The organism is Geodermatophilus sp. URMC 65, assembly GCF_053502545.1.
Map to the genome: position 1 here is coordinate 1,873,600 of NZ_CP199954.1, position 111,633 is coordinate 1,985,232.

Genomic DNA, 111,633 nt, shown 5'->3' on the forward strand with positions numbered 1-111,633 from the left:
CCGAGGAGGTGCAGGACGTCTGCCGGCGCTGCCGGGCAGCACTCGGCGGACGGCGGGACGAGCGCGGCTGGACGCGGACGAACCCACGGCCCTGAGCGTCAGCGGCGCCGTGAGAACACGTACCGGAACGGTCCGGGCAGGCGTACCGACCAGCGGCGTCCGCGGGGGCTGTAGCCCACCGGGCCGACGTGCAGGCTGGGTGAGATCCCGCGGCGGCTGAGGTCCAGGCGGAGCGGTCCGAGGCGCTTGGTCAGGCGGAAGTGCAGGGGCATGCAGGCGCCCTACCCAGCCGCGGCGTGTCCCCCACGAGGGCGACACGTTCCCGGCGGGGCGGCACTCCCTGGGGTTCCGAGGCGTTACCGTCTCTGGACGCATGTCGAGTCCCGGCAACGGCGCCGGGGGCCAGCGGAGGGGGAGGCCCAGCATGGAGACGAGCGTGGTCGACGTCCCAGATCGGGGACGGTTCGAGGTCCGGCTCGGTGACCGTGTCGTCGGTCTGGCCAGCTATCACGTCGAGAACGGCACGATGACGCTGCCGCACACCGAGGTCGACCCCTCCGTCGGCGGCCGCGGCCTCGGCTCGGCGCTCGTCGCCGGCGTGCTCGCCGCCGCCCGCGAACGCGGGCTGACCGTGCTGCCCTACTGCTCGTTCGTGCGCCACTACATCCAGCAGCACCCCGAGGAGCTCGACCTGGTCGCCGAGGACGACCGGCCGCACTTCGGCCTGGAGACCGCCGACCGCTGACCTGCGGGTCCGCCCGGAGCTGCCTACGCTCGCCGGGGTGTCCACCGCGCTGCTCTGGTTCCGCCGCGACCTGCGGCTGGCCGACCACCCGGCCCTGCTCGACGCCCGCGAGGCGGCCGGGGCCGACGGCGCCGTGCTGCCGCTGTTCGTCTTCGACCCGCGGCTGTGGGGACCCTCCGGGCTGCAGCGGCGGCAGTTCCTCCTGGACTGCCTCGCCGACCTGGGCGAGCAGGTGGACGGCGCGCTGGTGCTGCGCTCCGGCGACCCGGCGCGGGTCGTGCCCGACCTGGCCCGCGAGGTGGGTGCGGTCAGCGTGCACGTCTCGGCCGACACCGGCGTCTACGGCCGGCAGCGCGACGCGGCGGTCGAGCGGGCCCTCGGCGACGTCCCGCTCGTGCGCACTGGCTCGCCGTACGCGGTGACGCCGGGCCGGGTCACCAAGTCCGACGGGACGCCGTTCCGCGTCTTCTCGCCCTTCTCCCGTGCCTGGCGCGAGCACGGCTGGCGGGCCCCGGCGCCGCGACCGGACACGGTGACGTGGACCAGCGGCATCCGCTCCGAGGACCCGCCCGAGGTGCCGGACCTGGACGGCGTCCGGCTGCCCCCGGCCGGTGAGGCCGCCGCCTCCGACGCCTGGCGGACCTTCCGCGCCGAGCGGCTGGAGGGTTACAGGACCACCCGCAACACCCCGGGCACCGACGGCACCAGCCGGCTGTCGGCCTACCTGAAGTACGGCTGCGTGCACCCGCGCACGCTGCTGGCCGACCTGGAGGACCTCGACACCGACTCCGCCGACAGCTTCCGCAACGAGCTGTGCTGGCGGGACTTCTACGCCGACGTCCTGTGGCACCGCCCGGAGTCCGCTCGCGAGCCGCTCGACGAGCGGATGCGCGCGATGACCTACGACACCGGCCCGGACGCCGACGCGCGGTTCGAGGCGTGGGCGCAGGGCCGCACCGGCTACCCGATCGTCGACGCCGGGATGCGCCAGCTCCTCGGCGAGGCCTACGTGCACAACCGCGTCCGGATGATCGTCGCGTCGTTCCTGGTCAAGGACCTGCACGTCGACTGGCGGCGCGGTGCCCGGCACTTCATGCAGCACCTCGTCGACGGCGACCTGGCCAGCAACAACCACGGCTGGCAGTGGGTCGCCGGGACCGGCACCGACGCCTCGCCGTACTACCGGGTCTTCAACCCCACCCGGCAGGGCAAGGAGTTCGACCCGGACGGCGACTACGTGCGCCGCTGGGTGCCCGAGCTGCGCGAGGTCCCGGCGCGGTACGTGCACGAGCCCTGGTCGGCGCCGGACGGCGTCCCCGACGGCTACCCGCTGCCGCTCGTCGACCACGCCGAGGAGCGCCGGGTGGCGCTGGAGCGCTACGAGCGGGTGCGCGAGCGCTGATCAGCCGCGGGAGCGGATCCAGTCCGGCAGCAGGCCGGAGTCGAACAGCCGCTCGCGCAGCGGTGCCACCAGCTCGACCAGCCGCTGCGTGCCGTCGGCCCCCAGGTGCGCCCAGCCGGCCACCGCCAGCCGGTCGGTGGTCGCCTCGACGTCCGCGCGCAGGGAACGGCCCGCGTCGGTGAGGCCGCCGTCGTCGACCAGCCCGCGGTCGCGGCAGCGCCGCTCCCCCGCCGTCCACTCCGCGTCGCTCCAGCCCCGGGTGGTGCGCACGAAGTCGGTGCTGTCCGAGGCCAGACCGCCGGTGACCAGGGCCTCCACCGGGTCCAGCCCGGCGGCCATCAGCGCGGTGACGTGGCCGTCACCGCGGTGCTCGCGCACCAGCAGGCCGGCGTGCCACAGCTGCAGCAGCGGGTCCGCGGGCCAGTCGGCGCCGCTCCAGGCCGCGTAGACGGGCCGCCCGGCCGCACGCAGCCCCGCACACGCCTCGCGGGCCAGCTCCAGCGCCTCCGCGACGTCGGGCTCGCCGAGCACCCGGTGCAGCGCCGCGCCGACGGCGTCCCTGCGGGCGGTGGCCCACTCCTCCGGCGTCCCGGCCGCCCAGACGGCCGGCACCGCCCGGGCGACGAGGTCGGGCGAGAAGACGTAGAAGGTGGCGACCACGAGCGCCGGGTCGGCCGCGCCGAACGCCGACGACCGGGCGGCGAAGTAGCCGGCCCGGGTCGCCGGCACCCCGAAGCGGTCGTAGGCCTGCTGCACCTCGGGGGCGAAGAAGGCGACGACGTGGAGGGTCTCCAGCGACCCCCAGGCGCTGCGGGCCAGCTGCGGTGTCACCTGGGTCACCGCCCCATCGTGGCGGAGCTGCTGGTCAGGGGTGAAGCTGGGGTCATGACCTGCCGAGCCGCCCGTGCCTGAGGGACACACGCTGCACCGGCTGGCCCGGGACCAGACGCTGGCCTTCGCCGGCCGTCCGGTGCACGTGACCAGCCCTCAGGGCCGCTTCGCCGCCGGCGCGGCGCTGCTCGACGGCCGGGTGCTCGACGAGGTGACCTCCCACGGCAAGCACCTGTTCGCCTGCTTCGGCGCCGACACCCTGCACGTGCACCTGGGCCTGTACGGCACCTACACCTCCGGCGAGGGCACCCCGCCGCCCCCGCGCGGTGCCCTGCGGATGCGCTGGGAGGGCGAGGGTCCCGACGGCCTGGGCGTGTGGACCGACCTGCGCGGCGCCACCGCCTGCGAGGTGCTCACCGCGCCGCAGGTCGACCGCATCCTCGACCGCCTCGGCCCCGACCCGCTGCGGCCGCGCAGCGACGGCACCGTGGCCCACCGGCGGATCGCCGGCAGCCGCACCGCGATCGGCGCGCTGCTCATGGACCAGTCGGTGCTCGCCGGGGTCGGCAACGTCTACCGCGCCGAGATCCTCTTCCGGCACGGCGTCTCGCCCTTCCGCCCGGGCCAGGACGTCGACGCCGACACCTGGACGGCGATGTGGGCCGACCTGGTCGTGCTCATGCGTTCCGGCGTCCGGATGGGCCGGATCGTCACCACCCGGCCGGAGCACCGCGACCGCCGCGGCGGAGCGGTCCGACGGGAGGACGCGCACTACGTGTACCGGCGCACCGGGTTGCCCTGCCGGGTCTGCGGAACGCCAGTGCAAACCCAGGTGATGGTCGGCCGCAACCTCTACTGGTGCCCGGTCTGCCAGGCCGTCTGACCCGGTGACCGGAGGCTCCTCCCGACCTATCGTGGAGCATGGTCGGCGCGGGGCGTGCTCTCGGGGTGGCCGCGCTCGCCGCGGCGTGCCTGGCCCTCGGCGTGCCGGCCGCGGCGGCCGACCGGGGGGAGGACGCCGAGGTCGGCTACGACGTCTCCTTCCCGCAGTGCGGCGACCGGCTGCCCGACGACCCGGCGTTCGCCGTCGTCGGCGTGAACGGCGGGCTGGCGACCCGGCCCAATCCCTGCCTGGCCGAGCAGCTGGCGTGGGCGGCGGAGGAGACCACCGGCGCGGTGGCGGCTCAGCCGCGGCTGCAGCTCTACGTCAACACGGCCAACCCCGGCCAGGTCCGCGACCAGGTGACCACCTGGCCCTCACGCGGCCGCACCCCCTACGGCCGCTGCGAGGGGACCAACAGCCGGGCCTGCTCGTGGCGGTACGGGTGGGAGCGGGCCGCGGCCACGGTGGCGGAGTTCTTCGTCCCCGCGGCCGAGGCCGCCGGCGTCGACCCCGACCCGGGCGAGCACACCTGGTGGCTCGACGTCGAGACGACGAACACCTGGCAGACCGGCTCGGCACCTGCCCGCGCCCGCAACCGCGCGGCGCTCGAGGGGATGGTCGCCCGGCTCGCGGCCACCGGCGCGGAGGTCGGCCTGTACTCCACCGGCCGCCAGTGGCGGCGGATCGCCGGCGCGGTGCCCGAGGACAGCGCGCTGCACGACCTCGACAGCTGGCTGGCCGGCGCGAGGTCCCTCGCCGGTGCCCGCGTCGCGTGCCTGCGCGACCCGCTGGTCGACGGCGGGCACGTCGTCCTCACCCAGTACGTCACCGACGGGCTGGACCACGACCACAGCTGCCCTACAGAACGCCCTTGGCGTCGTCTCCTGTCGGGATGGGATTGAGCACCTGCAGCTCCGGGGCGCCGGCCAGCTTGCCCTCCAGCTGCCGCGACAGCTCGGTGAACGGCTCGCCCCTGCCGTGCGCGGCCAGCGCCTCGGGGCTCGCCCACTGCTCGATCATGACGAGGGAGCCGTCGCGCGCCTCGTGCAGCGCGTAGCGCTCGCACCCCCCCTCCGCGTGCACCTGCGGGACGGCGGCCAGCACGGCCTCCCGGACCGCCTCGGCGTGCTCGGGCTGCGGGGTGATGGTGGCGACGACGACGACGGACACGGGCGGCCTCCTGGACTCGGGGTTCTCGGAGCCTGGTGCTTGCCCACCCCGGCGGGACAGGATGCGTGATGTGTCGGCCGACGAAGACCCCGGTCCCCCGTCCCCTCCCCCGCGGCTGCGGGTGGCCGTCGTCGGCGCCGGTCCGGCGGGCATCTACGCCGCCGAGGCGCTCACCCGGCAGCAGGAGGTCCCGGTCGCCGTCGACCTGATCGACCGGCTGCCCACCCCGTTCGGCCTGGTGCGCCACGGCATCGCCCCCGACCACCCGAAGATGCGGGCGATCCGCGACACGCTGCACCGGGCCCTGGACCACCCGGCGGTGCGCTTCGTCGGCAACGTGGAGATCGGCCGCGACCTCTCCTGCTCCGAGCTGCACGCCGCGGTGGACGCCGTCGTCTACACCTACGGCGCCGCGCTGGACCGGCAGCTGGCCATCCCCGGCGAGGAGCTGCCCGGCAGCCTGGCCGCCACGGCGCTGGTCGCCTGGTACACCGGCCACCCCGACGCCGACCGGACGACGGTCGAGGCGGCACTGGCGGGCGCCCGATCGGTCGTCGTCGTGGGGGTCGGCAACGTCGCGCTCGACGTGGCCCGCGTGCTGGCCCGCACCCCGGCCGAGCTCGAGCCCACGGACATGCCGCAGCACGTGCTCGACGCCCTCGCCGCCGCCCCGGTCGAGCGGGTCACCGTGCTGGGCCGGCGCGGCCCGGCACAGGCCACCTTCACCACCCAGGAGCTGCGCGAGCTCGGCGAGCTGGCCGAGGCCGACGTGCTGGTCGACCCGGCCGATCTGGAGCTCGACCCGGCCGCCGAGGAGCGCGTGGCGGCCGACCGGGTGGCGTCGCGGAACCTGGCGGTGCTGCACGAGTGGGCGCAGCACACGGCGCAGCCGGGCCGGACGACGGTGACCCTGCGCTTCTTCTCCCGCCCGGTGCGCCTGCTCGGCGAGGACCGGGTGATCGGCGTCGAGGTCGAGCGCACCGTCGTCGACGCCGACGGCCGCGCCTCGGGCACCGGCGAGACGACCGTGCTGCCGGCCGACCTGGTGGTCCGCTCGGTCGGCTACCGCGGCGGGGAGCTGCCCGAGCTGCCCCTCGACGCGCGCCGCGGCACCGTCCCCAACGACCAGGGCCGGGTGCTGCGCGGTGGGGAGCCCTCCCCCGGCGAGTACGTCGCCGGCTGGATCAAGCGCGGGCCGACCGGGGTCGTGGGCACCAACAAGCACGACGCCCGCGAGACGGTGGCCGCGCTGCTGGCCGACGTCGCGGCCGGCGTCGTCCGCCCCAGCAGCAGCAGCGGGGACGACGACCTGGTGGCGACCCTGCGCGCCAACGGCGCCGACGCGGTGCTGCTCGAGGACTGGCGGGCCATCGACGCCGCCGAGGTCGCGCTCGGTGCCACCCGCGGCCGGGCCCGGACGACGCTGCACGAGTGGGAGTCGCTGCTGGCCGCCGTGAAGGAGGCGGCCGCCCGCACCCGCTGAGAGAGGACCCCCCTGCCCCCCACTGCTCGCACGCTCGCAGCGAGCCCCTGCAAGGGGGCCGTGGACGTCTGCTCGGACTCCTATGCCTCGGTGCAGGTCAGCTCGCGCAGCAGCTCCCGCGCCCGCTCCTCGGTGCCCGCGGCGACGAACCGGATGAGCGTCTCGGTGTCCGGCCGCAGCCGCAGTGGCACGCCGTCCGGGCCCAGGGCCACCCCGCCGGCGGCGGCGAGCAGCGCCAGCCCGCCGGCGACGTCGTGCACGTGGGTGCCGCTGCGGTCGAGGTTCTGCCACGCCCCGGCCGCGCCGTCGGCGACCAGGCAGACGTCGACCGCGGTGCAGCCGGTCACCCGCACCCGGCGGGCGCTGGCCGGCACGACGACGGCCGACCCCGACGGCGCGGTGGGCGCGACGACCGTCCCGGCGTCCCGCGGCCGGACCGGCACCCCGTCGCGCCGCGCACCCTCCCCGACCGCACCGGACCAGCGGCGGCCCGACGACAGGTCGGCGACCAGGCCCGCGACCGGGCGGCCGTCCTGCACCAGTGCGGCAGAGAAGGCCCACGGCGCCAGCCCGGCACGGAAGTTGCCCGTGCCGTCGAGGGGGTCGAGCACCACCCACGGCTCGTCGCCGGGGACCGGGCGGTCGGAGCGCTCCTCGCTGAGCACGGTCACCCCGAGCGGGCGCAGCGCGTGCGCGGCGGCCAGGTGCGCGGCCTCGTCGGCGCCCAGCGACGGGCTCCCGTCGGACTTGACGGTGTCCTGACCGGCGTCGCGGGCCAGCGCCACGGCGACCCCGACCCGGGTGGCGGCGAGCGCGGCGGCGTGCAGGAAGCGGGCGGTCAGCGGGGCGTCGTCCGGCGGGGTGGGGACGGCGACGACGTCGTCGGTGGCCGCGTCGCGCACCCGCTCGCAACCCCAGGCCGACGCGACGGCGAGGACGGCGGGCCGGGTGACCCGGGCGCCGCGCCGGCGGACCAGCACCGCCTCGGCGTGCCCGTCGTCGGCCCACGCGCGGCGCAGCAGGGCGACGCCGTCCCGGTGGTCGACGAGCAGGCGGAGGTCGGGGTCGGTGAGCGTGGTCGCCAGGGCGGCCGGCGCGACGCCGAGGGCCCGGGCCGCGGCCTGCACCTCGGCGGACCCGGTGGCCACCCGCAGGTCCAGCGGCTCGGCGTCGGCCAGCTCCTCCAGCTGCGGCTCAGCCACTGTTGCGCAGGGCCGTGGCGATGCCGTTGATGGTCAGCTGGATGTTGCGGCGGACCAGCTCGTCGTCGTCCCCACCCTGCCCCGCGTACCCGCGACGCCGGCGCAGCATCTCCACCTGCAGGTGGTGCAGCGGCTCCAGGTAGGGGAAGCGGTTGCGGATGGACCGCGCCAGCGAGGGGTTGTCGGCCAGCAGCCGGTCGTCGCCGGTGACCGCCAGCAGCATCCGGCAGCTGCGCTCGTGCTCGGCGGTGAGCTGGTCGAACACCCGGTGCCGCAGCTGCTCGTCGGGCACCAGCTCGGCGTAGCGGGCGGCCAGGTCGAGGTCGGTCTTGGCCAGCACCATGCCCATGTTGGACAGCATCGTGCGCAACCACGGCCAGCGCTCGTGCAGCTGCTGCAGCCGGGCGAGCCGGGCCGGGTCGCCGTCGACCCAGCTCTCCAGGGCCGACCCGGTGCCGTACCAGCCGGGCAGCATGATCCGCGCCTGCGACCAGCTGAACACCCACGGGATGGCGCGCAGGTCGGCGATCGAGTCGCCGGCCTTGCGCGACGGCGGCCGGCTGCCGATGTTCAGCTCGGCCAGCTCGCCGATCGGCGTGGCGGCCCGGAACCACTCGACGAAGCCCGGCGTCTCGTGCACCAGCGCGCGGTAGGCCTGCTGGGCGCGGGCGGCGAGGTCGTCGAGCAGCGCGTAGGCGGGCTCGGCGTCGTCCCCCAGGCCCTCGGTGTCGAGCAGGCTGGCCTCCAGCGTGGCCGCGACCATCGCCTCGAGGTTGCGCCGGGCACGGTCGGGCTCGGCGTACTTGGCGGCGATGACCTCGCCCTGCTCGGTGATCCGCAGCGCGCCGGCCACCGCGCCGGGCGGCTGGGCCCGGATCGCGTCATAACTGGGGCCGCCGCCGCGGCCGACCGTGCCGCCGCGGCCGTGGAACAGCCGCAGCCGCACGCCCTCGCGCCGGGCCACCTCCACCAGCGCCAGCTCGGCCCGGTACAGCGCCCAGTTGGCCGCGAGGTAGCCGCCGTCCTTGTTGCTGTCGGAGTACCCGAGCATCACCTCCTGCACGTCCCCGCGGTCGCGCAGCAGGGCCCGGTACAGCGGCTGGCCGAGGACGGCGGTCACGGTCTCCGCGGCGTGCTGCAGGTCGCCGATCGTCTCGAACAGCGGCGAGATGCCGACCGGGCAGCGCGGGCCTGGGTGGGCGGAGGACGAGTCGCCGGGGTCGAGCAGGCCGACCTCCTTGAGCAGGACGGCGACCTCGAGGACGTCGCTGACCGACTCGCACATGCTGATCACGTAGTTCGGGACCGCCTGCGGGCCGAGCGTGCGGACCTGGTCGGCCGCGGCCCGCAGGACGTCCAGCTCGCCGCGGGCCAGGTCGGAGAGCGCGGCGTCCGGGCGCACCAGGGGACGGCGCATCCGCAGCTCGCCGACCAGCAGCTCGACCCGCTGCTCCTCGTCGAGGGCGGCGTAGTCGGGGCACACCCCGGCCCAGGCCAGCAGCTCGGCCAGCACGTCGGCGTGGACGGCGGAGTTCTGCCGCATGTCCAGGCCGGCGAGGTGGAAGCCGAAGACCTCGACGCTCTCCCGCAGCCGGGCCAGCCGGTCGTCGGCCAGCGCACCGGCGCCGTGCGTGCGCAGCGAGGCGTCGATCGTGGCGAGGTCGGCCAGCAGCTCCTCGGGCGCCGCGTAGGGCTCGAGCACGGCGTGCGGCGGCGGGCCGGGCACCGACCCGAGCACCCGCTGCGCGGTCGCGGCCAGCCGGGCGTGCACGCCGTACAGGGCGCGGCGGTAGGGCTCGTCGGCGCGGAACGGCGAGTCGTCGCCGGAGGCGTCGGCCAGCCGCGCCAGCTCCGGGGTCGGCGTGATCAGTCGGTCGGACATCGACAGCTCGTCGTGCAGCGCCAGCAGCTCGGCGAGGTGGTGGCCCAGCGCCGTCTCGGCCTGCCGGGTGCCGGCCCGGCGGACGGCGTCGGCGGTGACGAACGGGTTGCCGTCGCGGTCGCCGCCGATCCACGAGCCGGGCAGCAGCACCGGACGGTCCAGCCCGGCCGACGGCCAGCGCTCGCGCAGCGCCCGGCGCAACTCGGCGTTGATCGCCGGCACGACCTCGAACAGCGACAGCTCGTAGTAGCGCAGCGCCTCGTCGATCTCGTCGGCCAGCCGCAGCCGCGAGAGCCGCAGCAGCGCCGTCTGCCAGAGCGTGAGCACCGCGCGCTGCAGCTCCGCCGACCACGCCGGGTCGTCGGCCTCGCCCGGCGCGGACCGGTCGCGCCGGCGGATCAGCTCGGTGATCTGCCGCTGCACCCGCGAGACGGTGCGACGGCGCACCTCCGTGGGGTGCGCGGTGACCACCGGGCTGACCAGGGCCCCGGCGAGCTCACGGGCGACGACGTCGGCATCGAGGTGCGCGGCGTCGAGCAGCTCGAAGGTGGCCGCCAGGCTGCCCTTCTGCGGTGGCGAGCCCTCGATGCGGTGGAACCGGCGGCGGCGCTCGTGGTGCAGGTCCTCGGCGAGGTTGGCCAGCAGCGAGAAGTGGCTGAACGCGCGGATGACGTGGTTGGCCGAGCGGACGTCGAGGGCGCCGAGCCGGGCGGCGACGTCGGCGCGGTCGACCTCCGAGCGGCGCAGCCGGAAGGTCTCCACGCGGGTGGACTCGACGAGGGCGAGGACGTCGTCCCCCGACTGCTCGCGGACGACCTCGCCGAGGACCCGGCCGAGCAGCCGGATGTCCTCGCGCAGCGGGGCGTCGGCGGCGTCGGTGCCGTCCTCCTCGAGCCCTCCGTGGTGGCGCAGGTCGGCGACGTCGACGGTGGCTTCGGACACCTGGCGAGTATCGACCGCCCGTGTGACGTGTGGGTGTCGCGGCGGGGCGCCGCAGCGTCCGTGGGCGGCCCCCATGCCCCACTCCCCCTGATGATCATGGGGTCGTTGCAGGAGGACGCGCCGGGCGACGGCGTGTCCGGCGGCGAGCGGCCCATGATCACCGCGGGACGGCGGCGCTCGGCGCGCACCGGGCCCGCCGCGCCGGGACGATGCAGGGGTGCAGCGACTCACCGCCTCGCCCGTCCCCGGCCTGTCCCCCGCCCAGCACGGCGAGGGCCCGACCTGGGACGCCGGCCGCGGCGAGCTGCTGTGGGTGGACATCCAGGGCGGGCTGGTGCGCCGGGCCGCGGTCGACGCCGAGGGCACGCTCACCGAGACCGGGGTGCACCGCGGCGGGGACACCGTCGGCGCCGTCGTCCCGGCGGACGGCGGCGGGTGGCTGCTCGCCGCGGACGGCGGCTTCACCCACCTCGCGGCCGACGGCACCGCCCGGGTGCTGCTCGCCCTGGCCGGCGAGGGCGGCACCGAGGCGGACGGCGGCACGCGCATGAACGACGCGGCCTGCGACCCGGCCGGCCGCTTCCTCGCCGGGACCATGGCCTTCGACCAGCGGCCCGGTGCGGGGACGCTGTACCGGCTGGACCTCGACGGCACGGTCACGACCGTGCTGGACGAGCTGACGGTGTCGAACGGCATCGACTGGTCACCGGACGGCCGCACCGTCTACCTCGCCGACTCCGGCCCGGGCCTGGTGCACGCCTTCGGGTACGACGTCGACACGGGCGCGTTCACCGACGGCCGGGTGCTCCTGGAGTTCGACCCCGACGACGGCGTCGCCGACGGGCTCACCGTCGACGACGAGGGCTGCCTCTGGACCGCGCTGTGGGGTGGCGGGCAGGTGCGCCGCTGGTCACCGGAGGGCGAGCTGCTCGCCGTCGTCGAGGTGCCCGGGGTGGCCCAGACGTCGAGCTGCGCGTTCGCCGGACCCGCGCGCGACCTGCTGGTGGTGAGCACCTCGGCCGAGGGGCTGGACGACGAGGCGCGGGCCGCCCAGCCCGACGCCGGCCGGCTGTTCACCGCGCGCCCGGGGGTGACCGGTCCGCCGGCGGGGGTCTACCGCGGCCCGCTGGAGGGGCTGCGCCAGCAGGGGTGAGACCGCCGTCCGCTGGGACGGGAGGGGCTGCTGGGGTGCGGCCGCGCGGCGCTCCTGGCCGGGGGCGCCGGTCGACCCAGCATCGGTCGCCGTGTCGAGGACCCGGGCGGACGCCCTGCGCACCGCGGCTCGCGGCACCGGGCAGCTGCTGTTGACGGTCGGCTACGTGCTGCTGCTGTTCGTCGTCCACGAGCTGTGGGTGACCGACCTGCAGAGCAACGCCCGGCAGGACGAGCTGATCGCGGAGCTGCGCGAGGAGTGGTCGGCTCCGACGGCCGCCGTCCCGGCCGAGCTGCAGGGCGGCGAGGCGTTCGCGATGCTGCACATCCCGCGGCTGGGCGCCGACTACGCCCGGGCGGTCGTCGAGGGCACCGGCACCGAGGAGCTCGAGCAGGGGCCGGGCCACCATCCCGGCACCGCGATGCCGGGGGAGCTGGGCAACTTCGCCGTCGCCGGGCACCGGGTGGGCCGCGGGTCGCCGTTCCTGGAGATCGACGCGCTGCGCGAGGGCGACCCGGTCGTCGTCGAGACCGCCGACAGCTGGTTCGTCTACCGGGTCCTCGGCCCGGCCGAGCAGGTGCCCGGCCAGCAGGTCGTCTCCCCCTCGGACGTGTCGGTCATCGCGCCGACCCCCGACGGCCCGCCGACGGGCGCCTACCTGACCCTGACCACCTGCCACCCGGAGTACTCCGCGCGCCAGCGCCTGGTCGTGCACGCCGTGCTCGACGGGCCCGCGCTGAGCCGTGCCGAGGCACCCGACGGCCCCCGGCCCTGCGAGGAGTGTGAGGAGCGACCGTGTACTCCTGGATCTGGCGGCACCCGCCCGGCGGGACGGCGGTGCGGGCACTGCTGGCCCTCGTGCTCGTGGCGGCGTTCAGCGCGTTGCTGCTGTTCGTCGTCTTCCCGTACGTGGAGCCGTACGTCCCGGTCGCCGACGTCACCGTCGGCGGCTGAGCTAGCCGCCGAGCTCGCGCAGCGCCTGCGCGGCGAGGTCGTCGCCGTCCGCGGCGCCGAGCCGGAAGTGCTCCACCGCGCCGTCGAGGTCGCCGCGGTCGGCGAGCAGCACGGCCAGGTTGTGGTGGCAGTAGCCGTCACCGGCGGCGATGCCCGCGCGGTAGGCCTCCTCGGCCGCCTCCACGTCGGCCAGGTCCTCGACGTAGAAGTTGCCCAGCGGCAGCCACGCCTGGACCTCGCCGAGCTTGGCACCGCGCTCGAGGGTGAAGCGGGCCTCCACCACCCGGCCGGTGACGCGCAGCAGTGCGGCCAGCGCCACCCGCGCGCCGGGGAAGCGGTCGGCCCCGCTGCGCAGGTCGACCTCCAGCGCGACATCGTGCGAGGCGGCCCACCGCCAGCAGGCGACCACCGCCGCGGCGACGTCGTCCCCCGTGGCGGCGAGCTCGGCCGCCACGGCGATGGCCTGCTCGTGCTCGCCCTGCTCGTGCAGCAGGAACGCCAGCTGCAGGCCGCCCTGGGTGTCCCCGGCGGCGCCGGCGCCCCGGTAGGCGCGCATCGCGCCGGCCAGGTCGCCGAGCTGCTCGAGCACCAGCCCGAGGTTCACCCAGGCATCGCGCTCGCCGCCGGCCAGCGCCTTCTCGTAGGCGTCGACGGCCTCCTCGACCCGGCCGCGCGCGGCCAGCGAGTTGCCCAGGTTGAACCAGCCGAGCGCGTCCCCCAGCTCGGCGGCCCGGCGGAAGCAGCGCTCGGCGTCCTGGGAACGCCCGGCGTCGGCCAGGTCGCAGCCCAGCTCGATGACGGCGTCGGCGTCCCGGCAGGCGCGCAGCCCCCGGAGGCGCCCGTCGAGGTCCTCCCGCATGCGGCGATCATGGCGAGGCCCGGGCGCCCCGTCCTCCCCCGCCCGGGCGCTCTCACCCGTCGGAGGCGGTGCAGGTCACCCGGGGGTAGTCAGCCGTCCGCCGGGCCCGCCTGTCCCGGCGGCCCTAGGCACGCTCGGCCCGGAGCGCCTCGCGCACCTTCGTCCGGCCGCTGGTGCGCAGCAGGGCGCCGGCGTAGACCCGCCCGCCGAGGCGGACGGCCAGGCCCACGGCGCCCAGCATGAGGACGACGGCCAGCGCCACCTCCCAGCCCGCCGCCTCCCCGGCCGCCTGGCGCACCGGCATGACCAGCGGGGAGAGGCCGGGTACGAAGGAGGTGACCGTGGCCAGCGTGCCGCCGGGGTCGCCGGCCGCCTGGACCGCCACGAAGAACCCGGCGACCAGCAGCATCGACGCCGGGGTGAGCACGCTGCCGAGGTCCTCCTGCCGGCTGACCAGCGACGCCGCCACGGCGAAGACGCAGGCGTAGAACGCGTAGCCGAGCACGAACCAGGCGACGACGGTGGCCACGGTCCCGATCAGCTGCCCCGGGACGTCGACCAGGTCGAACGCCAGCGCGCCGGCCACCCCCACCGCGCCGATGACGACGATCTGCCCCAGCCCGAGCAGGCCGAGCCCGAGGATCTTGCCGGCCAGCAGCTGCCACGGCCGCATGGTCGCGAGCAGCAGCTCCACCACCCGGCTGGCCTTCTCCTCCACCACACCCTGGGCGACGAACTGCGCGAACAGGATCAGCAGGCCGTAGAGGACGACGACGCCCATGATCGCCACGACCACCCGCTGGCCGTCGTCCTCCCCCTCGTCGCCGACCGGGGTCACCGCCACCTCCGGCAGGGACTGCAGGTCGACGCCGGCCTCGAGCAGCCGGTCGGAGACGGCCAGCCCGCTGACCGCGCCGCCGACGACCGCCTCCAGCGCGGGGTCCCGGTCGACGAGCAGCAGCTCGGGGGCCGGCCCGGTGCCGTCGACCAGGGCCGCGTCGACCTCCTCGGTCTCGACGGCGTCGCGCGCCGCGGCCTCGTCGGGGACGTCGACGACCTCGACGTCCACGCCGACCGCCTCGCCCTGCGCCTCGACCGCGGGCCCGATCCGGCCGTCGTCCGCGGCGACGGCGACGCGGCTGGTGTCCTCCCCGCTGCTGATCACCACCTGGAAGGCCATCGTGCCCAGCAGCAGCAGGAGGATGACCACCGAGCTGATGACGAAGTTCTTGTCGCGGATGCGGCTGGAGACCTCCCGCGCCGCGACCAGCCGGACCAGCGCGGCGCTGCCGGGTGTGCGGGGTGCGGACGACGTCACGCGGCGACCTCCCCGGCCGGCTCGGCGACCGCCTCGCGGAACAGCTCGACCAGGCTCGGCTCGCGCCAGGCGAAGTGCGCGACCCGGCCGGTGCGCAGCGCCGCGGCGAGCACCGCCTGGTCGTCGGTGCCGGGCGCGAGCGCCAGCAGGGTGTCGCCGGCCAACTCGGACTCCACCCGCACGCCGGGCAGCGCGGCCGCCCACCCCGGCGGCGCGTCCGGGACGACGACCCTCAGCAGCCGGCCGGACTCGCGGCGGCGCAGCTCGGGAACCGGCCCGGCGGCCACCATCGAGCCGCGGGCGAGGATGCCCACGGCGTCGCAGAGCCGCTCGACCAGGTCGAGCTGGTGGCTGGAGAAGACGACCGGGACGCCGCCGCGCACCTGCTCGAGCAGCGCCTCGGCCAGCGCGTCGACGCCCACCGGGTCCAGGCCGGAGAACGGCTCGTCGAGGATGAGCACCTCGGGCCGGCTGACCAGGGCCGCGGCCAGCTGCACCCGCTGCTGGTTGCCCAGCGACAGCTCCTCCACCCGCGAGCGGCGGCGCTCGGCGAGGCCCAGCCGGTCGCCCAGTGCTCCGCGGCGCGGGCGGCGGCCGCGCCGTCCAGCCCGTGCAGCCGGGCGAAGTAGGCCAGTTGCTCGCCGACCCGCATCTTCGGGTAGAGGCCGCGCTCCTCCGGCATGTAGCCGATCCGCCGGCGCAGGGCCTGGTCCAGCGGCCGGCCCTGCCAGCGCACCTCGCCGGCGTCGGCGCGGACCAGCCCCATCGCGATCCGCATCGTCGTCGTCTTGCCGGCGCCGTTGGAGCCGCAGAAGCCGAACATCGAGCCCGGGGCGACCGCGAAGGAGACCCCGTCGAGCACCCGGTTGGCCCCGTAGCTCTTGTGCAGACCGTCGAACTCCAGCACGCGCTCCCCCTGTCACCCTCCGTTGCCGAACCAACGTATCGGTCGGCTGCTCTCGCGCCGGGACGGCTGGTGGGGTGTCATCGGCCCATGAGCCAGGAGAACGTGCCGGCGCAGCCGCCGACCGGGGTCGGGCTGGAGGGGCTGCGCACGGCGGCCGCCGGGTGCAAGGCGTGCGAGCTGTGGGAGGGCACGACCCAGACCGTGTTCGGCGAGGGGCCGGAGACCGCCCGCATCGTCTTCGTGGGCGAGCAGCCCGGGGACCAGGAGGACCGCAAGGGCGAGCCGTTCGTCGGTCCGGCCGGCCGGCTGCTCGACCGGGCGCTGGGGGATGCCGGCATCGACCGCCGCGACGCCTACATCACCAACGCGGTCAAGCACTTCCGGTTCACGCAGAAGGGCAAGCGGCGGATCCACCAGACCCCCGGACCCGAGCACCTGCGGGCCTGCCGGCCGTGGCTGGAGGCGGAGTTCGCCGTCCTGCAGCCGGAGGTGGTCGTCTGCCTGGGTGCCACGGCGGCCAAGGCGCTGATCTCGCCGTCCTTCCGGATCACCAAGGACCGCGGCCAGCTGCTCCCGTGGACCCCGCCGGGCGTGGCCCGCGCGGAGGCCGGCGACGACCGCCCCGCGGACGACGACGAGGACGCGCCGCACCAGACCTGGATGCTGGCCACCACGCACCCCTCGGCGATCCTGCGCACGCCGGACGAGGCCCGCGAGGCCGCCTACGACGCCCTCGTCGCCGACCTGCGGGTGGTCGCGCACGCCCTCGCCTGAGGGCGCCCCCAGCGGGACGCGCGCCGCGCGAGGCGGTTCCTCGACGCGCATCCCCCGGGGGCACGCCGTCGGCCGAGTGAGCAGTTGCGGTCGGCGACGCGCGACGCCACGCCGGGCGCGGCAGCCGCACCTGCTCACTCGGTCCCTGCGCACGCCCTGCGGGCGCCCGTCAGCCGTGGGCGGAGGGCTGCGCCGAGCGGGAGGCGCGGAAGACCCAGAACGAGGGCACGACCAGCGCCACGACCGCCATCGCGACGACGACCACCACGCCGCCGGAGACCATCGCCGCGGTGACCCCCGCGGCGCTCGCGATCGCGCCGGCCCGCAGGTCCCCCAGCCGCGGCCCGCCGGCGACGACGACGAGGAACACGCCCTGCATGCGCCCGCGCATCCCCTCCGGCGCGGCCAGCTGCAGCATCGACGAGCGCAGCACCGCGCTGACCATGTCGCCGGCGCCCGCCACCGCGAGGCAGAGCACGGCCAGCCACAGCGTCGAGGCGAACCCGAAGCCGATGATCGCGATCCCCCACACGACGATCGCGACGAGGACGACCGCGCCCTGCCGGTCCACCCGCGACACCCACCCCGACGTCAGCCCCATGAGCAGCGCTCCGATGGAGATGCCGGCGAACAGCCAGCCCAGGCTGTTCGGCGAGTCGGCGTAGCGGCCCTCCGACAGCTCCGGGAAGACCGCCTGCGGCCAGGCGAAGAGCATCGCGACGACGTCGACGACGAAGGTCATCAGCAGCACCGGCTGGGTGCGCAGGAAGGCGAAGCCCTCGGCCACGCCCCGCACGGCGGCGCCCAGCCGCAGCGGCCCGGCGTCCCGCCCCGGGGGCAGCGGCGGCAGGCCGCGCAGCAGCAGGACGGCGACCAGGAAGCCGAGCGCGTCGACGGCGTAGGCGACCGGCAGGCTGCCGACGGCGATGAGCAGCCCGGCCAGCAGCGGGCCGGCGATGACCCCGACCTGGCGCACCGTCATCGCCAGCGCGTTCGCCGCCGGCACGCCCTCGGCGCCGACGAGCGCGGGGATGACGGCGCTGCGGGTGGGCTGGTTGACCGCGGTGAACCCGGAGACGCAGGCGGTGAGCACCCACAGCAGCGCCAGGTTCCCGCCGCCGGGCAGCAGCGCCTGCCCCGCCAGCAGCGCGCTGGTGACCGCCGAGCCGACGCCGGTGACCAGCATCAGCCGCCGGCGGTCCATCGAGTCGGCGATCGCGCCGCCGAGCAGGCCGAAGACGATCAACGGCACCAGCGCCACCACCGAGGTGACGCCGACCAGCAGGGAGGAGCCGGTGAGCGCGTAGACCTGGTACGGGACGGCGACCAGCGTCATCTGCTGGCCGAGCATCGTGGCCGCCACGCCCCAGAACAGCCGCCGGTAGTGCGGGTCCCGCAGCGGGGTGGTGTCGATCGCCCAGGCACGGCGCTGCCGGGGCGGCACCGGCACCGGCTCCTCGACCGGACCGCCGCCCTCGACGGGGTCGACCGGGTACGGCGCCTGGTCCGGCGGGTCCTCCGGACCGCTCACGGTGCCAGCCGCTGGACGACCCAGCCGCCGCCCTCCTCGTCGTCGCGGACGAAGCGCAGCCGGTCGTGCAGCCGGTCGGCCCCGCCCTGCCAGAACTCGACGGAGTCGGGCACCACCCGGTAGCCGCCCCAGACCTCGGGCCGCGGCAGCTTCTCGCCCCCGGTCTCGGCGTCCAGCCGGCGCAGCCGCTCGACCAGCTCCTCGCGGGAGTCGACCCTCGTCGACTGGATCGACGCGGCAGCGGCCAGCTGCGCGCCGCGGGGGCGGGGGTCCCACAGGTCGTCGCTGGCCGTCTCGCCCACCCGCTCGACCCGGCCGGTCACCCGCACCTGCCGCTGCAGCGCGTGCCAGGGGAAGACCAGGGCCGCGCGGGGGTTCACGGCCAGCTGGGCGCCCTTGGCCGAGGCGTAGCTGGTGACGAAGACGAAGCCGGCCTCGTCGTAGCCCTTCAGCAGCACGATGCGCGCGTCGGGGGCACCGTCGGCGTCGGCCGTGGCGACCACCACGGCGTTGGGCTCGGGCAGCTCCGCGGCGACGGCGTCGGTGAACCAGCGGTCGAACTGCTCGACCCAGGTGGGGGCGAGGTCGTCCTCGCGGAGGCCCCGGGTCTCGTAGTCCCTGCGCATGCGGGAGAGGTCGGGCACGACCTCCATCGTCGCAGCCGGGCACGGGCGCCGTGCTGTCACCCGCCTGTCCCGCGAGATCTGCACAGTGGTGGTGATCGGGCGCCCGACGACCGCCACTGTGCAGATCTCGCGGGAGGGCAGCACGGGACGCCCGCCCCGGGTGTCCCGGGGGCGTCGGCACGGCCTAGGGTCGCAACCGCAGTCGTGCGCCGCCCCGTGCGGGCACGAGTCCCGCGCGCAGAGGAGCATGCGAGATGGCCGACGACTTCGTACCCGGCCTGGAGGGCGTGATCGCCTTCGAGACGGAGATCGCCGAACCGGACAAGGACGGCGGCTCCCTCCGGTACCGGGGCGTCGACATCGAGGACCTGGTCGGCAAGGTCACCTTCGGCAACGTCTGGGCGCTGCTGGTCGACGGCAAGTTCGGCCCGGGCCTGCCGCCGGCCGAGCCCTTCCCCATCCCCGTGCACACCGGCGACGTCCGCGTCGACGTCCAGGCGGCGCTGGCCATGCTGACCCCGATCTGGGGCTACAAGCCGCTGCTGGACATCTCCGCCGAGGAGGCCCGCGAGGAGCTCGCCCGGGCCGCGGTCATGGCGCTGTCCTACGTGGCCCAGTCCGCCCGCGGCATCGGCATCCCGGCGGTGCCCCAGTCGCGCATCGACGAGGCCTCCACCATCGTCGAGCGGTTCATGGTGCGCTGGCGCGGCGAGCCCGACCCCCGCCACGTCGCCGCCGTCGACGCGTACTGGACGTCGGCCGCCGAGCACGGCATGAACGCCTCCACCTTCACCGCCCGCGTCATCGCCTCCACCGGCGCGGACGTCGCCGCCTCGCTGTCCGGCGCCATCGGCGCGATGTCCGGCCCGCTGCACGGCGGCGCCCCCTCCCGGGTGCTGCACATGCTGGACGGCGTCGAGCAGACCGGGGACGCCGAGAAGTACGTCAAGGACCTCCTCGACCGGCACGAGCGGCTCATGGGCTTCGGCCACCGGGTCTACCGCGCCGAGGACCCGCGCGCCCGCACGCTGCGCAAGGCCGCCAAGGAGCTCGGCGCCCCGCGCTTCGAGGCTGCGCTGGCCCTCGAGCAGGCCGCCCTCAAGGAACTGCGCGAGCGGCGTCCCGACCGGCCGATCGAGACCAACGTGGAGTTCTGGGCGGCGATCGTGCTGGACTTCGCCGAGGTGCCCAGCCACATGTTCACCTCGATGTTCACCTGCGCCCGCACCGCCGGCTGGTGCGCGCACATCCTCGAGCAGAAGAACACCGGCCGCCTCGTGCGCCCGTCGGCCCGCTACGTCGGCCCGGCCCCGCGCCAGCCCGAGGAGGTCGAGGGCTTCGACACCATCAAGGTCAAGTCCATCGACCAGCCGGTGTGAGGAAGGACCTCCCTGCCCCGGCCCGACCTCCACTCTGAGAGGCAGTCCTCCCGGATGAGCATCACCATCCCCGCCGACCTCCTGCCCTCCGACGGCCGCTTCGGCTGCGGTCCGTCGAAGGTGCGTCCCGAGGCCCTCGAGGCGCTGGCCGGCAGCGGCGCCACCCTCCTGGGGACCTCCCACCGGCAGGCGCCGGTCAAGGGCCTGGTCCGCCAGGTGCGCGAGGGGCTGACCGAGCTGTTCGACCTGCCCGACGGCTACGAGGTCGTCCTCGGCAACGGCGGGACGACGGCGTTCTGGGACGCCGCGATCATCGGGCTGATCCGCGAGCGCAGCGCCCACGGCACCTACGGCGAGTTCTCCGGCAAGTTCGCCTCCGGCGTGGCCGAGGCACCCTTCCTCGCCGACCCGGTCATCGCCAAGGCCGAGCCCGGCTCGCTGGCCCTGCCCACCGCCACCGACGGCGTCGACGTCTACGCGTGGGCGCACAACGAGACCTCGACCGGCGTCATGGCCCCGGTGCAGCGGCCGCACGGCACCGAGGACGCGCTCGTGCTCATCGACGCCACCAGCGGCGCCGGCGGGCTGCCGGTCGACGTCACGCAGACCGACGTCTACTACTTCGCCCCGCAGAAGAACTTCGGTGGGGACGGCGGGCTGTGGGTGGCACTCATGTCGCGCGACGCCCTCGACCGCATCGCCGAGATCAAGGCGTCGGGCCGCTGGGTCCCCGGCTTCCTGGACCTGTCCATCGCCGTCGACAACTCGGCCAAGGACCAGACCTACAACACCCCGGCCGTCGCCACGCTGTTCCTGCTGGCCGACCAGATCCGCTGGCTGCTGTCCCTGGGCGGCCTCTCCGGCGCCGTCTCGCGCACCCGGGACTCCTCGAGCCGGCTCTACGGCTGGGCCGAGCAGTCGCCGTTCGCGACGCCGTTCGTGGCCGACCGCGACCAGCGCTCCTGGGTCGTCGGCACCGTCGACTTCGACGAGTCGGTGGACGCCGCCGAGGTGGCGAGGGTGCTGCGCGCCAACGGCGTCGTGGACGTCGAGCCCTACCGCAAGCTGGGCCGCAACCAGCTGCGGGTGGGCATGTTCCCCTCCGTCGAGCCGGACGACGTCAGCGCGCTGACCGCCTGCATCGACTTCGTCGTCGGGAAGCTGTGAGCGGGGACCCCCTGCCCCCGCCTCCCGCGGGCTCTCGGCGGGACCCCGCAGGGGGCCGCTGTCCTCCGGGCGTGCCGACGGCGACACCGGGGTACCGCCCCGGCACCCATGTCGGAGCCGGGCGCGCGCCACGCCGGGCGAGCCTGCCGACACGCTCCCGCGTGCGCGGATAGCCTCGCAAGCGGACTCCCCCATCCCGGGGCCGGTCCGCCCGCCGTCCCGCCCCCGAGCACCCACCCAGGAGGCCGCCCATGCGTCAGCTGCGGCTGGTGGCGCTCTCCGACGACGGCAGGAGCCTCGTGCTCGCCCTCGACGGCGCCGAACCCGGCGAGGAGGGCGAGCGGTTCGAGCTGCCGATCGACGAGCGGGTCCGCGCCGCCGCCCGCGGGGACGCCCGCCGGCTCGGCCAGATCGACGTGGAGATCGGCGCGACGCTGCCGCCGCGGGTCATCCAGGCCCGCATCCGCGCGGGGGAGACCCCCGAGCAGGTGGCGCAGGCCTCCGGCATCCGGGTCGAGCGGATCATGCGCTTCGCCCACCCGGTGCTGCAGGAGCGCGAGCGGGTGGCCGAGCAGGCCCGCGAGGCCCGGGTGCGGCTGTCCGAGGGCACGCCGTCGGTCCCGCTGCAGCAGTACATGTCCGAGCGGCTGCGACTGCTCGGCGCCGACCTCGACGCCGTCCGCTGGGACGCCCACCGCGCCGGCGACGGCGTCTGGCAGGTCACCGCCGCCTGGCAGGCCGGCGCCAAGTCCGGCGTCACCCGGTGGGCCTACGACATCCCGGCCCGCACCGTCACCCCGGTCGACGCCGCCACCACCGACTTCGCCGAGGGCACCCGTCTGGTGCGCGTCGTCCCGCACGTGCCGACCGAGCGGCCCGCGCCGATGCGCAGCCGGCCGGTCGTCGTCGTCCCCGACGACGACGACGGCGTCGCCGCCCCCGCCTCCTCGCGGCTCGCCCGGGACGAGGACGACGACCCGGCCGCGGACGACGAGGTGCGGCCGGTGCTGCCGGCCGACGGCGCCCCCGCCGGAACCCCCCCCACCGACCCCCCCGCCGACGCGGACGACATCAGCGAGCACGACACCGTCGTCCTGGGCCGCCCCGTAGGGGACGACGACGACGAGGACCCGCGGGCCCGCATCCCGGCGTGGGAGGACATCGTCTTCGGGGTCCGTCGGCACCGCTGACCTGCGGTTACCTGCGCGGGTGGGCTCGGCGACGAGTGACGCCGGCCACTCCGGGGGAGGTGTCCGCGCGGAACTGCCGGGTACCACGAAGGACATGTCAGCCTCGGTGTCCATGCCCCTCGGCGGCGTGCAGGTCGGTTCCTTCGACACGTACGAGCAGGCCCAGGCCGCCGTCGACTACCTCTCCGACCAGAAGTTCCCCGTCGAGAACGTCACGATCATCGGCTCGGACCTGCGCCAGGTCGAGCGGGTCACCGGTCGGCTCACCTGGGGCCGGGTGCTCGCCGCCGGCGCGGCCGGCGGGGCCTGGTGGGGCCTGTTCGTCGGCCTGCTCCTCGGCATCTTCGCCGTGGACGGCTCCGCCTGGATCGGCTCGCTCCTGACCGGCCTGCTCATCGGTCTGCTCTTCGGCATGCTGTTCGCCGCGATCGGCTACTCCGCCAGCCGGGGACAGCGCGACTTCACCAGCACCAGCGCCGTGGTCGCCGGCCGCTACGACGTCATGTGCAACCCCGCCCGCGCCGAGGAGGCCCGGGCGCACCTGGCCCGCTTCTCGCTGCGCGGCTGAAGGAGGACCCCCTGCCCCACCGTAGAAGGACCCCTTCCTGCCCACCCTTCGCGAGCTCAGGGTGGTGCCCGGGACGGGGCCGCGGCGGGCCCCTGCAGGGGGGCCGTTCCAGTACGTCACCAAGTGTCGACTCAGCGCAGCGTCGCGAAGGCCACCGCGGCCGCTGCTGCGACGCCCAGTGAGTCGACGCCGGCCCGCATGGGGATGCGCGCCCGCACGCGAGCGGCCCGCTGCGCCTCGGGGGTCAGCCCCGGCCCCTCCGCCCCGAGCAGCACCGCCGTGCGCGGGTGCGCCCGCGGGTCCAGCTCGGCCAGGTCGACCGCGTCGTCGGCCGGGGTGAGCGCCACGGTCAGGTAGCCCGCCCGGTGCAGCCGGTCCAGCCCGCCGGGCCAGTCGGGCAGGACGGCGAACGGCAGCGCCAGCACGTGGCCCATCGAGACCCGCACCGACCGGCGGTACAGCGGGTCGGCGCAGCGCGGGTCCAGCAGCAGGCCGTCGACGCCGAGGGCCACCGCGGAGCGGGCGATCGAGCCCAGGTTCTCGGCGTCGTTGAGCGCCTCCAGCACGGCCAGCCGACGGGGCGCGGCCGGGTCCGGCCCGGCCAGCAGCGCGTCGAGGTCGGCCGGGGGACGGCGGTCGGCCGAGGCCAGAACACCGCGGGTCAGCCGGAAGCCGATGACCTCCGAGAGCACCCACTTGTCTGCCTCGTAGGCCGCGACCCCCTCGGGCAGGTCCAGCGCCGCCACCCTCCCGGGCACGCCCAGCACCGCGCGCACCCGGTAGGGCGAGGCCAGCAGCCGCTGCACCGCCGGGACGCCCTCCACGATGACCGGGCCGGTGCCGCGCTCGGTGCCCGGCCGGCGGTCCCCGGCCTTGAGGTCGCGGAAGTCGGCCACCCGCGGGTCGTCCGGGTCGGTGATCGTCGTGGGGGTGGGCGGCACGGCGCCGATCCTCCCAAGCCGCGCTCGGTGGGCGGTCGCGCCGTCCGGCCCGCAGGATCGTCGGCGTGCGCCCCTCCCCCGTGACCGTCGTCGGCGCCGGCATCGCCGGGATCGCCTGCGCCCGCGCCCTGGCCGCGGCCGGGGTGCCCGTCCGCGTGCTCGACCGCGGTCGCCGGCCGGGCGGGCGGATGGCCTCGCGGACGCTGTCGCAGCGGACCGTCGACCTCGGCGCCTCGTACCTGACCGCGCACGAGGGCTCGCCGTTCGCCGCGGTGGTCGACGACTGGGTCGCGCGCGGCCTGGCCCGCCCGTGGACCGACACCTTCGCCGTCGCCGGGCCCGACGGGCTGCGGTCCACCACCACCGGCCCGGTCCGGTACGCCGCGCCCGACGGGCTGCGCTCGCTCGTCGTCGACCTGGCCAGGGGGCTGGACGTCGAGAGCGGGCGCACGGTCGCCGCCGTCGGCCCCGGCCCGCGGGTGGACGGCGAGGACGTGCCGGCCGTCGTCCTGGCCATGCCGGACCCGCAGGCCCGCCGCCTGCTGGACGCGGACACGGCCGGGCGGCTGCTCGACGACCGGCCGTGGGAGCCGTCGCTGGCCGTCGTCCTCGGGTGGTCCGGGCGGCACTGGCCGGCCGACCTGCACGGTGCGTTCGTCCACGACGACCCGGCGGTCACCTGGGTGGCCGACGACGGCGACCGGCGCGGGGACGGCGCCCCGGTGCTGGTGGCCCACACCACCGCCGAGCTGGCGGCCGCGCACCTCGAGGACCCGGACGCCGCCGCCGGCCCGGTCGCCGCTGCGGTCGGCCGGGCGCTGGGGATCGACGTCCCGCCGGCCTGGACGGCGGTGCACCGCTGGACGTACGCGCGCCCGACCGAGCCGCGCTCGGAGCCCTTCGGGTTGGCCGACGGCATCGGCTTCTGCGGCGACGGGTGGTCGGCGCCGTCCCGGGTGGAGAGCGCCTGGACCTCGGGCACGGCGCTCGGCCGAGCCCTGCCCGCGGGGGCCTGAGCAGGCCCAGTGCGCCACCGGCGCCAGCCGACACGGCCGGACGCCACCGGGACACGAGCCGTCCTCCGCGCGGAATTGCCCGCATCGCCAGGCACCCATAGCCTCCCAGCAGGGTCAGTGGCGCGCCCTCCGCGATGGCGACAGGAACGGCGATGACGACCCCACGACAGGACACGCCCGCCCTCGACCGTCGGTCGCTGCGCAAGCTCATGGCCGCGGGGCTCATCGGGAGCTCGATCGAGTGGTACGACTTCTTCATCTACGCCACTGCGGCGGCGTTGGTGTTCGGTGAGCTGTTCTTCCCCAACGCCTCTCCGCTCGTCGGCACGTTGCTGGCCTTCAGCACCTTCTGGGCCGGCTTCATCGCCCGTCCCATCGGCGGCCTGGTCTTCGGTCACTTCGGGGACAAGGTCGGCCGCAAGCCGGCCCTCGTCACGTGCCTGGTCCTGATGGGGTCGGCGACATTCCTCATCGGCCTGCTGCCGACGGCCGACTCGATCGGCGTGCTCGCGCCGATCGTGCTCGTCGTGCTGCGCTTCCTGCAGGGCATCGCGGTCGGCGGACAGTGGGGCGGGGTCATCCTCCTGCTCACCGAGAACGCCGGGCGGGATCGCCAGGGGCGCGCGGGCACCTTCGGGCAGATGGGCGTCCCCATCGGCGTCATCCTGGGCAACGTCGTCTTCCTGGTGGTGAGCGCCACCGTGAGCCCCGAGGCCTTCGTCTCCTGGGGTTGGCGCATCCCGTTCCTCGCCAGCGCCGTGCTCCTGCCCGTGGTCATGTTCATCCAGCTGCGGGTCGAGGACACCCCGGTCTTCCGTCAGCTCCAGGAGCGCCACGAGCACGCTCCCGAGGCCCGGGTGGCCCAGGCACCGATCACCGAGGTCGTACGCAAGCACCGCCGGCCGGTGCTGCTCGGCGCGGGGCTGCTGTTCGGCACCAACGCGATCTTCTACGTCAGCATCGCCGGAGTCCTGGACTACGCCACCCGCGACCTCGGCGTCGACCGCGACGAGCTGCTCGCCGTCACGCTCGCCGCCTCGGCGATCTCCGTGTTCGTCATCTACTTCAGCGGAGTGGTGTCGGACCGGGTGGGACGCCGGCCCCCCATCCTGCTGGGCGCGGCGATCATCGCCCTGTGGGCGTTCCCGTTCTTCTGGCTCATCGACACCGCGTCCCTGCCACTGATCTTCCTGGCGCTCGTCGGCGGGCTGATCGGGTCCTCTCTCACCTACGGTCCCCTGGCCGCCTTCCTGGCCGAGCTGTTCGAGCCGCGGATCCGCTACTCGGGGGCCTCCTTGGCCTACCAGCTGGCTGCCATCCTGGTGAGCGGGGGCACGCCGTTCCTCATGACCGCGCTGCTGGCGGCCACGGGCACATCGGCCTCGGTGTCGGCCTACATCTTCCTCATGGGCGCGATCACGTTCGTCTCGGCGCTCGTCCTGCGCGAGACCCGCACCAGGGACGAGATCCGCGGCGGGCCGGGCCGCGGCGCCAGGAGGACGGAGCCGACGACCGGGATGGCCCCGGGCGACCGGCGGCCCAGCGGCTGACGGTCGCCGCCTGGCCGACCGTGATGGGGTGAACGGGTCTAGCGCGCCACCCGGGCCAGCTGGCGGGCCTGGGCGACCGGCCGGCCGGTGGCGTCCCAGATGCGGCACTCCTCGTCCGACCAGCCGCCGGTCACCTCGGTGGAGCGCGACTCGACCAGGCACCAGCCCGGGGTTGGCAGCGCGCGGATCAGCACCTGCAGCTGCACGGTGGGCGCCCAGCCCGTCCGGCCGACGGCGAAGGCGGTGGGCGGCAGGGCGTCGGCGAACAGCAGCAGCGCCAGCGGGTCGGGGTGGCGGCCGTCGGTCAGCCGGATCCAGGACCGCAGCACCCGCTGGTCGGAGAACCGGCCGACCGTCCAGCCCGCCGTCGCGGGGTCCAGCCGGGTGTCGATCTGGCGGACCAGGCCGACGGCCGGCCCGGCGCCGGTGGTCCGGGTGACGACGCAGTCCTCGGGGGCGGGCACCTGTGGCACGGGGTTCACGGTGTACTCGGCGGGCTCGGTGCCGAGCGTCGACGTCGTCACCTGGGCGGCGATCGACGGGCCGGCCTCGCCGGCGAGCAGCACCGTGGAGTGCGCCAGGGTGCGCCCGGCCGGGCCGGGCGTGACGGCGAGGTGGGCCGGCCCGGCGGCGGTGGCCCGCAGGTAGCTGGCCGACAGCGCGACCGGGTGCGGGTGCGGGCTGTCCAGGACCGCGGCGCGGGCCGCGACCGCCAGCAGGTAGCCACCGTTGAGCACGCCGCCGCCGACGTCCCATCCGGGGTCGAGGTCGGCGACCAGCCCTCCGCCCTCGGCGCGGCGCACCGCCGTGGCGGCGTCGAAGGCGGACGGGGTCCCATCGGTCTGCGGCACGCCCGGGAGCCTGCCAGGGTGGGAGTCCATGGAGTACACGCACCTGGGGCGCAGCGGCCTGTCGGTCTCCCGCCTCTGCCTGGGCACGATGAACTTCGGCTGGAAGACCGACGAGGCCGACGCCCACGCGATCATGGACCGGGCGCTGGTCGAGGGCGTCAACTTCTTCGACACCGCGAACGTCTACGGCTTCGACGCCGGCAAGGGCCGCACCGAGGAGGTGCTCGGCACCTGGTTCGCCCAGGGCGGCGAGCGCCGGGAGAAGACGGTGCTGGCCACCAAGGTGTACGGCGGCATGAGCGACTGGCCCAACGACACGTTCCTGTCGGCGCGCAACCTGGTGCGCTCCTGCGAGGCCTCGCTGCGCCGGATGCAGACCGAGTGGATCGACCTCTACCAGTTCGACCACGTCGACCCGGCCACGCCGTGGGAGGAGATCTGGCAGGCCTGCGAGACGCTGGTCGCGCAGGGCAAGGTGCTCTACGTCGGGTCGTCCAACCACGCCGCCTGGCAGATCGCCGCGGCGAACGAGGCGGCCGCGCGCCGGCACTTCACCGGCCTGGTCAGCGAGCAGTCGCACTACAACCTGCTCACCCGGCACGTGGAGCTCGAGGTGCTGCCGGCCGCGCAGCACTACGGCGTCGGTGTCATCCCGTGGAGCCCGCTGGCGCAGGGGCTGCTCGCCGGTGTGCTCGGCGACCAGGAGGGCGACCGCCGCCGCCTCGAACACAACCGGGAGCGCATCGAGCGGCACCGGCCGGCACTGCAGGCCTACGAGGACGCCTGCCGCGAGTGGGGCTCCGCGCCGGCGGACGTCGGGCTGGCCTGGCTCCTGCACCAGCCGGGGGTGACCGCCCCGATCGTCGGGCCGCGGACGATGGAGCAGTTCGAGGGGTCGCTGCGGGCCCTCGACGTGCGGCTCGACGGGGCCCAGCTGGCCCGGCTGGACGAGATCTTCCCCGGTTACCGAGCGGCACCGATGGAGTACGCCTGGTGATGTCCCTACGGCCGTAGCACCGCACCGTCACCGCGTCCTCACGAAGCGCGACGCGCCGTCCTCCGCACCCCCAGGACTGGGGGACGGCGTCCCCCTCTGCCGCGTGTGCCCGGCACCTCCCCCTGCCCCGGAGCCTCGGAGGCATCCAGAGCGGGCCGTGGGGGCGGGCTCTGCGACGCCGGGGGGCGGGTGCACGTGCACGGGTACGGGGACGAGACGGCCGGGGTGTGCCCGTTCAGCGGGGCGGGCGCCGGGACGACGCGCAGCGGGGTCTCACGACGCACCGTGCTCGCCGGGCTGGCGGGCCTGGCTGCGCTGCCGGTCATGGCCGGGACGGCGCACGCCGCGCCGGGCCGGACGCCGACCCCGCCGCCGCCACGGCCGCCGGCCCGCCGCCCGCGGGCCACGCGCGGCGCGCACGCCGTCGGCAACCCGCGCGGCAGCGACATCGCGGTGCGCGCCGGGCGGGACAAGGAGGCCCGCTTCGGCGTGATGTTCAAGAGTCTGCCGGCCTTCTCCCCGCCGGACGCACTGCTGACCGCGCTGGCGGTCTCGATGAACGACGGCAAGGCACCGCTGTCCGACGTCAAGGACTCCGACGTCGCCTTCGACAACCCGGGCATGCCGGCCGGCTACATCTACCTCGGCCAGTTCATCGACCACGACATGACGCTGGACAAGACCCCGCTCACCCAGCAGCAGCAGGACCCGCGGGGGATGACCAACTACGACACGCCCCGCTTCGACCTGGCCAGCGTCTACGGCAGGGGCCCGGCCGGCAGTCCCGAGCTCTACGACCCGGCACGGCCGGGCTACCTGCTGTGCAACGACCACGACGGGGTGCGCGACCTGCCCCGCGACGACGTCGGCGCGGCCTACCTCGGCGACCCGCGCAACGACGAGAACCTGATCGTCGCCCAGCTGCACGCGGTCTTCCTGCGCCTGCACAACAAGCTGCGCGACCAGGGCAGGAGCTTCGAGCAGGCCCAGCAGCAGGTGCGCTGGCACTACCAGTGGCTGATCGTGAACGACTACCTGCCGCGCATCGTCGGACGGGACGTCGTCGACCGGCTGGTGCGCCGCCGCCGCAACGGCCGGATCGAGTTCCTGGGCCGGTTCTACAAGCCGCGCGACCCGCGCCGGCCCTACATGCCGGTCGAGTACTCTGGCGCGGCCTACCGCTTCGGGCACAGCATGATCCGCGCCGAGTACGAGGTGCACGACCAGCACACCGTGCCGGTCTTCGCCAACGAGGGCTACCAGGACCTGCGGGGCAACCGGCCGGTGCCCGAGGACCTCTGGATCGACTGGAACTACTTCTTCGAGATCCCCGGCATGAGCACGCCCGACGACCGCAACATGGCCCGGCTGATCGACACCCAGCTGTCGCTGCCGCTGTCGAAGCTGCCACCGACCGTCGTGGCGCCCACCGCCGGGGCGATCACCTCGCTGGCCGAGCGCAACCTGCTCCGCGGCAAGCGGCTGGGCCTGCCGGCCGGTCAAGACGTCGCCGTCGCGATGGGCCTGAAGCCGCTGACCAACCAGCAGCTGGGGCTGACCGACCCCGGCTGGAAGGGCAAGGCGCCGCTCTGGTTCTACGTGCTCAAGGAGGCCGAGCTGCTCGGCGGGCACCGGCTGGGCCCGGTCGGCGGCACGATCGTCGCCGAGGTGGTCCTCGGCCTGATGGCCTGCGACACCGCCTCGTACTTCACCGCCAACCCCGGCTTCGACCCCGGCGCCGGGTACTCCATGGGGCACTTCCTGCTCTGGGCCGACGCCATCGACCCGCGGGCCTTCGAGGCGCCGGAGGAGGAAGAACCCGCGGACGGCGAGGTCGACGAGCTGCCCGAGGACGAGGCCCCGCACGAGGAGGAACCCGAGGTCGAGGAGCCGGAGGACGCCGAGGAGCCCGAGCCGCTCGAGCCCGGGGAGGCCCCCGATCCCGCGGCCACCTCCCCGGTGCCCGGCCCGGTCGCCTGAAGGACGACCACCCTTCCCCCCATGCCTGGCGAGCTCGGCGCGGGACCCTGGAGGGTGACCTCCCTCAGCGGAGGAGCGGCCAGGCGGCGACCCGGTCGTAGCGCGGCGCGGGTCCGAGGTGGCTCTCCAGCAGCTCCACCTCGGTCGCCGGCCAGCAGGGTCCGCGGTGGCCGGCCAGCCGCTCGGGCAGGTCGCCGTCCCCCGGCCGGCCGGGCCGCCAGCGACCGAGGGTGAGGTGGGCGCGGAAGGGCCGGTCCTCGACGGGCAGGCCGAGCCCGCGGGCGACGGCGGCCAGCCGGGCGGCGAGGGCGCCCAGCGCGGCGTCGTCCCCCGTGACGCCGGCCCAGAACACCTGCGGACGACGCCGCGTGCCGAACCGCCCGGCGCCGGCGAGCCGCAGGGTCATCGGCGGGGCGGTCGCCACGGGGGGGCCGGCGGCGGCGACCAGCTCCTCGACCTGCTCGGCCGGAACGGCGCCGAGGAAGAGCAGCGTCAGGTGCCAGCGCTCGGGCGGCGTCCAGCGGGGTGCGCCGGGCGCCTCGCGCAGCGGCGCCAGCGCACGGTCCAGGTCGGTCATCGCGCCGGCCGGCGGGGTCACCGCGAAGAACAGCCGCCGCGGGCGGGGCACGGTCAGTCGGGCACCGCCAGGCCGGCGTCCGCCAGCGCCGTCTGCAGGCGCAACCGCTCGACGTCGCGCGGCCGTCCCGACGGGACGGCGTCCAGGGCGTGCGGCACCTCCAGCAGCCGGGCCGCCTCGACGAGGACGTCGTCGTAGGCAGCCTGCAGCCCGCGGCGGCGGGCCATCGGCGCCCCGGCCGGCACGCGGGCGAGCTGGGCGCCGAGCCGGCGCAGGTCGGCGGCCACCAGCTCGAGCGGGCGGCCCGCCGGCGCGACCGGCTCACGTCTGAGGCGCAGCGGCGCCGGCAGGCGCGCCGACCCGAAGACCAGCCGGGCCACCCAGCCGGCCAGGGCGACCGAGCCCACCACGCCGGCGACGATGGCGCCCAGGTGCAGCAACGAGGTCCCCATGCCGCCTCCACGGACGACTCGAGAGTGGTGGCCGTCACGGTACGACGGTCCGGCGACGTCAGCTCGCCTGCGTGCCCGGCGCCTCCGCCGATGCCGTCTCCGCAGCGGCCCGGACCGTCGCCGGCGGGACCGCCCGCGGGGAGACGTGGAGCTGCAGCCGCGGTGGGACGACGCGTGCCTCCAGCCGGACCCGTCTGCCACGGGCCAGCCACGCAGCGGCGACCCCGCCCGCGGCGACCGCGACCGCACCACCGAGGACGAACCCCCAGGGCGCCCCCCACCGCTCGGCCACCCAGCCGATCAGCGGCGAGCCGATCGGCGTCCCGCCCATGAAGCAGGTGAAGTACAGCGCCATCACCCGGCCGCGCAGCTGCGGGTCGACGCCCAGCTGCACGAAGCTGTTGTTGGCCACGCTGAACACCAGGCCCGCCGCGCCGGTCGGCACGAGCAGGGCGGCGAACGACCAGTACGTCGGCATGAGGCCGCAGACGATCGACGCCACCCCGAACGCCGTGGCCGCGAGCACGAGGAACCGCTGCTTCGGCCGGGTGGTGCGCCGGGTCGACAGCAGCGCTCCGGACAGCGACCCGGCCGCGAAGCAGGTCGTGAGCAGCCCGAACGCCTCGGCACCGACGCCGAAGACCTCGCGGGCCATCAGCGCGATGGTGATCTGGGAGTTGAAGGTGAAGGTGCCCAGCACGAGCGCCAGCCCCATCGCCAGCCTCAGGTCCGGGCGCGACCACGCGTAGGCCAGCCCCTCGCGCAGCTGGCCCCGGGCTCGCGCGACCGGTGGGCTGGAGTACAGCTCGCCCGGCCGCATGGACAGGAGCGCGCCGATGGTGAACGCGAAGCTGGCCGCGTTGGTGAAGAAGGCCGGCGCGGTGTCCCCCGAGGCCGCGCCGATGAGCAGCCCGGCGACCGCGGGGCCGACAAGCCGGGCGCCGTTGAAGATCGTCGAGTTGAGGCTGACCGCGTTGGGCAGCAGCTCCGGGCCGACCAGCTCCGCGACAAAGGCCTGCCGCACCGGTGCATCGACGGCGGAGACCGAGCCGAGGGCGCCGGCGAGGACGAAGACGTGCCACAGCGCGATGCCGTCGGTGGCCACCAGCAGCCCGAGCAGGAGGGCGAGCAGACCCATCAGCGTCTGGGTGGCCACGAGCATGCGGCGCTTGGGGTAGCGGTCGGCGAGCACCCCGCCGTACAGACCCAGCAGCAGCGTGGGGCCGAACTGCAGCGCGGTGATCAGCCCGAGGGCCACACCGTTGTCATCCGAGAGCTGCAGGACCAGCCAGTCCTGGCCGATGCGCTGCATCCAGGTGCCGGTGAGGCTGACCATGTTGGACGCGGCATACAGCCGGTAGTTGCGTACGCGCAGCGACCGGAACGCTCCTGTGTCCCCAGCTCCCCTGCTCACTCACTCGCCAGCTCGTCCATGATGACCGCGGCCTCGCGCAGCACCGTCCGCTCCTGGGCGCCGAGCTGTTCGAGCGTGTCGGTCAGCCAGGCCTCCCGGGCGCGGGCCTCGGCGGTGAGCAGTTCCTCCGCGGCCGGGGTCAGGTCGATGACCACCTGCCGCCCGTCGGTCGGGTTCGGGCTGCGGGTGACCAGGCCCATCCCCTCCAGCGCGACGACGACCCGGGTCATCGACGGCGGCTGGACCCGCTCGTGGCCGGCCAGCTCACCCGGGCTCATCGCGCCGTGCCGCCTCAGCGTGGACAGCGCCGCGAGGTGGGTGAGCGTGACCGAGTGGTCGGCCCGCTGGTTGCGCAGCCGGCGGGGGAGCCGCATGACCGCCAGCCGCAGGTCGTGAGCCAGCGCCGCGGTCTCCAGCGTCGTCGGGCTCACGGTTGCCCAGCCTAACCGCGGACCTCAGCCGGGCTCAGAACAGCTGCTGGAGCGGCTCCAGGGCGAAGTAGACGAGGAAGAGCGCGCCGATCAGCCACATGAGCAGGTGGATCTCGCGCCTGCGTCCGGCCGCGACGTGCAGCAGCACGTAGCTGACGACGCCGGCGCCGATGCCGTTGGTGATCGAGTACGTGAACGGCATGAGCGCGATGGTGAGGAAGGCCGGGATTACCACCGTCATGTCCCCCCACTCCAGGTGGCGGATCTGGTTGACCATCAGCGCGCCCACGATCACCAGCACCGGCGCCGCGGCCTCCGACGGCACGATCTCCACCAGCGGGCTGAAGAACATCGCCAGCAGGAAGAGGACGCCGGTGGCCACGCTGGCCAGGCCGGTCCGCGCGCCGTCGGCGACCCCGGCGGCGCTCTCGACGTAGGTCGTGTTCGACGAGACGCTCGCCGCACCGCCGGCCGCGGCGGCCACCGAGTCGACCAGCAGCACCGGCTGCGACCTGGGCAGGTTGCGCTCCTCGTCGAGCAGGTCGCCCTCGGCGCCGACCGCGGTGACCGAGCCGACGGTGTCGAAGAAGTCGGCGATCATGATCGAGAAGACGATGAGCAGCGCCGCGATCACGCCGATCCGCTCGAAGCCGCCGAACAGCGAGAACTGCCCCACCAGGGACAGGTCCGGGGCGCTGACCACCTCGTCCGGCAGGGTCGGGACCTGCAGCGCCCAGCCGCGCGGGTTGACCTCGCTGCCGTCGGCGCCGACGCGCGGGCCGATGCCCGCCACGGCCTCCACGACGATCGCGAACACGGTCGAGACGACGATGCCGATGAGCAGCGCGCCCCTGACCCGGCGGACGACGAGCACGCTGGTGAGCAGCAGCCCGACGACGAAGACGAGCAGCGGCCAGCCGGCCAGCTGGCCGTTGACCCCGAAGCTGATCAGGGGGCTCCCGGGCCGGATGACGCCGGCGTCGGCCAACCCGATGATCGTGAGGAAGAAGCCGATGCCGACCGCGATCGCCGTCTTCAGCTGCGCCGGGATCGCCTCGAAGACCGCGCGACGGAAGCCGGTGAGCACCAGCACGGTGATGAGCAGGCCCTCGAGGACGACCAGGCCCATGATCTCGGGCCAGGACAGCTGGGTGGCTGCGAAGACCGCGACGATGGCGTTGATGCCCAGGCCGGTCGCCACGGCGAAGGGGTACCGCCCGACGACCCCCATGAGGATCGTCATGACCCCGGCGACCAGCGCGGTGACCGCGGCGACCGAGGCGAAGGGCAGCGTAGCCCCGGTGATGTCCGCGCCCGACAGGATGATCGGGTTGAGCACCACGATGTAGGCCATCGTGAAGAAGGTCGTGAGACCGCCGCGCACCTCGCGGGTGACCGTCGAGCGGCGGGCGCTGATGCCGAAGTAGCGGTCCAGGCCGTTGCTCGGCCGGACGCGCGGGCCCTCGCTGCGGCGCGGGCGCTGTGCCCCGGCGGCGATGTCGGCGGGCGTGCCGCCGTCCGTGGTGCTGCCCGAGGACGGGCGGGACTTCTCTGCCATGGCGACTCTCCGGGCGCGCGGCCGGGCGAGCGGGCGGCGGGGGAAGCGCGCCGGCTGACCGGTGGGGACTGCGATGAGCGGCGACAGCGTGCCACACCGGTGTTCCGACCAGGTGACACGCGCCGGGGCCTGCGGGTTCTAGGGTCGACCCGTGCCCCGACCGGCCAAGCAGGCGCCTCCTCCACTGCATGTCGACACCGTGCGGGTGGTGCTGGCCGGGACGGCGCTGTGGGTCGTGGCCCTCGTCGTGCTGCTGCTGCTCGGCGACCGGGTGGACCGGGTGTGGACCTGGACCTGCGTCGCCGGCATCGCGCTGGCGTTCGTCGGGCTGGGCGTCATGCGCCTCCAGGGCCAGATCGGCCGCCGCGACTGAGACCTGGCTGGTCCCGATCGCCGTCCCCCGGCCCGCTGGACCGCTCCTCCCCCGACCTCACCCCCCGCCCACACCTGCGGGCAGGGGCTGACCTTCGCTCCCGAACCTCTTCCCTTGCTTACCCCTGTGAGCAGGGGCTGAGGTTCCCGGAGACGACTTCCCCCCGCCCGGACTGACACGTGGCGGAGGACAGCGGCTCGGACGGCGCCTGGCCGCGGTGCGGTCCGGACGACCGCCATGTCAGAGCACGTCGAACGAGCCGGTGTCGTAGCGCGCCGAGCGCACGACCTCCGCGGCGTCGTCGGCGACCAGCGTCGCCTGGCTGTGCGCGCCGCAGCCGTAGTCGATGGCGACCACGCGGCCGTCGGCCGGCGCGTAGACGTTGCCGCAGGCGCCGAAGCGCTGCCGCAGCGAGCCCGCCAGCGGAAGGAAGAACCCGCAGGTGCCGCACGGACCGGGCGCCTGGCGGGCCATCGCCGAGCGGGGACCGAACTCCCCGGCGTCCCAGCGGGCCGCGGCCTCCTCGCGCCCCTCCCTGGACATGACCCGCTCGCGGCCGAGGCCGATCGCGGAGGCCACCACGGACCCCTCGGGGTCGTCGGCCGAGTCGTCGTCGGTCGTGTAGCCGGGGACCAGCCGGGGGTCGTCCTCGGTGGAGGGCAGCACGTCGCCGACCGAGAGGTCACCGGGGCGCAGCCGCTCGTGCCACGGCACCCAGGCGGGGGCGAGCAGGGCCTGCTCGCCGGGCAGCAGCACGACCTCGTCGACGGTGACGTGCTCCTCGCCGGGCACCGCGGCGAGGGTCACCGCCCAGTACCAGCCGACGTAGCCGGGCAGCCGGCTGGCGAAGGAGTGGGTGATCACCTCGCCGAGCTCCGCGCCGCCCTGCTCCGCGGACGGCGTCTCGCGGGTGGCGCCGAGGTGCTCGCCGACCAGCTCGGGGGACCCGGCGGTGTCGACCGCCGCAGCCCACGCCTGATCGACCGCGGTGCTGAGCGCGTCACTCCCCGCGGCGGCGGGGTCGGGGAACTCGGGCACGGCGCCATTCTCCCTGACGCCCCGGGCAGCTCGGGTGCGCGGGGGCGCTGTCCGTGTCCTCCCAGGTCGGTGCGGCACCATGGGCTGCGTGTCGTCGTCCCGCCCACCCGGCGCCCGCCGCGCCCTGCGTCGGCGCCCGTCGCCGCCGGCGGCCCCGGGTGCGCAGACGGCACCGCTCGAGGTGTCGCGTCCGGCCACCCGGCCGCTCCCGACCGCGGGCCAGGTGCCCGAGCCGTGGGCCGGCGAGGGCGCCGACGCTCCCCCGCCGACGGCCGCGCTGCCCCCGGCCGCCCCGCCGCTCCCCCCGGTGCCGCGGAAGCTGACCGTCACCAGGGTCGCGGCGTCGCGCACCCGCGAGCTGACCGGGGCCGCTGTCCGCCGGGTGCAGACCGCCAGCCGGGCCGACGGCGCCGCGGAGAGCGGGCTGGCGCAGCTGCTGTGGGTCAACGCCCTGCACATGGCCGGCGACGCGATGATCGCCGTCTCGCTGGCCGGCACCCTCTTCTTCGCCGCCACGACCGACGCACAGCGCAGCAACGTGGCGCTCTACCTGCTGGTGACGATGGCGCCGTTCGCGGTCGTCGCCCCGGTGATCGGGCCGCTGCTCGACCGGCTGCAGCGCGGCCGCCGCTGGGCGCTGGCCGTCAGTCAGCTGGGCCGGGCCGCGCTGGCGCTGGTCATGGCCGCCCACTTCGACGACCTCTGGCTCTACCCCGCCGCGCTCGGTGTGCTGGTGCTGTCCAAGTCGCACAACGTGCTGCGGGCGGCGGTGGTCCCGCGGGTGCTGCCCGGCGCGATGTCGCTGACCTCGGCCAACGCCCGGACGTCGGTGTTCGGCCTGGTCACCGCCGGCGTCTTCGGCGGCATGGGCGCCGGCCTGGCCTGGGGGCTGGGTTTCGAATGGCTGCTCTGGGCCACCGCCGTGGTGTTCGCGGGCGGTGCGGTGCTCGCGTTGCGGCTGCCCCGGCACGTCGACGTCCCCACCGGTGAGCTGCCCGCCGACGTGTTCTCGACCGCGCCCCAGCCGGTGGCCACGGGGCGGCGCCGGTCGATCAGCCCGCGGGTGGTGGTCGCGCTACGGGCGAACGCGGCGCTGCGCGGACTGGGCGGCTTCCTGACGATCTTCTCCGCCTTCCTCGTGCAGGCCACGGTCGAGGGCGGCTGGCAGGGCACGCTGGCGCTCGGCGCGGTCGCCGGGGCGGCCGGCGTGGGCAGCGTGCTGGGCACCGCCGTCGGCTCCCGGCTGCACCGGGTCGACCCGGACCGGGTGGTGCTGTGGTCGGCGGGCACCGCGGCGGCGATCACCGTCGTCGCGGCGGTCTTCTACAGCCTCGCGACGGCCGCCGTCGTCGCCGGCGTGGCCGCCGTCGCCAACGCGCTGGGCAAGGTCGCTCTCGACGCGATCATCCAGCGCGAGGTGCCCGAGAGCCTGCGGGCCTCGGCGTTCGCCCGCTCGGAGACGATGCTCCAGCTGTCCTGGGTCGTCGGCGGCGCGCTGGGCATCGCCCTCCCGCCGACCGGCTGGCTGGGCTTCACCGTCGCCGCGGGCCTGCTCGTGCTCGCCGTCGGGCTGGTGCTCTGGGGTCCGCGCCGCCGCACCCCGCCCCCGACCGCGCCGGTGCCCGCCGCGGACGCCCTCACCGACCCGCTGGGGCGGCTGTCGTGAGGCGGGTGGCGCTCCCGGCCGTCGTCCTGCTGCTGGCCGGCTGCGGCTCCCAGCCGTCGGGCCCGCAGGACGTCGTCGTCGAGGCCGGACCGCAGCGCGTCGAGGCCGCCCCCACGCAGTACTGCGTCGACGGCGAGGGGCAGCGCTACGCCAGCTCCCCGCCGATCATCGAGGTCTCCCCCGACACCACCGTCCGGCTCACCGTCCCCGAGCCGGTGGCCGAGCGCGGCTGGAGCGTGCAGGTGTTCGACGAGCAGCTCGAGGGACTGCTCGGCGAGGTGCCGGTCGGCACCGGCGAGGCCGTGTTCGAGGTCAACACCAACGACGTCGTCCCGCCGGCCTTCTACCTCGTCGTCGTCGAGGACGCCGGCGGGGACTGCGAGGGCTTCAGCGGGGCCTGGCCGATCGGTTTCCTGCGCGCCGGCGGGGCCCAGGGCGGGCCGGCGACGGAGCCGACGACGCCCGCACCCCAGGGCTGAGGAAGGACCTCCCTGCCCCCCGCCACTCGCGAGCTCGCGGCGGGACCCTGCAGGCAGGCCGCGGTGGCCCCGTCCAGAGGCTCGCCGCTGGCCCCGTCCCGGGCCCACTCCGAGCTGGCGAGGGGTGGGGAGGACGGGGTCCTTCCCGGGTGAGGAGGACGGGGTCCTCTTCAGTGCTCCAGGTCGGTGGCGACCGCGCGCAGCACGGAGGCGACCTTGCGGGCCTCCGGCCGGTCGGGGTGCCGGCCGCGGCGCAGCCCGTTGGAGACGTCGTCGAGCAGCTTGATGAGGTCCTCGATGATCGGGACGAGCTCGTCGGGCTTCTTGCGGGACCGCTCCGCGTGCGCCGCGGTCACCGAGGGCAGCGGGTCGAGCACCCGGACCTGCAGGGCCTGGTCGCCACGGCGGCCGGCGACGATGCCGAACTCCACCCGCTGACCGGGCTTGAGCTCGCTGGTGCCGGACGGGAGGGCGTCCTTGTGCACGAAGACGTCCGGGCCGTCCTCACGCGAGAGGAAGCCGAACCCCTTCTCCGGGTTGAACCACTTGACTCTGCCGGTGGGCACGTTGATCCCTCAGTCGTCGATCGCGGGCGGCCCCGGCACCGGGCCGGGAGGACGGGCGGCACGGACGGCCGCTGATCCCAGGTTAGCCGCCGAGCGGCGTCGTCCCACCGGTATTGCGCCGCCCGCCTCCCCGGCCCGACCTAGCCTGGCCCGGTGCCGCCTGCCGACCACCCCGACTACCGGTTCACGCTGGCCAACGAGCGCACGCTGCTGGCCTGGCTGCGCACCGGGCTGGCGCTGGTCGCCGGCGGCGTCGCGGTCGCGGAGTTCGCACCCGACCTCGGCGTCCCGTGGGGCAGCGCCGCGGTGGCGGTCGCGCTGGTGCTGACCGGGCTGGGCGCGGCGGTGGGCGGGTACGTGCGCTGGCGGCGCAACGAGCGGGCGATCGCCGCCGACCGGCCGCTGCCGCCGGGGCGCGTGCTGCCGGCCCTGGTCACCGCGGTGGCCGCCGTCCTCGTCGTCGTGGCCGTCCTGGTCGGGGTCGAGGTGCTGCGCCCGTGAGCGGACAGGGGCGTGAGCATCGCAGCGAGGAACGAGCGAGGAGCGGAGCGCCCGCGGGAGCGAACCGATGACGCCGAGCGGACAGGGGCGTGAGCATCGCAGCGAGGAACGAGCGAGGAGCGGAGCGCCCCGCGGGAGCGAACCGACGACATGAGCGGACAGGAGACCCAGCCGGAACGCACCGTCCTCTCCTGGCAGCGCACCGGCCTCGGCGTGCTCGCCCTCGCCGGCCTGCTGGTCCGCGCGGCGGTGACCGACGGTGCACCTGTGCGGCTGGCCGTGGCCAGCGGGGTGGCGCTGCTGGGCCTCGGCGTGCTGGGCGGCCTGGCACCGGTGCGGGCCCGGGCGGTGGAGCGGGCGCTCGACCGCGGGACCGGGGTGGCCGTGCCGCGGCTGGCGCTGGTGGTCACCGCCGTCGTCGTCGCCGTGGCCGGCGCCGCCCTCGTCGCGGTGCTCAGCCCCCGCTGACCGGCTGCTCGACGATCCCGAGCCGGTCCAGCAGCACGAGGAAGACCGCGGCGAAGTCGTTGTCGGCCACCTCGCGCCGCACCCGCTCCCAGTCGACCTGCTCGCGCAGCGCCCGGACCACCGGCAGCAGCCGCCCGTAGTCGCAGTAGTGCTCCTCGAGCGCCATGAGCTTGGTGACGACGATGTCGGTGGCCTCGAGCACCGGCATGTGCACCGAGAGCACCGGCATGTCCTCGGCCCGGTCGATGAGGTCCTGCTCCACCGGGATGCCGCAGGTGCGCCACAGGACGTCGATGAACGAGTTGCCCTGGACGACCTTGGTCAGCCAGTCCTCGGCCGGGTCGACGACCTGCAGCCCCGCCTCGGCCAGCACCTTGGCCGCCCGCTCGGCCTCGGCCGCCGGCACCAGGAAGTCCGCGTCGTGGTCGGGCTCGGGCGCCCCGCGGACCCAGGCGGCGTAGCCGCCGCACAGCGCGAAGGGCACGTCGCCCTGTTTGAGCGCGACGGCGACGCGCTTGAGGAGGTCACGGATCTCTTCGCGGTCCGAGGGCTGCACGCACAGCCTGCTACCCGGGGCGCGCCCTCCGGAACACGGCGGTGTGGACGGCGGCGCGCGGGGCACAGGAGCCCTCGTGCGGATCGCGACCTTCAACATCCTCCACGGGCGGTCGCCGGTCGACGACCGGGTCGACGTCGAGCGCCTGGCCGCCGCCGTGAAGACCCTGGACGCCGACGTCCTGGGGCTGCAGGAGGTGGACCGGGACCAGCCGCGGTCGATGAACGCCGACCTCACCGCCGTCGCCGCCGAGGCGATGGGGGCGGTGGACTCCCAGTTCGTCGCGGCCCTCTCGGGCACCCCGGGCGGCACCTGGATGGCGGCCACTGGCGACGAGCAGCCGGGGTCGGCCAGCTACGGCATCGCGCTGCTGTCGCGCTACCCGGTCGTCTCGTGGCGGGTGGTGCGGCTACCGGCGCTGCGCAGCCGGGTGCCGGTCTGGTTCCGCGGCGCCCCGCGCCCGAAGCTGGTCGGCGACGAGCCACGGGTCGCCGTCGCCGCCGTCCTGGAGGGGCCCTCGGGGCAGTTCACCGCCTGCAACACGCACCTGTCGTTCGTGCCGGGGTGGGGCGCGCTGCAGCTGTCGAAGCTGGTCCGCTCGCTGACCGGCACCCGTGAGCCGCTGGTCCTCATGGGCGACCTCAACATGCAGGCCGGCCAGGCGGTGCGGGTCAGCGGGCTGCACCCTCTCGCGCCGGCCACGACGCCGACCTTCCCGCTGGACGAGCCGATCCGGCAGCTGGACCACGTGCTGGCCCGGGGGCCCATCGCCGCGAGCGGCCCGGCCGAGGCGCTGCGGCTGTCCCTGTCGGACCACCGGGCCCTCGTGGTGCCCTGCGCCCCCGCCTGAGCGGCCCCGTCCAGGGCACCACGGGCCCTGCAGGGGCCCGCCGCCGGCCCCGTCCAGAGGCTCGTCCCGAGCTCGCGAGGGATGAGGAGGACGGGGTCCTTCTGCCTTCAGGCGTTGCGGACGGCGTCGGCCGCCTCGAGACCGAGCTCCCGGACCGACACCTCGCGCATCTCGACCTTGCGCACCTTGCCGGTGACCGTCATGGGGAAGCCGTCGACGATCTTCACGTAGCGCGGGATCTTGTAGTGGGCGAGCTTGCCGGCGCAGAACTCGCGCAGCGCCTCGGGCGTGAGCGGCTCGGCGCCCTCGCGCAGCCGCACCCAGGCCATGAGCTCCTCGCCGAAGCGCTCGTCGGGCACCCCGATGACCTGGGCGTCGACGACGTCGGGGTGGGTGTAGAGGAACTCCTCGACCTCGCGCGGGTACACGTTCTCGCCGCCGCGGATGACCATGTCCTTCATCCGGCCGACGATGTTGAGGTAGCCCTCGGCGTCCATGACCGCGAGGTCGCCGGTGTGCATCCAACGGGCGGCGTCGATGACCTCGGCGGTCTTCTCCGGCTCGTCCCAGTAGCCCAGCATCACCGAGTAGCCGCGGGTGCAGAACTCCCCCGGCGTCCCGCGCGGCACCGTCAGCCCGGTCTCGGGGTCGATGACCTTGACCTCCAGGTGCGGGTGCACCCGCCCGACGGTCGAGGTGCGCCGGTCCAGGTCGTCGTCGGCGCCGGTCTGGGTGGAGACCGGTGAGGTCTCGGTCATCCCGTAGCAGATGGTCACCTCGGTCATCCCCATCTCCGAGACCACCCGCTTCATCACCTCCACCGGGCACGGCGAGCCGGCCATGATGCCGGTGCGCAGGCTGGAGAGGTCGTAGGAGGCGAAGTCGGGCAGGGCCAGCTCGGCGATGAACATCGTCGGGACGCCGTACAGCGAGGTGCAGCGCTCCTCCTGCACCGCGCGGAGCGTCGCGGCCGGGTCGAAGCCGGGGGCGGGGATCACCATCGTCGCGCCGTGCGAGGTGGCCGCGAGGTTGCCCATCCCCATGCCGAAGCAGTGGTAGTAGGGCACCGGGATGCAGATCCGGTCGGCCTCGGTGTAGCCGCAGCCCTCACCGACGAAGAACCCGTTGTTGAGCAGGTTGTGGTGGGTGAGGGTGGCGCCCTTGGGGAAGCCGGTCGTGCCCGAGGTGTACTGGATGTTGATCGGGTCGTCGGCCGACAGCTGGGTCTCCCGCTCGGCCAGCAGGCCGCGGTCGCCGGCCCGGCCGGTGGCCACGAGCTGCTCCCACGCCGGGGAGCCGAGGAAGACGACCTGGCGCAGGTCGGGGCAGCGGTCGCGGACCTCCTCGACCATCGCGCGGTAGTCGCTGGTCTTGAACGCAGGGGCGCTCACCAGCACCGAGATGCCGGCCTGCTCGAGCACGTAGGCCAGCTCGTGCGTGCGGTAGGCGGGGTTGATGTTGACCAGGATCGCGCCGAGCTTCGCCGTCGCGTACTGCACGAAGGCCCACTCGGCGCAGTTCGGCGCCCAGATGCCGACCCGGTCGCCCTTGACGACCCCCCGGGCGTCCAGCCCCAGGGCCACGGCGTCGACCTCGGCGACGAACTCCGGATAGGAGAAGCGGCGACCGGTGGCGCACTCGACGAGCGCCTCGTGGTCGCCCACCCGCGCCGCCGTCCGATCGAGGTCGGCCCCGATCGTGTCCCCGAGGAGGGGCACGGTCGAGGTGCCACTGCTGTAGGACGGCAGCGCGGGCGTCGTCATGGCTACTCGCCCGCCTGGACGCCGGCCCGGTTGGGCTTGTCGGTCGGGTGCGCGTACCGGAGGCGGCTGGGCGGCAGCGGGAAGTCGTGGTCCTCGCCGAAGGGCGACAGCGGGCCGGCCGACTCCGCGAGGAACTCCGTCACCGGCGCACCGCCCTCGTCGTTCTGCCCCCACGTGGGCTCCACCAGGTGCTCGTGCTTGGGGTTCCGCTTGGCCATGTGCCGTGCCCTCCGTCGTCCCGTGTCCCGCGGTGCACCGCTCGGTGCCCGCGTCCGTCGTGCATCTTGGCGGAAGCAGTACCCCGGACGCACGCGAGTCAGCCCCTGCGCCGGGTCAGTGGCGACGCACGGCCCGGGCGCCGTAGAGCGTGGGGAGGCCGTCCGCGGTGAGCACCCACTCGCGCGGCCCGACGGGGGCGGCGCGCACCACCGCGTCGTGCAGCTGCTGGACCGCGCGGGTGCGCCAGACCGCGGTGCTGGTCAGCCGCAGCCGCACCGGCTCGGCCAGGAGGTCGAGCTCGTCGTAGCCCTCGGGCTCGAAGGACAGCACCGCGGGCCCCGCGATGCGCAGCACGCCGGTCTGCCAGGGCACCGTCTGCAGCGCCCGCTGCCAGCGGTGGTGCCGGGCCAGCGCGCCGGCCCCGGCGGCGGCCGCCACCGAGCCCACCATGACCAGCGCGAGGACGACGAGGCCGGCCAGCGGCACCGGCTGCCCCCAGTCCCGGGCGATGGTGACCGCGGCGGCGCCGAGCAGCACCCCGAGGACGACGGCGATCAGCCCGCCGACCAGCCAGCGCAGCGCCCCGGCCTGGTAGCCGGTCAGCGCGGTGCGGGTCTGGGGGTCGTCGGCGGCCGGGATCACGCTCCCATGCTGGCAGGGGCGTCGACGGGGACGGCGACGTAACGTGGACCGGATGTCCTCGCCCGCCCCCGCGACGCTCGCCTCCTGGCTGCGCACCCGCAGTGACGAGCAGCTGGCCGCGCTGCTGGCCACCCGGCCCGACGTGGCCCGCCCCGCGCCGTCCGACGTCGTGGCCCTCGCCAGCCGGCTGGCCGTGCCCGTGTCGGTCGACCGCGCCCTCGACGAGCTGGACGCCGCCACGCTGCAGGTGCTCGACGTGGTGCTGCTCGCCGACACCGACGGGGTCGACGCCGCCGACCTGCCCGCCGCGCTGCCCGCGGTGCCCGACGACGTGCTCCAGGGTGCCGTCGACCGGCTCACCACGCGGGCACTGCTGTGGGGGGACGAGGTCCTGCACGCCCCCGAGCCGGTGCGCCGCGCCGTCCGGTACCCGGCCGGCCTGGGTCGGCGGGCGGGCGAGCTGCGGCTGACGCTGCCGGCCGACCTGCCGAAGGCGCTGGCCGAGCTGCCGGCCGAGGAGCGCGACGTGCTGGAGCGGCTGGCCGGCGACCGCCCGGTGGGCCACCTCCCCGACACCGACGGCGGCGCCACCTCCCCCGCCCGGCGGCTGCTGCAGCGCGGGATGCTGGCCCGCATCGACGCGCTCAACGTGGAACTGCCCCGGGAGATCGGGCTGCAGCTGCGCGGGAGCCTGCCCTACGGCCCGCCGCGGGCGCGCCCGGAGCCGGCCGTCGCCGACCGCGACCCGGCCGTCGTCGATCGGCAGGCCGCCGGTGCCGCGATGGAGGCGATCGGGCGGGTGGGCGAGCTGCTGACCCTGCTCGAGGAGGAGCCGGCCGGCCTGCTGCGCAGCGGGGGCGTCGGCGTCCGCGACCAGAAGCGGCTGGCCCGCGCCCTGCACGTGCCGGAGCCCGAGGCCGGCTGGCTGCTGGAGCTGGCGTACGCGGCCGGCCTGCTCGACGTCGGCGGCCCGCACCGCGACGAGTGGCTGCCGACCCGCGCCTTCGACCTGTGGCGGGAACAGGAGCTGCCCGACCGGTGGGCGGCGCTGGCCGCCGGCTGGCTGGCCGCCGTCCGGCTGCCCTCCCTCGCCGGGCAGCGCGACGTCTCGGGCAAGGCGGCCAACGCCCTCTCCCCCGACCTGGTGCGGCACACCGCCCCGGCGATCCGCCGCTCGGCGCTCGGCGCGCTGGCCGAGTACCCGCCCGGCCGGGGCGTGGCCGCCGACGACCTGGTGACGCTGCTGCGCTGGCGCACCCCGCGGCGGGCCGACCGGCTGGCCCCGGTGCCCGACCTGCTGACCGAGGCCGCGCGGCTGGGCGTCGTCGTCGGCGGGGTGCTGTCCAGCGGCGGGCGCGGGCTGCTGGCCACCGGTGAGGACGGCGCGGCGACGGGCATGCGCGGGCTGCTGCCCGACCCGGTCGACCACGTGCTGGCCCAGCCCGACCTGTCGCTGGTGGCGCCCGGCCCGCTGGTGGCCGAGCTCGCCGACACCCTGGCCGTCGTCGCCGACGTCGAGTCCTCGGGCGGGGCGACGGTGTTCCGGGTGTCGGAGGCCAGCGTGCGCCGCGCCCTCGACTCCGGCTGGTCGACCACCGACCTGCACGAGTTCTTCGCCCGCGCCTCCCGGACGCCGGTGCCGCAGGCCCTCGACTACCTGGTGGACGACGTCGCCCGCCAGCACGGCCGGCTGCGGGTGGGGGCGATCGAGAGCTACGTGCGCTCGGACGACCACGGGCTGCTCTCCCAGGTGCTCAACGACCGGCGCACGGCCACCGCGGAGCTGCGCCGCCTCGCGCCGGGGGTGCTGGTCAGCGGGCTGGGGGCCGACGAGGTGCTCACGGTGCTGCGCGGAGCGGGCTACGCCCCGGCCGGCGAGTCCCCCGGCGGCGCCGTCCTCACCCGCCCGCCGGCCCGGCCACGCGCCGCGGGCCGCCGTCCCGGGGGGGCCGCCCCGCAGGCGCCGCGCCCCCTCACCGGCGACGAGGTGGCCGCCACGGTGCGGGAGATCCGCGCCGGCGACGCCGCCCTGGCCGCCCGCCGCGGCGAGGCCGTGCGGCAGGTCCCCAGGGTCACCACGGCCAGCACGTTGGAGCTGCTCTCGCGGGCGGTCCGCGAGGGCGTGCCGGTGTGGCTGGGCTACGTCGACGCCCAGGGCAGCGGCAGCCAGCGGGTCGTCCAGCCGGTGTCGCTGGCCGGCGGCTTCCTGGAGGGCTACGACGAGCGCCGCGGGGAGAGCCGGACGTTCGCCGTCCACCGGATAACCTCGGTGGCGCTGCTGGAGGACGAGGAACGGGCCGCGTCGTCCTGACGTCTCGCACGCACGAACCGCTTGCCCTCCGCAACGGTCGACGCGACGCTCCTCCTGCATGGGGACCGAGGGGAGCACCGCCGAGCAGCTGGCCACTGCACTGGGGACGGTGCTGGGTGTCGACGACCTGCCCGTCCGGCTGCGGGCCTGGGACGGCTCCGTGGCCGGCCCGCCGGGCGCTCCGGTGGTCACCGTCCGCGACCGGCGGGCGCTGCGGCGCCTGGTCTGGTCGCCGGGCCAGGTGGGCCTGGGCCGCGCCTACGTCGTCGGTGAGCTGGACGTGGAGGACGACGTCGTCGCCACCCTGGCGGCCCTGATGACGGCCGGGTGGTCCGCCACCGCCGAGCGCCCGCAGGCCCCGACGGCGCGGCAGCGCGCCGGCCTCCTCGGCACCGCCGCCCGGCTCGGGGCCCTGGGGCCACCTCCTCCGCGGCCGCCGCAGGAGATGCGGCCGCGCCGGTCCGGGCGCCGGCACACCCGGGCCCGGGACGCCGCCGCGATCGCCCACCACTACGACGTGGGCAACGACTTCTACCGCCTCGTCCTCGGCCCGACGCTGGTCTACTCGTGCGCCGTCTGGGACTCCCCCGCCACCGGCCTGGACGCCGCTCAGGAGGCCAAGCTCGACCTGGTCTGCCGCAAGCTCGCCCTGCGCCCGGGCACCCGGCTGCTCGACGTCGGCTGCGGCTGGGGCAGCCTGGCGCTGCACGCCGCGCAGCAGTACGGGGCCGACGTCGTCGGGGTGACCATCTCCACCGCGCAGGCGGCGCTGGCCCGCGAGCGGGTCGCCGCCGCCGGGCTCGCCGACCGGGTGGGGATCCGGGTCCAGGACTACCGCGACGTCCCCGACGGCCCCTTCGACGCCATCAGCTCGATCGGCATGGCCGAGCACGTCGGCGCGGACGGGATGCCGGCGTACGTCGCCGCCCTGCGCGACCTGCTCCGCCCCGGCGGCCGGCTGCTCAACCACGCCATCGCCCAGAACGCCGGGGACCCCCGCTCCCGCCGCGGCACCTTCATCAACCGGTTCGTCTTCCCCGACGGCGAGCTGCTCCGGCTGGGCGACACCGTCGCCGCGCTGGAGGCCGGGGGCCTGGAGGTGCTCGACGTCGAGGCGCTGCGCCGGAACTACGCGCTCACCCTGCGGGCCTGGTTGGAGCGCCTGGAGAAGCACTGGGACGCCGCGGTGGCCGCCGGTGACGAGGGCCGGGCGCGGGTGTGGCGGCTGTACATGGCGGTCAGCGCCCTGGCGTTCGAGACCGGGCGGCTGGGGGTCAACCAGGTGCTGGCCCGGCGTCCCGGCGGTGAGGACCCGCCGCTGCGCCTGCGCGCCTGGCTCTGACACCTCCCGTCGAGATCGCGCGATCTCGTACCGTCCTCGCGGTCCTCGTGTGCGAGATCGCGCGATCTCGACCCCGGAGCGGGCCCGAGCGGGAAGGCCGTGTCGGTCCCCGTGGTTACCGTGTCGGAGGCCCTGCGTGGCCGCCGTCCCCTCCCGCCTGCCGAAAGGTCCTCGTGAGCGAGCTTGCGAGCTCAGCAATGAACACAGCACTGCCGTTCCTGCGGCCGACGAGCGCCAGTGAGGAGGGCGCATGAACGACGGACCCCTCATCGTCCAGTCGGACAAGACGCTGCTGCTCGAGGTCGACCACCCGGCCGCCCGCGAGTGCCGCGCGGCCATCGCGCCGTTCGCCGAGCTGGAGCGCTCCCCCGAGCACGTGCACACCTACCGGGTGACGCCGCTGGCGCTGTGGAACGCGCGCGCCGCCGGGCACGACGCCGAACAGGTCGTCGACGCGCTGGTCCGCTACTCGCGCTACCCCGTACCGCACGCGCTGCTGGTCGACGTCGCCGACACGATGGACCGCTTCGGCCGGCTGACCCTGCAGAACGACCCGGTGCACGGGCTGGTCCTCGCCAGCTCGGACCGGGCGGTGCTCGAGGAGGTCATCCGCAGCAAGAAGGTCGCCCCGATGCTGGGCGCGCGGATCGACGGCGACACGGTCGTCGTCCACCCCTCGGAGCGCGGCCGGCTCAAGCAGGCGCTGCTCAAGGTCGGCTGGCCGGCCGAGGACCTCGCCGGCTACGTCGACGGCCAGGCGCACCCGATCGAGCTGGCGCAGGACGGCTGGCACCTGCGCGACTACCAGCAGGAGGCCGTCGAGGGCTTCTGGTCGGGCGGCTCGGGCGTCGTCGTCCTGCCCTGTGGCGCGGGCAAGACGCTGGTCGGCGCCGCGGCGATGGCCGAGGCCAAGGCGACCACGCTGATCCTGGTGACCAACACCGTCTCCGGGCGGCAGTGGAAGCGCGAGCTGCTGGCCCGCACCTCGCTGAACGAGGACGAGATCGGCGAGTACTCCGGCGAGCGCAAGGAGATCCGCCCGGTCACCATCGCGACCTACCAGGTGATCACCACCCGCCGGAAGGGCGAGTACCGGCACCTGGACCTCTTCGACGCGCAGGACTGGGGCCTGATCGTCTACGACGAGGTGCACCTGCTGCCCGCGCCGATCTTCCGGCTCACCGCCGACCTGCAGTCCCGCCGCCGGCTGGGCCTGACCGCCACGCTGGTGCGCGAGGACGGCCGGGAGGACGACGTCTTCTCGCTGATCGGCCCGAAGCGCTACGACGCCCCGTGGAAGGACATCGAGTCCCAGGGCTACATCGCGCCGGCCGAGTGCATCGAGGTCCGGGTGTCGCTCGACGACGAGGAGCGGATGACCTACGCGGTCGCCGAGCCCGAGGAGCGCTACCGGATCGCGGCCACCGCGACCTCGAAGCTGCCGGTGATCCGCCGGGTGCTCGACCGGCACCCCGACGAGCAGAAGCTGGTCATCGGCGCGTACCTCGACCAGCTCGACGAGCTCGGCCGCGCGCTCGACGCCCCGGTCATCCAGGGCTCGACCACCAACCGGGAGCGGGAGAAGCTCTTCGACGCCTTCCGCGCCGGGGAGGTCACGACCCTGGTGGTGTCCAAGGTCGCCAACTTCTCCATCGACCTGCCGGAGGCCGCGGTGGCCGTCCAGGTGTCGGGGACCTTCGGGTCGCGGCAGGAGGAGGCCCAGCGGCTGGGCCGGGTGCTGCGCCCCAAGGCCGACGGCCGGCAGGCGCACTTCTACACCGTGGTCAGCCGCGACACCCTCGACGCGGAGTACGCCGCCCACCGGCAGCGCTTCCTGGCCGAGCAGGGCTACGCGTACACGATCGTCGACGCCGCCGACCTGGCCGGGCCGGGCGAGGTCAACGGCCCCGACTGGGTGGACGAGCCCGCGGACTGAAGGAGGACCACCCTTCCCCCACGCCTCGCCCGCTCGGCGCGGGACCCTGAAGGCTGGCCGTTCCAGCACGTCACCAGGGGCCGCCGCTGGACCCGAGGAGCCCAGGACCGCCGCGGTCCTGGGCTCCTCGCGCACGACAGCCGGGCCGGATCGGTCCTACCGGGACGGCACCGGGCCGCGGCGCTGCTGTGTCGCGGCCCACGCGGCGATCTGCGCGCGGGAGCGGAAGCCCAGCCGGGTGAGGATCTGCTCGACGTGCGACTCCGCCGTCCGCGGTGAGATGACCAGCCGCGCGGCGATCTCCCGGTCGGTGAGCCCCTGGGCCACCAGGTCGGCCACCTCCCGCTGGCGGCGGGTCAGCGGGCCGGACGGCGGGAGCGTCGGCGTCCCCACCGCCGGTCCCTCCCCCAGTGCCAGCGCGACCGCCGACGCCCGCTCCAGGGCGCTGCCCTCGGCGTGCCGGGCGCCCCACCGCTGCTGACCGAGGGCGCGGCGGGCCACCCCGGTCCAGTGGTCGTCCACCGCGGTCAGCGGCCCCGGTAGCCGCGCGGGCACCGACCGCCAGACCGCCTCCGCGGCACCGGCCAGCCGGGCGGCCGTCTCGGGATCCCCACGGGCGGCCGCGGTCCAGCCGAGGGCGGCCACGCACAGCGCGACGCCGCTGCGGTCGTCGACCTCCCGCATGAGTCGCAGCGCCTGCTCCTCGAGCCGGGTGGCCGCTGCCGGGTCGCCGGCGGCCAGCCGCACCAGGCCCTGCCCCCAGAGGGCGTGGGACCGGGTCCACGGGTCCGCGGCGCCGGCGAGGCTCGTGCCGAAGGCGGCGTCGGCGGACCCGAGGTCGCCGGCGAGCAGGGCCACCACCCCGACGTCCGCCCAGCAGAACGCGCCGGCCCCTGCTCCGGCCGCCTCGTGCCCAGCGGCCGCGGCGCGCAGCAGGCGGTCGGCCGCCGCCAGGTCCGCACGGAACAGTGCCGCCTGGCCGAGGTACTGCGTGGCCAGGGCGGCCACCGCCGGCAGGTCCAGCGCCCGCGCGTCCCGCAGCCCCTCCTCCAGCAGCGGGACGGCGGTCTCCGGATCCGTCGCGACCAGGGCGAGGTGACCGGCGACGACCAGCCCCCGCGCCCGCTCGGGACAGGGTGCCGGCACTGCGCGCAGCAGCAGGTCGAGCCAGCGCCGTCCCTCGCCGAGGTGGCCGCGGGCCGCCCAGTACAACCACGCGTCGGCGACGGTCGCGAGCCCGGCCGCCTCCTCCCCGGGCGTGTGCAGGCAGTGCTCCAGCGCCGGGGCGAGCTCGGCGTGCACCACGGACAGCCGGTCGAAGGCGGCGACCTGCCCGGGGCCGAGGAACTGCGCCGCCGCGTCCGCCACGAGCCGGGCACACCAGTCGCGGTGCCGTCGGCGCACCGGCTGCGCCTGCCCGGAGACCTCGAGCAGCTCCCGGCCGAAGGCCCGGACGGTCTCCAGCATCCCGAACCGGCTCCCGGTCCCGTCCCGGACGACGGTGAGCAGGGAGGCGTCGACCAGGCCGCCGATCGCGTCGAGCAGGTCGTCGGCCGGCAGCCCGTCGTCCGCGCACACCGCCTCGGCGGCCGCCAGGTCGACGTCCCCGGCGAAGACCGCCGCGCGGGACCACAGCAGCCGCTCCCGGTCGCCGAGCAGGTCGGCGCTCCACTCCATCGTCGCCCGCAGCGTGCGGTGCCGGTCCGGCCCGGCGGGCCCGGGTCGGCGCAGCAGCCCGAAGCGGTCGTCGAGCCGGTCCAGCAGCTCGGCGGGGGTGAGCGTCCGCAGCCGGACGGCGGCCAGCTCGATCGCCAGGGGGATGCCGTCCAGCCGGCGGCACAGCTCGGCGAGGGTGTCGTCGTCCGCCGGGGTCAGCACGAGGTCGGGCGCCGCCGCCCGGGCCCGCTGGCCGAGCAGCGCCACCGCCTCCGACCCGGCACCGAGCGGCAGCGGCGGCACCGCGAGCAGCGCCTCACCCGGCAGGTCCAGCGGCGTCCGGCTCGTGGCGAGGACCGACAGGCCGGGGCAGGCGGAGGTGAGCGCGTCGAGCAGCACGGCGCAGGCGTCGCGGAGGTGCTCGCAGTTGTCGAGCACGAGCAGCACCCGTCGCTCGCCGAGGACGTCGGCCAGCGACGCCGGGACCCAGCGGCCCGTGCTGTCCCGGACGTCGAAGGCGGCCGCGACCTGCGCGGCGGCGAGCGCGGGGTCGGGGACGGTGGTGAGGTCGGCCAGCGCGACCCCGTCCGGGAAGGACCGGCGCAGCTCGTCGGCCGCCCGCAGGGCCAGCCGGGTCTTGCCGACCCCGCCCGGCCCGACCAGCGTCACCAGCCGCGACTCCGCCAGCAGCCCGCGCACCCGGCCCAGCTCGGCCCGCCGGCCGACGAACGAGCTGCGCTCGGCCGGCAGCCGGGACCCCGTTGCGGGGGCTGCCGGCCGCACCATGGCCGGGGACCGTAGCGGCCGGGTACGGGTCCGCGGGAGGACCCGTACCGCCCTCCGGGGAACGCCCGCTGTGCGCACCACCCGCCGGCGCGACTGTGGCCGCATGGGCGAGCGGCGGCACGGGGAGACCGGGCTCTTCCTCGTGCAGTTCCGCAGCTGCCCGCCGTCGGTGGGTGACGCGGTGGAGATGCACCGCGCCCTCCGCCGGGCGGTCACCCGGCTCGGCGCGGCCGGGACGGCGATCCGCTGGTGCGCCGCCTGGCTGCTCCCCGACGAGTGCCGGTGCCTGTGCCTGGTGCAGGCGGCACGGGAGGCCGACGTCGTCCTCGCCCGCGACCTGGCCGCCCTGCCCACCGCGTCCGTCGCCCCGGCCCGAGCGCTGGGCGCTGATCCCTCCTCCCGAGTCGAAGGCAGGTCCTGACATGTCCGCCACCGACGCCCGCCGTCCCGCCCCCGCTCCGCCCGGCGGCCTGCGCGGCCGGGTCGCCCGGCACCCGCTGACCGCCTTCCTCGTCCTGGTCGCCGTCGTGGGCTGGCCGCTCATGGCGGTGCCGGCGCTCACCACCCACGGGGTGCTCCCCGGCGGGCCGCTCCCCCAGGAGCCGTTCGCCCTCGGGACGACGCTGCTCGTGATGCTGCCCGCCGCGCTCTGGGTCACCGCGGTCGCCGACGGGCGCCCCGCCGTCCGGGCCCTGCTCCGTCGCGCCGTCCAGTGGCGTTTCGGCGCCGGCTGGTGGGCCACCGTGCTGCTGGCCCTGCCGGTGCTCACCCTCGCCGTCGGGGTGGCCGCGGGGCAGGGGCTGCAGACCGGGGACCTGCTCGCCGTGCTCGCGTCCGGCGCCTTCTCGGTGGCCACCGCGGTGCTGCTCGTGCACCTGTGGGAGGAGACGGTGTGGGCAGGCTTCTTCCAGGGCCGTCTGGAGCAGCGGCACGGCTTCCTCCCGGCCGCCGCGCTGACCGCCGTCCCGTTCGCGGCGGTCCACCTGCCGCTGGCCTTCATCGGCGACCTGACGGCCGCCCGCGTCGGGCTCGCGGTCGGCGCGCTGTTCCTGCTCGGTGTGGTGATGCGCCTCCTGGTGGGCGCCACCGTGCGCGGCGCCGCGGGCAGCTTGCTTGCCGCCGGGATCGTGCACGCGTCGTTCAACGCCTCGAACAACGAGGGCAACCTGGTCGACGACCTGCTCGGCGGAGGGCAGCCGTCCCTGTACGCGATCGTCGCGGCGGTGCTGTTCACCGCCGCCGCCCTGCTCGCGGTGCGGGACCGGCGTTCGTAGCACATGGAGTGCTACGGTGCTCGCATGACACGCATCGGCGTACGCGAGCTGCGGCAGAACGCGAGCCGGTACCTGGCTCTGGTCAAGGCCGGCGAGACGGTCGAGGTGACCGAGCGCGGTGAACTGGTGGCCGTCCTGGCCCCACCGTCCCCCGCGGCGACGGCACGCGAGCGACTGATCGCCGAGGGCCGGCTGATCCCGGCCACCGGGCCACGCTTCATCCCGGAGCCCGTGGCAGCCGCGGCTGGAGCGCCGAGCGTCTCCGAGGCCCTGGCCGAACAGCGCGCCGAGCGACTGTGATCGCCTTCGACAGTTCCGCTCTCACGAAGCTCGTCGTCCGCGAACACGAGACCGCGCCCCTGCGCGCGTGGTTGGCAGCACGTGACGAGGCCGCCTGGTCGGCCAGTTCCCTGACCCGCGTGGAGGTCGTGCGCGCCGTGGCGCGGGCCCAGGCCGCCGCGGTGCCGACCGCTCGCAGACTCCTCGCGGGGATGGACCTCGTCCCCCTGGGGCCGGGCGTCCTCGAGGTGGCCGCCGACCTCGGACCGCCGTCCCTGCGCAGCCTGGACGCCCTCCACCTGGCGACGGCGCTGACCCTCGGGTCGGCTCTGGACGCCTTCGTGGTCTACGACGAGCGACTGGCGCAGGCGGCCGTCGACGCCGGGCTCCCGGTCGTCGCACCCTCCTGACCCGGCCGGGGTCGGGGCTCAGGCCCCCGCCAGCACCGCCCCCAGCCGGCGCACGCCCTCGGCGATCCGCTCCGGCGTGTTCGTGGTGAACGACAGCCGCAGCGTGGCCCGGTCCGGCGTGCCGGCGTAGAAGGCCGCGCCGGGCACGAAGGCGACGTCGTGCGCCAGCGCACGGTGCAGCAGGTCGGCGGTGTCGGGGGTCCCGGGCAGGCGGACCCACAGGAACATCCCGCCGTCGGGGTCGGTCCAGGTGCTGCCCTGCGGCAGCGCGTGCGGCAGGGCCTCGACGAGGGCGTCCCGGCGGGCGCCGTAGGCCGAGCACAGGGTCATGACGTGCGCCTCCACGTCGGCCGCGGCGAACCAGGCCGCCGCGGCGGCCTGGTCGATCGTGGAGGTGTGCAGGTCCGCCGCCTGCTTGGCGACGGTCAGCGCCGGCAGCAGCCGGGACGGCGCCCGCAGCCAGCCCAGCCGCAGCCCCGGTGCCGCGATCTTGGAGAAGCTGCCCACGTGCAGCACGTGGTCGTCGGCACCCGGCTGCGCGGCCAGCGGGAGCACCGGGGCGCCCCGGTAGCGGAGCTCGCCGTAGGGGTCGTCCTCGACGACCCAGACGCCGTGCCGGGCGGTGAGCTCGACGACCTCGGCCCGCCGCTCCGCCGGCATGGTGCGGCCGGTGGGGTTGGCGAAGGTGGGGACCAGGTAGAGCAGCGCCGGCCGCTCCTGCTCCAGGACGTCGGCGAGCGCGGCCGGGTCGATGCCCTGCTCGTCGGTGGGCACGGGCACCACCCGGGCGCCCGCGAGCTGGAAGCACTGCAGCGCCGCGAGGTAGGTCGGGTCCTCCACCAGCACGACCGCGCCCGGGTCGAGCAGCGCCGTCGCGACGAGGGTCAGCGCCTGCTGCGAGCCGGACGTGACCAGCAGGTCGTCGACGGTGGTGAGCAGGCCCCGGGCGGTCATCCGGGCGGCGACCCGCGCACGCAGCTCCCGGTCGCCCTCGGTGGGCGCGTACTGGAGGGCCCGGCGAGCGGAGGACCCCCAGAGCACGGCGTCGTAGGCGGCGCGGACGCCGTCGAGGTCGAACAGCTCGGGCGCGGGCAGGCCACCGGCGAAGGAGACCACCTCCGGCCGGTCGAGGAGGGCGAGCAGCTCGCGGACCGGGGAGCTGGCCACCCCGGCCAGTCGCTCGGCGAGGGCGGGGGCAGGACCGGAGAGGACGACGGCGGACACGGGTGCTCCAGGAGCGACTGTGCGGTGAGGGGGACGGCGCCGAGGAGCGGGTGGTGTGCCGCTGTCATCCGGGCCGGGAGGGCCGCCTGGTCGAGGAGCCGCACCCAGCGTACGACCGCTGCCGACGGGACGCCCGACGACGCCCGGGTGGGACGGCCGGGGCGCGGTGGGCAGCCGGGACTGCTGCAACGGACGACCGGTCCGTCAGGGCTGTGACGACGCCCACACCGGGCCGCTCGGGCGGGCATCGCCGCAGGTCAGCGGCGCGACGGCCGGCGCCATACGTCGTCGCGGGCGGCGCGCGCGGGAGGTGGCCGGTTCGGCGTGTTGCTCGTCGCCCAGGCAGGATGACTCCCGACATGGCGAGTGCAGCACGCGCGGAGGCGGTCGCCCCGCAGAGGACCAGCCGACCGCTCCGGGTCTGGCAGCAGGCCGCGTTGGAGAAGTACGAGCAGGCGTCCCCGAAGGACTTCCTCGTCACCGCGACCCCGGGCGCGGGCAAGACGACCTTCGCCCTCACCCTGGCCGCGCGGCTGCTGCAGCGGCGCGAGGTCGCCCGCGTGATCGTCGTCTGCCCGACCGACCACCTGCGCCTGCAGTGGGCCGACGCTGCCGACCGGATGGGCATCGTCCTGGACCCGGGGCTGACCAACGCCGTCGGCCCGGTGCGCGCCGGCACCCAGGGCTACGTGACCACCTACGCGCAGGTCGCGGGCAAGCCGATGCTGCACGCCGCCCGCGCCACCGCGGTGAAGACGCTGGTCATCCTCGACGAGGTGCACCACGCCGGTGACGGCCTCTCCTGGGGCGAGGCGGTCGAGGAGGCCTACGGCTTCGCCGCGCGCCGGCTGTGCCTGACCGGGACGCCCTTCCGCACCAAGCCCGACGAGCGCATCCCCTTCGTGCGGTACGAGGAGGACGGCTTCGAGGGCGACGACGGCGAGGGGGGCATGGGCCTGGTCAGCCGTGCCGACTACACCTACGGCTACAAGGAGGCGCTGGCCGACAGCGTCGTCCGCCCGGTCGTCTTCGCCGCCTACACCGGCACCTCGCGCTGGCGGAACTCCGCCGGCGAGGTCGTCGCCGCGTCGCTGTCCGAGGCCGGCACCCGGTCGGTGGAGATGCAGGCCTGGCGCACCGCGCTGGACCCCAAGGGCCAGTGGGTGCCGCACGTCATCGCGGCCATGGACGACCGGATCACCCACCTGCGCGAGGAGGGCGGCATGCCCGACGCCGCCGGGCTGATCCTCGCCAGCGACCAGGACGACGCCCGCGCCTACGCCAAGATCGTCCGCCGGGTCACCGGCAAGGCGCCCGAGCTGATCCTCTCCGACGACCCCAAGGCGTCGAAGAAGATCGAGCGCTTCGCCACCGGCTCGGCCCGGATCGCCGTCTGCGTGCGGATGATCTCCGAGGGCGTCGACGTCCCGCGGGCCGCCGTCCTGGCGTGGATGACCTCCTACCGGACGCCGCTGTTCTTCGCCCAGGCGGTCGGCCGCGTCGTCCGCGCCCGGGCCGCGCACGAGTCGGCGACGGTGTTCCTCCCCGCCGTGCGGCCGCTGCTCGGCCTGGCCGCCTCCATGGAGCAGGAACGCAACCACGTCATGCCGCCGCCGAAGGCGCAGGACCCGGAGGCGCTGGACCTCGACCCGCTGCCGGCCAAGGAGCGCGAGCCGGTCACCATGAAGCAGTTCGAGGCGCTGGAGGCCGATGCCCGCTTCGCCCACGTCCTGCACGGCGGCACCGCGCACACCGGAGAGGGCCGCCCGGCCGCCGAGCCGCTGGCCGCCGAGGAGGAGGACTTCCTCGGCATCCCCGGCCTGCTCACCGCCGAACAGACGGCGTCGCTGCTGGCCAGGCGGGACGACGAGCTGCGGCTGCGGATCGCCCAGCGAGCGCACCACGACGACACCGGCGAGCTGCCGATCGTCGAGGACCACCCCGACGAGGACGACGCCGGCCGCTCCTGGCGCGACGCCGCCGAGCTGCGCCGGGAGGTCAACCGGCTGGTCGCCCGGGTCGCGGCCAAGACCTCCAGGCCGCACGGGGTGGTGCACACCGAGCTGCGCAAGGCCGTTCCCGGGCCGCCGTCGGCCTCGGCCTCGGTCGACGTGCTCCGCGCCCGCCGGGAACGCCTCCGCACGATGTTGTGAGCGGGATCGCCGGGATCGCCGGCTCCCGTCGAGTGAGCAGTTGCGGTCGCCGGATCCGGCGTGCCGACGCGTGTCGACGACCGCGACTGCGCTCTCGGGCGCAGAGGGCCGCCGCCACCCTGCCCGAGCCGGCCGCCCGGGACAGCTCCCCGGCCGGGCAGGCCCGGGGGGGTCAGCCCGCAGCAGGGGTGAGCAACCCGCGGGCGGCGGCGAGGGCCACGGCCTCGGTGCGCCCGCCCGCGCCGAGCTTGGCCAGGATCCGGCTGACGTGCACGCTCGCGGTCTTCTCGCTCATGAACAGCTCCGCGCCGATCTGCCGGTTGGTGCGGCCCCGGGCCAGCAGCCGCAGCACCTCGGCCTCCCGCGGGGTGAGGACCGCCGCCGGGTCCGGCACCCGCCCGACCCCGGGCAGGTCGAGCCGCCCGCGCCGGGCCAGGGCCGTGACCGCCGAGCGCAGCGGCGCCGCGCCGAGCCGGGCGGCGACCTCCGCGGCGGCGCGCAGCTCCTCGGCCGCGGCGGCCCGGTCGTCGGCGGCCAGCAGCGCCTCGGCCAGCCGCCACCGCGACCGGGCCTGCTCGTAGACGTGCCCGTAGCCGAAGGCGTCGACCGCGGCCCGCCACAGCGCCGGCTCCGCCCGGCCGGCGAGCCGGGCCGCCTCGGCCTCGACCCGGGCCTGCCAGGCGAACGCCTCCACCCCGAACGGCCCGATGTCGCGCAGGTGGTCCTCGACCGCCGCGCGGGCCTCGGCGACCAGCTCCTCCCCCGCCTCGACCCAGCGCCCCGCCGCTGCCTCGTCGCCCTGCAGCCGGGCGGCCGCCGCGGCGTCCCCGACCGGGGCCAGCGCGGTCGCGACCAGCCGGAGCACGGCGAGCCGGTCGACGTCCCAGTGCGTCCGCACCTGCTCCACCGCTGCCCGCGCCCGCTGCACGGCGGTCCCCGCGTCGCCGGCCCAGGCGGCCAGGTCGATCTCCGCCCCGGCCGTCGCCAGCAGCAGCAGGACGTGCGCGTCCAGCCGCTCGGTCAGCCCGCGGGCCCAGACCACCCGCTCGGCGGCCGACGGGTCCCCCCGGCCGACCTGCACCAGCAGCCCGGCGGCGCGCACGTGCGCGGCCATCTCCGGCACGCGCCCCAGCCGGTCGGCCAGCGCCACGCTGCCGTCCCAGTCGCCGGACACGTAGCGGGCCGACACGCCCAGGTGGCGCAGCTCGGCGCCGTAGAACGACCACTCGACGCCGAGCTCGGCCGCGCGGTCCAGCGCCTCGTCGACCCAGCGCAGCGTGGCGGCGACGTCCCCGGCCTCGTAGGGGACGACGGCGAGGTTGAACAGCACCCGCAGCTCGACGTCGGTGTCACCCGACCGCCGGGCCCGCACGAGGGCCTCCTCCAGCCGGCCGGTGAGGTCGCTGCCGCCGCGCATGCGGGCCAGCGAGACCGCGGTGTCGGCCCACGCGCTGTCCAGGCCGAGGGCGTCGGCGGCGGCCAGCGCCTCGTCGGCCGCGGCCTCGGCCTCCGCCCGGCGGCCCAGGGACCAGCTGGTGCGCGCGTGGGTGGCCGCCGCCCAGGTGCGCACCGGGGACGGCGGGTCGGCGGGTGCCAGCGCCATGGCCCGGCTGCTCTCCCGGTGGGCCGCCGCCTGGTCCTCGATCCGGCCCAGCGCCTGGGCCAGCCGGTAGTGCACCCGCGCCCGCTCGACCGGGTCGCCGTCCGGGCCGAGCAGGTCCAGCGCGGCGCGGATCAGCGCCACCGCCCGCTGCGGCTCCCCCGCGGTCCGGGCCGCGGCCGCGCTGTCGAGCAGCAGGGTCGGCTGGTCGCGCCCGGCCCGGGCGGCGGCGTCGGGCACGGCCGGCCACAGCGCCAGCGCCGTCTCCAGGTGCTGCAGCTGCTCGGCGGGCGCACCCGCGTGGCACGCCTCGGCGGCCGCCTCCAGCGACGCGGACAGCGCGCCGGCGAGGTCGTTGCTGGCGCGGGCGTGGTGGGCCAGCTCCGCGGCGGTGCCGGCCCCCGGCGTGGCGGCGAGGTGGGCGGCGGTGGTGGCGTGCAGCCGGACCCGCTCGCCGGGCAGCAGGTCGGCCAGGACGGCCTCGCGCAGCAGGGCGTGCCGGAAGCGGTAGCGGCCGCCGTCGGAGACCACGAGCAGGTGGTGGTGCACCGCCTCGGCGAGGGCGGCCTCCAGGTCGGCCGGGGGCAGCCCGCTGACGGCGGCGACCAGGTCGTGGCGCACCTGCCGGCCGGCGACGGCGGCCACCCGCAGCACCTGCTGGGCCGCCTCGCCGAGCTGCTCCACCCGGGCCAGCAGCACGTCGGTCAGCCCGAGCGGCAGCGTCTCGCCGGCCAGCCCGGCGGCGAGCAGCTCCTCGGCGTAGAAGGCGTTGCCCTCGGCGCGGGCGACGACGTCCTCGACCGTGCGGTCGGGCACGCCGGCGGCAGGCCGCGCACCAGCTCGCCGACGGCGGCGTCCGGGAGCGGCGCGAGCTCCAGGCGCTCCACCACGGGCAGCCGCACCAGCTCGGCGAGCAGCGGGCGCAGCGGGTGGCGGCGGTGCAGGTCGTCGGAGCGGTAGGAGGCGACGAGCGCGATCGGCTCCTCGCCCAGCCGGGCGAGCAGGTAGCGCAGCAGGTCGCGGCTGGAGCGGTCGGCCCAGTGCAGGTCCTCGAGGACGACGAGCAGCGGCGTCTCCGCGGCCAGCTCGCCCAGCAGCGCCGCGACCGACTCGAACAGCTGCAGCCGCCCCCCGTCCGCGACGGGGCGGCGGACCAGCGGGCGGCCGAGGTCGGCGGCGTCCCCCGCCGGCAGCTCGGAGACTGCGGGGGCGCCCCGGCCCGACAGCAGCTCCGGCAGTCCGGGCTGCCCGGAACCCGCCGCCACCGGGCGCAGCAGGTCGACGAACGGCAGGTAGGGCAGCCCGACGTCGCCGAGGTCGACGCAGTGCCCGGTGAGCACCCGCAGGCCCCGCTCGGCAGCGCGCGCGGCGAGCTCGTCGAGCAGCCTGGTCTTGCCGACGCCGGCGTCCCCGGCGAGCAGCACCGCCCCGGCGCGGCCCTCCAGGGCGCGGTCGACCGTGGCCAGCAGGCGGGCGAGCTCCGCGTCCCGGCCCACCAGCGGTCGGTCGTCGTCCCACTGCGCCACGACGCCGATCGTGGCAGAGCCCGGCGACGGGACCGGCGTACCGGGCGAGGTGGCCCCCCTGCAGGGCCCGCCGCCGGCCCCGTCCAGGGCACCGCCCCGAGCCTGCGAGGGGTGGGGAGGACGGGGTCCTTCCATGGCGGGGGGCAGGGGGGTCCTCCCTCAGCGCGCCCGCCGGGACCAGCGGGTGGTCCAGGCGTTGCGCCGCGTCCGGGTGCCGCGGCCGATCTGCTGCAGCAGCTCTCGGCGGTAGGCCAGCTCGGCCTCGAGTCCGGGGTTGGGGTAGGTGGGCACGACCGTCTCCTGTCGTCGTCGGGATCGACGACGACGACGGTCGTGCTGAGGGGGAGCCCCCGGCATCGGTCGGTCGGGCAGACCTGCGGCCCCTCAGGCCGGCTGAGGCCCCTCAGCCGGGCCTCAGCGCAGCTCGGTGCCCTTGGTCTCCCGCAGGGTGAGGATGACGGCGAAAGCGACCGCGGCTCCCACCGCCACGTACCAGAAGAACCACAGCGGGTGCCCTGCCTCGGACAGCCAGGTGATCACCAGCGGTGCGGTGCCGCCGAAGGTGGCGACGGTGAGGTTGTACCAGGACCCGATCCCGATGGCCCGCAGCTCGGTGGGGAACAGCTCGCTCATGATCGCCGGGGCGATCGACGCCATGAGCGCGTAGAGCCCGAGGCCGGTGCAGAAGACGACGATCAGCGACAACAGGTCGTCCCGGACGAGGTACGACAGCGGCACGATCAGCACGGCCATCGCGCCCGACCAGATCAGCAGCTGTGGCTTGCGCCCGATGTGGTCCGAGAGCTTCCCGAACGGGTAGCACAGCGCGACGAACAGCGCGGTGCCGATCGACAGCGCGATGAAGACGTCGGTCTTGTCGGCGTCGCGGAAGGTGATCGCGAACGGCGTCAGCGCGCTGAAGAAGGTGTAGTACGACAGCGTCGACAGCAGCGTGAAGGCGCACAGCTGCACCACGGCCCTGGGGTGGTGCGTGATCGTCTGCAGCAGCGGGTGCTTCGTCGCGCGGGCCTTCTCCGCGTTCTCCTCGAACTGCTCGGTCTCGACCAGCGACCGGCGCAGCCACATGCCGACCAGGCCGAGCACGCCGCCGAGGAAGAACGCGATCCGCCAGCCGTAGGACTCCAGCTGGTCCTGGCTGAGCGTGCTGGTCAGGAGCACGCCGAGCAGGGACGCCGCCAGTAGCGCCGAGCCCGTGGAGATGTAGAAGAACGACGAGTAGCGGCCGCGGTGGGCGGGCGGAGCGATCTCGCCGAGGTACGCGGAGGCGTTGGACACCTCACCACCCAGGGACATGCCCTGGGCGATGCGAGCGAGCAGCAGCAGGATCGGGGCCAGCCAGCCGACCTGCTCGTACGTCGGCAGGATCGCGATGACCATCGAGCCGCCGGCCATCAGCAGGATGGTCAGCAGCATCCCCGCCTTGCGGCCGCGGAGGTCGGCGAACCGGCCCAGCAGGATGCCGCCCAGCGGCCGGAAGAAGAAGGCCAGCGCGTAGGTCGACGTCGCGCCGATCAGCGCGAGCGCCTGGTTCTCCGCCGGGAAGAACTGGCCGGCGAAGAAGACGACGAACGTGGCGTAGACCGTCCAGTCGAACCACTCGACCGCGTTGCCGATGCTCGCCGACACGAGCGTCTTCACCGGTAGCCGGTGCCGCTCGTCGGTCGTCGTCGTGCCCGGACCCTGGTGGACCGTGTCGGCCATGGGAACTCCCCACGTCGCCCGAGATGTGGACTCGGATCGACCGTAAGGGCGACACGCCAGGACGGCACGCCGAAGCGGCAGGAGGGTCCGGACCGGGCGACGGCCGCCTCGCGGCGAGAAGCACAACGCGGCTCCAGCCCCCGACCGAGGTCGGGGCGGTAGTCCGCGAAGGCGTAACCAAATTGGCACCCGGGGGCACGATGCACCCGGCCCGGACGCTCCCCACGCTACCCCCGGGGCCGCCCCCTCACACGGCCCGGGGCGAGTGACTTCGGCCCTCGGGACCGCGTGCCAGACTCCGCCCGTGGCCCACCTGACCGACGCCGAGGCGCGCGTGCTGTCCGCCGTCGACGAGGCCTGGGCGGTCTCCCGGCTGCGGGAGCTCGTGGCCGTCCCCTCGGTCGGCGGCACCCCGGCGGAGTGCGAGGTGCAGCACCTGGTTGGCGACTGGCTGGAGGAGCTCGGCTGTGCCGTCGACCGCTGGCCGATCGACCTCGCCGCGGCGGCGACCGCGCCGGACGCGCCCGGCCAGGAGGTCGAGCGCAGCGAGGCGTGGGGCGTGGTCGGCACCGCGCCGGCGGCCGAGGACGGGACACCGGCGCTGGTCTTCTCCGGCCACACCGACGTCGTCCCGCCCGGGGACCGCTCACTGTGGCCCGGCGACCCGTTCGACCCGCGCGTCGCCGACGGCGCGGTGCACGGCCGCGGCTCCTGCGACATGAAGGCCGGGGTGGTCGCCGCCCTCGCCGCGCTGGCCGCTGTCCGGACGGCGGGGGTGCGGCTGGCCCGACCGGTTTCGGTGCATGCCGTCGTCGGCGAGGAGGACGGCGGGCTCGGCGCCTGGGCGACCCTGCGGCGCGGGCACCGCGGCGAGGTGTGCGTCATCCCCGAGCCGACCGCCGGCGCCGTGGTGACCGCCAACGCCGGTGCGCTCACCTTCCGGCTCGAGGTCCCCGGGCACGCCGCGCACGCGGCCCACCGCGACCGCGGGGTGAGCGCGGTCGAGAAGTTCGCCGAGGTGCACGCCGGGCTGCGCGCGTTCGAGGCCGAGCGGCAGCAGGGCGCCGACCCGCGCTTCGGCGACGCCCCCTACCCGTACGGCATCAACATCGGGCGGGTGCGGGCCGGCGACTGGGCCAGCTCGGTGCCCGACCTGCTGGTCGCCGACGGCCGCTACGGCGTCCGGCTCGGCGAGGACGTCGCCGCGGCGCGGGCGGCCCTCGAGGTCCGGCTGGCCGAGCTGTGCGCCGCCGACCCCTGGCTGGCCGGGCACCCCGTGCGCCTGACCTGGACCGGTGGTGCCTTCGCCAGCGGCTCGCTGCCGCAGGGGCACCCGCTGCTGCCCGCCGTCCAGCGCGCGGTCGCCGACACCGGCGCCGGGGTGCCACCCGAGCGGGCCATCCCGGCCGGCAGCGACCTGCGGCTCTACGCCGCGGCCGGGGTGCCGACGCTGCACCACGGCCCCGGCGACCTGCACCTGGCGCACGGTCCGCTGGAGCGCGTGCCGGTCGACGAGCTGGTCACCGCGGCACGGGCGTTCGCGCTGCTGACCCTGCGCACCTGCGGGGTGGCATGACGCTCGTCGGGTTCGAGGCGTGGGCGCGGCTGGCCGGGGACTCCCCCACCTCCCGCACCGAGTGGGCGGCCGTCGTCGCCGCGTGGGGCGAGCCGCACCGCCGCTACCACGACCTCCGGCACCTGGCGGCCGTCCTCGGGCTGGTGGGCGAGCTGGCCGGCGCCGCGACCGACCCCGACGCGGTGCGGCTGGCCGCCTGGTACCACGACGCGGTCTACGACCCCCGCCGCGGCGACAACGAGCAGGTCAGCGCCGAGCGGGCGCGCGCCGGCCTGCGCGGGCTGGTGCCGCCGGAGCGGGTCGAGGAGGTGGCCCGGCTGGTGCTGCTGACCGCCGGGCACGACCCGGCTCCGGACGACGCGAACGGCGCCGTGCTCTGCGACGCCGACCTCGCGGTGCTCGCCGGACCGCTCGAGGCCTACGCCGCCTACGCCTCCGCGGTGCGCGAGGAGTACGGGCACCTCTCCGACGCCGAGTTCACCGCCGGCCGCACCGCCGTCCTCGAGCACCTGCTGGCGCTGCCGGCGCTGTACCGGCTGCCGGCCGTCGCCGCCGAGTGGACGCCGCGGGCGCGGGCCAACCTCGCCGCCGAGCTCAGCCTGCTACGGCGCCGCGCCTCTTCTTGAGCCGCAGCCCCGCCCCCATCAGCCGGGCGAGCAGCTCCCGCCCGCCGACCGGCTCGGCACCGGCGGCCACCGCCACGTCGTAGAGCTCGTCGGGCACGTCGTAGTGGTCGCCCTGGAACGCCCGCCGCGGGATGCCGAGCTCCGTGGCGACGAAGGCGTGCAGCTCGTCGTAGGAGACGTCGCTGACCAGGTGCGACCAGCGCCGTCCGCGCCACGGCCACACCGGGGGGTCGATCAGCACCGCCACGGCGACAGTCTGCCCGCACCGTTACCGTCCTGCGGGTGAGCGAGGAGATCCGCTGGGGCGTCGTCGGGCCGGGCCGCATCGCCGAGAACGTGATGACGGACTTCGCGCACGTGCCGGGCGCCCGGCCGGTCGCGGTCGCCTCCCGGTCGGCACAGCGCGCGGCGGCGTTCGCCGAGCGGCACGGGCTCGAGCGGGCGCACGGCTCCTACGCCGACGTCCTGGCCGATCCGGACGTCGACGTGCTGTACGTGGCCACGCCGCACCCCCAGCACCACGCGGTCGCCCTCGCCGCGATCGACGCGGGCAAGGCGCTGCTGGTCGAGAAGACCTTCACGGCCACGACCGAGGGCGCGCGCGAGGTGGTCGAGCGGGCCCGGGAGCGCGGGGTCTTCGTCATGGAGGCGATGTGGACGCGGTTCCAGCCGGTCGTCGTCCGGCTGCGGGAGCTGGTGGCCGACGGCGCGATCGGCGAGGTCCGCTCGGTGCAGGCCGACCTCGGCGTCGCCCGCGAGTACGACCCCGCCGACCGGCTGTTCGCCCACGAGCTCGGCGGCGGCGCGCTGCTCGACGTCGGCGTCTACGTCGTCTCCTTCGCCCAGATGGTGCTCGGCGACCCGGACACGGTCACCGCGACCGGTTCGCTGTTCCCCACCGGCGTCGACGCCGAGGCCGCGCTGCTGCTGGGGTACGCCGACGGCCGGTCGGCCACGCTGACGGCCTCGCTGCGGTACCCGACGCCCGGGCAGGCGCGGGTGCTCGGCACCGCCGGCTGGATCGACGTCCTGCCCCGCTTCCACCACCCGCGCACCATCGTGCTGCACCGCGCCGGCGCCGATCCGGAGGAGATCACGCTGCCGCCGTCGGGCACCGGCTACAGCCACGAGCTCGCCGAGGTGACCGAGTGCCTGCGGGCCGGGCGGACCGAGAGCGCCGTGATGCCGCTGGCCGACACCCTCGCCGTCCAGTCGGTGCTCGGCCGGGCCGCCGACCAGCTCGGCGTGGCGTTCCGGGAGGACCCGCAGGTCCTCGGCTGAGCCACTCCGCGGGGTGCGAACCGCTACGCCGCGTCCCAGGCCCGGCCGGAGGCCTGGTCGGCGGTGGGCACGCGGGTCGGCGTCCGGCCCGTGCGGCGCACCGCCTCGGCGAAGACCACGGCGTCGGTGACGGCCGCACCCCCGGGGTCGTTGTTGAAGTACACGAGGACGTCGGAGTCGCCGTGGGTCTCCGACAGCCGCTCGGCCCACGCCTGCAGCGTCTCCGGGCGGTAGGCCCAGCCCTCGGCCCCGGTGTGCAGGCGCAGGTACCCCCAGTCGGCGGTGCGCCACAGCGGCGCGACCGGCCGCTCGGCCCGGTCGGCCCAGCACAGCGCCGCGCCGTAGCGCTCGAGCAGCGCGCGGACCTCGTCGGTCCACCACGACTCGTGCCGCGGCTCGACGGCGACGCGCACGCCGGCCGGGAACTGCGCGAGGCACTCGCGCAGCAGGTCGGCGTCGGCCTTCAGCGTGGGCGGCAGCTGCAGGAGGACGGCGTCGAGCCGGTCGCCGAGGCCGGCCATCCGGTCCACCAGCCGGGCGACCGGCTCCTCGGGGTCGCGCAACCGCTTGACGTGGGTGAGGAACCGGCTGGCCTTGACCGCCCACCGGTAGTCGGCGGGCGTCCGCTCCCGCCAGGCCTGGAAGGTGGTCCGCTCGGGCAGCCGGTAGAAGGCGTTGTTGCTCTCGACGGTGGCGAAGTGCTCCGCGTGGTGCTCCAGCCACAGCCGCTGTGGCAGCTTCGGCGGGTAGAAGCGGCCGCGCCAGTCGCGGTACTGCCAGCCCGACGTCCCGATGACCACCGCCACGGCAGCCGCCTACCCGCCCCGGCCGCCGCCGACGCGGGCCCACCGCGCCCCCGGATTGGGGGGCTCCGCTCCCCCTCCGCTCGGCTGCCGGGAGCGTCGCTGCACGACGACCGTGACCCCCACGAGACCGGCCCACGGTGGTGTGGGCGCGGCGCGACTGCGGAGTAGGCGATGACCAGGACACGACCGACCCAGCACGGCGGTCGCGGGGGTGGGCACGGAGCTGCGGTTCCCCCCGCGTCGCGAGCGTCCCGATCCCCCAAGCAGCGGCTGATCGCCGGCGGCCTGGCCGCCGTCACGGCCACCGGTGCGCTGGTGACCTTCGGGAGCCTGGCCCAGGCGGGCACTCCACCGACGGGGCCCGGCAACATCGAGATCTTCAACAAGCGCAGCATGGTCGCCCTCGAGGGCTACGTCGCCCAGGCCGGGCAGGAGGCCACGGTCGAGGTGCTCCGCGGGGGCCAGACGATCGGCATCGGCGTGGGGACGCTGGACGCCACCGGCTTCCTCGAGTTCAACCACCCCGGGGGCGAGTGCTGGATCGGGGTGACCCCCACCATCAAGCCCGGTGACGAGGTCAAGGTCTCCTTCAGCGGGGAGGCCTTCACGGACTCCGCGATCACGGCCTCCCCCACGGTCACCGAGGTCGTCGGCAGCGGCTTCACCGCGACCCAGAACCTCCCGACCGACCCGGAGAACCGGGTGCGCGGAACCGGGACGGTCACGATCAAGGGCACCTACGACCCCGCGGACCCGTGGTTCGACCCGACCCGGTTCAACATCGAGACGGTCAACCCGGAGAACGACGACGACAAGACCCCGCCCGGCGAGGACCCGGGCCTGTCCGACAACCGGGCGATGGGCATCAGCCTGGTCCCGGACGCCGAACACCCCAACGGCGAGCCCGGCCTGTGGGATGCCACCGCCACGGCCGACCCGGCGACCGGCACCATCGAGGGCACCTACACCCTCTTCACCAAGGCCGACTACGACCGCGTGCTCGAGGGTGACCACGTCTTCGCGGCCTGGATGGCGGGCGAGGAGCCGGCGCTCGGCCTGACCCAGAACGAGTTCGAGGAGATCCCCGGCCCGGGGATGGGCGGGTGCCCGCCGAGCCCCGACGGTCAGGCGCCGACGGCGCCGACGACGGCCCAGCTGTCGTCCGCCACGGGCTCGACCTCGGTGCAGGTCGCCTGGGAGACCCCGGCACAGCCCGCCGACGGCTCGCCGGTCAGCGGCTACCGGGTCGCCGCGATCGGTGGCGCCCACGCCGAGCAGGAGGTCGCCGAGCGGACCGGCGGGACCAGCGTCTCCCTCGACGGCCTGGAGGCCGGTGCCACCTACGAGATCAGGATCGAGGCCTACAACGGCCGCTGGTCGGCGGCGCAGTCGCTCGGCACGGTGGTCGTCGGCTCCGGCTCCGGGGGCACCACGCCGCCGGACGGCGGGACCGACCCGGGCACGGACCCGACGGCGACCCCGGTGGCCCCTGCCGGACTGACCGCCACGAGCGCATCGCTCGACAGCGCCGACGTGAGCTGGACCGCCACCGCCGGTGCGACCGGCTACACGGTGACCGCGACCTCGGCCGACGCGGCCGCCGCGGTGCCCGCCCCGGTCACGGTCGCGGCCCCGGGCACCACGGCCACGCTCACGGGTCTGACCTCCGGGGCGACATACACGGTGTCGGTGACCGCCGCGAACGCCAACGGTGAGGGCCCGGCCGCCACGGCCACGGTCTCGACCCTGAGGGCGGTGGCCCCCGCGGCGTTCAACCTGACCCGGGTCATCCCCGGTCACGAGAGCATCACCGCGGAGTGGACGGCGGCGGCGGCCGGCAACCCGGCCAGCCCGGTGTCCGGCTACGACCTGGTCGCGACCCCGGCCGATGGTCAGGCCGCGGTCACCCTCGCGGCGACCGGCACCGCCGGCACCGTGAGCGGGCTCCGGAACGGCGTGGAGTACGCGCTCACCGTCGTCGCCAGGAGCGGCGGCGAGGCCACCACGTCGACGGTGCCGGCGACCGTCGACAACACGGTCACGCCGACCGACGTCGTCACGGTCACCCGGGCGCAGTACCGAGCTGACCGGCGCGAGTACCGGATCTCGGGCACCGCGCAGGACACGACGGCGAACCGGGTGCACCTCCGGCTCGGCGACGTCACGGGCTCCGGTACGACCATCCAGCTCAACGTCCCGGTCGCGGCTGACGGCACCTGGACGGTCGACCTCCGCAACGGCCCCACCCTGCCGACCAACAACCGGTTCAACGTCACCTCCGATTCCGGCGCCAAGACGGTCGCCGTGATGACGCGGACGCGCTGAACCGGCGTCGGGAGCTCCCCGACACCCGCACGACCCGAGGGCCCGTCCCCGCACACGCGGGGGCGGGCCCTCGGTGTGCACGCGTGACCGCGCCACCGCGCGGGCACACCGACCCGCGTGACCGACCTCCCCCCGACCGTCTTCGTCCTCTTCGGCGCCACGGGCGACCTGTCCCGCCGGATGGTGCTGCCGGCCTTCTTCGAGCTCGCCCAGCGCGGCCTGCTGCCGGAGGACTGGCGGCTGGTCGGCAACGGCCGCGGCGACGTCTCGCACGTGGACTTCGCCGACCTGGTGCACGACGCGCTCACCGAGTTCGGCCCGAGCCCCGACCAGGGCCCGTGGGAGGAGTTCGCCGCGCGGCTGCGCTTCGCCGGCGGCGGCTTCGAGGAGTCCGACCCGGGCAGCCTGCTCGGCGTCCTCGGCGAGGCGCGCGAGGAGCTGGGCGGCGACCCGCAGCTGGTGCACTACCTCGCCGTCCCACCGTCGGCCTTCGAGAAGCTGACCCGGGCACTGGGGCAGCACGGGCTGACCGAGGGCGCACGGGTCGTCTACGAGAAGCCCTACGGCACCTCGCCGGAGAGCTTCCACGAACTCGACGACCTGGTGCACTCCGTGCTCGACGAGGACCAGGTCTTCCGGATCGACCACTTCCTGGGCAAGGAGGGCACCCAGGACCTGCACGTGCTGCGCTTCGCCAACGGCCTGTTCGAGCACGCCTGGCACCGCGATCACGTGGCGCAGGTGCAGGTCGACGTCCCCGAGGACCTCGACGTCGCCCAGCGCGCGGAGTTCTACGACGCCACCGGCGCCGCCCTCGACATGCTGGTAACCCACCTGTTCCAGGTCGCCGCCGAGGTCGCGATGGAGCCGCCGGCCAGCTTCGACCCCGCCGACCTGCAGCAGGCCCGCGAGAGCGTGCTCGCCGCCTTCCGGCCCCTGGACCCCGACGAGGTCGTGCTCGGCCAGTTCGACGGCTACACCGACATCGAGGGCGTCGCCGCCGACTCGCAGACCGACACCTACGTCGCCGCCCGGCTGTGGGTCGACACCGACCGGTGGCACGGCGTCCCCTTCGTGCTCCGGACCGGCAAGCGGATGGCCGTCAGCGAGCAGCGGGTGAGCCTGCTGCTGCGCCGTCCCGACGGGCCGGTCACCGACGTCCCCGGCCACGGCAACGTGCTGTCCCTGTCCCTGTCGGGGTCGGGTGCGGTGGACCTGCAGGTCGTCGCCAAGGAGCCCGGCCCCGATCTCTCCCTCGCCACCGCGACGGCCACGCTGGAGCTGGCCGACGTCCCCGGGGGGACGCCCCTGCCGCCCTACGTGTCCCTGCTGCACGACGTGCTCGTCGGCGACCGGTCGCTGTTCACCAGCAGCGAGGGCCTGGCCAACGCGTGGCGGGCGTTCGCCCCGCTGCAGCAGCGACCCCCGCGGGTGCACCGCTACGCGCCCGGCTCCTGGGGCCCCGCGGAGGCCGAGGCGCTGGCCGACCCCGCCGGCTGGCTGCTCGGCGACGGACGCCGGGACTGACGCCCGCGGCGGGGCTGTGCTGGGGTGGTCGCGTGCCCGATGCGCCCGCCCGCTTCAAGGACCTGTGCCTCGACGCCCGCGACCACCAGGCGATCGCGGACTGGTGGTGCGCCGCCCTCGGCTACGTCCGCCGTCCCTCGGCCGAGCCGCGGGACCCGGCGTGGCCGGTACCGATCGAGGACCCCGCCGGTGTGGGCCCGCTGATCTGGGTGAACCCCGTGTCCGAACCCAAGACGGTCAAGAATCGCGTGCACCTGGACGTCGTCGGGGACACCGCCGCCCTGCTGGTGGCCGGTGCGACGCTGCTGCGGGTGCGCGACGGCGAGATCGACTGGGACGTGCTCGCCGACCCCGAGGGCAACGAGTTCTGCTGCTTCGCACCGGAGGACTGACGGAGGACCCCGTCCCTCCCCCGCGAGCTCGGGACGGGGCCGACACGGGAACGCCGACAGGGGCGGCCCGCTCGCGAGCGGACCGCCCCTGCAGGTGACGGACTGGAACGGCCCCGTCCCGGGCCCCGCCCCGAGCTAGCGAGGGGTGGGGAGGACGGGGCCCTTCATCAGAAGTCCATGCCGCCCATGCCGCCGTCGCCGCCCGGCATGGCCGGGGCGGCCTTCTCCGGCTTGTCGGCGATGACGGCCTCGGTGGTGAGGAAGAGCGCCGCGATGGAGGCGGCGTTCTGCAGCGCCGAGCGGGTCACCTTGGCGGGGTCGATGATCCCGCTGGCGACCAGGTCCACGTACTCGCCGGAGGCGGCGTTGAGGCCCCAGCCGGTGTCGGAGTTGCGGACCTTCTCCGCCACGACGCCGCCCTCGAGGCCGGCGTTGACGGCGATCTGCTTCAGCGGCGCCTCGAGCGCGACGCGCACGATGTTGGCACCGGTCGCCTCGTCACCCTCGAGCTCGAGCTTGTCGAACGCGACAGCGGTGGCCTGCGCCAGGGCGACGCCACCACCGGCGACGATGCCCTCCTCGACGGCGGCCTTCGCGTTGCGGACGGCGTCCTCGATGCGGTGCTTGCGCTCCTTGAGCTCGACCTCGGTCGCGGCGCCGGCCTTGATGACGGCGACGCCACCGGCCAGCTTGGCCAGGCGCTCCTGCAGCTTCTCGCGGTCGTAGTCGGAGTCCGACTTCTCGATCTCGGCACGGATCTGGTTCACCCGGCCGGCGATCTGGTCGCTGTCACCGGCGCCCTCGACGATCGTCGTCTCGTCCTTGGTGACGACGACCTTGCGGGCGCGGCCCAGCAGGGAGACGTCGGCGGTGTCGAGCTTGAGGCCGACCTCCTCGCTGATGACCTGGCCACCGGTGAGGATGGCGATGTCGGCGAGCATGGCCTTGCGGCGGTCACCGAAGCCGGGGGCCTTGACGGCGACCGACTTGAAGGTGCCACGGATCTTGTTCACGACCAGGGTCGCCAGGGCCTCGCCCTCGACGTCCTCGGCGATGATGGCCAGCGGCTTGCCCGACTGCATGACCTTCTCCAGCAGCGGGAGCAGGTCCTTGACCGAGCTGATCTTGGAGTTGACGACGAGCACGTACGGGTCGTCGAGGACGGCCTCCATGCGCTCGGCGTCGGTGACGAAGTACGGCGAGATGTAGCCCTTGTCGAAGCGCATGCCCTCGGTGAGCTCGAGCTCGAGGCCGAAGGTGTTGCTCTCCTCGACGGTGATGACGCCTTCCTTGCCGACCTTGTCCATCGCCTCGGCGATGAGCTCACCGATGGCGGTGTCGGCGGCGGAGATCGACGCGGTGGCGGCGATCTGCTCCTTGGTCTCGACGTCCTTGGCGGTCGAGAGGAGGTACTCGGTGACCGACTCGACGGCCTTCTCGATGCCCTTCTTCAGGGCCATCGGGTTGGCGCCGGCGGCGACGTTGCGCAGACCCTCGCGGACGAGCGCCTGGGCGAGCACGGTGGCGGTGGTGGTGCCGTCACCCGCGACGTCATCGGTCTTCTTCGCGACCTCCTTGACGAGCTCGGCGCCGATCTTCTCCCACGGGTCCTCGAGCTCGATCTCCTTGGCGATGCTCACACCATCGTTGGTGATGGTGGGGGCGCCCCACTTCTTCTCGAGGACGACGTTGCGGCCCTTCGGGCCGAGGGTCACCTTGACGGCGTCGGCGAGGGTGTTCATGCCCCGCTCGAGGCCGCGGCGAGCCTCTTCCTCGAAGGCGATCATCTTGGCCATGTGGTGATGTCCTCCATGCATGGATCGCTGCACGGCCGGGACCGGCGCCCGCGACGGACGACACCGGCGGCACGGGCACTCCGTCGGCCCGCACACCAGTGCCTCACCGTTCCGACCTGATTGGCACTCGGCACTGTCGAGTGCCAATCGCGAGTCTGGCACTCGACCCTGCCGAGTGCAAGAACGGGGTCGCCGGGTCAGCTGTTCCCGGCCGTCAGCGGCCTCCGGACACCTCGGCGGTCGGCACGGGCCCCGGCTCGCTCACGGTCGTGGAGCCCCCGGGACCGCGGGCCGCCGCGGCTGCCCACACCCGGAGCACCAGTGACGGGGACAGCCGCATCAGCCGCCACATCACCCGTGCCTGACGCGGCGCGACGATGACCGCCCGGTTGCGGTCGACACCGCGGAGGACGTCGGCGGCCAGGGCGTCGGCGCTGTACAGCCGTCCACCGCTGAACCGGGTGATGAGGGCACGGGTGTCGACCCCCTCGAGGCTGGGGACCCGTGGCAGGTCGGCAGGCATCCCCTTGTCCAGGATCGGCGTGTCCACCCCGCCGGGGCAGACCACGCTCACCCGGATCCCCCGGGCGGCGCCCTCTGCCCGCAGGCTCAGCGACAGCCCGACGACCGCCCACTTCGTCGTCGCGTACGGAGCGGAGCCGGGCGACGGCAGGAGGCCGGCCAGCGACGCGGTGTTGACGATGTGGCCGTGTCCCTGCCGCACCATCAGGGGATAGGCGGCCTGCACCCCGTGGACGACCCCCCGCAGGTTGACGTCGACGGCCCGGTCCCAGTGCGCCGGGCTCAGCTCCTCCACCCGACCGCCGATCCCGATGCCGGCGTTGTTGAACAGCAGGTCGAGCCGGCCGTGCCGCTCCGCGGTGCCGGTGACGAGCGAGGCGACCGCGTCCGCCTCGCGTACGTCGACAGCGGCAGCCGTGGCCGCGCCGGGCCCGACGGCACACAGCCGTTCCGCGGCCTCTTCGGCCGCGGCACCGTCGACGTCGGCGAGGACCACCCGGTCCCCGCGGCGCACCAGCGCCGCGCCCAGGGCTCGTCCGATCCCGGACGCACCACCCGTGACGATCGCGACGCGTGACATGGCCACCCTCCCCGCCCCATCCGGTGCCCGACGGGCGGAGCCTCCCGCACCCCGGGGACCAGGACCACGACCTCCGGTCCGCGAGCCCGCCGGCACCTGTCCCGGCGGCGTGGCGGGTCGCGCCGTGTCACCGCACGCGGCGAGGCGTGACCGGGCCGGGACACGGCGGAGGCCCGGCCCCCGCGTGGGGACCGGGCCTCCGGCGAGCTCAGGTCAGGCGGTGCGCACGGCGTCGGCCTGCGGACCCTTCTCGCCCTGGACGACCTCGAAGGTGACCCGCTGGCCCTCGTCGAGGCTCTTGTAGCCGTCCATCTGGATGGCCGAGTAGTGGACGAAGACGTCCTGGCCGCCGTCGACGGCGATGAAGCCGAAGCCCTTCTCGGCGTTGAACCACTTCACGGTGCCCTGTGCCACGTGCGCTCCCACGTTTCGTGCCTGCGGACGGCCTCCCACCGACCAGGGAGGCCGGGTCGAGCTCTTCCGCCCGCAGAACACGAACGTGGAACCGAACCGCGGCAGAACGTACAGCACGAAACACGTGGTGAGAGCAGACTCACGCACACGGGACACCTGATCGGGGGGCACCGGGCTGCCGGAACCCGGGATCGCCCACCCTGACGAGTCAGCCGATGAGACCCGCCGTCCGGACCGAGGACAGGGACGGCGCGACCCGGTGGGTCGGCCCGACGACCGGCTCCAGCGGGTCGAGGGTCTTCAGCCCCTCGCCGGTGTTGAGGATGACCGTCTCCTTCGCCGGGTCCAGCCGGCCGTCCTCGACCAGCCGGCGCAGCACCGCGGTGGTGACGCCGCCGGCCGTCTCGGCGAAGACGCCGGTGGTGCGGGCCAGGTCGCGGATGCCCTGCACGATCTGGGCGTCGTCCACCCGGCCGACGGCGCCGCCGGTGCGCCGGATGGCGTCGAGGGCGTAGGGGCCGTCGGCGGGGTTGCCGATGTTCAGGGACTTGGCGATCCCGGTCGGCTTGACCGGCTTGACGACGTCCCAGCCGTTGTCGAAGGCGGTGGCGATGGGGTCGCAGCCGGCGGACTGGGCGCCGAAGACCGTCCACTCGGTGGCCTCGACGATGCCGGCCGCGGTCAGCTCGCGGAACGCCTTGTCCACCTTGGTGAGCAGCGAGCCCGACGCCATAGGGATGACGACCTGGGCCGGGATCCGCCAGCCGAGCTGCTCGGCGATCTCGTAGCCCATCGTCTTGGAGCCCTCGGCGTAGTACGGCCGCACGTTCTGGTTGACGAAGGCGGTGTCCTCGAACTCGTCGGTCTCGGCGAGCTCGCTGGTCAGCCGGTTGACGTCGTCGTAGGAGCCGTCGACGGCGACCAGCGTCTGCCCGTAGACCGCCGACTGCACGACCTTGCCCGGCTCGAGGTCCGACGGGATGAAGACGAAGGAGGGCAGGCCGACGCGGGCGGCGTGCGCGGCCACCGAGTTGGCCAGGTTGCCGGTCGAGGCGGCGGCGATCTTGCTGTAGCCCAGCCTCTTGGCGGCGGTGGCGGCCAGGCTGACCACGCGGTCCTTGAAGGAGTGGGTGGGGTTGGCCGAGTCGTCCTTGACCCACAGCCCGCCGGTGAGGCCCAGCTCGGCGGCCAGCCGGTCAGCGCGCACGAGGGGCGTCATGCCCGGGTCGAGGGTGACGCGGTCGGCCGGGTCCTGGCCCACCGGGAGCAGCGCGGCGTAGCGCCAGATGTTCTGCGGACCGGCCTCGATCTGCTCACGGGTGACCGCCCGCATCAGCTCGGGGTCGTAGTCGACCTCCAGCGGGCCGAAGCACTCGGCGCAGGCGTGCTCGGCGATCAGGTCGAAGGTGGCGCCGCAGTTGCGACAGACGAGCCCGCGGGCCGGGGACGGCGGGACGGGGCCACCCGCGCTGGAGTCGGCCTGCAGAGAACCGGGAGCGGTCAGGGTCATGCGACGACTACCTCCTCATCTTCCCCGCGTCGGGCCGTCGAGCCGCGCGGGACGGAATTGGCACCCTTCCGCTGCGCGGACGCGCGGTGCGGCGGTTGCCGGGGCTTCGTCGGGCCGTGTCCCTCTGCCCCTCTGGATGAGTGGAACGCCCTGGACTCTACCCACGTCGTGGGTGGCGCAGTGCGCCGGGCCAGGATGGGCAGGTGAGCACGCGCGTCGTCTACACCGACCTCGACGGCACGATGGTCGGCCCACGCGGCTCCTTCTGGCACACCGAGGGACGTGAGCTGACCGCCGAGCCGGCGGCCACCCTGCTGGAGCTGCACCGCGCCGGCGTGGCACTCGTGCTGGTCAGCGGCCGCACCTTCGAGCAGGTGGTGGAGGCGGCCCGGATCTTCGCCGCCGACGGCGCCATCGCGGAGCTGGGCGCCACGATCAGCTGGGACGCCGCCCGGCAGACCCACCGGCTGACCGGCGCGCTGCCCGAGGAGTACGCGGGGCGCGCGCCGATGGCGGTGATGGCCGAGCTCGGGGTGGTCGACGCCCTGGTCGCCCAGCACCCCGGGCAGGTCGAGTGGCATGCGCCGTGGCACGCCACCCACCAGACCGACGCCCTGCTGCGCGGCCGCCTCGACCCGACGGCGGTGGACGCCTGGCTCGCCGAGCGGGGGCTGGGCTGGCTGACCCTCAAGGACAACGGGGCGCTGCCGCGCACGGCCCGCACGACGCTGGCGCCCGCCGAGGCGCCGGCGCGGATCTACCACCTGATGCCGCGCGGGATCACGAAGGGGGCGGCGATCGCCTGGGACCTTGAGCGGCGCGGGCTGACCCCGGCCGAGGCGGTGGCCATCGGCGACAGCGTCAGCGACCTGGAGATGGCGCCCGCGGTCGGCCGGCTGTGGATCACCGCGAACGGGGCCACCGTCGACGGCATGGCCGACCTGCTGGCCGCCGTCCCCAACGTGTCGGTGACCGACGCCCCCATGGGGGAGGGCTGGGCCCAGGCGGTCCGCGCGTCGCTGTGAGAGGGATCGATGTCGCGCCGAGTGGGCCCCGGAGGGGTCCGCGCAGGCGTGACGCAGCGGCTCGACGCCACCGGGGAACGGCACCTGGCCGCGGTGTCGCCCGGTAGGGCGACGATCAGGACGTGACGTCGCGGCGGGAGAAGTGCCGGAAGCCCAGAGCCGTGAACACCGCCGCGTAGAGCAGCGACTGGACGACGCCGCGGAACAGGTCGCCGGAGTCGACGGGGGTCTGCAGCAGGTCGGTCCAGGCGAACTCCTCCGCGGTCGGGAAGAAGTCGCGGATGGACCCCAGCTGCTCGACCTGGTCGAGGATCGCGAAGACGAACATCGTGAACACCGCGCCGCCGACCGCGGCCAGCGGCGCGTCGGTCACGGTGGACAGCCAGAACGCCAGCGTGCCGACGACGAGCAGGTGGACGGCGAGGTAGCCGACCATCCCGGCCAGGCGCAGCAGCCCCTCGCCCTGGCCCAGCGTGACGCCGACCGGCGTCTGGACGGCGTCGAAGCCGAACGCGATGCCGCCGGCGAGCAGCGCGGTGAGCACGAGGGTGACCAGCGCGCCCACCGACAGCACGAGCGCGGCCAGCCACTTCTGCCGGAGCAGCCGCATCCGCGGCACCGGGGTGGCCAGGGTGTAGCGCAGCGACCCCCACTGGGCCTCGGCGGCCACGGTGTCGCCGAAGAACAGCGCGTAGACGACGACCAGGAAGAAGCTCGTCGTCGCGAACAGCACGAACAGCGTGAAGTTCAGCCCGCTGGCGGTGGCGACGTCGACGAGGTTGATCCGGCTGTTCTCCTCGGCCTCCTCGGTGCCGCCCAGTTGGAGGGCGGCGATGAGGATCAGCGGCAGCGCCACCATCAGCACCAGGACGCCGAGGGTGCGCCGGCGCTTGAACTGCCGGCGCAGCTCGACCGACAGCCGCAGCGTGCGCCCGGGCCGGTAGCCCGCGACCGCCCCGGTCGGCTGGACGTGAGCAGCGGTGCTCATGGCCCCTCCCCCACCAGTGCCAGGAACGCGTCCTCGAGCCGGCGGCGCGGCGTGAACGCGTCCACCGCGATGCCGGCCGCCACCAGCGCCTGCAGCGCCGGCGCGCGGCCGGTGCCGTCGAGGTCGGCGACCAGCCCCTCGTCGGTGCGCTCCACCGTCACCCCGGGCAGTCCGGTGAGGACCGCGGCCGCCCGCTCGGTGTCGGCGTCGTCGGCCAGGCCGACCAGCACCGACCCGCCGGCGCCGACGATCTCCTCGACCGTGCCCTGGGCGATCTTCTGCCCCTTGGCCATGACGACGACGTGGCTGCAGGTCTGCTCGATCTCGCTGAGCAGGTGGCTGGAGACGATCACCGTGCGGCCGGTCGCGGCGTAGGAGCGCAGCACCTCGCGCATGGCGTGGATCTGGGGCGGGTCCAGCCCGTTGGTCGGCTCGTCGAGCACCAGCAGGTCGGGCAGGCCCAGCATCGCCTGCGCGATCGCGACCCGCTGGCGCATGCCCTGGCTGTAGCGGCGCACCGGCCGGTCGATCGCGGCCCCGAGGCCGGCGACCTCGATGGCCTCCGCCATGTGCGCGTCCTCGGCGGGGCGGCCGGTGGCGGCCCAGTACAGCCGCAGGTTGTCGCGGCCGGACAGGTGCGGCATCAGCCCGGTGCCCTCGACGAACGACCCCAGCCGGGACAGCACCGGCGCGCCCGGGCGGATCTCGTGGCCGAAGACGGTGATCCGTCCCTCGGTCGGCCGGATCAGCCCCATGAGCATGCGCAGCGACGTCGTCTTGCCAGCGCCGTTGGGGCCGAGCAGGCCGAGGACCTGGCCGCGACGCACCTCGAAGGAGAGGTCGCGGACGGCGACGAAGCCGTCCTTGTAGGCCTTGGAGACGCCGGTGAGGCGCAGCGGTACCTCCTCGCCGTCGGGCTCGACCACGGAGACCCGCCGGCGGCGCCGTCGTCCCCACAGCAGCGCGGCCAGCCAGCCGAGCAGGCCCAGCGCCGCCACGACGCCGAGCAGCACCCACCAGCGGGAGGTGCCGTCGGCGGCCTCGGTGCGCCCGTCGACCTCCGGGACGGCGAGGGCGGCGGCGTCCCCGCCCCCGGCCAGCGCGACGGAGTAGACGGCCGCCTCGGCCGGCAGCGCGAAGGCCTGGTCGGTCGAGGAGACCACCACGCGCATCGTGTGCCCGGCCTCGAAGCGGTGCACGATCCCCGGCAGCGTCACGCCCACCCGCGTCGGCGCGGTCGGGTCCGCGGACAGGCCGGTGAGCGCCAGCGGCGCGACCAGGCCCGCCGGCAGCGTCGCCGTCCCGTCGGGGGCGACGTCGTAGAGCTTGGCGAACAGGGTCGCCGAGCCGCCCGGCGCGGCGACGTCGAGGTCGATCGTCGAGGCGCCGACGACCTCCACCGCCTCGTCCAGCGGCTCGCTCTCGAAGGCGGCGAACTGGCCGGGGATCTCGAACGACGTGCCGGACAGCGCCGAGGCCAGCGAGCCCAGCCCCGGGACGACGGTGATCGCGGCCGGCGTCCCCCCGGCGGGCGTGACGACCGGCTGCAGCGGCCCGTCGACCGCGATCGCCTCGCGCTGCGCGGGCTCGGTGCCGGCCAGGCCCGGGTACGCCGGTGCGGTCACGGTGCGGTTGCCGCCCTGCACGGTGCCGACGGTCGCGGTCACGCCGGTCGGCGCGGGGAACTCGAAGCCGGTGCCCGGGTCCTCGCCGCGGCCCCGCAGGTGCCAGTCGAACCAGCCGGCGACCTGCTCGCGCAGCTGCTCGGTGGTGCGCTCGGAGGCCTGGGCGTCGTGGCCGCCGGCGTACCAGACCACCTTCACCGGGGTGCCGTCGGCGGCGATCCCCCGGGCGTTGGCGTCGGCCTGGCCGAGGCCGAACAGCGAGTCCTGGGTGCCCTGCACCAGCAGGGTGGGGGCGTCGATCCGGTCGAGCACGGTGGCCGGGCTGCTGCGGTCGAGGACGGCGGCTATCTCGGGGGTGAGGGTGCCGGTGGAGGCCGCGGACTGGTAGGCCGCACACACCTCGGGCGTGAAGCGGCCGCAGGTCAGCAGCTGCTCGACCGCCTGCGGGTCCACCGACGCCGGGTCGATGCCACCGAGGTCGGCCGGCAGGTCCGCGGGCGGGCCACCTGCCGCGGCGGCCCCGTCGCCGTCGCCGTCCCCGCCGCCGAGCGCCCCCAGCAGTCCGCCGGTGGGCGCCGACCCGACGCCGAAGAACAGGCCCGACCACAGCCGCTTGTAGACGCCGGCGTCCCGGGCCTGCGGCGTGGCCGCGACGGTGCCGGGAGCCGGCTCGCCCACCTGCGAGGGGAAGAAGGCGGTGGTCAACGAGTTCCAGGTGATCTGCGGGGCGATCGCGTCGATCCGGTCGTCGTAGCCGGCGCCGAGCAGGGCCAGCGCGCCGCCGTAGGAGCCCCCGGCGACACCGACCCGGGGGTCGCCGTCCCCGTCGAGCAGGACGTCGTCGCGCGCGGCGAGCCGGTCGAGCAGCGCGGACAGGTCGGCCACCTCGGCGCGGGGGTCGTTGAGCCCGATCCGGCCGGTGCTCGCCCCGAAGCCGCGGGCCGAGTAGGTCTGGACGACGTAGCCGCGGCCGGCCAGGTCGCGGGCGTCGTCGGCGACCGACTCCTTGCTGCCGCCGAAGCCGTGGGCGAGCACGACTGCCGGCGCGGGGGCGTCGGCGGTCGCGGAGGCGGGCAGGTACAAGGTGGTGTCGAGCTCGGCGGCGTCCGCGTCCGCGCCCGCGCCGACGGGGACCCGTGCCTCCTCGGTGCCGACGTCCTCGGCTGCCGCGGCCGGGGCGGCCGGGAGCAGCCCGGTGACGGCCAGGGTGAGGAACAGGAGCAGGGCGGCGGACGTCGCGCGGGCGCCGGGGCGCGGGCGGGGACGGACGGGCCCGCGAACGGGACGCACGGAGCCGCCAACGGACGGCGACCCCTGCTGGTTCCGGGGACGGCGCGGCGCGCGGTGCCCTGCGGTCAGGGCAGCCACTCGCCGGTGGTCACGACCACGAGACCGGGCGCCTCGACGTCCGGGACCTCGAAGAAGCGCACCGCCGGGCCGCTGATCTCCGGGAACTGCTGGACGAGCTGGACGGCGGCGTCGTACTGGGCCTGGTCCCCGTCGGTGTAGTAGACGGTCGTCGTCGCGACGTCGGCGCCGTTGTACTCCCCGACGCCGTCGGACTCCCAGCCACCGGAGGTCAGCTCCGCGGCGATGTCGCCCGCCAGGCCGGAGACGCCCGTGGCGTTGAGCACCGTCACGGGCACGCGCACCGGCGCGACGGGGGCGGCGTCGGCCGGCGGCAGCGGCTGGACGTCCAGCGGCGGCAGGGCCGAGCTCGGTACGGCCGGGGCCGGTGCCGTCGGGCTGGGCCCGGTCGAGGTGTCGCGCGCGGCCTCCTGGGCCTCGGGCGAGGTGAAGGAGTAGACGCCGAGCACCACGAGGGCGACGACGGCGACGGCCAGCAGGCCCACCGCGGCGCGGCGCACCCCGGTGGTGCGCCGCTCCTCCTGGCGGGCGGCGCGGACGGCGCGCAGCCGCTCGGCCTCGGCGGCCTGGCGCTCCGCGCGGAACGCGGCGCGGCCCCCGACGACGCCGGTGGAGCTGCCGGTGTCCGGCCCGCGGGGGTCCTCGTGGTCGTCCGGCCGGTCCGCGTCGTCGTACCGGTCGTCGTCGTACCGGTCCGCGTCGTCGTACTCGTCGTCATCGTGGGCGGGCGTCCGGTCGGGGATGGCCTCGGTCGCGGGCGCGGCCGCGCGGGACGAGCCGGCGGGCGTGCGGTCGGGGATCGCCTCGGTGGCCGGCGGCGCGGGCGGGGCCTCGTCGCGGGTCCGGGAGGGGCTGGTCCAGTCCCGGTACCCGGGGGCGGCGCCCGGGGACGACGCGGCGCCCGGCGGCCGGCCGGAGGACCAGGCGGGCTCCTCGTCGGGCCCGGCCACGGCCGGGCGACCCGTCGTCGCCGCGCTGCCGGCCGACGCCGCGTCGGCCGCCTCCGGGCGGACCCGGTCCGCGGCACGGCGGCGGGGGGTCTCCGCGGGGGGGCCGGCCGGGGCCGGCGCCGGGTCGTCGGCCGGTTCGGGCGTGGGCACCGCCTGGAACGGGGCGACGGTGGTGCGGGGAGCAGCCGGCGCGGCCGGCGCCGGGGGCGCCGCGGCCGCGGACGGCGGCACCGGCAACCGCATGCGGGTCTGCGGCGCGGGCTCCGCGGGTGGCCGGTCCGCGGACGGGGTCGGCCGCGGGCGACCGGCGGACGGCGTGGGGTGGGCGGTGGAGGGCGCGGGGCGAGCGGCACCGGCGACCGGGACCGGCGCCGGCCGGGCGGGACCGGCGACCGGGACCGGCGCCGGCCGGGCGGGACCGGCGACCGGGACCGGCGCCGGCCGGGCGGGGACCGCAGCGGCACGGCTGGCTCCGGCGGTGCGGCTCCCCTGGGCTGCGGGCACAGCGGCACGCGGAGCACCGGCGGCCGCGCTGCCGTTCCGTGTAGCGGCGGTGGCGCCGCGCGACGCGGCCGGGACGGCAGGGCGGGCAGGTGCGGCGCCACGGGCCGGTGCGGCCGGCGGCACCGAGCGGCCCTGCGGGGGACGGCGGCGACCCGGGTCCTCCCCCGCCTCGAGCAGTCCGTCGCGCCGGCGGTCGGCGCGGCTGCGGTTGGGCGCCGTCGGGTGCTCGCCCAGCTCACCAGCGGCCGGAGGCGCGCTGGGCGGGCCGTCAGTGCGGCGTCGTCCGTGCGGGACAGGGGTGCTCCCCCGGTCCGTTCCGTCACCGCCTGGCGCGGCGTGCCTGCCCACGGTGACCAAATCTAGAGGGCGCGGCCTCCGTTGCCCAGGAACTGAGACGATCGACGCTGTCCGCGCGCGGCGCGCAGCCGACGCAGGCGCCGCACCAGCAGCGGGTCGGCCTCGAGTGCCGCCGGCCGGTCGACCAGGGCGTTGAGCACCTGGTAGTAGCGGGTCGGGGCCAGGCCGAAGCGGTCACGGATGGCCGTCTCCTTGGCGCCGGGCCGGCGCCACCACTGCCGCTCGAACGCGAGCATCTCGTGCTCGCGGCGGGTCAGGCCGCCGGGCTGGGCGGGCGGGTCGGGGACGGGAGCGGGGGTCGGGTCGGCCGCCGGGGGAAGAGGCACCTCGCCCCCCGGCGGGGAGACCGCGGGAGCTGGTTCGGCAGACACGGGAGTCCTCCTTCGGAACGCCTCCGACGGTAGTCCCGCCCCCCGACATCTCCGAGCCCCCGGCGGCCCCCTTGCAGGGTCCCGCCGCGAGCCTGCGAGTGGCGGGGGGCAAGGGGGTCCTTCTTCAGACCGGTGCGGGCGTGGCCTCCGCCGTCCGCCGGCGGGCTCCGGCGCGGGCGCTGCGCAGGCTGTCGACCGTGAAGACGGCCAGGGCGATCCAGACGATGACGAAGCCGGCCAGCCGGGCCGGTGGCATGGGCTCGTCGTGGACGAAGACGCCGATCGCCAGCTGCATCAGCGGCGTGACGTACTGCAGCAGCCCCACGGTGGACAGGGGGATGCGCCGCGTCGCGCCGGCGAACAGCAGCAGCGGGACGGCGGTCGCCACACCCGAGCTCAGGAGCAGCAGCAGGTGGCCGGTCCCGGCACTGCCCGCCGTCCCCTCTCCCCGGGCGTGCAGGACGGCGAGGACCACCACCGCGGGGACGACGACCAGCGCGGTCTCCACGAACAGCCCCGGCGCGGCCGCGACGCGCACCAGCTTCTTCATCAGCCCGTACAGGCCGAAGGTGACCGCCAGCGTCAGGGCGATCCACGGCGGGCGGCCGTAGTCGACGGTGAGCACGCCCACCGCGACCGCGGCGATGCCGACGGCGACCCACTGCAGTCGGCGCAGCCGCTCGGCGAACACCACCACGCCGAGCAGCACGCTGACCAGCGGGTTGATGAAATAGCCCAGCGAGGTCTCGACCACGTGCCCGGAGTTGACGCCGTAGACGAAGACCAGCCAGTTGGCGGCGATGAGCACCGCGGCGCCCGACAGCACCAGCAGCGCGCGGCGGTCGGCGACCGTCGCGCGCACCGCCGGCCAGGCGCGCACCGCGGTCAGCAGGACGGCGACGAAGAGCAACGACCAGATGACCCGGTGGGCCACGATCTCCAGCCCGCCGGCGGGCTCGAGCAGGGGGAAGTACAGCGGGAACAGCCCCCAGAGGCCGTACGCGGCCAGGCCGGAGGCGACCCCGGCGCGCCGCTCGTCCACCCACGGCACGCTACGCCTGGCCCCGTCCCGGCCTGCGGAGGTGGCGAGGACGGGGTCCTTCACCCGGTCTGGATGTAGTCGACCAGCTGGGCGCGCTCCTCCTCCAACTGGTCGAGCCGGGCCTTGACGACGTCGCCGATGGAGACGATGCCGACCAGCGCCCCGTGCTCGACGACGGGGACGTGCCGCACCCGGTGCTCGGTCATCGTGCGGGCCAGCTCCTCGACGCCCGCGTCAGGGACGCAGGTGTGCACCTGCTCGGTCATCACGCTGGCGACCGGGTCGGCGAGCAGCCCGGCGCCGCGCTCGTGCAGCGCCCGGACGACGTCCCGCTCCGAGACGATCCCGTCGACGCGGCGTCCGTCCTGGGAGACCACCAGGGCGCCGACCCCGTGCTCGGCGAGCAGGGCGAGGGCGGTGCGGACGCTGGTGGTCGCGTCCACGGTGGCGACCTCTGCCCCCTTGCGGCGGAGCAGCTGACGGATGTGCATGCCGGACCTCCTCGCCGTCGGGTCGCGCGGGCCGAGTGTGCTCCCGCTCCCAGGCCCCCGGCAACGCCCGGAGCGGCCTACCGTCGTCGGTGTGCGAACCCGTACCGAGACGCGTCGCCCCACGCCGCTGCAGTGGGTGCGCTACGCGCTGGGTGGCCGGCTGCCGCGGGAGCTCTCCCCGTGGGTCCTGGCCGACACGACGGAGCCCGGCTGGGTGCGCCGCCACCTGACGCGGGCGGTGGTGCAGCTGCTGCCGGTGCTCGTGCTCTGCGTCGCCGTCGTCCCCGTGCCGCTGGTCTATCGGCTCTCCGCCGCAGCCGGCGGGCTGCTCATGGGGCTGATCTTCTCGACGGCGTTCATGGTCGAGACCACCGAGCACCGGGTCGCCAAGGCCGGCTACCCGCCGGGCACGGCGGCGCGGCTGCGGGCCGAGCGCAGCGAGCGGGAACAGCTCGAGCGCCGCTCCCCCTACCGGCGGGACGGCGCCGGCAGCTTCGACTGAGAGGACCCCGCCGCCCCGGCCCCGTCCAGGGCACCGCCCCGAGCCTGCGAGGGGTGGGGAGGACGGGTCCTCCTGCTAGTCCTCGACGCGGAAGCCGATGGACAGCCGCACCTGGAAGTAGTTGACGTCGCCGTCGACCACCTGGCCGCGGATCTCCTTGGTCTCGAACCACTCGATGTGCCGCACCGTCTGCCCGGCCTTGCGGATCGCGGTGCGGATGGCCTCGTCGACGCTGGTCCGGCTGCTGCCGACGATCTCGCTCAACCGGTAGACGTGGTCGGACACGGCCGCCTCCAGGACTCGGCTCCCGGCGCCGTCGTCTCGCCGCCGGCCGAGCGCCACGCTAGTGGTGGGCCGCCCGGCCCACCACGGGACGTGCTTTTACCCACTCCTTACCCGGCGCTGGTCCTGCACGGGCAGCCGACCGCCTAGCGTGGGAGGAACCCTGTACGCCCCTCGGACACCCGCGGCAGGAACGACGATGACGGATCTGCACCTCGTGGTCGGTGGCCTGCTCACCCGCGACCCCGTGCTGGCGCCCCTGCTGCTGAACCACGCCGCCGCCCTGCAGTGGGCGCAGGCACCGGCGGCGTCCTCGATCATCCCGAGCTGGGCGGCCGACGAGCGCCCTGGCGCCCCGGACGGTGGTGAGCTGCTGACCGTCGAGGCGCACGTGTCCCGGGACACCCCGCACCCGCACCGCTGCCTCGACACGGTGCTCGACACGGTGCACGCGGTCCTGACCCGCGGGCCGATCGCCGTCGAGCGCCTGGCCGACGTCGACGTCTCGGACATCGGCGGGGGGACCGTCTCCCGCGCCGCCACCTGGGCGCTGAGCCTGGCCGCGTCGGACGTCCTCGGCCGGCCGGCCGCCGGCTACCGACCGTCGGGGGCCGCCAGCTCCAACCGGTAGCCGTGCCCGCGCACGGTGACGATCTGGGGGACCCGGCGACCGGGCGGCGTGACCTCCTGCAGCTTGCGCCGCAGCGCCGCGACGTGGACGTCGAGGGTCTTCGTCGAGCCGAACCAGTTCTCGTCCCAGACGTCGGCCATCAGCTGCTCCCGGCTGTGCGCCACCTCGGGCTGGGCGGCCAGCCGCGCGAGCAGGTCGAACTCCTTGGGCCGCAGGTGCAGCTCGCCGCCGGCCACCGTGACCCGGTGCCGGGCGACGTCGACCACCAGATCGCCCACGGCGCGGACGGCGGGTCCCGTCGCCCCGCTGCCACCGCGGCGCAGGTGGGCCCGGAGGCGGGCGTGCAGCTCGGCCAGCCGGACCGGCTTGACCAGGTAGTCGTCGGCGCCCGCCTCCAGGCCGACGACGACGTCCATCTCCGCCGAGCGCGCCGTCAGCATCACCAGCACGCACCCCGGCTGGGTGGCCCGCAGCTGCCGGCACACCTCCACGCCGTCGAGGTCGGGCAGGCCGAGGTCGAGCAGGACGAGGTCGACCGGGGCGGCCGCAGCGTGGGCCAGGCCCGCGGCACCGGTGCGCTCCCAGGCCACGTCGTAGGCGTGGCTGCGCAGGCTCGACACCAGCGCCTCACCGATGGACGCGTCGTCCTCGACCAGCAGGACCCGACCGGCCATGCGGGCATGGTGGCACCGCCTCCCCGGCTGCGGGCCCCGTCCGACCGCGGCGGGATGCGGTGACAGCGCCCGCCGGGCGGAGCACGCTGACGGTCCCGGGCACCGTGACCGCCGACCGCCGGAGGGAGGTCCCGCCAGTGCGCACCCGGATCATCGCCCTCGCCGTCCTGACCTCCGTGCTCGCGACCTGCCTGTTCGCGGTCCCCCTGGCCGTGGCGGTGCTCGACTACGCCGTGCAGCACGAACGCACCCACCTCGTGCGCGCCGCGAGTTACGTGGCGATCGACGTCTCCGGGGAGGTCTACGACGAAGCCCCGATCGACCCCGAGGACCTCGAGGTGTACGACGACGAGGACGACTACGCCGTGGCCGTCTACGGCGAGGACGGCGACCGGCAGGCCGGCGTCGTCCCGGGCGAGCACTCCCGGCTGCTGTCCCGCGCCCTCGACGGCGAGGTGGGTTCGCGGACGGAGGGCGACCTGCTGGTGGCCGCCTTCCCCGTCACCCACTCCGACGACGTGGTCGGTGCCGTGCTCGTGACCACCCCGCGCGCCTCCGTGCTGTGGCACGTGAGCGTCCTCTGGGCGGCGATGGCGGGCCTGGCCGCTGCCGCGGTGGCGATCGCCTGGCTGGTCGGACGCCGGCAGGCCCGCCGGCTGGCCCGGCCGCTGGAGGACCTGGAGGAGAGCGCCCGGCGGCTGGGCGACGGCGACTTCAGCGTCCGCAGCCACCGGGGCGGGATCGAGGAGATCGACGCGGTGGGTGCCGCGCTCGACGCGACCGCGATGCGCCTGGACGAGCTGCTCGCCCGCGAGCGCGCCTTCTCCGCCGACGCCTCCCACCAGCTCCGGACCCCGCTGGCCGGGATGCGGCTGCGCCTGGAGGCCGCACTCGAGCGCTCCGACGCCGATCCGCGGCCGGCGATCGCCGCGACCCTGGCCGACGCCGACCGCCTCGAGGCGATCATCGACGAGCTGCTGACCCTGGCCCGGGTCGGGCAGCGCGCGCCGGACGCCCCGGTGGAGCCGCTGGACCTGGACACCCTGGTCGGGGAGCTGTCGCCGGAGTGGGGCGCGCGCCTGGCACTGCACGGCCGCGACCTCGCCGTGCGGGTCGACCCCCACGCCCCGCACGCGCGGGCGTCGGGCGCGGCGGTGCGTCAGGTGCTCGGGGTCCTGGTCGACAACGCCGTCACCCACGGCCGCGGAACGGTCACGGTCGCCGTCCGCGAGGCCCCCGGAGCCGTCGCGGTCGACGTCGCCGACGAGGGCCCGGGCGTCCACGACCCCGAGGACGCGCTCTTCGCCCGCCAGGCCGACCGCCGGGACGGGCACGGCATCGGCCTGGCCCTGGCCCGTCGCCTGGTGGAGGCCGAGCAGGGCCGGCTGACCCTGACGCGGGTGTCGCCGCCGGTGTTCACGCTGCTGCTGCCGACCGCGGTGCGCGAGGACGACGCCGTCCCGGCCCGGCAGCCCGGCGGCTGAGGTCTGCCCCGGACGCCGGGTGGTGCCGGTCCTCGGGCCTACTCCCTGCCCCTGCCGGCGTCGTGGTGGCGGTCGGCCTGCCGGCTCTGGTGCCAGTACACGCCTGCGGTGAGCGCGATCAGCACGATGATGACCGCCATGATGACCAGGTCCAGCGGTGACACCGGTACCTCCCATCCTTCCGTCGTCGTCCGGATGTGCGCGCACGAGTGCCTCCGTGCCGGCGCCGTGACTGGGCGTCGGCGGCAGGGTCCGGACGCCCATCTCGGGACATCCGGCTCCGGACTCGGGCGGGAGGGTGGCCGGAGTCCCGGCCACGACGTGCGTGCGGCAGATCCGATGCGGTATCGGTCCAGCCCCGGGAGGGGCTGACCTCTGTGGTCACGACCGGGGACGCTAGGCAGTACGGATGTGGTCCGGCGTCGGCCCGGACGACGCTTTACCGACTTCTTGCCGTTCGTTTGCCCTCTGCAACGACCACAGGCGCCGGACGACGTGAGCTGTGTGAGCCGACGGGGGGACTCGAACCCCCAACCGCCCGATTACAAGTCGGGTGCGCTACCAGTTGCGCCACGCCGGCGGGACACGGGACCAGGTCCCGGGACAAGCATAGGGAGACCGCACAGGACCACTGCGCAGCGCGGGGTCGGGTGCCCATGCGTGACCGAGACCGCAGCAACCTCGGTCGGCGCCTCCTGTCGGCTAGGGACGGGCCTCGAGCACCAGGTTGAAGGGGGTCTCGGTGGCGCGCCGGACGCGGCTGAACCCGGCTTCGTGGAGCAGGTCGGTGAGCCGGGCCTCCCCCGCCTGGGCACCGAGCGCCGTTCGGGGCTCCTCGGTCATCGAGTGCGCGACGCAGATCACCGTGGAGGCCGCGTAGTACAGCCGGCCCACCGGGTTGAGGTTGTCCTCGAGCCGGTCGTTGGCGTACGGCTCCACCAGCAGGAAGGTGCCGTCGTCGGCGAGGGTCTCGCGGACGTGCCGTGCCGCCGTCAGGGGGTCGGGCATGTCGTGCAGGGCGTCGAAGACCGCCACCAGGTCATAGCCCTCACCCGGGAAGCCTGCGGCGCTGGCCACCTCGAACGAGACCCGGTCGGCGAGCCCTGCGTCGACGGCGCGCTTGCGTGCCTGTTCGATCGACGGTTCGTGGTAGTCGAAGCCGACGACCTGGGAGGCGGGGTAGGACGCGGCCAGCAGCAGTGTCGAGGAGCCGTGGCCGCAGCCGACATCGGCCACCCGGGCGCCCGCGCGCAGTTTGTCCTCCACGCCGTCGAGCGCCGGGATCCACGAGGAGACGAGGTTGGCGACGTAGCCGGGCCGGAAGAACCGTTCGGTCCCCTCGAACAGCTTCGGGTCGTGAGCGTGCCAGGGGAAGCCCTCGCCGGTGCGGACGGCGTCGGCGATCCGGTCGATGTTCGTTCCCGCGCCGAGCGGGATGAGGAAGGCCGCGGCCGCCTGCATGCCGTTCGGGTCGGCGAGCACGAAGGCCTGCTCCTCGGTGAGGGAGAACCGCTCGGTCTCGGGGTCGTAGGTCACGTAGCCGCCGGCGGCCTGTGCAGCCAGCCACTCGCGCACGTACCGCTCTCCGACGCCGGCCTCCCGGGCGACGTCCTCGGGTGCGGCGGGCATCACGGCCAGGAGAGCCCGATAGAGCCCGAGCCGGTCCCCGAGGACCGCGCCCAGGGCCTGGAAGCTGGCTCCCACGTCGACGACGAACCGCCCGAGCAGGTCGTTGAGCCTGGCCTCGTCCACGGACATGGCGGACTCCCCTCGTGGAGTGTCCCCGTGGCGGCCCACTGTCCCGCCGGTCACCGGACGCTGCCAGGGACGCAGGTCCCGCCGGACGGACGAACCGGCCATCGAGCAGCCCATCAGCGGACCCCACCCCGATGCCTGCACGACGTCCCGACCGGCACCGCGGTGGCCGCGCTGCCCTTCGTCATCGCGGTCGCGGTCACGGTCGGCCTGCACCTGTGGCGGCGCACCGCCCTGGTCCGCAACGCCCTGGTCGGCAACGCGTGGTCGGCAAGGCCCTGGTCGGCATCCTCGCCGGCACCGTCGTCCACGTGGCCCTCGCCACCGCGCTCGTCGGCGTCGAACACCCACACCGGCGGACGACGGGTCAGAGCCGCGGGTCGACCGGCTCGGACTCCAGGGCCAGGACGGCGAAGACGCACTCGTGCACCCGCCAGAGCGGCTCACCCCGGGCCAGCCGCTCCAGCCCCTCCAGACCGAGCGCGTACTCCCGGAGAGCGAGTCCGCGCTTGCGGCCGAGCGAGCGCTCCCGCAGCCGCTCGAGGTGCTGCGGCTCGGTGTAGTCCGGGCCGTAGACCAGCCTCAGGTACTCACGTCCGCGGACCTTCAGCCCGGGCTGCACCACGCCGCGCCGCCCGCGGGTCAGGTTGGCCGCGGGCTTCACGACCATGCCCTCGCTGCCGACCGCGGTCAGCTCCTCCCACCACGCCGTCGCCGCGGCCTCGCTCGTCGGGTCGGTGACGTCGACGGGAAGGGAGCGGGTGCCGCGGACGATCTCGGGATCGGCCTCGGCGAGGCGGTCGGCGATGCACAGGTGCCAGGCGTGCGTCCGGTCGGCGAACGTCGTCCCCGCCGTGGCGAGCAGCTGGAACGGCGCCAGCGAGACGCCGCTCAGCCCGTCGGTCGGCCAGCAGTAGCGCCGGTAGACCCCGGTGAAGGCCTCGGCGTCGGCCGTCCGTCGCCGCTGGCGGTGGAGCAGGTCGGCCACCTCCAGGCCCCGCGCGACCGCCTGCTCCAGCGCCGAGACCGCCGCAGGCAGCGCCGTCCGTGCCGCAGCGCCGACCGCCGAGTACTGGGAGCGGACGAGGTCGCCCGCCTTGGCCGACCACGGCAGCAGCTCCGCGTCCAGCAGCACCCAGTCGGTGCCGAGCTCGTCGAACAGCCCGGCCTCGTCGACAGCGGCGCCGAGCCGGGCCAGGAACGCTGCGGTGAGCTCGGGGCCGAAGAAGGAGCGGCCGGTGCGCGTGTGCAGTACACCGCTGCGGTCGCGGCGGACCAGCGCCACCGCGCGGGAGCCCATGTGCTTCTCCTGGCAGACCACCTCGGCCACGCCCTCCTCGCGGAAGTACGCGAACGCCTCGGCCGGGTGCTCGAGCAGCCCCGGCCGGGTCGAGGTGGCCGAGGGGCTCATCGTCGGCGGGAGGTGCAGCAGCAGCTCCGGCTCGACGGCGAAGCGGCTCATCACCTCGATCGCCGCAGCCGCGTTCTCCTCGCGCACGGTCACCCGCCCGGCGAGCCGGGTCTCGACGACCCGCTTGCCGAGCACGTCGGCGACGTCCAGGACGCCGTCGGCACGTCCGGCCTCGACCGGCGGGGCGGCGTCCTCCGCGGGCCGGAAGGGGCGGGCCGGCTCGTAGTAGGTCTGCCGCGCCGCGACGCTGACCAGCTCGCGCCGGGGGTAGCGCAACGCGGTCAGCCGACCGCCGAACACGCAGCCCGTGTCCAGGCAGAGGGTGTTGTTGACCCACTCCGGTGTCGGGACCGGGGTGTGCCCGTAGAGCACCGTCGCGCGGCCGCGGTACTCCTGCGCCCAGGGGTGGCGCACCGGCAGGCTGAACTCGTCGGTCTCACCCGTCGTCTCGCCGTACAGCGCGAAGTCCCGCACCCGGGCGCTGGAGCGGCCCTGCAGCGACTCCTTGAGCCCGGCGTGCGCGACGACGAGAGCCCCGCCGTCGAGGACGTAGTGGCTGACCAGACCGGAGCAGAACTCCTCGACCTCGCGCCGGAACTCCTCGCCCTCGGCCTCGAGCTGGGCCAACGTGCGCTCGAGCCCGTGGGTGACCTGCACGTTGCGTCCCCGCAGGGCGCGCACCAGCTTGTTCTCGTGGTTGCCGGGGACGCACAGCGCGTGGCCGGCGGCGACCATGCCCATGACCAGGCGCAGCACGCCGGGTGAGTCCGGTCCACGGTCGACGAGGTCGCCGACGAAGACCGCCCGGCGCCCGTCCGGGTGCTCGGCGTCCACGGCACGGCCGCGCTCGTCCCGGCGCAGGTCGTAGCCCAGCGCGCCCAGCAGCTCCTCGAGCTCGGTGCGGCAGCCGTGCACGTCGCCGATGACGTCGAACGGGCCGGTGTCCTCGCGCCGGTCGTTGTACTGCTTCTCGTAGGTGACGACCGCCCGCTCGATCTCCTCGGTGCCGTTCAGCACGTGCACCCTGCGAAAGCCCTCGCGGCCCAGGCCGCGCAGGCCGCGCCGCAGGTCGGCCCGCTGCCGCCGGACGACGCCGGGTGCCAGGTCCCGGTCCGGGCGCAGCGCGTTGCGGGCCAGGCACTCGCCCTCCGGCACGTCGAGGACGATCGCCACCGGCAGCACGTCGTGCTCGCGCGCCAGCCGCACGAGGGACGCGCGGTCCTCGGCCTTGACGTTGGTGGCGTCCACGACCGTCAGCCGCCCACCGCGCAGCCGGACGCCGGCGATGTGGTGCAGCAGCGCGAAGGCGGCCGGGGTCGCCGACTGGTCGTTCTCGTCGTCGGCCACCAGGCCCCGGCAGGAGTCGCTGGAGAGCACCTGGGTGGGCGCGAAGTGCCGGCGCGCGAACGTGCTCTTGCCCGAACCGCTCACCCCGACCAGCACGACCAGGGACAGGTCCGGGACGACGACGGTGCGCGGTCCGGCGGTCATGCGGCCACCTCCACCGCACGACGGGTGAACACGGCCATCTGCGTGGGGGCGCCGACCTCCGGGTCGTCGTCCCCGACAGCGAGCAGCCGGACGGCGTAGCCGTAGCGCTCCGCGACGGCGTCCGCCCAGCCGGCGAACTCCTGACGCGTCCACTCGAACCGGTGGTCGCGGTGCCGGAACGCACCGGCGGCCAGCCCCTCGAATCGGACGTTGTACTCGGTGTTGGGCGTCGTCACGACGACGGTCGTGGGGCCGGCGGCGCCGAAGACGGCGTGCTCGAGCGCCGGCAGCCGGTCGGGGTCGAGGTGCTCGACGACCTCCATGAGCACGGCCGCGTCGTGACCGCGCAGCCGGGCGTCGGTGTAGGTCAGACCGCTCTGCAGCAGCCGGATCCGTGCGCGCTGCCGCTCGGGCAGCCGGTCCAGCCGCAGCCGCCGGGCGGCCACCTCCAGCGCCCGGGCGCTGACGTCGACCCCGACGACCTCGGTGAACGCCGCCTCGGCCAGGAGCGCCTGGAGGAACGCCCCGGCGCCGCAGCCGAGGTCGAGGACCCGCTGGGCGCCGGCCGTGCGCAGGGCGGCCAGCACCGCACCGTGTCGCTGCAGCGCCAGCGGCACCGGACGCTTCGTGTCCTCCTCGTGCTCGGCCGCGCGCGGGCCTCCCGCCGCCGGGACCGGCGGGGCGGTGGCGTCGTCCAGCGTCTCGACCGCGGTGTCGTCGACCTCGGCCAGCCGCTCGATCGCGCGGCGGGTGAGCGTGGTGCGGTGGCCGAGGTAGCGGCGGGTGATCAGGTCGCGGTCGGGGTGGGTCGCCAGCCAGCCCGAGCCGGCGCGCAGCAGCTTCTCGATCTCGTCGGTGCCGATCCAGTGGTGCCTGGCGTCGTCGAGTACCGGCAGGGCGACGTACAGCTGGTTGAGCGCATCGGCCAGCCGCAGCTCACCGGTCAGCCGCAGGTCGACGTACCGCGAGTCGCCCCACTCGGGGAACGCCTCGTCCAGCGGCACCGCCGTCGCCCCGACCCGCCAGCCAAGCGGGGCGAAGAAGCGGTGCGCCATCTCCACGCCACCCCGGCAGGACAGGGCCGGGACGTGGACCTCCAGCGGCAGCGCGACGTCGACCAGTCCGGGGCGCTCCCTGCTGACGCCACGGCGGGCGCTGGCGAAGGCCTTGCCCAGTGCGACGGCCAGGAGGCTGGACGCGGCGTAGGGCCGGTCGTTGACGTACTGGGCCAGTGCCGCACCCTCCGCGTTCCCGGACCGCGCCGACCGCACCAACCCGATCGGGTCGACCTCGAGCAGCAGGGCGACGGTGCAGCGGTGCTCGTCCGCCTGCGGGTAGAAGACGTGCGCCGTGCCCGTCGAGACCTCGACCTGCTGGGCCCGTGCGGGGTTCTTGTGCAGCAGGAAGCCCAGGTCGGTCGCGGGCACGTGGGTGGTGGACAGGGTGACGAGCACGCCGCAGTGTCACCGACCGCCCCCGTGCGGTCGACCGTTTTCGCCGAGCGCGGCGCGCCTCAGGCGGCGGCGTCGCCGTGCTTGAGGTCGCCGCTCGGGTCGCTGCCGGCCAGCGGGAGGCCGGAGAGCCACCGGGCGAAGCCGTCGGGGTCGCGCCGCTCGAGCTCGTCGAGGGTCTGCTGCCGCCGGACGACGATCGCCTCGCGGGTGCGGGCGTCGAGCGGGCCGGACAGAGCCGCCGTCGTCCGGACCCACTCCTGGCCGAGCGCCTCGGTGGGCAGCGAGGACACCGGTGGCAGCGGGGCCGCCGGCTGACGGTCCCTGGCGACGGCGGACGCCGGCGTCCTCGGGGAGCTGCGGACCAGCCAGACGACGGTCCACGTGCCCGCGGCGACCGCGGCGATCACCAGGGTGAGCACCGCCCCGCCGAGCACGGCGGTGCCGGACAGGACCAGCAGCACCGCGACGGTCGCCGCCCCCGCCTTCCAGGCCGCGTCGACGACGGCCTGCTGCCCGGGACGGGACTCGCGGGCCACCCCCGCCGCCAGGCAGGCGGACACCACCGCGGCGAGCCCCACCGCGACCAGGCCCGCCGGTCGCAGGGCCAGGCCGCCGACGACGGCCAGCCCGGCGCCGACGACGGCGCCGGTCCAGAACAGGAGGCGGGGAAGCGGACCGCGGGTGGACACGGGGCACCCTCCAGGGAGGACCGGACTCGAGAGGCCGGGCGATCACCGACGAGCGGCGGCCCGGGGTCCCGCCCTTACCCATCCGGACGCCTCTTGCACCCTCCGTGGCCGAACTGTCTTCCCACGCGGTCCCCGGGCGAGGAACCTCGACGGTACCCACGGGGGACGACCGTCATCCGGAGGTGCCCGTGTCCACGACGACCCCCACCCCAGCCGGGTCGCTGCCCGCGCCCGGCCCGGCGGACGACGACCCGCAGCCGCCGCCCGTGGTGGTCGGCGCCGACGGCAGCGAGTGCGGGCTCCGGGCGGTCCGCTGGGCCGCCGAGGAGGCCGTCCGCCGCGACGCGCCGCTCCGGATCGTGCACGCCACCCCGCACCTGGGACACCGGGGCGTGGCCGGCTCCCCCGCCGGCGACCTGCCCCGTGCGCGCGGGGCCACCGCGCAGGCGTACACCCTCGCCCGGCACACCGCGCCGTCGCTCGAGATCTCCACCGAGGTGGTGCCCGGCGAGCCGGTGCAGGCGCTGCTGCACGCCGCCGAGGACGCCCAGCTCGTCGTCCTCGGCATCACCACGACCGGTGCGGCCGACGAGATGGTGCTCGCCTCGGTCGCCCAGAAGGTCGCCGCCCGCTCGCCCCGCCCGGTGGTCGTCGTCCCGCGGTCCCGGCCGGGCGGCACCGGCTCCCGGCCGCACGTGGCGGTGCTCGGCCTCGGCGAGCGGGAGGACGACGAACCGGTGGCCGTCTTCGCCGCCGAGGAGGCGCTGCGGGCCGACCGGCCGCTGCTCGTGCTGCACACCCGGGCGGACGACGGCGGCGCGTGGGCCGCGGACTCCTCGCGGTGGGCCGAGCGCTGGCCGGACCTGCGCGCGACCCACACCGCGGTGCCCGGCCCGACCGGTGGCCGGGTGCTGGCCGCGGCCTGCCCGACCCCGCTGCTCTCGATGAGCGCGGGCCACGGTGGGCTGCTGCACCGGCCGATGGACGGGCTGCACCGCTGGCTGCTGCGGCACTGCACCTCGCCGATGGCCTTCTTGCCCCCGGTGCACCGGGTGACCGGCAAGGAGCCGCGCGAGGAGATCATCGCCGTCGGATGAAGGACCAGCCCCCCGCTCCGACGGCCTCGTCCAGGGGCTCGCCCCGAGCGTGCGAGGGGTGAGGAGGACGAGGTCCTTGTGCTGGAGGGTGGCCGTTCCAGTACCTCACCAGGCTCGCGGCGGGCCCCTGCAGGGACCGCCATCCTCCTGGGCCCGGCGGCGGAGGGGCGGCCGGGCATGATCACCGCCCGTGGGTTCCTCCGTCGTCGACCTCGGCCCCCGGCTCGCGGTGACGCTGGTCGCGCTGACCGGGCTCGCCGCGGTGGCCGGCCGGCTCTCCGGCCTCGACCAGGACCGCCCGGTCGTGGTCGCCGCGCTGCGCGCGACCGTGCAGCTGGCCGTGGTGTCGGCGGTGCTGCTCGTCGTCGTGCGCTCGCTGGCCCTCTCGACGCTGTTCGTGCTGGTCATGGTCGGCGTCGCGGCGGTCACCGCGGCCGGGCGGGCCACCGGGCTGGCCCTGCGCAGCGCCGGCGCCGCCCGCCGGGTGGGCACCGCCGGCGTCCCGGTGCTGGTCGGCGCCGTCCCGGTGGTGACCCTGGTGCTCGCCAGCGGCACCGTGCCGCTGCGCGGCGAGGCGGTCATCCCGATCGCCGGGATCCTCGTCGGCGGGGCGATGACCGCGACGTCCCTGGCCGGCCGCCGGCTGCGGGAGGAGCTGGCCGCCCGGCGGGGCGAGGTCGAGGCCGCGCTCGCGCTGGGCTTCCCGCAGCGCGACGCCGTCCGCGAGGTGCTGCGGCCGGCCGCGGCCACTGCGCTGGTGCCCCCGCTGGACCAGACCCGGACCGTCGGCCTCGTCACGCTGCCCGGCGCCTTCGTCGGGGTACTGCTCGGTGGCGGCAGCCCGCTGGCGGCCGGCGCGGCCCAGTTGCTGGTGCTCGTCGGCCTGCTGGCGACGCAGGTCGCTGCCGTGTGGACGGTGGTGGAGCTGGTGGCGAGGGGCCGGCTGCTCCCCGACGTCCCCCGCTGAGTCGTCCAGGCACCTCACAGGAGACCGCCAGCGACGGGTCAGCAGCACGGACCAGTGTGGTCGTCGCAGGGCGGTGAACCGGCCGCCCACGAGGAGGACGAGAGACGTGAACCCCTACGGCACCCCCCACCCGGCGCCGGGCCCCTGGGCGCCGCCGACCTGGCCCCAGCAGCCCGCCTCCGGGCAGGCAGCACCGGGTCAGCAGGCGACGGGGACGGCCGCCCCGGGGCACGACACCCTCCCCGGGCAGCAGCCGCCGTTCCAGCCGCCGGGCCAGCACGGGCAGCCGGGCCCGGTCGCACCCGCCCCCGAGCCGCCCCACCGGGCCGGCCGGTGGCGGATCGGCGTCGCCGGCCTGCTCGCCGGGGCCCTCATCGGCGGCGGCGCCGGCGCGGGTGTGGCCCTGCTCGCCGACGACTCGGACGGCAGCAGCGGCGGCGGCACGGCCGCCGCGCAGAACGTCACCATCACCAACCCCGAGACGGCGACCGCGGTGACCGCGGCCGCGGCCAAGGCGGCGCCCAGCGTGGTCACCGTCTACGTCACCGGCGCCTCCGGCTCGGGCAGCGGCTCCGGCGTCGTCCTCAGCGACGACGGCTACGTGCTGACCAACAACCACGTGGTCAGCCTGGACGGCGCGGGCTCGAGCGTCGTCTCGGTGCGCACCTCCGACGGCACCCTCTACGACGCGACCGTCGTCGGCACGCAGCCGGTCTACGACCTGGCCGTGCTCAAGCTGGAGGGCGCCTCCGGCCTGACCCCGGCGACCTTCGCCGACTCCGACCAGGTGCAGGTCGGTGACCTGGCCGTGGCGATCGGCGCCCCGCTGGGCCTGTCGGACACGGTGACCGACGGCATCATCAGCGCCAAGGGCCGGGCCGTGGCCACCGGATCCACCGAGGGCGACGCCACCGTCATCGACGCGCTGCAGACCGACGCGGCGATCAACCCGGGCAACTCCGGTGGCGCGCTGGTCGACGGCGCCGGCGAGGTCGTCGGCATCAACACCGCCATCGCCTCGGTCGCCTCCGGGGCGCCGGGCCAGTCGACCGAGAGCGGCAACATCGGTGTCGGTTTCGCCATCCCCGGCAACACCGCCAAGCGGATCGCCCAGGAGCTCATCGCCGACGGGAAGGCCGAGATCACCTACCTGGGCGTGAGCGCCCAGACCGCGGCGGACCCGCAGCAGTCCGAGATCGGCACCGGCGCGCAGCTGGTGCAGGTGCAGCCGGGCACCCCGGCCGCCGACGCGGGGCTGCAGGCCGGCGACGTCGTCACCGCGGTCGGCGACCGGGTCGTGACCACCTCGACCGAGCTGACCGCCGCCGTCCGCAGCGCCGCCCCCGGCGACCAGGTGACCCTCACCGTGCGCCGCGGGCAGGACACCGAGCAGATCCAGGTCACCCTGGGCGCCAGCGAGGGCTGAGGAAGGACCGCAACGGACTGGAACGGCCACCCTTCAGGGCCCCGCGCCGAGCGTGCGAGGCGTGGGGGAAGGGCGGTCCTTCTAGGCTGGGACGGGTGTCGTCGAGTCCCCCGAGCGCCCCGCTGGCCGTCTCACTCGACGACCCCGAGCGGGCCCGCGACCTGGCCCACATGAAGCGGCTGGCGACCGGCCTGTTCCTGGTCGCCGCCGCCGTCTTCCTGACCTGCGTGCTCCTCGGCGAGGAGACCGGCGCCTGGGTCGGGTACGTGCGGGCGACCGCGGAGGCCTCGATGGTCGGCGCGCTGGCCGACTGGTTCGCCGTCACGGCGCTGTTCCGGCACCCGCTGCGGCTGCCGATCCCGCACACGGCGATCATCCCGCGCAAGAAGGACCAGATCGGCGCGAGCCTGGGCGCCTTCGTCGAGCAGAACTTCCTGACCCGCGCCGTGGTCGAGGACAAGCTGACCACCATCGACGTGCCCGGCCGACTCGGCGCCTTCCTCGCGGCGCCCGGGCGCGCCGAGCGGCTCGCCGGGGACGCCGGAGCGCTGCTGCACTCGGTCGCCGGCCTGCTCCGGGACGACGACCTGCGGCCCGCCGTCGCCGGGCTCGTCGACCGCAAGCTGCACGCGACACCCGCCGCCCCCGTGGTGGCCCGGACCCTCGAGCTCGTGGTGGACGGCGACCGGCACCAGGAGGTGCTCTCGGCGGGGCTCCGCGGCCTGGCGCGCTTCCTGGAGGACAACCGCGTCGTCTTCCGCGCGCAGCTGGGCGACGCCTCCCCCGCCTGGGTGCCCGACTGGGTCGACGACCGGGTGTTCGACCGCGTGTTCGCCGGCGTGATGGCCTTCCTGGACGAGGTCGGCGAGGACCCCCGCCACGAGCTGCGGCGGGCCTACGACGCCCGGCTGCGCGCCTACGTGCACGCGCTGCGCACCGACCCGGCGACGGCCGCCCGGGTGGAGGACCTGAAGAAGGAGCTGCTCGAGCACCCCGCCGTCCGGACCTGGTCGGGATCGCTGTGGACCCATCTCAAGGACGCCGCCCTGGCTGCGGCCACCGACCCCGACTCGGCGCTGCGGGCGCGCGTGGCCGAGCTGATCCGCGAGGCCGCCCGGCTGCTGCAGACCGACCAGCGGGTGCGCGAGCTGGTGCAGCGGCACGCACACGGGATCGCCGGCTACCTGGTGGAGCGCTTCTCCGGGGACGTGGCGGACCTCGTGGGCAGCACGGTCGCCCGCTGGGACACCGAGGAGACCAGCCGCCGCATCGAGCTCCAGGTCGGCCGCGACCTGCAGTTCATCCGGATCAACGGCACCGTGGTCGGCGGCCTGGCCGGCCTGGTCATCTACACGGTCGCCCAACTGCTCGGCTGAAGAGGGACCCCGGCGAACGGGGCGGCTCCCTGCAGGCGCCGCCGCTGGCCCCGTCCCGGGCCCCCGCCCCGAGCCTGCGAGGGGTGGGGAGGACGGGGTCCTTCCACGGTGGGGAGGACGGGGTCCTTCCTCAGCGGCCGGCGCGCCGGTCCAGCACCGCGGCAGCCAGGGCGAGCGCTCCCCAGGCGGCGGCGGACGCCCGCAGCAGAGCCGCCCTCCCCCTGTCCGGCACGGCCGACGGGAGGACGGCGGCGTCGGCGCAGTCGCTGAGGACCCGCGCGGCAGCGGCCAGGTCGCGGACCCGGCCTCCCGGCGCGGCGAGCATCGCCAGGCCGCTCACGGCGTCCCGCGCACCGAGGGCGCGGACGAGGGCACGCGTCTGCGCCGTGTCGGGCATCCCGGTGGGCCCGATGAGCACCCGGGGCGCGACGACGAGCGCCGCCGAGAAGGTGGCCGTGGCGGCTCCGACCACAGAGGTCAACGAGGGCATGTCCCCAACCAACCAGCCCGAGCGGCCGGACGCTGTGCGCGCAGGCGCAGTTCCACGGTGGAGGCGTGCGCATCCGCGCACACCGTCGGCTGCACCTACCGTCGGGCACTCGCTGCGGCGTAGAGGGCGATGCCCGCGGCGACGCTGACGTTGAGCGACTCGGTGTCCCGCGCGATCGGGATGCGCACGACGACGTCGCAGCGCTCGCGCACCAGCCGGGACAGCCCCGCACCCTCGGCACCGACCACCAGCGCCAGCGGGTCGGCGAAGCCGTCGAAGTCGTGCACGTCGACGTCGCCGTCCCCGGCCAGGCCGACGGTCATCAGCCCGGCGTCCTGGTAGGAGCCCAGCGCGCGGGCCAGGTTCACCGCGCGGGCCACCGGGAGCCGCGCGGCGGCGCCGGCGCTGGTGCGCCAGGCCGATGCGGTCATGCCCACCGACCGCCGCTGCGGGACGACGACGCCGTGCGCGTCGAACGCCGCGGCCGAGCGGACGACGGCGCCGAGGTTGCGCGGGTCGGTGACGCCGTCCATCGCGACCACCAGCGGCGGGCGACCCGAGTCGCGGGCGAGGTCGAGCAGGTCGTCGGGGTGCGCGTACTGGTACGGCGGCACCTGCAGGCCGATGCCCTGGTGCAGCGCCCCGCCCGACATCCGGTCGAACTCGGCCCTGCCGACCTCCAGCAGCGGCAGCCCCCGGTCGTTGGCCAGGTGCAGCGCCTCGGTGATCCGCTCGTCGGTCGCCGACTTCGCACCCGCCCGTCCCGACCCCACGTCCCCGGTGACCACGTACAGCGCGGTCGCCGGGATCTGCGCGCGCAGCGCCTCGACCACCGGGTTGCGGCCGAGCAGCAGCTCGGGGGCCTCCTCGGCGCGCTGGCGGCTGCGGTCGCGCTCGGTCCGGCGCCGGGCGTCGGCGGCCGCGCGCCGCTGGGCCGGGTGCCCGGTGCGCATCTCGGCGGGCGGGGTGGCGCCGCGCCCGGCCAGCGACCGGCGGTTCTTGCCGCCGGTGCCCCCGGAGGCGCCCTTCTTGTGTGCGCCCGTGGTACGTCCACGGCGCTGGCTGTTGCCGGCCATCAGCGGCTCAGCTCCCATCGAGGTCCCTGCGGGGTGTCCTCGACCTGGACACCGAGTGCGGCGAGCTGCTCACGGATCGCGTCCGCTGCTGCGTAGTCCTTGCGGGCCCGGGCGGCCTGGCGCTGCTCGAGGGCGAGCGCGACGAGCCCGTCGGCCACCTCCGTCAGCCGGTCGTCCCCGCCGGCGGCGGACCAGTGCGGGTCGAGCGGGTCCAGCCCGAGGACGCCGAGCATCGCCCGCACCGAACCGAGCGCCGCGGCGGTGGCCTCGTCGTCCCCCTCCGCCAGCGCGGTGTTGCCCTGCCGCACCACCTCGTGGACGGCGGCCACCGCGGCGGGCGTGCCCAGGTCGTCGTCCAGGGCGGCGGTGAACTCCGGCGCCGGCTCGGCCTTGCCCGCGTCCCCCCCGACCCGCTCGGCGGCGCGCTTCACGAACGACTCCAGCCGCCGGTAGGCCGCGCCGGCCTCGCCGAGCGCGGCGTCGGTGAACTCGATGGTGGACCGGTAGTGCGGCGTGACCAGGTAGTAGCGCAGCTCGACCGGCCGGACCCGCTGCACCACTTCATCGACCAGCGCGGTGTTGCCCAGCGACTTGCTCATCTTCTCGCCGCCGAGGGTCACCCAGCCGTTGTGCAGCCAGTACTGCGCGAACCCGTCGCCGGCCGCACGCGACTGGGCCTGCTCGTTCTCGTGGTGCGGGAAGCGCAGGTCCAGCCCGCCCCCGTGGATGTCGAACTCCGGCCCCAGGTACCGCTCGGCCATCGCCGAGCACTCCAGGTGCCAGCCCGGCCGGCCCCGGCCCCACGGCGTGGCCCACGACGCGGTCTCCGGCTCCGCGGGCTTGTGCGCCTTCCACAGCGCGAAGTCGCGGGGGTCGCGCTTGCGCTCGTCGGTCTCGGTGTCGGCGGCCGGCTCCAGGTCCTCCACCCTCTGCCGGGTCAGCGCGCCGTACTCCGGGAAGGAGCGGACGTCGAAGTAGACGTCGCCGTCCACCGCGTAGGCGTGCCCGCGGTCGACCAGCCGCTGCATCAGCTCCACCATGTCCGGGACGTGCCCGGTGGCGCGCGGCTCGTAGGTCGGCGGCAGCACGCCGAGGACGCCGTAGGCGCGGGTGACCGCGAGCTCGTTGGTGTAGGCCCAGGCCCACCACGGCACGCCTGCGGCCTCCGCCTGCGCGAGGATCTTGTCGTCGATGTCGGTGACGTTGCGGACGTAGGTGACCTCGAGGCCGCGGTGCGCCAGCCAGCGGCGCAGCACGTCGAAGGCCAGGGCCGAGCGCACGTGCCCGACGTGCGGCGGCCCCTGCACGGTGAGCCCGCAGACGTAGACGGAGGCCTGCCCGGCACGCAGGGGCGTGAAGTCTCGGACCGCGCGGGCGGCCGTGTCGTACAGGCGGAGGCTCACCGCGCGGAGTCTACGGAGCGCGGCATCAGCGCGGCGCGGAGTCTACGGACGCCGTCACCCCGGACCTGGCCGTGTCAGGCTGGCCGGGTCGGGACGACGTGGGATCGCCGGGGCTGCACCCGCTGCTGGCCAGCCGGTGGAGCCCGACGGCGTTCGACCCGACGCACGAGGTCTCCGACCGGGACGTCGGGGCGCTGCTGGAGGCAGCCCGTTGGGCGCCGTCCGCGGGCAACTCCCAGCCGTGGGCGTTCATCGTCGGTCGTCGCAGCGACGAGACGCAGCGACGGCTCGTCCGCCACCTGGCCGGCAGCTCGGCCCGGTGGGCGCCGACTGCGAGCCTGCTGGTGGCGAACCTGTCCCATCGGCACGTCGAGGACACCGACTGGGACCACTCGGAGTTCTCGCTCCACGACCCGGGCCAGGCGGTTGCAACAGGACCCTGCAGGCACAGGCGCTGGGGCTCGCGGTGCGCCAGTTCCACGCCTTCGACCGCGAGGGTGTGGCAGCCGAGTTCGCCGTCCCGCGGCACTGGCAGGTCACCACCATGTCGGCCATCGGTCGTGCCGGCGACGAGGACCCAGGCCGGGACCGCCGGACCCTGCAGGAGCTCGTCTGGCCCGGCACCTGAGCCCGCGGGGTCAGGCCGGCCCTCCTCCCGCGGACGTCGTCCGGACCACCAGGGCCGTCGCCATCGCCGCCCGGCCCTCGCCCCGCCCGGTGAGCCCCAGGCCGTCGGTCGTGGTGGCCGTGACGCTCACCGGGCCGCCCAGCGCCTCGCCGAGCACCCGCTCGGCCTCCGCGCGGCGCGGGCCGACCTTCGGGGTGTTGCCGACCAGCTGGACCGCGGCGTTGCCGACCTGCCACCCGGCCGCCTCGAGGACCTCGCGCACGTGGGCGAGGACGGCGGCCCCCCGGGCGCCGGCCCAGCGCGGGTCGTCGGTGCCGAGCAGGCCGCCGATGTCGCCGAGCCCGGCGGCGGACAGGACCGCGTCGGTGAGGGCGTGCGCCACGACGTCGCCGTCGGAGTGCCCGGCGCAGCCGTCGACGCCCGGCCACTCCAGCCCGGCCAGCCAGCAGGTGCGGCCGGCCTCGACCGGGTGCACGTCGACCCCGACGCCCACCCGCGGCAGCTCGGCGGGTCTCACCGGCGGATCTGCATCTCGGCCAGCGCCAGGTCGTGGGGCACCGTCACCTTCGCGGCCCGCTCGTCGCCGGCCACCGTCGCGACCGGGACCCCGGCGGCGCGCACCACCGCGGCGTCGTCGGTGAGCTCGACGCCGTCGGGCAGCCGGTCGTAGGCGTCGACGAGGACGGCGCCGGGGAAGCCCTGCGGGGTCTGCACCCGGCGCAGCGTCTCTCGCGGCAGGGCGCCGGTCACGACACCGTCGCCGTCGACGCTCACGGTCGTGTCCACGACCGGCAGCACCGGTACGACCGCGCGCGCCCCGTCGGCCAGCGCGGCGAGCACGCGGGTCACCACCTCGGGCGGGGTCAGCGGGCGGGCGGCGTCGTGCACCAGGACGGCGTCGGGCGCGGGGCGGGCGGGATCGATCGCGGCGGCGAGGGCGGCCCGGACCGACGCCGTGCGCGTGGCGCCGCCGACGACCGGACGCGCCTCCGGCGGCAGGACGGCGGCGAAGGCGGCCAGCTCGTCGGCCGGCACGGCCACCACCACCTCGGCCACCCCGCTGCCGAGCAGGGTGTCCACCGACCAGGCGACCAGCGGCCGCCCGGCCAGCGGGACCAGCGCCTTGGGCCGATCCGCCCCCAGACGCAGACCACTCCCGGCCGCTGCGACGATGCCGACAGCGTGCACGGGAGTGGTCGGGGAGTGCGGGGAGAGCTCGGGGCTCGAGCTCAGCTGGCGAGGACCTCGTCGAGGAGCACCTCGGCCTTGTCCTCGTTGGTGCCCTCGGCGAGCGCGAGCTCGCTCACCAGGATCTGGCGCGCCTTGGAGAGCATGCGCTTCTCGCCGGCGGAGAGGCCACGGTCCTTGTCGCGGCGCCACAGGTCGCGCACGACCTCGGCGACCTTGTTGACGTCACCCGAGGCGAGCTTCTCGAGGTTGGCCTTGTAGCGACGCGACCAGTTGGTGGGCTCCTCGGTGTGCGGCGCGCGCAGCACCTCGAAGACCCGGTTCAGTCCGTCCTGACCGACGACGTCACGGACGCCCACGATCTCTGCGTTGTCGGCCGGCACCCGCACGGTCAGGTCGCCCTGAGCGACCTTCAGCACGAGGTAGGCCTTCTCTTCACCCTTGATGACCCGCGTCTCGATCGCCTCGATCAGCGCTGCCCCGTGGTGCGGGTAGACAACGGTCTCGCCGACAGTGAAGCCCATGTGTGTGTGACCCCTTTCGCTGTCCACAAGGTTACCACGGCAAACTGACGGAGGGGACCGCCCGAATTCGTAAACCCGCAGGTCAAGGGCGAGAGAGAGTGCTCGGGAGGGGTTGACAGGAGCATGGTCGGTGTGCCTGCGGGAGGGGCGGCACGGGGGGTCACCCCCCGTGCGCTGGCCCTCGCCACGCACCCCGGGCCGGCGGTCGCGGTCACCGTCGTGGCCGGCCTCCTCGCTCTGGCCGCCGGGGTGCCCGCGGGACGTGCGGCACTCGTGACGGTCGCCGTCCTCGCTGGTCAGGCGTCCGTCGGGTGGAGCAACGACTGGCTCGACGCCGACCGTGACCGGGCGGTCGCGCGGGCCGACAAGCCGGTCGTGCAGGGCGCCGTGGCACCCACGCTGCTGCGCACGCTGGCCGTCGGGTCGGCCGCCGCGGCCGTCGTCCTGTCCCTGTTGCTCGGCCTCGTCCCCGGGCTGCTGCTGCTCGTGCTGGTCGCCAGCGGCTGGGCGTACAACGCAGGGCTCAAGCGCACCGCCGTCTCGGTGCTGCCCTACGTCACCGGCTTCGGGGCACTGCCGGCCGGGGTGGTGGCGGCGGCGCCGGGCGCGCCGCCGGCGCCGTGGTGGCTGATCACCGCCGGGGCCGCGCTGGGCGCTGCCGCGCACCTGGCCAACGTCGCGCCGGACCTCGAGGACGACCTGGCCACCGGCGTCCGCGGCCTGCCGCACCGGATCGGTGCAGGCGGCTCCGCCGTCACCGGGGCGGTCCTGCTGGGGGTGGCCTCGCTGGTGCTGGTCCTCGGACCCGACGGCCCGCCGACCGCCGCCGGGTGGGCCGGGCTGGCACTGGCGGTGCCGGCCGTCGTCATCGCGGCGCTGGCGGGCACCCGGCGGTTCCGCCGGCTGGCGTTCCCCGCGGTCATGCTGCTGACGGTCCTCGACGTGGTGCTGCTGCTCGCCGGCGGGGCCGCGGTCACGTGATCCGCGGCCCCGCCCTGGCTCACTTCCCGCTCTTGCCGTTGCCCTTGCCGTTGCCCTGCTGCTCGTGCACCGGCTCGGCCGCGGCCGGCTCCTCGACCTGCTCCTCGACCTGGGCCGCGGGCTCGGCCCGGCGCTGGTCCCGGTTCTCGTGGGCCACGTCCCGCATCTGCTCGCGGTTGGCCACGCCGTCGCGGGCGGCCTCGCTGACCCGCTCGCCGTGGTTGCTGTACTCGGGCTCGTCCGGCGTGTCGCTGGGGTCCGTGGCAGGCGTCCCGGCGATGTCGTCGAGGCCACCCTCCTCGGGGCTGTCGTCGGCCGGGTCCGAGACCGCCGGCGGGACCGGCTCCGTGGACTCCGTCGGCGTCGTCGGCTCCGGGCCCGTCGGCAGCGCGGCCGGCTCGCCGACGGGGTCGCCGGTGGGCTCCGGGGACTCGGTCGGCTGCATGGTCGGCGAGGTCGACTCCTCGCTGGTCGTCGGGTCCTCGACGACGGGGGCCGGCGCCTGCGTGGTCGTCAGCGCGACCGTGGTCGCGGTGCCGGTCAGGGCGACGGCGACGACGCCGCCCGCTGCGGCCGCCTTGGCGACGGCACCGGCGGCGGCGAACTTGGCGACGAGGGTGGAGATCAGCACGTGGGGCCTCTTCCGTGAGGTCCGGGCGGGTCGCCCGGCCGTCCCGCGGGACGGTTCCTGGGTGGGGACGAGGAGACCGGTCGCCAGCAGCTCGGCCAGGGCCGCGTTCGGCCGCCCGGGCTCCGTGGCGCTCGCCCGGACCGCGTCGGTGAACGCGGCCAGGCCCTGCGCGCCCGCGGGCACGGGACGGCCGGCGAGGCAGGCCGCGAAGGCCTCCTCGTCGGTCCGGACGTCGGCTGGCGTGGTCATCTCGCTCCCGTCATCGCCGGGTGGGCCGACAGGGGTGCGCCCGCCGTCCCAGCCGTCTCACCCGTCCGGGGGACCCCCGCCGGCTCGAGCTCGGTGCGCAGCCGGCGCAGCCCGCGCCGCTGCAGTGCCTTGACCGAGCCCACCGAGCGGCCCGTCACCGCGGCCACCTGCTCGACGGTGAGGTCGGCGAGCACCCGTAGCAGCAGGACCGAGCGCTGGTCGGCCGGCAGGCCCGCGCACATCCGGTGCACGGTCTCGGTGCCCAGCCTGGTCAGGACGTCGTCCTCCACGTCGCCGCCGGGTGTCTCGGGCAGCAGGTCGTCGACGTCATCGGCGCGCTGGGGACGGCGGCTGCGCCGGCGCCAGTCGTCGACCAGGCGACGGTGCGCGATGGTGAAGACCCACGAGCGCAGGCCGTCCTCGTCCCCCGAGAAGCCGGCCTCCCCGCAGGGGCCCGGCGCGAGCCTGCGAGCGCTGGGGGGCGGGGAGGTCCTTCATCAGATGGCCTCGGTGCCCCGCAACCGCTCCTGCTCGACGACCTCCTCCAAGCCCTTGAGCCGGTCCAGGCCCTGCAGCGCGCGACGCATCCGCTGGTTGGGCGCCAGCCGCTCCCGGTTGCGCTCGAGGAAGGCCCAGTAACCGGCGGTGAAGGGGCAGGCGTCCTCGCCCAGCCGCTTGCGCGGGTCGTAGCGGCAGCCGCCGCAGTAGTCGCTCATCCGGTCGATGTAGGCGCCACCGGCGGCGTAGGGCTTGGTGGCCAGCAGCCCGCCGTCGGCGTGCTGGCTCATGCCGACGACGTTGGCGATCATCACCCAGTCGTAGCCGTCGACGAAGCTGCGGTGGAACCAGTCGGTCATCGCCAGCGGGTCGATGCCGCGCTGCAGCGCGTAGTTGCCGAGCACCATCAGCCGCGGGATGTGGTGCACCCAGCCGTCCCGGCGCAGGTCGCCGAGGACGTCGGACAGGCAGGCGGCCTCGACCGCGCCGTCGTCGAGGTCGGCCAGCCAGTCCGGCACCGCCTCGTGCGCGGCCAGCGCGTTGGCGTGCCGGAAGTCCCGGCCGAAGTACCAGTAGGTGTGCCAGATGTAGTCGCGCCACCCCATGACCTGGCGGACGAACCCCTCCACGCTGTTGAGCGGCAGCGGGTCGCCCTCGGCCACCGAGTCGCGGTAGCGCTGCTCGGCGGCGTGCACCTCCTCGAGCGGGTCCAGCAGGCCGAGGTTGAGGGCCGGGGAGAGCAGCGAGTGCGCCATCCAGCGGTCACCGGCGAGCATCGCGTCCTCGTGCGGGCCGAACGCGCCGAGCCGGGTGTCGAGGAAGTCCCGCAGCCGGAGCAGCGCCTCCTCGCGGGTCACGGGGAACAGCCGCGGACCGTCGTCCCCCACGAGGGCGACGTCGCCGTCGGCCTCCCAGCGGTCGAGGTCGGCGCGCACCCGCTCGTCGATCTCGTCCTCCTCCGGCCACCACGGCTCGGGGACGGCGAGCCGCCCGTCGGACGGCGGGGGCTCCCGGTTGTCGTGGTCGAGGTTCCAGCGCCCGCCCACCGGCTCGGCGCCGTCCATGAGGACGTCGTGACGGCGCCGGTTGTCCCGGTAGAAGTCCTCCATGAGCAGCCGGCGCCTCCCCCGGCCCTCCGCCCAGCCGGCGAACTCCTCCTGCGTGGCGACGAACCCGCGGGCGGCGAGGACGGCGAGGTCGGCACGGCGCAGGACGTAGTCGCGGCTGCTCCAGGTGGTGGGGGCGCACACGCTCAGCGGCTCGCGCACCCGGTCCAGCGCCTCGGCGTAGGTGTGCACCTGGTGGAACTCCGCCTGGTCGCCCAGCTCGGCGGCCCGGTGCCGCAGCGCCGACAGCACCAGGTGGGCCTTCTGGCGGTGGAACCGGCGGCGCGCGAACACCGCCTTCGACTCGATCAGCAGGACCGGCTGGTCCGGGCGGTCGAGGAAGTGCGGACCGAGCTGGTCGGCGAAGCACCACCGCCGGGTGTCCGGTGCGCGGGCGGGGAACGCGGCCAGCGCCGGGTCGCCCGCAGGCCGTCGCGGCATGCCGGTCACCACCGCCTCACCTCCCGGCGGCCATCGTGGGGTGGGCGTTAGGCTCGGCGCGACTCGGGCCATCGACCTGCGGTGGCCGGCACGTCCCTGGAGGTCGACGGCTGTGAACCGCGCACTGCGCGCCGCCACGATGGGTGTCCTGCTCCTCAGCCCGATCGCGCTGACCGCGTGCAGCGCCGGCCAGGTCCCCCAGACGGCCACCCAGAACCGGGACAAGGTCGGCCCCGAGGCGGCGGTCGGCGACATCACCCTGCGCGCCATCTCACTCGCGTACCCGCAGGACGGCCTGTACGCGGAGGGTGACGACGCCGAGCTGCAGATGGCGATCGTCAACAGCGACACCGAGGCCGACACCCTGGTCGGCATCGAGGGCGAGGCCTTCGACGGCGTGGTGGTGTCCGGGCAGGCCACGGCCTCCGCCGTCCCGAGCTCCCCGGCGGCGGCCACCACCCCGGCGACGCCGAGCACTCCCGGCGCCGCACCGTCGACGCCCACCACCCCGGGTGCCACGCCGTCGACGCCCACCACCCCCGGCGCCACGCCGTCCGCACCCACCACCCCGGGTGCCACGCCGGTCCCCGGCACGGTGCCGACGTCGAGTGCCCCCGCCGCGGCGAGCACGCAGGTCCAGATCCCGATCCCCGCGGGCTCCACGGTCTTCCTCGGCGGTGCCGGCGGCCCGACGGTCGAGCTGGCCGACCTCTCCGAGGAGCTGACCTCGGGTCAGCGCGTCGAGGTCACCCTCACCTTCCAGCGCGCCGGTGAGGTCACCGTCCCGGCCGTGGTCGCCACGCCCGATCGCGCACTGCCCCGCGGCGAGCCCTTCGACTTCCACCACGAGGAGGGCGGCTCCGAGAGCCGCGACCAGGAGCAGGACACCGAGACCGAGTAAGGGCCGCCCTTCCCCCACGCCTAGCACGCTCGGCGCGGGCCCCTGAAGGGTGGCCGTTCCAGTACGTCACCACGCTCGCGGTGGGACCCTGCAGGGGCCGCGCTGGGTCCTCGCTCGTGGCCGCGTCCTCGCCGGTCCTGTCGTACCCGGCGGTTAGCGTCGGTCCGTGCCACCTGCCGGAGTGAAGTCCCGCCCTGCCCACCGCTGCACCGAGTGCGGCTACGCCTCTGCCAAGTGGGTCGGCCGGTGCCCCGAGTGCCAGGCCTGGGGCACGATCCAGGAGGTCGGCACCCCGGCGTCCCCGCTGCGGGCCGTGGCGGCCGGCCCCGTGACCGCGCCGGCGGTGCCCATCGCCCAGGTGGAGCTCGCCGCCGCCCGCGCGGTGCCCACGGGCATCCAGGAGTTCGACCGCGTCCTCGGCGGCGGGCTCGTGCCCGGTGCGGTGCTGCTCGTGGCCGGCGAGCCCGGCGTGGGCAAGTCGACGCTGCTGCTCGAGGTCGCCCACCAGGTGGCCGCCACCAACGGTCCGGCCCTCGTCGTCTCCGGTGAGGAGTCCGCCGCCCAGGTCCGGCTGCGGGCCGAGCGCATCGGCGCGCTGCACGACCAGCTCTACCTCGCCGCGGAGACCGAGCTGTCGGCCGTCCTCGCCCACGTCGAGGACGTCGCCCCCTCCCTGCTGGTCCTCGACAGCGTGCAGACCGTGCGCTCCCCCGCGGTCGAGGGCACCGACGGCGGCGCCACGCAGGTGAGGGCCGTGGCCAGCGCGCTGACCGCCGTCGCCAAGAGCCGCGGGATGACCGCCATCCTGGTCGGCCACGTGACCAAGGACGGCGCCATCGCCGGGCCCCGCACCCTCGAGCACCTCGTCGACGTCGTCGTCTCCTTCGACGGCGAGCGCCACTCCACGCTGCGCCTGATCCGGGCGATGAAGAACCGCTTCGGCCCGGCCGACGAGATCGGCTGCTTCGAGATCGGCGACACCGGTGTGGTCGGCGTCCCCGACCCCTCCCACCTGTTCGTCTCACGACGCACCGCACCGGTGGCGGGCAGTTGCGTCACGGTCACCCTCGAGGGCAGCCGGCCGCTGCTGGCCGAGGTCCAGGCGCTGGTGGCCGCCAGCGGCGGAGGTGGTTCGCCCCGTCGGGCGGTCAGCGGGCTGGACTCGCAGCGGGTCGCCATGGTAAACGCGGTCGTCGAGCGGCGCGGCCGGGTCAAGCTCGCCGACGCCGACGTCTTCGCCGCCTCCGTCGGCGGCGTGCGCATCGCCGAGCCCGCGGCCGACCTCGCGCTGGCACTGGCGATCGCGTCGGCGGCCAAGGACGTCCCACTGCCCCGCGGGCTGGTCGCGGTCGGCGAGGTGGGACTGTCCGGGGAGATCCGGCGGGTCGGCGGCACCGGCCGGCGGCTGGCCGAGGCGGCCCGTCAGGGCTACAAGGTGGCGCTCGTCCCCGAGGACGCCGGCACCGCTCCCAAGGGCATGCGGCTGGTCGAGGTCCCCGACCTCGGCGCCGCCTTCGCCCGCCTCTTCTGAGGCCGGCGGGGCCCGTGGTGCCCCGGGCGCCGGTGAGCTGCCCCACCGGCGCCCGCCAGTACCGTGGTGGCCACGTAGAATCAGCCGCCACCACGTCGAACGTCAGGAGCGCTCGTGCCCCCCGCTGTGGACTCCGAGGTCGCGCTCCGCGAACTGCTCGGCCGCATCGCACCGGGCACGGCGCTCCGTGACGGCCTGGAGCGCATCCTCGCCGGCCGGACCGGCGCCCTGATCGTGCTCGGCTACGACCGCGTGGTCGAGTCCATCTGCACCGGCGGCTTCGCCCTCGACGTCGCCCTCTCCGCCACCCGGCTGCGCGAGCTGGCCAAGATGGACGGCGCGGTGATCGTCTCCTACGACGGCAGCCGCATCGTGCGGGCCGGCGTCCACCTGATGCCCGACCCGAGCGTCCCCACCGAGGAGTCGGGTACCCGACACCGCACCGCCGAGCGGGTCGCCATCCAGACCGGCTTCCCGGTGATCTCGGTGAGCCAGTCGATGCACATCATCAGCGTCTACGTCGCCGGACGGCGGTACACGCTGGAGCACCCGACCACGATCCTGGCCCGGGCCAACCAGGCGCTGGCCGCGCTCGAGC

The 111,633-nt window shown here is 75.6% G+C and carries 106 protein-coding genes, 1 tRNA gene, 4 pseudogenes and 1 riboswitch (2 of these 112 cut by a window edge); of the genes and pseudogenes, 52 read left to right on the forward strand and 59 right to left on the reverse strand.

Annotated elements, in window-relative coordinates; genetic code table 11:
• Positions 1 to 95: the 3' portion of a hypothetical protein gene (locus tag ACWIX7_RS09080; RefSeq protein ID WP_448621215.1), read on the forward strand. It extends 202 nt beyond the left edge of the window; only the last 95 of its 297 coding nucleotides appear in the window; the start codon falls outside the window, past its left edge; its stop codon occupies positions 93 to 95.
• A 3-nt stretch (positions 96 to 98) separates the two neighbouring features.
• On the opposite strand, the gene ACWIX7_RS09085 is transcribed toward ACWIX7_RS09080, so the two are convergent.
• A complete protein-coding gene (locus tag ACWIX7_RS09085) occupies positions 99 to 272 on the reverse strand; it encodes a DUF4236 domain-containing protein (RefSeq protein WP_448621216.1) in 174 nt (57 codons plus the stop codon).
• A gap of 152 nt (positions 273 to 424) precedes the next feature.
• Between ACWIX7_RS09085 and ACWIX7_RS09090 the strand changes: the two genes are divergently transcribed.
• Both ACWIX7_RS09090 and ACWIX7_RS09095 read left to right on the forward strand, forming a co-directional pair.
• Entirely contained in the window at positions 425 to 745 is a 321-nt protein-coding gene (locus tag ACWIX7_RS09090) for a GNAT family N-acetyltransferase (protein ID WP_448621217.1), read from the forward strand.
• Between the two features lie 37 nt (positions 746 to 782).
• Positions 783 to 2,147: a cryptochrome/photolyase family protein gene (locus ACWIX7_RS09095; protein WP_448621218.1), complete on the forward strand. Its 1,365-nt coding sequence runs from the start codon at positions 783 to 785 to the stop codon at positions 2,145 to 2,147.
• Here the strand turns inward: ACWIX7_RS09095 and ACWIX7_RS09100 are convergent, their stop codons facing one another.
• Positions 2,148 to 2,987, reverse strand: a complete 840-nt coding sequence (locus ACWIX7_RS09100) for an SCO6745 family protein (protein WP_448621219.1) — start codon at positions 2,985 to 2,987, stop codon at positions 2,148 to 2,150.
• 64 nt (positions 2,988 to 3,051) lie between these two features.
• Between ACWIX7_RS09100 and ACWIX7_RS09105 the strand changes: the two genes are divergently transcribed.
• Positions 3,052 to 3,861, forward strand: a complete 810-nt coding sequence (locus tag ACWIX7_RS09105; RefSeq protein ID WP_448621220.1) for an Fpg/Nei family DNA glycosylase — start codon at positions 3,052 to 3,054, stop codon at positions 3,859 to 3,861.
• A gap of 38 nt (positions 3,862 to 3,899) precedes the next feature.
• The gene (locus ACWIX7_RS09110) at positions 3,900 to 4,763 is read left to right on the forward strand and encodes a hypothetical protein (protein ID WP_448621221.1); all 864 of its coding nucleotides are present in this window, start codon (positions 3,900 to 3,902) and stop codon (positions 4,761 to 4,763) included.
• Here the strand turns inward: ACWIX7_RS09110 and ACWIX7_RS09115 are convergent.
• On the reverse strand, positions 4,720 to 5,031 hold the full coding sequence (locus ACWIX7_RS09115; protein ID WP_448621222.1) for a putative quinol monooxygenase: 312 nt from the start codon (positions 5,029 to 5,031) through the stop codon (positions 4,720 to 4,722). The genes ACWIX7_RS09110 and ACWIX7_RS09115 overlap by 44 nt on opposite strands.
• Before the next feature lie 61 nt (positions 5,032 to 5,092).
• On the opposite strand from ACWIX7_RS09115, the gene ACWIX7_RS09120 reads away from it, so the two are divergent.
• Complete coding sequence (locus tag ACWIX7_RS09120) at positions 5,093 to 6,514, forward strand: FAD-dependent oxidoreductase (protein WP_448621223.1); 1,422 nt, start codon at positions 5,093 to 5,095, stop codon at positions 6,512 to 6,514.
• A gap of 80 nt (positions 6,515 to 6,594) precedes the next feature.
• Here ACWIX7_RS09120 and ACWIX7_RS09125 read toward each other — a convergent pair whose 3' ends face one another.
• Both ACWIX7_RS09125 and ppc read right to left on the reverse strand, forming a co-directional pair.
• Entirely contained in the window at positions 6,595 to 7,716 is a 1,122-nt protein-coding gene (locus tag ACWIX7_RS09125) for an inositol monophosphatase family protein (RefSeq protein WP_448621224.1), read from the reverse strand.
• A complete protein-coding gene (ppc, locus tag ACWIX7_RS09130; protein ID WP_448621225.1) occupies positions 7,709 to 10,540 on the reverse strand; it encodes a phosphoenolpyruvate carboxylase in 2,832 nt (943 codons plus the stop codon). The genes ACWIX7_RS09125 and ppc overlap by 8 nt, the downstream gene beginning before the upstream one ends.
• Positions 10,541 to 10,757: 217 nt before the next feature.
• On the opposite strand from ppc, the gene ACWIX7_RS09135 reads away from it, so the two are divergent.
• The 3 genes and pseudogenes from ACWIX7_RS09135 to ACWIX7_RS09145 all read left to right on the forward strand — a co-directional run bounded on the left by ACWIX7_RS09135 (position 10,758) and on the right by ACWIX7_RS09145 (position 12,647).
• Entirely contained in the window at positions 10,758 to 11,693 is a 936-nt protein-coding gene (locus tag ACWIX7_RS09135) for an SMP-30/gluconolactonase/LRE family protein (protein ID WP_448621226.1), read from the forward strand.
• 166 nt (positions 11,694 to 11,859) lie between these two features.
• A pseudogene (locus ACWIX7_RS09140) lies at positions 11,860 to 12,360 on the forward strand (class E sortase); the annotation flags it as partial.
• A 128-nt stretch (positions 12,361 to 12,488) separates the two neighbouring features.
• Positions 12,489 to 12,647 carry a hypothetical protein gene (locus ACWIX7_RS09145; protein ID WP_448621227.1) on the forward strand — a complete coding sequence of 53 codons (159 nt, stop codon included), beginning with the start codon at positions 12,489 to 12,491 and terminating at the stop codon, positions 12,645 to 12,647.
• 1 nt (position 12,648) lies between these two features.
• Here the strand turns inward: ACWIX7_RS09145 and ACWIX7_RS09150 are convergent, their stop codons facing one another.
• The 4 genes and pseudogenes from ACWIX7_RS09150 to ACWIX7_RS09165 form a co-directional block, all read right to left on the reverse strand.
• Positions 12,649 to 13,506: a tetratricopeptide repeat protein gene (locus ACWIX7_RS09150; RefSeq protein ID WP_448621228.1), complete on the reverse strand. Its 858-nt coding sequence runs from the start codon at positions 13,504 to 13,506 to the stop codon at positions 12,649 to 12,651.
• A 124-nt stretch (positions 13,507 to 13,630) separates the two neighbouring features.
• Positions 13,631 to 14,824, reverse strand: coding sequence for an ABC transporter permease (locus ACWIX7_RS09155; RefSeq protein WP_448621229.1), 1,194 nt, complete (start codon positions 14,822 to 14,824; stop codon positions 13,631 to 13,633).
• Complete coding sequence (locus ACWIX7_RS09160; RefSeq protein ID WP_448621230.1) at positions 14,821 to 15,354, reverse strand: ABC transporter ATP-binding protein; 534 nt, start codon at positions 15,352 to 15,354, stop codon at positions 14,821 to 14,823. The genes ACWIX7_RS09155 and ACWIX7_RS09160 overlap by 4 nt, the downstream gene beginning before the upstream one ends.
• Positions 15,355 to 15,458: 104 nt before the next feature.
• A pseudogene (locus ACWIX7_RS09165) lies at positions 15,459 to 15,647 on the reverse strand (ATP-binding cassette domain-containing protein); the annotation flags it as partial.
• 171 nt (positions 15,648 to 15,818) lie between these two features.
• Between ACWIX7_RS09165 and ACWIX7_RS09170 the strand changes: the two are divergent.
• Positions 15,819 to 16,505, forward strand: coding sequence for a UdgX family uracil-DNA binding protein (locus ACWIX7_RS09170; RefSeq protein WP_448621231.1), 687 nt, complete (start codon positions 15,819 to 15,821; stop codon positions 16,503 to 16,505).
• A 169-nt stretch (positions 16,506 to 16,674) separates the two neighbouring features.
• Here the strand turns inward: ACWIX7_RS09170 and ACWIX7_RS09175 are convergent, their stop codons facing one another.
• Together ACWIX7_RS09175 and pdxH are read right to left on the reverse strand one after the other, a co-directional pair.
• Positions 16,675 to 18,036 (reverse strand): MFS transporter, encoded by a 1,362-nt coding sequence (locus ACWIX7_RS09175; RefSeq protein WP_448621232.1) that lies wholly within the window; start codon positions 18,034 to 18,036, stop codon positions 16,675 to 16,677.
• Positions 18,033 to 18,689 carry a pyridoxamine 5'-phosphate oxidase gene (gene pdxH / locus ACWIX7_RS09180; protein WP_448621233.1) on the reverse strand — a complete coding sequence of 219 codons (657 nt, stop codon included), beginning with the start codon at positions 18,687 to 18,689 and terminating at the stop codon, positions 18,033 to 18,035. Before pdxH ends, ACWIX7_RS09175 begins: the two co-directional genes overlap by 4 nt.
• Before the next feature lie 227 nt (positions 18,690 to 18,916).
• On the opposite strand from pdxH, the gene ACWIX7_RS09185 reads away from it, so the two are divergent.
• The 4 genes from ACWIX7_RS09185 to ACWIX7_RS09200 all read left to right on the forward strand — a co-directional run bounded on the left by ACWIX7_RS09185 (position 18,917) and on the right by ACWIX7_RS09200 (position 22,966).
• Positions 18,917 to 20,041 carry a citrate synthase 2 gene (locus ACWIX7_RS09185; protein ID WP_448621234.1) on the forward strand — a complete coding sequence of 375 codons (1,125 nt, stop codon included), beginning with the start codon at positions 18,917 to 18,919 and terminating at the stop codon, positions 20,039 to 20,041.
• Between the two features lie 54 nt (positions 20,042 to 20,095).
• A complete protein-coding gene (serC, locus tag ACWIX7_RS09190; RefSeq protein WP_448621235.1) occupies positions 20,096 to 21,208 on the forward strand; it encodes a phosphoserine transaminase in 1,113 nt (370 codons plus the stop codon).
• A 251-nt stretch (positions 21,209 to 21,459) separates the two neighbouring features.
• The gene (sepH, locus tag ACWIX7_RS09195; RefSeq protein WP_448621236.1) at positions 21,460 to 22,398 is read left to right on the forward strand and encodes a septation protein SepH; all 939 of its coding nucleotides are present in this window, start codon (positions 21,460 to 21,462) and stop codon (positions 22,396 to 22,398) included.
• A gap of 94 nt (positions 22,399 to 22,492) precedes the next feature.
• A complete protein-coding gene (locus ACWIX7_RS09200; protein ID WP_448621237.1) occupies positions 22,493 to 22,966 on the forward strand; it encodes a general stress protein in 474 nt (157 codons plus the stop codon).
• A 131-nt stretch (positions 22,967 to 23,097) separates the two neighbouring features.
• On the opposite strand, the gene ACWIX7_RS09205 is transcribed toward ACWIX7_RS09200, so the two are convergent.
• On the reverse strand, positions 23,098 to 23,907 hold the full coding sequence (locus ACWIX7_RS09205) for a TrmH family RNA methyltransferase (RefSeq protein WP_448621238.1): 810 nt from the start codon (positions 23,905 to 23,907) through the stop codon (positions 23,098 to 23,100).
• A gap of 65 nt (positions 23,908 to 23,972) precedes the next feature.
• Here ACWIX7_RS09205 and ACWIX7_RS09210 point away from each other — a divergent pair, with 65 nt between their 5' ends.
• Together ACWIX7_RS09210 and ACWIX7_RS09215 are read left to right on the forward strand one after the other, a co-directional pair.
• Entirely contained in the window at positions 23,973 to 24,923 is a 951-nt protein-coding gene (locus tag ACWIX7_RS09210) for an NAD(P)/FAD-dependent oxidoreductase (protein ID WP_448621239.1), read from the forward strand.
• 152 nt (positions 24,924 to 25,075) lie between these two features.
• The gene (locus ACWIX7_RS09215) at positions 25,076 to 26,473 is read left to right on the forward strand and encodes an MFS transporter (protein ID WP_448621240.1); all 1,398 of its coding nucleotides are present in this window, start codon (positions 25,076 to 25,078) and stop codon (positions 26,471 to 26,473) included.
• Between the two features lie 38 nt (positions 26,474 to 26,511).
• Here ACWIX7_RS09215 and ACWIX7_RS09220 read toward each other — a convergent pair whose 3' ends face one another.
• Positions 26,512 to 27,324 (reverse strand): thioesterase family protein, encoded by an 813-nt coding sequence (locus tag ACWIX7_RS09220; RefSeq protein ID WP_448621241.1) that lies wholly within the window; start codon positions 27,322 to 27,324, stop codon positions 26,512 to 26,514.
• Between the two features lie 28 nt (positions 27,325 to 27,352).
• On the opposite strand from ACWIX7_RS09220, the gene ACWIX7_RS09225 reads away from it, so the two are divergent.
• Together ACWIX7_RS09225 and ACWIX7_RS09230 are read left to right on the forward strand one after the other, a co-directional pair.
• Complete coding sequence (locus ACWIX7_RS09225; RefSeq protein WP_448621242.1) at positions 27,353 to 28,321, forward strand: aldo/keto reductase; 969 nt, start codon at positions 27,353 to 27,355, stop codon at positions 28,319 to 28,321.
• 195 nt (positions 28,322 to 28,516) lie between these two features.
• Complete coding sequence (locus tag ACWIX7_RS09230) at positions 28,517 to 30,301, forward strand: peroxidase family protein (RefSeq protein ID WP_448621243.1); 1,785 nt, start codon at positions 28,517 to 28,519, stop codon at positions 30,299 to 30,301.
• 64 nt (positions 30,302 to 30,365) lie between these two features.
• Here the strand turns inward: ACWIX7_RS09230 and thpR are convergent, their stop codons facing one another.
• The 5 genes from thpR to ACWIX7_RS09255 are packed head-to-tail and all read right to left on the reverse strand — an operon-like array spanning position 30,366 to position 34,733.
• Positions 30,366 to 30,929, reverse strand: a complete 564-nt coding sequence (gene thpR / locus ACWIX7_RS09235) for an RNA 2',3'-cyclic phosphodiesterase (protein ID WP_448621244.1) — start codon at positions 30,927 to 30,929, stop codon at positions 30,366 to 30,368.
• A gap of 2 nt (positions 30,930 to 30,931) precedes the next feature.
• Positions 30,932 to 31,330: a hypothetical protein gene (locus ACWIX7_RS09240; protein ID WP_448621245.1), complete on the reverse strand. Its 399-nt coding sequence runs from the start codon at positions 31,328 to 31,330 to the stop codon at positions 30,932 to 30,934.
• Between the two features lie 58 nt (positions 31,331 to 31,388).
• Positions 31,389 to 32,744, reverse strand: coding sequence for an MFS transporter (locus ACWIX7_RS09245; RefSeq protein ID WP_448621246.1), 1,356 nt, complete (start codon positions 32,742 to 32,744; stop codon positions 31,389 to 31,391).
• Positions 32,741 to 33,175, reverse strand: coding sequence for a MarR family winged helix-turn-helix transcriptional regulator (locus ACWIX7_RS09250; RefSeq protein WP_448621247.1), 435 nt, complete (start codon positions 33,173 to 33,175; stop codon positions 32,741 to 32,743). The genes ACWIX7_RS09245 and ACWIX7_RS09250 overlap by 4 nt, the downstream gene beginning before the upstream one ends.
• Before the next feature lie 34 nt (positions 33,176 to 33,209).
• A complete protein-coding gene (locus tag ACWIX7_RS09255) occupies positions 33,210 to 34,733 on the reverse strand; it encodes an NCS2 family permease (RefSeq protein ID WP_448621248.1) in 1,524 nt (507 codons plus the stop codon).
• A 151-nt stretch (positions 34,734 to 34,884) separates the two neighbouring features.
• Between ACWIX7_RS09255 and ACWIX7_RS09260 the strand changes: the two genes are divergently transcribed.
• The gene (locus ACWIX7_RS09260; protein ID WP_091218502.1) at positions 34,885 to 35,106 is read left to right on the forward strand and encodes a DUF2530 domain-containing protein; all 222 of its coding nucleotides are present in this window, start codon (positions 34,885 to 34,887) and stop codon (positions 35,104 to 35,106) included.
• A gap of 240 nt (positions 35,107 to 35,346) precedes the next feature.
• Here ACWIX7_RS09260 and ACWIX7_RS09265 read toward each other — a convergent pair whose 3' ends face one another.
• The gene (locus ACWIX7_RS09265) at positions 35,347 to 36,144 is read right to left on the reverse strand and encodes a DUF3027 domain-containing protein (RefSeq protein ID WP_448621249.1); all 798 of its coding nucleotides are present in this window, start codon (positions 36,142 to 36,144) and stop codon (positions 35,347 to 35,349) included.
• Between the two features lie 79 nt (positions 36,145 to 36,223).
• On the opposite strand from ACWIX7_RS09265, the gene ACWIX7_RS09270 reads away from it, so the two are divergent.
• Both ACWIX7_RS09270 and ACWIX7_RS09275 read left to right on the forward strand, forming a co-directional pair.
• Positions 36,224 to 37,810 (forward strand): MFS transporter, encoded by a 1,587-nt coding sequence (locus ACWIX7_RS09270; RefSeq protein ID WP_448621250.1) that lies wholly within the window; start codon positions 36,224 to 36,226, stop codon positions 37,808 to 37,810.
• Positions 37,811 to 37,815: 5 nt separating this feature from the next.
• On the forward strand, positions 37,816 to 38,289 hold the full coding sequence (locus tag ACWIX7_RS09275; protein ID WP_448621251.1) for a DUF2771 family protein: 474 nt from the start codon (positions 37,816 to 37,818) through the stop codon (positions 38,287 to 38,289).
• Between the two features lie 170 nt (positions 38,290 to 38,459).
• Here ACWIX7_RS09275 and ACWIX7_RS09280 read toward each other — a convergent pair whose 3' ends face one another.
• Positions 38,460 to 38,855: a cold-shock protein gene (locus tag ACWIX7_RS09280; RefSeq protein ID WP_448621252.1), complete on the reverse strand. Its 396-nt coding sequence runs from the start codon at positions 38,853 to 38,855 to the stop codon at positions 38,460 to 38,462.
• A 153-nt stretch (positions 38,856 to 39,008) separates the two neighbouring features.
• On the opposite strand from ACWIX7_RS09280, the gene ACWIX7_RS09285 reads away from it, so the two are divergent.
• Both ACWIX7_RS09285 and ACWIX7_RS09290 read left to right on the forward strand, forming a co-directional pair.
• A complete protein-coding gene (locus ACWIX7_RS09285) occupies positions 39,009 to 39,356 on the forward strand; it encodes a YidH family protein (protein WP_448621253.1) in 348 nt (115 codons plus the stop codon).
• Between the two features lie 150 nt (positions 39,357 to 39,506).
• Positions 39,507 to 39,824 carry a DUF202 domain-containing protein gene (locus tag ACWIX7_RS09290; RefSeq protein ID WP_448621254.1) on the forward strand — a complete coding sequence of 106 codons (318 nt, stop codon included), beginning with the start codon at positions 39,507 to 39,509 and terminating at the stop codon, positions 39,822 to 39,824.
• Here ACWIX7_RS09290 and ACWIX7_RS09295 read toward each other — a convergent pair.
• On the reverse strand, positions 39,811 to 40,380 hold the full coding sequence (locus ACWIX7_RS09295; protein ID WP_448621255.1) for a nucleotidyltransferase family protein: 570 nt from the start codon (positions 40,378 to 40,380) through the stop codon (positions 39,811 to 39,813). The two genes, ACWIX7_RS09290 and ACWIX7_RS09295, sit on opposite strands and share 14 nt — an antisense overlap.
• A 76-nt stretch (positions 40,381 to 40,456) precedes the next feature.
• On the opposite strand from ACWIX7_RS09295, the gene ACWIX7_RS09300 reads away from it, so the two are divergent.
• Positions 40,457 to 41,230, forward strand: coding sequence for an endonuclease/exonuclease/phosphatase family protein (locus tag ACWIX7_RS09300; protein ID WP_448621256.1), 774 nt, complete (start codon positions 40,457 to 40,459; stop codon positions 41,228 to 41,230).
• Between the two features lie 107 nt (positions 41,231 to 41,337).
• Here ACWIX7_RS09300 and ACWIX7_RS09305 read toward each other — a convergent pair whose 3' ends face one another.
• The 3 genes from ACWIX7_RS09305 to ACWIX7_RS09315 form a co-directional block, all read right to left on the reverse strand.
• Positions 41,338 to 42,993: an AMP-binding protein gene (locus ACWIX7_RS09305; protein ID WP_448621257.1), complete on the reverse strand. Its 1,656-nt coding sequence runs from the start codon at positions 42,991 to 42,993 to the stop codon at positions 41,338 to 41,340.
• Between the two features lie 2 nt (positions 42,994 to 42,995).
• Positions 42,996 to 43,211, reverse strand: a complete 216-nt coding sequence (locus ACWIX7_RS09310; RefSeq protein ID WP_448611472.1) for a hypothetical protein — start codon at positions 43,209 to 43,211, stop codon at positions 42,996 to 42,998.
• 115 nt (positions 43,212 to 43,326) lie between these two features.
• Positions 43,327 to 43,854, reverse strand: a complete 528-nt coding sequence (locus tag ACWIX7_RS09315) for a hypothetical protein (protein WP_448621258.1) — start codon at positions 43,852 to 43,854, stop codon at positions 43,327 to 43,329.
• A 52-nt stretch (positions 43,855 to 43,906) separates the two neighbouring features.
• Between ACWIX7_RS09315 and ACWIX7_RS09320 the strand changes: the two genes are divergently transcribed.
• The 3 genes from ACWIX7_RS09320 to ACWIX7_RS09330 all read left to right on the forward strand — a co-directional run bounded on the left by ACWIX7_RS09320 (position 43,907) and on the right by ACWIX7_RS09330 (position 49,443).
• Entirely contained in the window at positions 43,907 to 46,165 is a 2,259-nt protein-coding gene (locus tag ACWIX7_RS09320; RefSeq protein WP_448621259.1) for a helicase C-terminal domain-containing protein, read from the forward strand.
• 58 nt (positions 46,166 to 46,223) lie between these two features.
• Complete coding sequence (locus ACWIX7_RS09325) at positions 46,224 to 47,507, forward strand: class I SAM-dependent methyltransferase (protein WP_448621260.1); 1,284 nt, start codon at positions 46,224 to 46,226, stop codon at positions 47,505 to 47,507.
• Positions 47,508 to 47,757: 250 nt separating this feature from the next.
• Positions 47,758 to 49,443, forward strand: a complete 1,686-nt coding sequence (locus tag ACWIX7_RS09330; protein WP_448621261.1) for a DNA repair helicase XPB — start codon at positions 47,758 to 47,760, stop codon at positions 49,441 to 49,443.
• 156 nt (positions 49,444 to 49,599) lie between these two features.
• Here the strand turns inward: ACWIX7_RS09330 and ACWIX7_RS09335 are convergent, their stop codons facing one another.
• Positions 49,600 to 51,885, reverse strand: coding sequence for an ATP-binding protein (locus ACWIX7_RS09335; RefSeq protein WP_448621262.1), 2,286 nt, complete (start codon positions 51,883 to 51,885; stop codon positions 49,600 to 49,602).
• 103 nt (positions 51,886 to 51,988) lie between these two features.
• On the opposite strand from ACWIX7_RS09335, the gene ACWIX7_RS09340 reads away from it, so the two are divergent.
• Genes ACWIX7_RS09340 through ACWIX7_RS09355 form a run of 4 tightly spaced genes read left to right on the forward strand, consistent with a single transcriptional unit; the run spans position 51,989 to position 53,848 of the window.
• The gene (locus tag ACWIX7_RS09340; protein WP_448621263.1) at positions 51,989 to 52,306 is read left to right on the forward strand and encodes a hypothetical protein; all 318 of its coding nucleotides are present in this window, start codon (positions 51,989 to 51,991) and stop codon (positions 52,304 to 52,306) included.
• Position 52,307: 1 nt separating this feature from the next.
• Complete coding sequence (locus ACWIX7_RS09345) at positions 52,308 to 53,159, forward strand: CPBP family intramembrane glutamic endopeptidase (RefSeq protein ID WP_448621264.1); 852 nt, start codon at positions 52,308 to 52,310, stop codon at positions 53,157 to 53,159.
• Positions 53,160 to 53,183: 24 nt separating this feature from the next.
• A complete protein-coding gene (locus ACWIX7_RS09350) occupies positions 53,184 to 53,459 on the forward strand; it encodes a type II toxin-antitoxin system Phd/YefM family antitoxin (protein WP_448621265.1) in 276 nt (91 codons plus the stop codon).
• Entirely contained in the window at positions 53,456 to 53,848 is a 393-nt protein-coding gene (locus ACWIX7_RS09355) for a type II toxin-antitoxin system VapC family toxin (protein WP_448621266.1), read from the forward strand. The genes ACWIX7_RS09350 and ACWIX7_RS09355 overlap by 4 nt, the downstream gene beginning before the upstream one ends.
• Positions 53,849 to 53,866: 18 nt before the next feature.
• On the opposite strand, the gene ACWIX7_RS09360 is transcribed toward ACWIX7_RS09355, so the two are convergent.
• The gene (locus ACWIX7_RS09360; protein WP_448621267.1) at positions 53,867 to 55,072 is read right to left on the reverse strand and encodes an aminotransferase-like domain-containing protein; all 1,206 of its coding nucleotides are present in this window, start codon (positions 55,070 to 55,072) and stop codon (positions 53,867 to 53,869) included.
• Positions 55,073 to 55,431: 359 nt separating this feature from the next.
• Between ACWIX7_RS09360 and ACWIX7_RS09365 the strand changes: the two genes are divergently transcribed.
• Complete coding sequence (locus ACWIX7_RS09365; RefSeq protein WP_448621268.1) at positions 55,432 to 57,225, forward strand: DEAD/DEAH box helicase; 1,794 nt, start codon at positions 55,432 to 55,434, stop codon at positions 57,223 to 57,225.
• Between the two features lie 172 nt (positions 57,226 to 57,397).
• Here ACWIX7_RS09365 and ACWIX7_RS09370 read toward each other — a convergent pair whose 3' ends face one another.
• The 4 genes from ACWIX7_RS09370 to ACWIX7_RS09385 all read right to left on the reverse strand — a co-directional run bounded on the left by ACWIX7_RS09370 (position 57,398) and on the right by ACWIX7_RS09385 (position 62,073).
• Positions 57,398 to 59,641: a LuxR C-terminal-related transcriptional regulator gene (locus tag ACWIX7_RS09370; protein ID WP_448621269.1), complete on the reverse strand. Its 2,244-nt coding sequence runs from the start codon at positions 59,639 to 59,641 to the stop codon at positions 57,398 to 57,400.
• A complete protein-coding gene (locus ACWIX7_RS09375; protein ID WP_448621270.1) occupies positions 59,530 to 60,351 on the reverse strand; it encodes an ATP-binding protein in 822 nt (273 codons plus the stop codon). The genes ACWIX7_RS09370 and ACWIX7_RS09375 overlap by 112 nt, the downstream gene beginning before the upstream one ends.
• A 159-nt stretch (positions 60,352 to 60,510) precedes the next feature.
• Entirely contained in the window at positions 60,511 to 60,642 is a 132-nt protein-coding gene (locus ACWIX7_RS09380) for a hypothetical protein (RefSeq protein ID WP_448621271.1), read from the reverse strand.
• Positions 60,643 to 60,765: 123 nt separating this feature from the next.
• Complete coding sequence (locus tag ACWIX7_RS09385; protein WP_448621272.1) at positions 60,766 to 62,073, reverse strand: MFS transporter; 1,308 nt, start codon at positions 62,071 to 62,073, stop codon at positions 60,766 to 60,768.
• Positions 62,074 to 62,377: 304 nt separating this feature from the next.
• Here ACWIX7_RS09385 and ACWIX7_RS09390 point away from each other — a divergent pair, with 304 nt between their 5' ends.
• Entirely contained in the window at positions 62,378 to 63,649 is a 1,272-nt protein-coding gene (locus ACWIX7_RS09390) for an ArgE/DapE family deacylase (RefSeq protein WP_448621273.1), read from the forward strand.
• Positions 63,646 to 64,275, forward strand: coding sequence for an HD domain-containing protein (locus ACWIX7_RS09395; RefSeq protein WP_448621274.1), 630 nt, complete (start codon positions 63,646 to 63,648; stop codon positions 64,273 to 64,275). Before ACWIX7_RS09390 ends, ACWIX7_RS09395 begins: the two co-directional genes overlap by 4 nt.
• On the opposite strand, the gene ACWIX7_RS09400 is transcribed toward ACWIX7_RS09395, so the two are convergent.
• Positions 64,244 to 64,522 carry a DUF4031 domain-containing protein gene (locus ACWIX7_RS09400; protein ID WP_448621275.1) on the reverse strand — a complete coding sequence of 93 codons (279 nt, stop codon included), beginning with the start codon at positions 64,520 to 64,522 and terminating at the stop codon, positions 64,244 to 64,246. The two genes, ACWIX7_RS09395 and ACWIX7_RS09400, sit on opposite strands and share 32 nt — an antisense overlap.
• Positions 64,523 to 64,557: 35 nt before the next feature.
• Here ACWIX7_RS09400 and ACWIX7_RS09405 point away from each other — a divergent pair, with 35 nt between their 5' ends.
• Positions 64,558 to 65,556: a Gfo/Idh/MocA family protein gene (locus tag ACWIX7_RS09405; RefSeq protein WP_448621276.1), complete on the forward strand. Its 999-nt coding sequence runs from the start codon at positions 64,558 to 64,560 to the stop codon at positions 65,554 to 65,556.
• Positions 65,557 to 65,579: 23 nt separating this feature from the next.
• On the opposite strand, the gene ACWIX7_RS09410 is transcribed toward ACWIX7_RS09405, so the two are convergent.
• Complete coding sequence (locus tag ACWIX7_RS09410) at positions 65,580 to 66,362, reverse strand: DUF72 domain-containing protein (RefSeq protein ID WP_448621277.1); 783 nt, start codon at positions 66,360 to 66,362, stop codon at positions 65,580 to 65,582.
• A gap of 171 nt (positions 66,363 to 66,533) precedes the next feature.
• On the opposite strand from ACWIX7_RS09410, the gene ACWIX7_RS09415 reads away from it, so the two are divergent.
• The 3 genes from ACWIX7_RS09415 to ACWIX7_RS09425 all read left to right on the forward strand — a co-directional run bounded on the left by ACWIX7_RS09415 (position 66,534) and on the right by ACWIX7_RS09425 (position 70,606).
• The gene (locus tag ACWIX7_RS09415) at positions 66,534 to 68,687 is read left to right on the forward strand and encodes a fibronectin type III domain-containing protein (protein ID WP_448621278.1); all 2,154 of its coding nucleotides are present in this window, start codon (positions 66,534 to 66,536) and stop codon (positions 68,685 to 68,687) included.
• A 117-nt stretch (positions 68,688 to 68,804) separates the two neighbouring features.
• Positions 68,805 to 70,214 (forward strand): glucose-6-phosphate dehydrogenase, encoded by a 1,410-nt coding sequence (locus ACWIX7_RS09420; protein WP_448621279.1) that lies wholly within the window; start codon positions 68,805 to 68,807, stop codon positions 70,212 to 70,214.
• 32 nt (positions 70,215 to 70,246) lie between these two features.
• Positions 70,247 to 70,606, forward strand: coding sequence for a VOC family protein (locus ACWIX7_RS09425; protein ID WP_448621280.1), 360 nt, complete (start codon positions 70,247 to 70,249; stop codon positions 70,604 to 70,606).
• Positions 70,607 to 70,773: 167 nt separating this feature from the next.
• Here ACWIX7_RS09425 and groL read toward each other — a convergent pair whose 3' ends face one another.
• From groL to thrC, 4 genes are all read right to left on the reverse strand, one after another.
• Positions 70,774 to 72,402, reverse strand: a complete 1,629-nt coding sequence (gene groL / locus ACWIX7_RS09430) for a chaperonin GroEL (protein ID WP_448621281.1) — start codon at positions 72,400 to 72,402, stop codon at positions 70,774 to 70,776.
• Between the two features lie 214 nt (positions 72,403 to 72,616).
• A complete protein-coding gene (locus tag ACWIX7_RS09435) occupies positions 72,617 to 73,504 on the reverse strand; it encodes an SDR family NAD(P)-dependent oxidoreductase (protein WP_448621282.1) in 888 nt (295 codons plus the stop codon).
• Between the two features lie 213 nt (positions 73,505 to 73,717).
• Entirely contained in the window at positions 73,718 to 73,918 is a 201-nt protein-coding gene (locus ACWIX7_RS09440) for a cold-shock protein (RefSeq protein ID WP_091109274.1), read from the reverse strand.
• A 208-nt stretch (positions 73,919 to 74,126) separates the two neighbouring features.
• Entirely contained in the window at positions 74,127 to 75,428 is a 1,302-nt protein-coding gene (gene thrC, locus ACWIX7_RS09445; RefSeq protein ID WP_448621283.1) for a threonine synthase, read from the reverse strand.
• Between the two features lie 12 nt (positions 75,429 to 75,440).
• Positions 75,441 to 75,571, reverse strand: a riboswitch (SAM riboswitch).
• A gap of 60 nt (positions 75,572 to 75,631) precedes the next feature.
• Between thrC and ACWIX7_RS09450 the strand changes: the two genes are divergently transcribed.
• Positions 75,632 to 76,453, forward strand: a complete 822-nt coding sequence (locus ACWIX7_RS09450; RefSeq protein WP_448621284.1) for an HAD family hydrolase — start codon at positions 75,632 to 75,634, stop codon at positions 76,451 to 76,453.
• Between the two features lie 115 nt (positions 76,454 to 76,568).
• Here ACWIX7_RS09450 and ACWIX7_RS09455 read toward each other — a convergent pair whose 3' ends face one another.
• The 6 genes from ACWIX7_RS09455 to ACWIX7_RS09480 form a co-directional block, all read right to left on the reverse strand.
• Positions 76,569 to 77,441 carry an ABC transporter permease gene (locus ACWIX7_RS09455; RefSeq protein WP_448621285.1) on the reverse strand — a complete coding sequence of 291 codons (873 nt, stop codon included), beginning with the start codon at positions 77,439 to 77,441 and terminating at the stop codon, positions 76,569 to 76,571.
• Complete coding sequence (locus ACWIX7_RS09460; protein ID WP_448621286.1) at positions 77,438 to 80,356, reverse strand: alpha/beta fold hydrolase; 2,919 nt, start codon at positions 80,354 to 80,356, stop codon at positions 77,438 to 77,440. The genes ACWIX7_RS09455 and ACWIX7_RS09460 overlap by 4 nt, the downstream gene beginning before the upstream one ends.
• 65 nt (positions 80,357 to 80,421) lie before the next feature.
• Complete coding sequence (locus ACWIX7_RS09465; protein WP_448621287.1) at positions 80,422 to 81,627, reverse strand: LytR C-terminal domain-containing protein; 1,206 nt, start codon at positions 81,625 to 81,627, stop codon at positions 80,422 to 80,424.
• 620 nt (positions 81,628 to 82,247) lie between these two features.
• Positions 82,248 to 82,616, reverse strand: a complete 369-nt coding sequence (locus ACWIX7_RS09470; protein WP_448621288.1) for a DUF3263 domain-containing protein — start codon at positions 82,614 to 82,616, stop codon at positions 82,248 to 82,250.
• Between the two features lie 124 nt (positions 82,617 to 82,740).
• Positions 82,741 to 83,658, reverse strand: a complete 918-nt coding sequence (rarD, locus tag ACWIX7_RS09475; RefSeq protein ID WP_448621289.1) for an EamA family transporter RarD — start codon at positions 83,656 to 83,658, stop codon at positions 82,741 to 82,743.
• A gap of 59 nt (positions 83,659 to 83,717) precedes the next feature.
• Complete coding sequence (locus ACWIX7_RS09480) at positions 83,718 to 84,149, reverse strand: CBS domain-containing protein (RefSeq protein ID WP_448621290.1); 432 nt, start codon at positions 84,147 to 84,149, stop codon at positions 83,718 to 83,720.
• Positions 84,150 to 84,240: 91 nt separating this feature from the next.
• Here ACWIX7_RS09480 and ACWIX7_RS09485 point away from each other — a divergent pair, with 91 nt between their 5' ends.
• On the forward strand, positions 84,241 to 84,651 hold the full coding sequence (locus tag ACWIX7_RS09485; RefSeq protein ID WP_448621291.1) for a DUF5313 family protein: 411 nt from the start codon (positions 84,241 to 84,243) through the stop codon (positions 84,649 to 84,651).
• Positions 84,652 to 84,726: 75 nt separating this feature from the next.
• On the opposite strand, the gene ACWIX7_RS09490 is transcribed toward ACWIX7_RS09485, so the two are convergent.
• Complete coding sequence (locus ACWIX7_RS09490) at positions 84,727 to 84,936, reverse strand: dodecin (protein WP_448621292.1); 210 nt, start codon at positions 84,934 to 84,936, stop codon at positions 84,727 to 84,729.
• A gap of 196 nt (positions 84,937 to 85,132) precedes the next feature.
• On the opposite strand from ACWIX7_RS09490, the gene ACWIX7_RS09495 reads away from it, so the two are divergent.
• The gene (locus tag ACWIX7_RS09495) at positions 85,133 to 85,564 is read left to right on the forward strand and encodes a hypothetical protein (RefSeq protein WP_448621293.1); all 432 of its coding nucleotides are present in this window, start codon (positions 85,133 to 85,135) and stop codon (positions 85,562 to 85,564) included.
• Here the strand turns inward: ACWIX7_RS09495 and ACWIX7_RS09500 are convergent.
• Complete coding sequence (locus tag ACWIX7_RS09500; protein ID WP_448621294.1) at positions 85,528 to 86,238, reverse strand: response regulator; 711 nt, start codon at positions 86,236 to 86,238, stop codon at positions 85,528 to 85,530. The two genes, ACWIX7_RS09495 and ACWIX7_RS09500, sit on opposite strands and share 37 nt — an antisense overlap.
• Before the next feature lie 137 nt (positions 86,239 to 86,375).
• Between ACWIX7_RS09500 and ACWIX7_RS09505 the strand changes: the two genes are divergently transcribed.
• The gene (locus ACWIX7_RS09505) at positions 86,376 to 87,722 is read left to right on the forward strand and encodes a sensor histidine kinase (protein ID WP_448621295.1); all 1,347 of its coding nucleotides are present in this window, start codon (positions 86,376 to 86,378) and stop codon (positions 87,720 to 87,722) included.
• Positions 87,723 to 87,760: 38 nt separating this feature from the next.
• Here ACWIX7_RS09505 and ACWIX7_RS09510 read toward each other — a convergent pair whose 3' ends face one another.
• The 6 genes from ACWIX7_RS09510 to ACWIX7_RS09535 all read right to left on the reverse strand — a co-directional run bounded on the left by ACWIX7_RS09510 (position 87,761) and on the right by ACWIX7_RS09535 (position 94,522).
• Positions 87,761 to 87,886, reverse strand: a complete 126-nt coding sequence (locus ACWIX7_RS09510) for a hypothetical protein (protein ID WP_448621296.1) — start codon at positions 87,884 to 87,886, stop codon at positions 87,761 to 87,763.
• Positions 87,887 to 88,229: 343 nt separating this feature from the next.
• A tRNA-Thr gene (locus tag ACWIX7_RS09515) sits at positions 88,230 to 88,302 on the reverse strand.
• Between the two features lie 122 nt (positions 88,303 to 88,424).
• Entirely contained in the window at positions 88,425 to 89,480 is a 1,056-nt protein-coding gene (locus ACWIX7_RS09520; protein ID WP_448621297.1) for a class I SAM-dependent methyltransferase, read from the reverse strand.
• Positions 89,481 to 89,844: 364 nt separating this feature from the next.
• The gene (locus ACWIX7_RS09525) at positions 89,845 to 92,379 is read right to left on the reverse strand and encodes a polynucleotide kinase-phosphatase (RefSeq protein ID WP_448621298.1); all 2,535 of its coding nucleotides are present in this window, start codon (positions 92,377 to 92,379) and stop codon (positions 89,845 to 89,847) included.
• Entirely contained in the window at positions 92,376 to 93,833 is a 1,458-nt protein-coding gene (locus ACWIX7_RS09530) for a 3' terminal RNA ribose 2'-O-methyltransferase Hen1 (protein WP_448621299.1), read from the reverse strand. The genes ACWIX7_RS09525 and ACWIX7_RS09530 overlap by 4 nt, the downstream gene beginning before the upstream one ends.
• Before the next feature lie 59 nt (positions 93,834 to 93,892).
• On the reverse strand, positions 93,893 to 94,522 hold the full coding sequence (locus ACWIX7_RS09535) for a hypothetical protein (RefSeq protein WP_448621300.1): 630 nt from the start codon (positions 94,520 to 94,522) through the stop codon (positions 93,893 to 93,895).
• Positions 94,523 to 94,710: 188 nt separating this feature from the next.
• Between ACWIX7_RS09535 and ACWIX7_RS09540 the strand changes: the two genes are divergently transcribed.
• From ACWIX7_RS09540 to ACWIX7_RS09555, 4 genes are all read left to right on the forward strand, one after another.
• A complete protein-coding gene (locus tag ACWIX7_RS09540; RefSeq protein ID WP_448621301.1) occupies positions 94,711 to 95,619 on the forward strand; it encodes a universal stress protein in 909 nt (302 codons plus the stop codon).
• 190 nt (positions 95,620 to 95,809) lie between these two features.
• Positions 95,810 to 96,586: an ABC transporter permease gene (locus ACWIX7_RS09545; RefSeq protein WP_448621302.1), complete on the forward strand. Its 777-nt coding sequence runs from the start codon at positions 95,810 to 95,812 to the stop codon at positions 96,584 to 96,586.
• A gap of 106 nt (positions 96,587 to 96,692) precedes the next feature.
• Entirely contained in the window at positions 96,693 to 98,012 is a 1,320-nt protein-coding gene (locus tag ACWIX7_RS09550; protein WP_448621303.1) for a S1C family serine protease, read from the forward strand.
• 95 nt (positions 98,013 to 98,107) lie between these two features.
• Positions 98,108 to 99,388 carry a DUF445 domain-containing protein gene (locus ACWIX7_RS09555; protein ID WP_448621304.1) on the forward strand — a complete coding sequence of 427 codons (1,281 nt, stop codon included), beginning with the start codon at positions 98,108 to 98,110 and terminating at the stop codon, positions 99,386 to 99,388.
• 130 nt (positions 99,389 to 99,518) lie between these two features.
• On the opposite strand, the gene ACWIX7_RS09560 is transcribed toward ACWIX7_RS09555, so the two are convergent.
• The 3 genes from ACWIX7_RS09560 to cysS form a co-directional block, all read right to left on the reverse strand.
• Positions 99,519 to 99,878, reverse strand: coding sequence for a hypothetical protein (locus tag ACWIX7_RS09560; RefSeq protein ID WP_448621305.1), 360 nt, complete (start codon positions 99,876 to 99,878; stop codon positions 99,519 to 99,521).
• A 95-nt stretch (positions 99,879 to 99,973) separates the two neighbouring features.
• On the reverse strand, positions 99,974 to 100,972 hold the full coding sequence (gene rlmB, locus ACWIX7_RS09565; protein WP_448621306.1) for a 23S rRNA (guanosine(2251)-2'-O)-methyltransferase RlmB: 999 nt from the start codon (positions 100,970 to 100,972) through the stop codon (positions 99,974 to 99,976).
• A complete protein-coding gene (gene cysS, locus ACWIX7_RS09570) occupies positions 100,954 to 102,357 on the reverse strand; it encodes a cysteine--tRNA ligase (protein WP_448621307.1) in 1,404 nt (467 codons plus the stop codon). The genes rlmB and cysS overlap by 19 nt, the downstream gene beginning before the upstream one ends.
• A gap of 98 nt (positions 102,358 to 102,455) precedes the next feature.
• Between cysS and ACWIX7_RS09575 the strand changes: the two are divergent.
• Together ACWIX7_RS09575 and ACWIX7_RS09580 are read left to right on the forward strand one after the other, a co-directional pair.
• Positions 102,456 to 102,662: pseudogene (locus ACWIX7_RS09575) on the forward strand (nitroreductase family protein); the annotation flags it as partial.
• A 161-nt stretch (positions 102,663 to 102,823) separates the two neighbouring features.
• On the forward strand, positions 102,824 to 102,985 hold the full coding sequence (locus tag ACWIX7_RS09580) for a hypothetical protein (protein ID WP_448621308.1): 162 nt from the start codon (positions 102,824 to 102,826) through the stop codon (positions 102,983 to 102,985).
• Positions 102,986 to 102,995: 10 nt separating this feature from the next.
• Here the strand turns inward: ACWIX7_RS09580 and ispF are convergent, their stop codons facing one another.
• From ispF to ACWIX7_RS09595, 3 genes are read right to left on the reverse strand one after another with little or no spacing between them, the layout of a single operon-like run.
• The gene (gene ispF / locus ACWIX7_RS09585) at positions 102,996 to 103,502 is read right to left on the reverse strand and encodes a 2-C-methyl-D-erythritol 2,4-cyclodiphosphate synthase (protein WP_448621309.1); all 507 of its coding nucleotides are present in this window, start codon (positions 103,500 to 103,502) and stop codon (positions 102,996 to 102,998) included.
• A complete protein-coding gene (gene ispD, locus ACWIX7_RS09590; RefSeq protein WP_448621310.1) occupies positions 103,499 to 104,173 on the reverse strand; it encodes a 2-C-methyl-D-erythritol 4-phosphate cytidylyltransferase in 675 nt (224 codons plus the stop codon). The genes ispF and ispD overlap by 4 nt, the downstream gene beginning before the upstream one ends.
• Before the next feature lie 41 nt (positions 104,174 to 104,214).
• Positions 104,215 to 104,697 carry a CarD family transcriptional regulator gene (locus tag ACWIX7_RS09595; RefSeq protein ID WP_073418385.1) on the reverse strand — a complete coding sequence of 161 codons (483 nt, stop codon included), beginning with the start codon at positions 104,695 to 104,697 and terminating at the stop codon, positions 104,215 to 104,217.
• A gap of 123 nt (positions 104,698 to 104,820) precedes the next feature.
• Here ACWIX7_RS09595 and ACWIX7_RS09600 point away from each other — a divergent pair, with 123 nt between their 5' ends.
• Entirely contained in the window at positions 104,821 to 105,678 is an 858-nt protein-coding gene (locus ACWIX7_RS09600; RefSeq protein ID WP_448621311.1) for a UbiA family prenyltransferase, read from the forward strand.
• A 19-nt stretch (positions 105,679 to 105,697) separates the two neighbouring features.
• Here the strand turns inward: ACWIX7_RS09600 and ACWIX7_RS09605 are convergent, their stop codons facing one another.
• From ACWIX7_RS09605 to ACWIX7_RS09615, 3 genes and pseudogenes are all read right to left on the reverse strand, one after another.
• Positions 105,698 to 106,558 carry a hypothetical protein gene (locus ACWIX7_RS09605; protein ID WP_448621312.1) on the reverse strand — a complete coding sequence of 287 codons (861 nt, stop codon included), beginning with the start codon at positions 106,556 to 106,558 and terminating at the stop codon, positions 105,698 to 105,700.
• A pseudogene (locus tag ACWIX7_RS09610) lies at positions 106,555 to 106,980 on the reverse strand (RNA polymerase sigma factor); the annotation flags it as partial. The pseudogene ACWIX7_RS09610 and the gene ACWIX7_RS09605, both read right to left, overlap by 4 nt.
• 75 nt (positions 106,981 to 107,055) lie before the next feature.
• The gene (locus tag ACWIX7_RS09615) at positions 107,056 to 108,603 is read right to left on the reverse strand and encodes a cryptochrome/photolyase family protein (RefSeq protein WP_448621313.1); all 1,548 of its coding nucleotides are present in this window, start codon (positions 108,601 to 108,603) and stop codon (positions 107,056 to 107,058) included.
• Between the two features lie 112 nt (positions 108,604 to 108,715).
• On the opposite strand from ACWIX7_RS09615, the gene ACWIX7_RS09620 reads away from it, so the two are divergent.
• The 3 genes from ACWIX7_RS09620 to disA all read left to right on the forward strand — a co-directional run.
• Positions 108,716 to 109,504 (forward strand): hypothetical protein, encoded by a 789-nt coding sequence (locus ACWIX7_RS09620; protein ID WP_448621314.1) that lies wholly within the window; start codon positions 108,716 to 108,718, stop codon positions 109,502 to 109,504.
• Between the two features lie 166 nt (positions 109,505 to 109,670).
• Positions 109,671 to 111,035 (forward strand): DNA repair protein RadA, encoded by a 1,365-nt coding sequence (gene radA / locus ACWIX7_RS09625; RefSeq protein WP_448621315.1) that lies wholly within the window; start codon positions 109,671 to 109,673, stop codon positions 111,033 to 111,035.
• A 114-nt stretch (positions 111,036 to 111,149) separates the two neighbouring features.
• A protein-coding gene (disA, locus tag ACWIX7_RS09630) for a DNA integrity scanning diadenylate cyclase DisA (RefSeq protein WP_446770019.1) crosses the window boundary here: on the forward strand, positions 111,150 to 111,633 show its start. The gene runs 602 nt beyond the window's last position; 484 of the gene's 1,086 nt are visible here — the first part of the coding sequence; it begins with the start codon at positions 111,150 to 111,152; its stop codon lies beyond the right edge, outside the window.

Excerpts from the sequence above, each read along its gene's own strand:
- ACWIX7_RS09085 (WP_448621216.1), bottom strand. The coding sequence starts at position 272 with ATGCCCCTGCACTTCCGCCTGACCAAGCGCCTCGGACCGCTCCGCCTG.
- ACWIX7_RS09090 (WP_448621217.1), top strand. The coding sequence starts at position 425 with ATGGAGACGAGCGTGGTCGACGTCCCAGATCGGGGACGGTTCGAGGTC.
- ACWIX7_RS09110 (WP_448621221.1), top strand. The coding sequence starts at position 3,900 with ATGGTCGGCGCGGGGCGTGCTCTCGGGGTGGCCGCGCTCGCCGCGGCG.
- ACWIX7_RS09120 (WP_448621223.1), top strand. The coding sequence starts at position 5,093 with ATGCGTGATGTGTCGGCCGACGAAGACCCCGGTCCCCCGTCCCCTCCC.
- ACWIX7_RS09150 (WP_448621228.1), bottom strand. The coding sequence starts at position 13,506 with ATGCGGGAGGACCTCGACGGGCGCCTCCGGGGGCTGCGCGCCTGCCGG.
- ACWIX7_RS09170 (WP_448621231.1), top strand. The coding sequence starts at position 15,819 with ATGAGCCAGGAGAACGTGCCGGCGCAGCCGCCGACCGGGGTCGGGCTG.
- pdxH (WP_448621233.1), bottom strand. The coding sequence starts at position 18,689 with ATGGAGGTCGTGCCCGACCTCTCCCGCATGCGCAGGGACTACGAGACC.
- ACWIX7_RS09185 (WP_448621234.1), top strand. The coding sequence starts at position 18,917 with ATGGCCGACGACTTCGTACCCGGCCTGGAGGGCGTGATCGCCTTCGAG.
- serC (WP_448621235.1), top strand. The coding sequence starts at position 20,096 with ATGAGCATCACCATCCCCGCCGACCTCCTGCCCTCCGACGGCCGCTTC.
- sepH (WP_448621236.1), top strand. The coding sequence starts at position 21,460 with ATGCGTCAGCTGCGGCTGGTGGCGCTCTCCGACGACGGCAGGAGCCTC.
- ACWIX7_RS09200 (WP_448621237.1), top strand. The coding sequence starts at position 22,493 with ATGTCAGCCTCGGTGTCCATGCCCCTCGGCGGCGTGCAGGTCGGTTCC.
- ACWIX7_RS09215 (WP_448621240.1), top strand. The coding sequence starts at position 25,076 with ATGACGACCCCACGACAGGACACGCCCGCCCTCGACCGTCGGTCGCTG.
- ACWIX7_RS09225 (WP_448621242.1), top strand. The coding sequence starts at position 27,353 with ATGGAGTACACGCACCTGGGGCGCAGCGGCCTGTCGGTCTCCCGCCTC.
- ACWIX7_RS09240 (WP_448621245.1), bottom strand. The coding sequence starts at position 31,330 with ATGGGGACCTCGTTGCTGCACCTGGGCGCCATCGTCGCCGGCGTGGTG.
- ACWIX7_RS09255 (WP_448621248.1), bottom strand. The coding sequence starts at position 34,733 with ATGGCAGAGAAGTCCCGCCCGTCCTCGGGCAGCACCACGGACGGCGGC.
- ACWIX7_RS09270 (WP_448621250.1), top strand. The coding sequence starts at position 36,224 with ATGGGCTGCGTGTCGTCGTCCCGCCCACCCGGCGCCCGCCGCGCCCTG.
- ACWIX7_RS09290 (WP_448621254.1), top strand. The coding sequence starts at position 39,507 with ATGAGCGGACAGGAGACCCAGCCGGAACGCACCGTCCTCTCCTGGCAG.
- ACWIX7_RS09305 (WP_448621257.1), bottom strand. The coding sequence starts at position 42,993 with ATGACGACGCCCGCGCTGCCGTCCTACAGCAGTGGCACCTCGACCGTG.
- ACWIX7_RS09310 (WP_448611472.1), bottom strand. The coding sequence starts at position 43,211 with ATGGCCAAGCGGAACCCCAAGCACGAGCACCTGGTGGAGCCCACGTGG.
- ACWIX7_RS09320 (WP_448621259.1), top strand. The coding sequence starts at position 43,907 with ATGTCCTCGCCCGCCCCCGCGACGCTCGCCTCCTGGCTGCGCACCCGC.
- ACWIX7_RS09325 (WP_448621260.1), top strand. The coding sequence starts at position 46,224 with ATGGGGACCGAGGGGAGCACCGCCGAGCAGCTGGCCACTGCACTGGGG.
- ACWIX7_RS09330 (WP_448621261.1), top strand. The coding sequence starts at position 47,758 with ATGAACGACGGACCCCTCATCGTCCAGTCGGACAAGACGCTGCTGCTC.
- ACWIX7_RS09335 (WP_448621262.1), bottom strand. The coding sequence starts at position 51,885 with ATGGTGCGGCCGGCAGCCCCCGCAACGGGGTCCCGGCTGCCGGCCGAG.
- ACWIX7_RS09340 (WP_448621263.1), top strand. The coding sequence starts at position 51,989 with ATGGGCGAGCGGCGGCACGGGGAGACCGGGCTCTTCCTCGTGCAGTTC.
- ACWIX7_RS09345 (WP_448621264.1), top strand. The coding sequence starts at position 52,308 with ATGTCCGCCACCGACGCCCGCCGTCCCGCCCCCGCTCCGCCCGGCGGC.
- ACWIX7_RS09350 (WP_448621265.1), top strand. The coding sequence starts at position 53,184 with ATGACACGCATCGGCGTACGCGAGCTGCGGCAGAACGCGAGCCGGTAC.
- ACWIX7_RS09365 (WP_448621268.1), top strand. The coding sequence starts at position 55,432 with ATGGCGAGTGCAGCACGCGCGGAGGCGGTCGCCCCGCAGAGGACCAGC.
- ACWIX7_RS09385 (WP_448621272.1), bottom strand. The coding sequence starts at position 62,073 with ATGGCCGACACGGTCCACCAGGGTCCGGGCACGACGACGACCGACGAG.
- ACWIX7_RS09395 (WP_448621274.1), top strand. The coding sequence starts at position 63,646 with ATGACGCTCGTCGGGTTCGAGGCGTGGGCGCGGCTGGCCGGGGACTCC.
- ACWIX7_RS09415 (WP_448621278.1), top strand. The coding sequence starts at position 66,534 with ATGACCAGGACACGACCGACCCAGCACGGCGGTCGCGGGGGTGGGCAC.
- groL (WP_448621281.1), bottom strand. The coding sequence starts at position 72,402 with ATGGCCAAGATGATCGCCTTCGAGGAAGAGGCTCGCCGCGGCCTCGAG.
- ACWIX7_RS09435 (WP_448621282.1), bottom strand. The coding sequence starts at position 73,504 with ATGTCACGCGTCGCGATCGTCACGGGTGGTGCGTCCGGGATCGGACGA.
- thrC (WP_448621283.1), bottom strand. The coding sequence starts at position 75,428 with ATGACCCTGACCGCTCCCGGTTCTCTGCAGGCCGACTCCAGCGCGGGT.
- ACWIX7_RS09455 (WP_448621285.1), bottom strand. The coding sequence starts at position 77,441 with ATGAGCACCGCTGCTCACGTCCAGCCGACCGGGGCGGTCGCGGGCTAC.
- ACWIX7_RS09465 (WP_448621287.1), bottom strand. The coding sequence starts at position 81,627 with ATGCGGTTGCCGGTGCCGCCGTCCGCGGCCGCGGCGCCCCCGGCGCCG.
- ACWIX7_RS09480 (WP_448621290.1), bottom strand. The coding sequence starts at position 84,149 with ATGCACATCCGTCAGCTGCTCCGCCGCAAGGGGGCAGAGGTCGCCACC.
- ACWIX7_RS09495 (WP_448621293.1), top strand. The coding sequence starts at position 85,133 with ATGACGGATCTGCACCTCGTGGTCGGTGGCCTGCTCACCCGCGACCCC.
- ACWIX7_RS09500 (WP_448621294.1), bottom strand. The coding sequence starts at position 86,238 with ATGGCCGGTCGGGTCCTGCTGGTCGAGGACGACGCGTCCATCGGTGAG.
- ACWIX7_RS09520 (WP_448621297.1), bottom strand. The coding sequence starts at position 89,480 with ATGTCCGTGGACGAGGCCAGGCTCAACGACCTGCTCGGGCGGTTCGTC.
- ACWIX7_RS09525 (WP_448621298.1), bottom strand. The coding sequence starts at position 92,379 with ATGACCGCCGGACCGCGCACCGTCGTCGTCCCGGACCTGTCCCTGGTC.
- ACWIX7_RS09560 (WP_448621305.1), bottom strand. The coding sequence starts at position 99,878 with ATGCCCTCGTTGACCTCTGTGGTCGGAGCCGCCACGGCCACCTTCTCG.
- rlmB (WP_448621306.1), bottom strand. The coding sequence starts at position 100,972 with ATGGGAGCTGAGCCGCTGATGGCCGGCAACAGCCAGCGCCGTGGACGT.
- ACWIX7_RS09595 (WP_073418385.1), bottom strand. The coding sequence starts at position 104,697 with ATGGGCTTCACTGTCGGCGAGACCGTTGTCTACCCGCACCACGGGGCA.
- ACWIX7_RS09600 (WP_448621311.1), top strand. The coding sequence starts at position 104,821 with ATGGTCGGTGTGCCTGCGGGAGGGGCGGCACGGGGGGTCACCCCCCGT.
- ACWIX7_RS09605 (WP_448621312.1), bottom strand. The coding sequence starts at position 106,558 with ATGACCACGCCAGCCGACGTCCGGACCGACGAGGAGGCCTTCGCGGCC.
- ACWIX7_RS09615 (WP_448621313.1), bottom strand. The coding sequence starts at position 108,603 with ATGCCGCGACGGCCTGCGGGCGACCCGGCGCTGGCCGCGTTCCCCGCC.